Annotated in this window: 99 protein-coding genes and 4 pseudogenes (1 of these 103 running past the window's edge); 96 read left to right on the top strand and 7 right to left on the bottom strand. The window is 42.5% G+C overall.

From position 1 onward, the window contains the following. The 16 genes from AB5150_RS02535 to AB5150_RS02460 form a co-directional block, all read left to right on the top strand. Positions 1–448: the 3' end of an O-acetylhomoserine aminocarboxypropyltransferase/cysteine synthase family protein gene (locus AB5150_RS02535; protein WP_055280279.1), read on the top strand. 776 nt of this gene lie to the left of the window's left edge; the window shows 448 of its 1,224 coding nt (coding positions 777–1,224); the start codon falls outside the window, past its left edge; its stop codon occupies positions 446–448. A gap of 27 nt (positions 449–475) precedes the next feature. Further along, a complete protein-coding gene (locus tag AB5150_RS02530) occupies positions 476–1,336 on the top strand; it encodes a 4Fe-4S binding protein (RefSeq protein ID WP_055280280.1) in 861 nt (286 codons plus the stop codon). Beyond that, positions 1,329–1,574 (top strand): sulfurtransferase TusA family protein, encoded by a 246-nt coding sequence (locus AB5150_RS02525; protein WP_015534730.1) that lies wholly within the window; start codon positions 1,329–1,331, stop codon positions 1,572–1,574. The genes AB5150_RS02530 and AB5150_RS02525 overlap by 8 nt, the downstream gene beginning before the upstream one ends. Before the next feature lie 19 nt (positions 1,575–1,593). Further along, positions 1,594–1,911, top strand: coding sequence for a co-chaperone YbbN (locus AB5150_RS02520; protein WP_055280281.1), 318 nt, complete (start codon positions 1,594–1,596; stop codon positions 1,909–1,911). 163 nt (positions 1,912–2,074) lie between these two features. Further along, entirely contained in the window at positions 2,075–2,284 is a 210-nt protein-coding gene (thiS, locus tag AB5150_RS02515; protein ID WP_015534732.1) for a sulfur carrier protein ThiS, read from the top strand. After that, on the top strand, positions 2,284–3,093 hold the full coding sequence (gene thiF / locus AB5150_RS02510) for a thiazole biosynthesis adenylyltransferase ThiF (protein ID WP_004851717.1): 810 nt from the start codon (positions 2,284–2,286) through the stop codon (positions 3,091–3,093). Before thiS ends, thiF begins: the two co-directional genes overlap by 1 nt. 115 nt (positions 3,094–3,208) lie before the next feature. Beyond that, on the top strand, positions 3,209–3,625 hold the full coding sequence (locus AB5150_RS02505) for a M67 family metallopeptidase (protein ID WP_004851714.1): 417 nt from the start codon (positions 3,209–3,211) through the stop codon (positions 3,623–3,625). A gap of 98 nt (positions 3,626–3,723) precedes the next feature. Further along, positions 3,724–5,073 (top strand): hypothetical protein, encoded by a 1,350-nt coding sequence (locus AB5150_RS02500; protein ID WP_368291140.1) that lies wholly within the window; start codon positions 3,724–3,726, stop codon positions 5,071–5,073. A gap of 126 nt (positions 5,074–5,199) precedes the next feature. After that, positions 5,200–5,799 carry a bifunctional precorrin-2 dehydrogenase/sirohydrochlorin ferrochelatase gene (locus AB5150_RS02495; RefSeq protein ID WP_243002945.1) on the top strand — a complete coding sequence of 200 codons (600 nt, stop codon included), beginning with the start codon at positions 5,200–5,202 and terminating at the stop codon, positions 5,797–5,799. Then, positions 5,789–6,841, top strand: coding sequence for a hydroxymethylbilane synthase (hemC, locus tag AB5150_RS02490; RefSeq protein ID WP_368291139.1), 1,053 nt, complete (start codon positions 5,789–5,791; stop codon positions 6,839–6,841). The genes AB5150_RS02495 and hemC overlap by 11 nt, the downstream gene beginning before the upstream one ends. Positions 6,842–7,159: 318 nt before the next feature. Further along, a complete protein-coding gene (cobA, locus tag AB5150_RS02485; protein ID WP_349093245.1) occupies positions 7,160–8,752 on the top strand; it encodes a uroporphyrinogen-III C-methyltransferase in 1,593 nt (530 codons plus the stop codon). Position 8,753: 1 nt separating this feature from the next. Next, the gene (gene hemB, locus AB5150_RS02480; protein ID WP_044998093.1) at positions 8,754–9,725 is read left to right on the top strand and encodes a porphobilinogen synthase; all 972 of its coding nucleotides are present in this window, start codon (positions 8,754–8,756) and stop codon (positions 9,723–9,725) included. A 119-nt stretch (positions 9,726–9,844) separates the two neighbouring features. After that, positions 9,845–11,122: a glutamate-1-semialdehyde 2,1-aminomutase gene (hemL, locus tag AB5150_RS02475; RefSeq protein WP_368291138.1), complete on the top strand. Its 1,278-nt coding sequence runs from the start codon at positions 9,845–9,847 to the stop codon at positions 11,120–11,122. 332 nt (positions 11,123–11,454) lie between these two features. Further along, complete coding sequence (locus tag AB5150_RS02470; RefSeq protein ID WP_368291137.1) at positions 11,455–12,402, top strand: NAD(P)/FAD-dependent oxidoreductase; 948 nt, start codon at positions 11,455–11,457, stop codon at positions 12,400–12,402. 195 nt (positions 12,403–12,597) lie between these two features. Continuing rightward, entirely contained in the window at positions 12,598–13,032 is a 435-nt protein-coding gene (locus tag AB5150_RS02465; RefSeq protein WP_015534740.1) for an Rrf2 family transcriptional regulator, read from the top strand. 101 nt (positions 13,033–13,133) lie between these two features. Then, the gene (locus AB5150_RS02460; protein WP_004851697.1) at positions 13,134–13,889 is read left to right on the top strand and encodes a ThiF family adenylyltransferase; all 756 of its coding nucleotides are present in this window, start codon (positions 13,134–13,136) and stop codon (positions 13,887–13,889) included. Positions 13,890–13,909: 20 nt separating this feature from the next. Here the strand turns inward: AB5150_RS02460 and AB5150_RS02455 are convergent, their stop codons facing one another. Further along, entirely contained in the window at positions 13,910–14,338 is a 429-nt protein-coding gene (locus AB5150_RS02455; RefSeq protein WP_015534741.1) for a DUF3592 domain-containing protein, read from the bottom strand. A gap of 290 nt (positions 14,339–14,628) precedes the next feature. Between AB5150_RS02455 and AB5150_RS02450 the strand changes: the two genes are divergently transcribed. The 53 genes and pseudogenes from AB5150_RS02450 to AB5150_RS02190 all read left to right on the top strand — a co-directional run bounded on the left by AB5150_RS02450 (position 14,629) and on the right by AB5150_RS02190 (position 77,140). Then, positions 14,629–15,486, top strand: a complete 858-nt coding sequence (locus AB5150_RS02450; RefSeq protein ID WP_368291136.1) for a DUF3737 family protein — start codon at positions 14,629–14,631, stop codon at positions 15,484–15,486. A 281-nt stretch (positions 15,487–15,767) separates the two neighbouring features. Then, the gene (locus AB5150_RS02445; protein ID WP_368291135.1) at positions 15,768–16,988 is read left to right on the top strand and encodes a MalY/PatB family protein; all 1,221 of its coding nucleotides are present in this window, start codon (positions 15,768–15,770) and stop codon (positions 16,986–16,988) included. Next, positions 16,981–18,510 carry an MATE family efflux transporter gene (locus AB5150_RS02440; RefSeq protein WP_368291134.1) on the top strand — a complete coding sequence of 510 codons (1,530 nt, stop codon included), beginning with the start codon at positions 16,981–16,983 and terminating at the stop codon, positions 18,508–18,510. Before AB5150_RS02445 ends, AB5150_RS02440 begins: the two co-directional genes overlap by 8 nt. 69 nt (positions 18,511–18,579) lie before the next feature. Then, positions 18,580–20,070 (top strand): AAA family ATPase, encoded by a 1,491-nt coding sequence (locus AB5150_RS02435; protein ID WP_368291133.1) that lies wholly within the window; start codon positions 18,580–18,582, stop codon positions 20,068–20,070. 111 nt (positions 20,071–20,181) lie between these two features. After that, positions 20,182–21,243: a LacI family DNA-binding transcriptional regulator gene (locus AB5150_RS02430; protein WP_055145491.1), complete on the top strand. Its 1,062-nt coding sequence runs from the start codon at positions 20,182–20,184 to the stop codon at positions 21,241–21,243. A 280-nt stretch (positions 21,244–21,523) separates the two neighbouring features. Then, positions 21,524–23,002, top strand: a complete 1,479-nt coding sequence (locus tag AB5150_RS02425) for an ABC transporter substrate-binding protein (protein WP_173795886.1) — start codon at positions 21,524–21,526, stop codon at positions 23,000–23,002. A gap of 113 nt (positions 23,003–23,115) precedes the next feature. Then, positions 23,116–24,012 carry a carbohydrate ABC transporter permease gene (locus AB5150_RS02420; protein WP_044998090.1) on the top strand — a complete coding sequence of 299 codons (897 nt, stop codon included), beginning with the start codon at positions 23,116–23,118 and terminating at the stop codon, positions 24,010–24,012. Beyond that, a complete protein-coding gene (locus AB5150_RS02415) occupies positions 24,012–24,848 on the top strand; it encodes a carbohydrate ABC transporter permease (protein WP_015534748.1) in 837 nt (278 codons plus the stop codon). The genes AB5150_RS02420 and AB5150_RS02415 overlap by 1 nt, the downstream gene beginning before the upstream one ends. A 9-nt stretch (positions 24,849–24,857) precedes the next feature. Continuing rightward, a complete protein-coding gene (locus AB5150_RS02410) occupies positions 24,858–26,555 on the top strand; it encodes an alpha-glucosidase (RefSeq protein ID WP_368291132.1) in 1,698 nt (565 codons plus the stop codon). Positions 26,556–26,941: 386 nt separating this feature from the next. Continuing rightward, complete coding sequence (locus AB5150_RS02405; RefSeq protein ID WP_368291131.1) at positions 26,942–29,266, top strand: alpha-galactosidase; 2,325 nt, start codon at positions 26,942–26,944, stop codon at positions 29,264–29,266. A gap of 133 nt (positions 29,267–29,399) precedes the next feature. After that, positions 29,400–29,567 carry a serine dehydratase beta chain gene (locus AB5150_RS02400; protein ID WP_082431301.1) on the top strand — a complete coding sequence of 56 codons (168 nt, stop codon included), beginning with the start codon at positions 29,400–29,402 and terminating at the stop codon, positions 29,565–29,567. Between the two features lie 108 nt (positions 29,568–29,675). Further along, positions 29,676–33,485 carry an EAL domain-containing protein gene (locus tag AB5150_RS02395; RefSeq protein WP_368291130.1) on the top strand — a complete coding sequence of 1,270 codons (3,810 nt, stop codon included), beginning with the start codon at positions 29,676–29,678 and terminating at the stop codon, positions 33,483–33,485. 22 nt (positions 33,486–33,507) lie between these two features. Next, positions 33,508–34,788 carry an O-acetylhomoserine aminocarboxypropyltransferase/cysteine synthase family protein gene (locus AB5150_RS02390; RefSeq protein WP_015534752.1) on the top strand — a complete coding sequence of 427 codons (1,281 nt, stop codon included), beginning with the start codon at positions 33,508–33,510 and terminating at the stop codon, positions 34,786–34,788. Continuing rightward, on the top strand, positions 34,785–35,642 hold the full coding sequence (locus tag AB5150_RS02385; protein ID WP_349818879.1) for an RNA methyltransferase: 858 nt from the start codon (positions 34,785–34,787) through the stop codon (positions 35,640–35,642). Before AB5150_RS02390 ends, AB5150_RS02385 begins: the two co-directional genes overlap by 4 nt. A 131-nt stretch (positions 35,643–35,773) precedes the next feature. Further along, a complete protein-coding gene (locus AB5150_RS02380; RefSeq protein WP_015534754.1) occupies positions 35,774–36,529 on the top strand; it encodes a hypothetical protein in 756 nt (251 codons plus the stop codon). A 272-nt stretch (positions 36,530–36,801) separates the two neighbouring features. After that, the gene (locus tag AB5150_RS02375; RefSeq protein WP_055145506.1) at positions 36,802–37,515 is read left to right on the top strand and encodes a CpsB/CapC family capsule biosynthesis tyrosine phosphatase; all 714 of its coding nucleotides are present in this window, start codon (positions 36,802–36,804) and stop codon (positions 37,513–37,515) included. Positions 37,516–37,570: 55 nt separating this feature from the next. Beyond that, positions 37,571–37,696, top strand: a complete 126-nt coding sequence (locus AB5150_RS02370) for a hypothetical protein (protein WP_015534756.1) — start codon at positions 37,571–37,573, stop codon at positions 37,694–37,696. A gap of 28 nt (positions 37,697–37,724) precedes the next feature. After that, a complete protein-coding gene (locus AB5150_RS02365) occupies positions 37,725–38,735 on the top strand; it encodes an LCP family protein (RefSeq protein ID WP_349093259.1) in 1,011 nt (336 codons plus the stop codon). Positions 38,736–38,789: 54 nt separating this feature from the next. Continuing rightward, positions 38,790–39,608, top strand: coding sequence for a YveK family protein (locus tag AB5150_RS02360; protein ID WP_117550424.1), 819 nt, complete (start codon positions 38,790–38,792; stop codon positions 39,606–39,608). After that, on the top strand, positions 39,605–40,357 hold the full coding sequence (locus AB5150_RS02355; protein ID WP_349822729.1) for a CpsD/CapB family tyrosine-protein kinase: 753 nt from the start codon (positions 39,605–39,607) through the stop codon (positions 40,355–40,357). The genes AB5150_RS02360 and AB5150_RS02355 overlap by 4 nt, the downstream gene beginning before the upstream one ends. A 93-nt stretch (positions 40,358–40,450) precedes the next feature. Further along, positions 40,451–41,221, top strand: coding sequence for a hypothetical protein (locus tag AB5150_RS02350; RefSeq protein ID WP_055145518.1), 771 nt, complete (start codon positions 40,451–40,453; stop codon positions 41,219–41,221). A 246-nt stretch (positions 41,222–41,467) separates the two neighbouring features. After that, positions 41,468–42,919: a sugar transferase gene (locus AB5150_RS02345; RefSeq protein WP_349093260.1), complete on the top strand. Its 1,452-nt coding sequence runs from the start codon at positions 41,468–41,470 to the stop codon at positions 42,917–42,919. A 13-nt stretch (positions 42,920–42,932) separates the two neighbouring features. Beyond that, on the top strand, positions 42,933–43,829 hold the full coding sequence (gene rfbA, locus AB5150_RS02340) for a glucose-1-phosphate thymidylyltransferase RfbA (protein WP_117550428.1): 897 nt from the start codon (positions 42,933–42,935) through the stop codon (positions 43,827–43,829). Between the two features lie 92 nt (positions 43,830–43,921). Beyond that, positions 43,922–44,941 carry a dTDP-glucose 4,6-dehydratase gene (gene rfbB, locus AB5150_RS02335; protein WP_117550429.1) on the top strand — a complete coding sequence of 340 codons (1,020 nt, stop codon included), beginning with the start codon at positions 43,922–43,924 and terminating at the stop codon, positions 44,939–44,941. 11 nt (positions 44,942–44,952) lie between these two features. Further along, positions 44,953–45,864 carry a dTDP-4-dehydrorhamnose reductase gene (rfbD, locus tag AB5150_RS02330; protein WP_349093261.1) on the top strand — a complete coding sequence of 304 codons (912 nt, stop codon included), beginning with the start codon at positions 44,953–44,955 and terminating at the stop codon, positions 45,862–45,864. A gap of 115 nt (positions 45,865–45,979) precedes the next feature. Further along, entirely contained in the window at positions 45,980–46,588 is a 609-nt protein-coding gene (gene rfbC / locus AB5150_RS02325; protein ID WP_117875244.1) for a dTDP-4-dehydrorhamnose 3,5-epimerase, read from the top strand. A 40-nt stretch (positions 46,589–46,628) separates the two neighbouring features. Continuing rightward, positions 46,629–47,453: a glycosyltransferase gene (locus tag AB5150_RS02320; protein WP_117875246.1), complete on the top strand. Its 825-nt coding sequence runs from the start codon at positions 46,629–46,631 to the stop codon at positions 47,451–47,453. Between the two features lie 19 nt (positions 47,454–47,472). Next, on the top strand, positions 47,473–48,579 hold the full coding sequence (locus tag AB5150_RS02315) for a glycosyltransferase family 1 protein (RefSeq protein WP_117550437.1): 1,107 nt from the start codon (positions 47,473–47,475) through the stop codon (positions 48,577–48,579). Between the two features lie 20 nt (positions 48,580–48,599). Next, positions 48,600–49,760 carry a polysaccharide pyruvyl transferase family protein gene (locus tag AB5150_RS02310; RefSeq protein ID WP_117550439.1) on the top strand — a complete coding sequence of 387 codons (1,161 nt, stop codon included), beginning with the start codon at positions 48,600–48,602 and terminating at the stop codon, positions 49,758–49,760. After that, positions 49,757–50,953, top strand: coding sequence for a Coenzyme F420 hydrogenase/dehydrogenase, beta subunit C-terminal domain (locus AB5150_RS02305; RefSeq protein WP_158547600.1), 1,197 nt, complete (start codon positions 49,757–49,759; stop codon positions 50,951–50,953). Before AB5150_RS02310 ends, AB5150_RS02305 begins: the two co-directional genes overlap by 4 nt. Before the next feature lie 11 nt (positions 50,954–50,964). Further along, positions 50,965–52,089, top strand: a complete 1,125-nt coding sequence (locus tag AB5150_RS02300; protein ID WP_117550443.1) for a glycoside hydrolase family 99-like domain-containing protein — start codon at positions 50,965–50,967, stop codon at positions 52,087–52,089. 2 nt (positions 52,090–52,091) lie between these two features. Then, positions 52,092–53,258, top strand: coding sequence for a glycoside hydrolase family 99-like domain-containing protein (locus AB5150_RS02295; RefSeq protein ID WP_117550445.1), 1,167 nt, complete (start codon positions 52,092–52,094; stop codon positions 53,256–53,258). 111 nt (positions 53,259–53,369) lie between these two features. After that, positions 53,370–54,527, top strand: a complete 1,158-nt coding sequence (locus AB5150_RS02290; RefSeq protein ID WP_117550447.1) for a hypothetical protein — start codon at positions 53,370–53,372, stop codon at positions 54,525–54,527. A gap of 38 nt (positions 54,528–54,565) precedes the next feature. Continuing rightward, the gene (locus AB5150_RS02285; protein WP_158547601.1) at positions 54,566–55,570 is read left to right on the top strand and encodes a capsular polysaccharide synthesis protein; all 1,005 of its coding nucleotides are present in this window, start codon (positions 54,566–54,568) and stop codon (positions 55,568–55,570) included. Further along, positions 55,571–57,103: a hypothetical protein gene (locus AB5150_RS02280; RefSeq protein ID WP_117875256.1), complete on the top strand. Its 1,533-nt coding sequence runs from the start codon at positions 55,571–55,573 to the stop codon at positions 57,101–57,103. It begins immediately after the preceding gene. Between the two features lie 6 nt (positions 57,104–57,109). Beyond that, positions 57,110–57,943 carry a glycosyltransferase family 2 protein gene (locus tag AB5150_RS02275; protein WP_117550453.1) on the top strand — a complete coding sequence of 278 codons (834 nt, stop codon included), beginning with the start codon at positions 57,110–57,112 and terminating at the stop codon, positions 57,941–57,943. 11 nt (positions 57,944–57,954) lie between these two features. After that, positions 57,955–58,563 (top strand): CatB-related O-acetyltransferase, encoded by a 609-nt coding sequence (locus AB5150_RS02270; protein ID WP_117550455.1) that lies wholly within the window; start codon positions 57,955–57,957, stop codon positions 58,561–58,563. 163 nt (positions 58,564–58,726) lie between these two features. Then, a pseudogene (locus AB5150_RS02265) lies at positions 58,727–59,156 on the top strand (sugar phosphate nucleotidyltransferase); the annotation flags it as partial. 169 nt (positions 59,157–59,325) lie between these two features. Continuing rightward, positions 59,326–60,228 (top strand): sugar phosphate nucleotidyltransferase, encoded by a 903-nt coding sequence (locus AB5150_RS02260; RefSeq protein ID WP_349093264.1) that lies wholly within the window; start codon positions 59,326–59,328, stop codon positions 60,226–60,228. A gap of 285 nt (positions 60,229–60,513) precedes the next feature. After that, positions 60,514–60,660: an abortive infection family protein gene (locus tag AB5150_RS02255; protein WP_368291227.1), complete on the top strand. Its 147-nt coding sequence runs from the start codon at positions 60,514–60,516 to the stop codon at positions 60,658–60,660. Between the two features lie 4 nt (positions 60,661–60,664). Further along, positions 60,665–60,838, top strand: a complete 174-nt coding sequence (locus AB5150_RS02250) for a hypothetical protein (RefSeq protein WP_004851608.1) — start codon at positions 60,665–60,667, stop codon at positions 60,836–60,838. A 3-nt stretch (positions 60,839–60,841) separates the two neighbouring features. Continuing rightward, on the top strand, positions 60,842–61,705 hold the full coding sequence (locus tag AB5150_RS02245; RefSeq protein ID WP_349093265.1) for a hypothetical protein: 864 nt from the start codon (positions 60,842–60,844) through the stop codon (positions 61,703–61,705). A gap of 61 nt (positions 61,706–61,766) precedes the next feature. Further along, positions 61,767–62,654 (top strand): hypothetical protein, encoded by an 888-nt coding sequence (locus tag AB5150_RS02240; RefSeq protein WP_349093266.1) that lies wholly within the window; start codon positions 61,767–61,769, stop codon positions 62,652–62,654. Between the two features lie 59 nt (positions 62,655–62,713). After that, entirely contained in the window at positions 62,714–66,322 is a 3,609-nt protein-coding gene (locus AB5150_RS02235) for a hypothetical protein (RefSeq protein WP_173795877.1), read from the top strand. A gap of 127 nt (positions 66,323–66,449) precedes the next feature. Beyond that, on the top strand, positions 66,450–67,574 hold the full coding sequence (locus tag AB5150_RS02230; protein ID WP_368291129.1) for a hypothetical protein: 1,125 nt from the start codon (positions 66,450–66,452) through the stop codon (positions 67,572–67,574). 283 nt (positions 67,575–67,857) lie between these two features. After that, on the top strand, positions 67,858–68,346 hold the full coding sequence (locus AB5150_RS02225; RefSeq protein WP_055272408.1) for a hypothetical protein: 489 nt from the start codon (positions 67,858–67,860) through the stop codon (positions 68,344–68,346). A 12-nt stretch (positions 68,347–68,358) separates the two neighbouring features. Then, positions 68,359–69,408 carry a hypothetical protein gene (locus AB5150_RS02220; RefSeq protein ID WP_055272410.1) on the top strand — a complete coding sequence of 350 codons (1,050 nt, stop codon included), beginning with the start codon at positions 68,359–68,361 and terminating at the stop codon, positions 69,406–69,408. A gap of 75 nt (positions 69,409–69,483) precedes the next feature. Further along, positions 69,484–69,855 carry an ASCH domain-containing protein gene (locus tag AB5150_RS02215; protein ID WP_055272412.1) on the top strand — a complete coding sequence of 124 codons (372 nt, stop codon included), beginning with the start codon at positions 69,484–69,486 and terminating at the stop codon, positions 69,853–69,855. A gap of 468 nt (positions 69,856–70,323) precedes the next feature. Then, positions 70,324–71,334 carry a hypothetical protein gene (locus tag AB5150_RS02210; protein WP_055272416.1) on the top strand — a complete coding sequence of 337 codons (1,011 nt, stop codon included), beginning with the start codon at positions 70,324–70,326 and terminating at the stop codon, positions 71,332–71,334. Between the two features lie 31 nt (positions 71,335–71,365). Continuing rightward, positions 71,366–73,684 (top strand): ATP-binding protein, encoded by a 2,319-nt coding sequence (locus AB5150_RS02205; RefSeq protein ID WP_055272418.1) that lies wholly within the window; start codon positions 71,366–71,368, stop codon positions 73,682–73,684. Between the two features lie 212 nt (positions 73,685–73,896). Beyond that, positions 73,897–75,096 carry a hypothetical protein gene (locus AB5150_RS02200; protein WP_055272420.1) on the top strand — a complete coding sequence of 400 codons (1,200 nt, stop codon included), beginning with the start codon at positions 73,897–73,899 and terminating at the stop codon, positions 75,094–75,096. Positions 75,097–75,149: 53 nt separating this feature from the next. Next, positions 75,150–76,079, top strand: coding sequence for a bacteriophage abortive infection AbiH family protein (locus AB5150_RS02195; RefSeq protein ID WP_055272422.1), 930 nt, complete (start codon positions 75,150–75,152; stop codon positions 76,077–76,079). Positions 76,080–76,219: 140 nt separating this feature from the next. Beyond that, positions 76,220–77,140, top strand: a complete 921-nt coding sequence (locus AB5150_RS02190) for a hypothetical protein (RefSeq protein ID WP_055145597.1) — start codon at positions 76,220–76,222, stop codon at positions 77,138–77,140. Between the two features lie 99 nt (positions 77,141–77,239). On the opposite strand, the gene AB5150_RS02185 is transcribed toward AB5150_RS02190, so the two are convergent. Then, complete coding sequence (locus tag AB5150_RS02185) at positions 77,240–78,721, bottom strand: nucleotide sugar dehydrogenase (RefSeq protein WP_349093275.1); 1,482 nt, start codon at positions 78,719–78,721, stop codon at positions 77,240–77,242. A 209-nt stretch (positions 78,722–78,930) separates the two neighbouring features. After that, the gene (locus tag AB5150_RS02180; protein WP_349093276.1) at positions 78,931–80,034 is read right to left on the bottom strand and encodes an endonuclease/exonuclease/phosphatase family protein; all 1,104 of its coding nucleotides are present in this window, start codon (positions 80,032–80,034) and stop codon (positions 78,931–78,933) included. Positions 80,035–80,266: 232 nt separating this feature from the next. Between AB5150_RS02180 and AB5150_RS02175 the strand changes: the two genes are divergently transcribed. Both AB5150_RS02175 and AB5150_RS02170 read left to right on the top strand, forming a co-directional pair. After that, complete coding sequence (locus AB5150_RS02175) at positions 80,267–80,839, top strand: VanZ family protein (RefSeq protein ID WP_349093277.1); 573 nt, start codon at positions 80,267–80,269, stop codon at positions 80,837–80,839. Positions 80,840–80,842: 3 nt separating this feature from the next. Beyond that, complete coding sequence (locus tag AB5150_RS02170) at positions 80,843–82,321, top strand: C69 family dipeptidase (RefSeq protein WP_055280578.1); 1,479 nt, start codon at positions 80,843–80,845, stop codon at positions 82,319–82,321. Between the two features lie 18 nt (positions 82,322–82,339). Here AB5150_RS02170 and AB5150_RS02165 read toward each other — a convergent pair whose 3' ends face one another. After that, complete coding sequence (locus AB5150_RS02165; RefSeq protein ID WP_349093278.1) at positions 82,340–83,227, bottom strand: AraC family transcriptional regulator; 888 nt, start codon at positions 83,225–83,227, stop codon at positions 82,340–82,342. Between the two features lie 171 nt (positions 83,228–83,398). Here AB5150_RS02165 and malQ point away from each other — a divergent pair. From malQ to AB5150_RS02120, 9 genes and pseudogenes are all read left to right on the top strand, one after another. After that, positions 83,399–84,877, top strand: a pseudogene (malQ, locus tag AB5150_RS02160) (4-alpha-glucanotransferase); the annotation flags it as partial. A gap of 48 nt (positions 84,878–84,925) precedes the next feature. Next, positions 84,926–87,175 (top strand): glycogen/starch/alpha-glucan phosphorylase, encoded by a 2,250-nt coding sequence (locus AB5150_RS02155; protein ID WP_243147815.1) that lies wholly within the window; start codon positions 84,926–84,928, stop codon positions 87,173–87,175. A 172-nt stretch (positions 87,176–87,347) separates the two neighbouring features. Then, positions 87,348–88,865, top strand: coding sequence for a response regulator (locus AB5150_RS02150; RefSeq protein WP_055145606.1), 1,518 nt, complete (start codon positions 87,348–87,350; stop codon positions 88,863–88,865). Between the two features lie 58 nt (positions 88,866–88,923). Beyond that, on the top strand, positions 88,924–90,636 hold the full coding sequence (locus AB5150_RS02145; RefSeq protein WP_022215947.1) for a sensor histidine kinase: 1,713 nt from the start codon (positions 88,924–88,926) through the stop codon (positions 90,634–90,636). A 302-nt stretch (positions 90,637–90,938) separates the two neighbouring features. Then, the gene (locus AB5150_RS02140; protein ID WP_015534109.1) at positions 90,939–92,240 is read left to right on the top strand and encodes an extracellular solute-binding protein; all 1,302 of its coding nucleotides are present in this window, start codon (positions 90,939–90,941) and stop codon (positions 92,238–92,240) included. A gap of 106 nt (positions 92,241–92,346) precedes the next feature. Further along, a complete protein-coding gene (locus AB5150_RS02135) occupies positions 92,347–93,741 on the top strand; it encodes a sugar ABC transporter permease (protein WP_349093279.1) in 1,395 nt (464 codons plus the stop codon). Further along, a complete protein-coding gene (locus AB5150_RS02130; protein WP_022215950.1) occupies positions 93,741–94,619 on the top strand; it encodes a sugar ABC transporter permease in 879 nt (292 codons plus the stop codon). The genes AB5150_RS02135 and AB5150_RS02130 overlap by 1 nt, the downstream gene beginning before the upstream one ends. Positions 94,620–94,669: 50 nt before the next feature. Further along, positions 94,670–96,367: an extracellular solute-binding protein gene (locus tag AB5150_RS02125; RefSeq protein ID WP_117875284.1), complete on the top strand. Its 1,698-nt coding sequence runs from the start codon at positions 94,670–94,672 to the stop codon at positions 96,365–96,367. Positions 96,368–96,369: 2 nt separating this feature from the next. Continuing rightward, positions 96,370–97,068 (top strand): HAD family hydrolase, encoded by a 699-nt coding sequence (locus AB5150_RS02120; protein ID WP_015534106.1) that lies wholly within the window; start codon positions 96,370–96,372, stop codon positions 97,066–97,068. Between the two features lie 51 nt (positions 97,069–97,119). On the opposite strand, the gene AB5150_RS02115 is transcribed toward AB5150_RS02120, so the two are convergent. Further along, positions 97,120–98,448 carry an MATE family efflux transporter gene (locus AB5150_RS02115; RefSeq protein WP_004851560.1) on the bottom strand — a complete coding sequence of 443 codons (1,329 nt, stop codon included), beginning with the start codon at positions 98,446–98,448 and terminating at the stop codon, positions 97,120–97,122. Further along, positions 98,439–98,903 (bottom strand): MarR family winged helix-turn-helix transcriptional regulator, encoded by a 465-nt coding sequence (locus tag AB5150_RS02110; protein ID WP_015534104.1) that lies wholly within the window; start codon positions 98,901–98,903, stop codon positions 98,439–98,441. Before AB5150_RS02110 ends, AB5150_RS02115 begins: the two co-directional genes overlap by 10 nt. A 359-nt stretch (positions 98,904–99,262) precedes the next feature. Between AB5150_RS02110 and AB5150_RS02105 the strand changes: the two genes are divergently transcribed. The 5 genes and pseudogenes from AB5150_RS02105 (at position 99,263) to AB5150_RS02085 (ending at position 107,581) form a co-directional block, all read left to right on the top strand. Beyond that, positions 99,263–100,063, top strand: coding sequence for an SDR family NAD(P)-dependent oxidoreductase (locus AB5150_RS02105; protein WP_022215951.1), 801 nt, complete (start codon positions 99,263–99,265; stop codon positions 100,061–100,063). 423 nt (positions 100,064–100,486) lie between these two features. Beyond that, the gene (locus AB5150_RS02100) at positions 100,487–102,883 is read left to right on the top strand and encodes a cation-translocating P-type ATPase (protein ID WP_368291226.1); all 2,397 of its coding nucleotides are present in this window, start codon (positions 100,487–100,489) and stop codon (positions 102,881–102,883) included. A gap of 121 nt (positions 102,884–103,004) precedes the next feature. After that, positions 103,005–103,565: a TetR/AcrR family transcriptional regulator gene (locus AB5150_RS02095; protein ID WP_022215953.1), complete on the top strand. Its 561-nt coding sequence runs from the start codon at positions 103,005–103,007 to the stop codon at positions 103,563–103,565. 61 nt (positions 103,566–103,626) lie between these two features. Next, on the top strand, positions 103,627–105,477 hold the full coding sequence (locus AB5150_RS02090; protein WP_055280582.1) for a GGDEF domain-containing protein: 1,851 nt from the start codon (positions 103,627–103,629) through the stop codon (positions 105,475–105,477). A gap of 150 nt (positions 105,478–105,627) precedes the next feature. Further along, positions 105,628–107,581, top strand: a pseudogene (locus AB5150_RS02085) (oleate hydratase). Positions 107,582–107,678: 97 nt separating this feature from the next. Here the strand turns inward: AB5150_RS02085 and AB5150_RS02080 are convergent. Next, on the bottom strand, positions 107,679–108,380 hold the full coding sequence (locus tag AB5150_RS02080; RefSeq protein WP_004851544.1) for a DUF6796 family protein: 702 nt from the start codon (positions 108,378–108,380) through the stop codon (positions 107,679–107,681). Between the two features lie 193 nt (positions 108,381–108,573). Between AB5150_RS02080 and AB5150_RS02075 the strand changes: the two genes are divergently transcribed. From AB5150_RS02075 to AB5150_RS02025, 11 genes and pseudogenes are all read left to right on the top strand, one after another. Then, positions 108,574–109,347 carry a hypothetical protein gene (locus AB5150_RS02075; protein ID WP_004851542.1) on the top strand — a complete coding sequence of 258 codons (774 nt, stop codon included), beginning with the start codon at positions 108,574–108,576 and terminating at the stop codon, positions 109,345–109,347. 53 nt (positions 109,348–109,400) lie between these two features. Next, on the top strand, positions 109,401–110,345 hold the full coding sequence (locus AB5150_RS02070) for a DMT family transporter (protein WP_173794808.1): 945 nt from the start codon (positions 109,401–109,403) through the stop codon (positions 110,343–110,345). 52 nt (positions 110,346–110,397) lie between these two features. Then, positions 110,398–110,859, top strand: coding sequence for an 8-oxo-dGTP diphosphatase (locus AB5150_RS02065; RefSeq protein ID WP_349818855.1), 462 nt, complete (start codon positions 110,398–110,400; stop codon positions 110,857–110,859). A gap of 36 nt (positions 110,860–110,895) precedes the next feature. Continuing rightward, entirely contained in the window at positions 110,896–111,522 is a 627-nt protein-coding gene (locus AB5150_RS02060; RefSeq protein WP_349093284.1) for an alpha/beta hydrolase, read from the top strand. A 45-nt stretch (positions 111,523–111,567) separates the two neighbouring features. Continuing rightward, positions 111,568–112,014: a hypothetical protein gene (locus tag AB5150_RS02055; RefSeq protein ID WP_004853452.1), complete on the top strand. Its 447-nt coding sequence runs from the start codon at positions 111,568–111,570 to the stop codon at positions 112,012–112,014. Then, positions 112,011–112,280: a hypothetical protein gene (locus tag AB5150_RS02050; RefSeq protein WP_022216317.1), complete on the top strand. Its 270-nt coding sequence runs from the start codon at positions 112,011–112,013 to the stop codon at positions 112,278–112,280. Before AB5150_RS02055 ends, AB5150_RS02050 begins: the two co-directional genes overlap by 4 nt. A gap of 118 nt (positions 112,281–112,398) precedes the next feature. Continuing rightward, a complete protein-coding gene (locus AB5150_RS02045) occupies positions 112,399–112,815 on the top strand; it encodes a hypothetical protein (RefSeq protein WP_022216316.1) in 417 nt (138 codons plus the stop codon). Positions 112,816–112,956: 141 nt separating this feature from the next. Beyond that, positions 112,957–113,685 carry a MerR family transcriptional regulator gene (locus AB5150_RS02040; protein ID WP_055223570.1) on the top strand — a complete coding sequence of 243 codons (729 nt, stop codon included), beginning with the start codon at positions 112,957–112,959 and terminating at the stop codon, positions 113,683–113,685. Next, entirely contained in the window at positions 113,685–114,572 is an 888-nt protein-coding gene (locus AB5150_RS02035) for a CPBP family intramembrane glutamic endopeptidase (protein ID WP_015534094.1), read from the top strand. Before AB5150_RS02040 ends, AB5150_RS02035 begins: the two co-directional genes overlap by 1 nt. A 146-nt stretch (positions 114,573–114,718) precedes the next feature. Continuing rightward, on the top strand, positions 114,719–115,156 hold the full coding sequence (locus tag AB5150_RS02030; protein ID WP_055274716.1) for a radical SAM mobile pair system MarR family transcriptional regulator: 438 nt from the start codon (positions 114,719–114,721) through the stop codon (positions 115,154–115,156). Next, positions 115,153–115,343 (top strand): annotated as a pseudogene (locus AB5150_RS02025) (radical SAM mobile pair protein A); the annotation flags it as partial. The gene AB5150_RS02030 and the pseudogene AB5150_RS02025, both read left to right, overlap by 4 nt.

Here is a 115,343-nt window from a genome sequence, read left to right as displayed (position 1 = left end):
AGCTCCGCAGACGGCATTTTACAATATGCTGGGCATGGAGACATTGGGGATTCGAATGGAGCGATGCTCACACAATGCACTTGCCCTTGCTCAGTTCCTGGAAAGTCAGGAGGGTGTAAAAGTCAACTATCCGGGACTTGAATCCAGTCCTTGGCATGACATCGCAAATGAACAGCTCCACGGTGGTTATGGTGCCATAATCACCATCAGAGTCGGCAGCAAGGAGAAGGCATTTGCGGTGATGAACAAGCTCACAATACCGCAGATAGTGTCGAACATAGGAGACACAAAGACGCTCATCGTGCATCCTGAATCAACACTGAATGCGCACAGCACAGAGCAGGAGAAGCTTGACGCCAACGTATATGATGATATGATTCGTATTAGTGTCGGAATCGAGGACGTGGAGGATCTCATAGAAGATTTCCAGAAAGCCCTTGCCGACTAATACACAAATGATTTGGAGGAACTACATATGGCAGTAGATTACGCAGCTCTGAAAAAGGGCGGATTCATGAGACAGAAACAGAAGAATAACTTTTCTCTGAGACTTCAGGTGGTGGGAGGAAATCTTACCGCAGAGAATCTCAAGAAGATAGCAGAGGTTGCCGAGAAATACGGAGATGGACATGTACATCTCACATCGAGACAGAGCGTCGAGATCCCATTTGTTAAGCTTGACGATGTGGAAGAGGTAAAGGAAGAACTGGCAAAGGGAGGCTGTAAGCCGGGTGTGTGTGGCCCAAGAGTAAGAACAGTCACAGCGTGCCAGGGAAATCAGATCTGTCCGAGCGGCAATATAGACACTTATGATATAGCAAAGAAGCTTGATGCGAGATATTACGCAAGGGAGCTTCCCCACAAGTTCAAGTTCGGTGTCACAGGATGCCAGAACAACTGTCTGAAGGCAGAGGAGAACGATGTGGGAATCAAGGGCGCAATGGTAGTAGAGTGGGATGAGCCATCATGCATCATGTGTGGCGTGTGCGTCAAGGCGTGCCGTGAGGGCGCGATCACCATGGAGGACGGCAAGATCATCCTCGACACAGACAAATGTAACTATTGCGGTCGATGCGCAAAGGCATGTCCTACAGATGCATGGAAGGGCGAGACAGGATACCTTGTCTCATTCGGAGGATTATTTGGTAACACGATCCACCGCGGCGAGGAGTTACTTCCGGTTGTTACATCTGAGGAGCAGCTTTTCCGTATCACAGATGCAGCAATACAGTTCTTTGCAGACAATGCAAAGCCAAGCGAGCGTTTCCAGTTCACCCTGGAGCGCGTGGGCTTAGACAAATTCAAAGAAGTATTAAAGGAGGCTTACAATGGCTGATTATGAAATCAATGACAGAGTAGATATAACTGATGTGGTGTGCCCGATGACATTTGTCAAGGCGAAGGTAGCCATGGAGGAGCTTGAGATAGGACAGGTGCTTGCGGTTACCATGAATGACGGCGAGCCTGTACAGAATGTACCAAGAAGCTTCAAGGAGGAAGGACAGCAGATCCTGAAGCTCATCGACAACGAGAATGGCACTTATGATCTTATAGTTAAAAAACTGGAGGATTGATCAGAAAAGGAGAAAATGAATGGCAGTAAGAGTCAGTGCAGAGGATTTCGATGCGAAGGTTCTTCAGTCGGAGCTCCCGGTCATCGTGGAATTCTATTCGGACAGCTGCATACCATGCAAGCAGCTCTCACCTATCCTTGGCGGCATCGAAGATGACTACGAGGACAAGGTAAATGTATACAAGGTAAATGTAAACTTCGACGCAGAGCTTGCTGAGAAGTACGCAGTCATGGCATCACCAACCATACTCTTCTTCAAGAGTGGTGAGGAGGTTTCCCGCATCCGCGGTCTTGTGAAGAGAAATGCGCTGGAGGAGGAAGTTGGCAAATTATTGTAGAAATTCGTTGGTAAAGTGACACAATGGAGTATTTGACTGTAGTCAATTACTTCCAGTGTACAGAAGAATGAAACTATATAATTAAAATTATAAAGTATATAATCACATTTTATGCAGCCCGGTAATCCCGGACAGGCAAATGAATCGTCAGGAGGAAAGAAAAATGACAGTCACAATAGCAGGAAAGAAGAAAGAGATAGCAGAGAAGACAACAATAGCTCAGATCATCGTGTCAGAGAACGTTGAGAATCCGGACTATGTCACAGTAACAGTCAATGATGAGTTTGTTGACTCAGATGCATTTGCAACAACAGAGCTCAAGGACGGCGATACAGTAGAGTTCCTCTACTTCATGGGAGGTGGCAGCTTCTAATGGCATTCACAAATGAACAGATGGAACGTTACTCACGTCACATTATCCTTCAGGAAGTTGGCGTGAAGGGACAGAAGAAATTGTTAAATGGCAAGGTGCTGATCATAGGCGCAGGTGGACTGGGAGCGCCAGCCGCTATGTACCTGGCAGCAGCCGGAGTAGGAACCATCGGTATAGTTGATGCCGATGAGGTAGATCTGTCAAATCTTCAGAGACAGATCATTCACGGAACAGCAGATGTGGGCAAGGCAAAGGTCAAATCCGCAAAGGAGACCATGAACGCCATGAACCCTGATGTAAATGTGATCACATACAGAGAGTTCGTGACATCAGAGAACATCATGGATCTCATCAAGGACTATGATTTCATCATCGATGGAACAGACAACTTCCCTGCAAAATTCCTTATCAACGATGCCTGTGTTATGGCTAAGAAGCCATTTTCACATGCAGGAATCATCAGATTCAAGGGTCAGCTTATGACATATGTTCCAGATGAGGGACCATGTTACAGATGTGTATTCAAGGATCCACCTCCAAAGGATGCGGTTCCTACATGTAAGCAGGCCGGAGTCATCGGAGCAATGGGCGGTGTTATCGGAAGTCTTCAGGCTATGGAGGCAATCAAGTATCTCATTGGAGTTGGCGATCTTCTGACAGGAAGACTCCTTACATTTGACGCACTTAAGATGGAATTCCACACAGTAAAGCTCCCTCACAAGAAGGGCTGTGGATGTGCTGTATGTGGACCAAATCCAACCATCACCAAGCTCATCGACTACGAGCAGGTGGAGTGTGACGGAAAGTAATTTTCATAAGGAGGACCCGCTTGCGGGAGATTCCTTATGAAGCACGCAGACGCCGCGCGAAGCGCCTTTTCATGCGTCTGCTCAATGCTTGATAATAAGGAGGATATGAAGTAAGATGTTGTACATGACAAAGTCTGATTACGAGAAGATACTTGCACACTGCAAGGAGGGCCTTCCAAATGAGTCCTGTGGTCTGATCGGCGGTGTCAGAGAGGGAGACAAGAAGTACATCAGGAAGGTGTATCTCCTGACAAATATTGACGCCAGCAACGAGCATTTTTCCATGGACCCGAGAGAGCAGCTTGCGGCAGTTAAGGATATGCGTGCAAATGGATACGAGCTTCTTGGCAACTTCCATTCCCATCCAGAGTCTCCATCCAGACCTTCGGAGGAGGATAAGAGGCTTGCATATGATTCCAAGGTGAATTATCTGATCCTCTCCCTCATGGAGATAGACAATCCGGTACTCAAAGCCTTCAACATAGATGAGGAAAAGAATGTGACGATAGAGGAGCTTGTTATAGAATCATGATAGATAGCAGGCATTTGAAAGAACAGGGCGGGCTTTGATACCCGCCCTTGTTCTTTACGTGAGCTTGTCATAAATTTTCATTTGGAGTTACTGAAGATATGTTTTGCATAAGTATAAATCATAAGAATACACCGGCCGATGTCAGGGAGAGCTTTGCATTTTCGACAAAAGGACAGAGACAGTTCACCGAGCGGCTAAAGGCTGCGGTGGGTGGATGTGTCGTGTTGTCGACCTGCAATAGGATGGAAATATACTTTACGGATAAATGTGAGCCATGTGGGTCTGTTATAACAGGAAAAATGAGCAGCGGTGAAGCTTCCGGTGGGCGAGGTGGACTGCTTGAACAGGTAGAAATGCTTCTGGCTAATGATAGGGATGTCCCTGTCAGCCTCATAAGAAGATATAGCATGAATTATGAGGGATTCCAGTGTATGTTACATCTGTGCAGAGTGGCGTGTGGTATGGATTCCATGGTGCTCGGCGAGGTGGAGATCATACATCAGGTGAAGAGCGCATATCTTGTGGCAAAGAAGCTTGGAGCCTGTGACGGCGAGCTGAATATAGCATTTCAGGGAGCACTTGCGGCGGCAAAGGCGGTGGCAACGGAGAGTGATGCCACGAGACTTCCGGTATCCGTCGGAACTTTGTCAGCCCGGGAGGCAGTAAGCTTTATAAGAAATCGTGGGACTGAGAACACGTGCAGAGATGTGCGAAGAGATGAGGCAGACTGTAAAAGTGCTTTGGGTGACCATGGAGAAATTGTAAATGCCGAAACTGCAAGGGCCGGCTATGATGATGGGGTATATGCTGAAAATACCTGCACTGGTAATATTCTTGTCGTAGGAGCCACAGGCAAGATAGGCAGCATAGTTGTCAAGGATATTGCAGATCTTGCGCCAGATATAGAGATAACAGGCACAAGCAGAAGTCACCACAGTGCAGATAGCATATTTGACAGACATCAGCAGATCAGGATAGAGGACTACAGCAGAAGATATGAGCTGGCAGCCTGGGCGGATGTCATCATCAGTGCGACAGCAAGCCCACATTATACATTTGTCAGGGATGAACTGGCGGAGGCTGTGAAAATGCAGCCGAAGCGGAGATTGCTCCTTGATCTGGCAATGCCAAAGGACATTGATCCTGCGGTCTCAGATGTGGACGGATGTGTGCTGCGTGACATAGACTATATCAGAACACTCTCCAGAGAGAACAATGAAAGCAGGGCAAAAACAATCACAGAGATGGAGCCGTGGCTCATATCACAGGTTGACGAGATCATGAAGAACATAGCATTTTCGAGGTTCAACAGGGAGCACGGAGACGTGATGGCGAAGCTTAAGACTATAGATGGCGCAAAGATGGTATATAAACTCAAAGGACAGCTTGAGTATGATGCATTTGAGAAAATGCTGGACAGTATTGTGACTGCCGGATGTGAGAACTGAATACTGCTTGTTTGCCTGAGGTTATGCAGTATCATCGGCTGATGATGTTTATGTCAGATGTCAGATAATTGGAACAACTTTTGGTGCTTTTTAATAGAGACTCAATAATAGAAATTAGAGGTAGCGATGTCGTATTTCCCATTTATGATAGAATTGAATAATGAGAGATGCCTGATCGCAGGAGGCGGAACTGTTGCATACAGAAAGGTGTGCAGCATGCTGGAATTTGGCGCGGTGGTCACGGTGGTGTCACCGGAGTTCTGCCCGGAGCTTTTAGAACTGGCGGAGCGATTGTGTGTATCGGATAAATATAGTTCAGGACATCTCACACTTGTGAAAAGATGCGTGCAGCCGCAGGATATTGACGGTGCATTTGTCGTCATAATGGCGACGGACGATGAGAAGGTCAACCACGACATGGCTGAGCTCTGCAGGCAGCAGCGCATACTGGTAAATGTGGTGGATGTGAAATCGGATTGTGGATTCTACTTTCCGGCGATCATAAAGGATAAAGAGGTCGTGATAAGCGTTTCCACCGGAGGACAGAGTCCGGTGCTTGCGGGAACAATCAAGAGAAATATAGAGAGCCATTTAGGCAGGAGTTATGGCGACATAGCGGAGCGGATGGGTGAGCTCCGGGAGCAGATCAAAGCACAGATAGACGGCGAGGAAGAGCGAAAGAAAGCATTTCAGCAAATGGTTAGGAGTCTGTTAGATGAGAGTTGAGAATGGACATGGTAAAAATAAACCGAATATTCGTAAATTTGCGGAGAATGACATGGCAGATGGATTCAATAGTGACGGTTTGGATTGCGAAAGCGGAGGACAGAAAAAAACAGTAAAAGTTGGAACCCGTGGTAGCAAGCTTGCTCTTGCTCAGACTGAACTGGTGATAAAGGCACTCAAGGAGAGATTTCCCCAGATTGATTTTCAGATGATTACAATGAGTACCCGGGGGGATCGGGACACCAGCAGAGCGCTTCTGGAATTCGGAGGCAAAGCGGTATTTGTCGAGGAGTTCGAGGAAGCTATACTTAAAGGTGACATAGACATAGCGGTACACAGTGCCAAGGATATGCCGATGGAGATCATGGAAGGTCTTACTATATCGGGTACACTTCCGAGGGCATGTCCGCAGGACGTTTTTATATATAAGAGTGGCAGGTCATTTGACAGAAATGACAGTTTCGTGGTGGGAACCAGCAGCCTGAGACGGCAGTACCAGATAAGAGACATGTATCCATATGCTGTGTGCAAGAATTTGAGAGGAAATGTCGGTACCCGCATACAGAAGCTGGAAGATGGCGAATACGATGCCATCATTCTTGCAGCGGCAGGGCTTGAGCGCCTGGGAGTTATTAAAGACAAAAGCAATGACAGCACAGAATGCTTTGAAGTGCACAAGGACGAACTTACATTCAGATACATCAGCACAGAGTCCATGCTTCCGGCAGCATGTCAGGGAATCATAGCCATAGAGACACGAACCTCTGGCGAGGTATACGATATGGTCAGAGCGATAAATGACACAGAGGCATACGCACAGCTCACATGCGAGCGCGCAGTCTTAAGTCGCCTGAACGCCGGCTGTCACGAACCGATAGGCGTGTACTCAGAACTTCATGGCGACCACATGAAGCTAAGCCTGATGAAAGCAGATGCGGCTTCATCGGACAAAGAGAAAGATGAAGAAATCCAGATACACAGAAAGACGGTAGAAGGAAACGCCGCAGAATGGGAACAGCTGGTAGAGAATTTAATAAAGTAGAGTAAGTTGTTTTGCAACAGTATATTTAAAAGATAAATAAAAACATAAAATGTAGATTGTTTTGAAGTAGTATGTATTGAAGATAAAAGAAAAGTAAAGAAGTAAATTTTTTCGATGCGTAAGCCGTGTGAGTTGGATGGGTGTCTCTATGGTGGGTAGCACATAAGCGATGGAAGCTTGTCGCTCCTTGCCAAACGGGAGCCTCCAACGCCCTTATTGGAGGCGGGAGTGAGTGCAAATAGGAGCAAGACAAGGTGACTGAGCTGTGCGTAGCCGAGAGACACCCATCCAACTCACACGGCGAATGGAGAGCAAAAAATGGTATATTTGATAGGCGCAGGCCCCGGCGACCCGGGACTCATCACGGTGAAGGGCCTGGAATTCATAAAACAATGCGATACAATCATATATGACAGGCTTGGCACCTACCAGCTTCTGGAGATGGTGAAGCCGGACTGCCGCAGGATATACGTTGGCAAGCAGGCGGGCAGCCATTACAAGAAGCAGCCTGAGATAAACGAGATACTTGTTGAGGAAGGCCGCAGAGGCAACATGGTGGTGCGCCTCAAAGGCGGCGATCCATTTGTATTCGGAAGAGGCGGCGAGGAAGTGACCGCACTTTTAGAAGCGGGGATTCCATTTCAGGTGATACCGGGAATAACATCCGCAGTGGCGGTTCCGGAGGTGTGTGGCATACCAGTGACACACCGAGGGACGAGTAGAAGCTTTCACGTGATAACAGGACACAAGCGGGCAGACATACACAGATCTGATGAAGGTGGTTTAGATGACTACGACTACATCAGAAATCAGGAAGGGACAAGCGTGTTCCTGATGGGGCTGAACAGACTGCCACAGATCATGGAGAGACTTGTTCAGACTGGGGCGGAGGAACATACTCCGGTTGCGGTCATTTCCAAGGGAACCATGCCTGGACAGAGGATAGTCCGCGGCGATATACAGACAATTGCGGACAAGGTGAACGAGGCAAAGCTTGAATCTCCTGCGATCATAGTTGTGGGTGAAAATGCAGCGTTGGATTTTACAGCACCAAACAGAGGACCGCTTCAGAATGTCCACGTTGGACTTGTTGGAACGCCAAAGCTTCGCGAGAAGATGAGAGTTGCAATAGATGCACTTGGCGGCCAGTCCTACAGCATAGTGGATATGAGTGTGGAGCAGACAGAGGAGAAGAACAGGCTGCGAGTGGCTCTGGAACATATAGAAGATTACAGCTGGCTGGCATTTACCAGTCAGAACACCATAACCCTGTTTTTCAAATGGCTCAGAGAATGGAATATAGATGTCAGAAAACTGGCTCATCTGAAACTTGCAGTGGTCGGTGCCGGAACAAGGGACGCACTTAAGGCTGAGGGATATATAGCGGATTACGTGCCGGACGAGTACACTACAAGCGCCCTTGCTATGGGACTTGCAAATGTGATGAATGACGGAGAGAAACTTCTCCTTCCGAGGGCAGTCCAGGGCAGCGAGACGATGCTTGACATACTTGATCAGGGCGGTGTGGTATATGAGGAGATCCCAGTTTATGACGTGGTTGGACGCAGGATGGAGAGCATACAGTATCTGAAGGATCTGGATGTGATAACATTTGTCAGCGCATCAGGAGTCAGAGGATTTCTAGATGTTCTTGATGCAGAGAAAAAAAACTGCGGTGTGGCTCATATGTTGAATGATATAGATTCATGTGGGGATCATACGGACAATACAGACGGCAGTTTTAAAATACATGATATAATGAAGAATATCCGCATAGCGGCACTTGGAAATGTGACCGAGAAGGCTTTGGAGAAGGCTGGTTATCATGCGGATATAGTTCCAGAGGTTGGTGATATCGAGCACCTTATATCAGCCATCGGTGATTATTATTTTAGAGAAAAGAGGCAGTAACATGATAAGACTCAGAAGACTTCGCGGAAGCGAGGCCATCAGAAATATGGTTAGAGAGAACAGGGTTAACAAGGAGGATCTTGTATATCCGATGTTTGTGGCGGAGGGCACAGGGATCAAGAATCCGGTAGACTCCATGCCGGGAATATACCAGTATTCACTCGACACATTTGAGGAGGAGCTTCGCAGAGTGGCGGACGCCGGAATCAGCGCGGTTCTCCTGTTCGGCATACCGGCTCACAAGGATGAGGTGGGTAGCAGCGCGTACGACGACCAGGGAATCATGCAGAAAGCAGTCAGGAGGATAAAAGAGCTGTATCCGGATATGATAGTCATAGCGGACATTTGTCTGTGCGAGTACACATCACACGGTCACTGCGGAATTATCCATGACGGCAAGATACTCAACGATGAGACTCTTCCATATCTGGGCAAGATGGCTGTATCACTTGCAAAGGCTGGCGCAGACATGGTGGCTCCGTCGGATATGATGGATGGACACACCGCATACATCAGAAAGGCACTTGACGACAACGGGCTGACGGATGTACTGATCATGGGTTACAGTGCGAAATTTGCATCTGGTTACTATGCACCATTTCGCGATGCGGCACATTCTGCACCACAGTTTGGAGACAGAAGGACATACCAGATGGATCCTGCAAATGGCAGGGAGGCTCTGAGAGAGTGCGAGGCGGATATCGCCGAGGGAGCAGACATAATCATGGTCAAGCCGGCACTTGCTTATCTGGATGTAGTCAAGGATGTGAGAAACCACACGGACTATCCGATAGCGGTGTACAATGTCAGCGGCGAATACTCCATGGTCAAGGCAGCTGCGGCAAATGGCTGGATAGACGAGAAGAGGATCGTCATGGAAAACATGACAGCCATGAAGAGAGCCGGCGCAGGAATCATCATAACTTATCATGCTATAGACGTGGCACACTGGCTTGAGTCGGAATCAATATGACGGAGTCATATTTCGGAATGATTCCGACGATCTGCCCCACTCGACGGAGGAGAGAGAGGCGTTTCCAAAGAGTCGGAATCATAAAAATTCACACAGGACGATAAATTATAGAAAGAAGAATGACAATGACAAATTCACAGGATCTATTTGAAAAATCACAGAAGGTAATTCCGGGCGGCGTCAATTCACCGGTCAGGGCATTTGGCTCGGTGGGACGGACACCTGTATTTATGAAGAAAGCAAAAGGTTCACATATATTTGACGAGGATGGCAATTCCTATGTGGATTATGTTTGTTCCTGGGGCCCGGGAATTCTGGGGCATGCCGATGACAGAGTCATAGATGCGGTGAAGGCGGCTTGTGATGACGGACTTACATTCGGCGCACCGACAAGGAAAGAGCTCGAGATCGCAGAGCTGGTAAATGAGCTCATGCCGTCAATGGAGCTGACACGAATGGTCAACTCGGGAACAGAGGCGGTGATGAGTGCCCTTAGAGTGGCGAGAGGATTTACAGGCAGAGACAAGATTGTAAAGTTCCGCGGCTGCTATCACGGACACAGTGATGGACTTCTGGTCAAGGCAGGCTCGGCGGCACTTACACAGTCAGTTCCGGACAGCCTGGGAGTTCCAAAGTCGTATACACAGCATACACTAATAGCAGAGTATAACAACGAGGACAGCGTAAAGAAGTTATTTGAGGCGGAGGGCAAAGACATTGCCGCAATCGTGGTCGAGCCGGTTGCCGCAAATATGGGAGTTGTCCCACCGCATGATGGATTCCTTCAGTTCCTCAGGGACATAACAAATGAGTACGGCGCACTTCTTATATTTGATGAGGTCATCACAGGTTTCAGACTCAGCCTTGGCGGTGCCCAGGAATACTTCGGGGTAAAGCCTGATCTCACAACACTTGGCAAGATAGTCGGAGGCGGAATGCCGGTGGGAGCATACGGCGGACGCCGCGATGTCATGAGCATGGTGGCACCACTTGGCGGAGTATACCAGGCGGGAACTCTGTCGGGCAATCCGATAGCCATGACAGCCGGACTCACAACGCTCCGCATACTCCAGAAGGAAAAGGATACAATATATCCGGCGATAGAAAAGAGCACAAGGCAGATAGCCGACACAGTCAGAAGCACATTTGGCGACACAGTCCATGTCAACCAGATAGGCTCACTGATGAGCGTATTCTTCACAGATCAGGAAGTAGTGGATATGGACACGTCAATATCCAGCGACACCGCAAGGTATGCAAAGTATTTCTCATACATGCTGGACAACGGAATCTACCTTGCACCATCACAGTTCGAGGCAATGTTCGTGTCCTACGCACACAGCAAGGAAGACGTATCCAAAACCTGTGAATTAATAAAGGCATATAAAGAGAATTAAAGGGACTTAAATAAGCCAGACGACGTCTCATTAGAAGTATCTTTAAATTTTTATATTGCAAGAATAATAAGACAAGTATTAAAAAGTAGTTTTGAAAAACACAATAAAAGTAACGGTTTTCAAAGTGTAAGTCTTTATGTGTTCGTGATGCTCCCAGGCGGGTAGCACATAGACGACGGAAGCTTGTCGCTCCTTGCTGAGCGGGAGTCCCCCTGCCCTTATAGGGGGCGGGAGCGAATGCAATCAGGAGCTAAGACAAGGTGACAGAGTCGTGCGTAGCCGGGAGCACCACGAACACATAAAGACGCCCCTTTGAAAAACAAGGAGGAAATATGAGAGATTTGGTTATTGTGGGCAGCGGCCCTGCGGGTCTGTCCGCCGCAGTCTACGCCAAGAGGGCGATGATGGACGTGGTGGTACTGGAGAAGGAGGCATTCTCCGGCGGGCAGATCGTGAATACAGAGCAGGTTGACAACTACCTTGGACTGCCGGGCATAAGCGGCTTTGACATGGGTATGAAGTTCAGAGAACACGCGGATACATTTGGCGTGGAGTTTGATGACAGAGAGGTGACAGCCATCGAGGATCACGGCGATCACAAGAAGGTCAGCCTGGAGGATGGCAGCAGCATAGAGACAAAGGCGGTTCTGATAGCCACGGGTGCAAAGCACAGAAAGCTTGGCGTTCCCGGTGAGGAGGAATTCACAGGGGCAGGAGTTTCTTACTGTGCCACATGTGATGGAGCGTTCTTTAGGAACAAAGAAGTCGCAGTTGTGGGCGGAGGCAATATAGCTCTTGAGGATGCCCTGTATCTGTCAAAGATGTGCAGCAAGGTATATCTGATCCACAGAAGAGATGAGTTCAGAGGCGAGAAAATACTCGGAGCGCAGGTGCTTGAGACTGAGAATATAGAATTCCACCCATTTGCGCAGGTGACAGAGATAGGCGGAACGCCGGGCAAGCTGAATCTCAAGGTTGCTGTGAATACACCAAAAACAGTGGGCGGACAGGCCAATCGCGATTTTACGCTTCCGGTAGCCGGTGTATTCATTGCCATAGGAACAAGCCCTATCACAGACTTCCTCGGTGACGTTGTGGAGCTTGATGACGCTGGTTATGTTGCAGCGGGCGAGACCGGACAGACCAGCACATCGGGAATATTTGCCGCGGGAGATGTGAGGACCAAGGCAGTGCGCCAGGTGGCGACAGCAGTTGGAGATGGTGCAGCAGTTATCCATTATGTTGAGGAATACCTGAACGGATTAAAAAAGAAGGTATAACTTGAGTATCTGATCAGCAACATATGGTAGGCAGCATAGAAACATAATCATAAAAATCAAGTGAATTAAACGGAAAATAATTGGCACGGAGATAAGGTAAGAACATTATAACTGCTTTTTCTCCCTGCCAAAAAAATAAAACCAATTCATAGTAATTCTATAGGTAAAATATAACAATGAACAGGAGGCGGAAAAATGTTAATATCATCAAAGGGACAATATGCACTGAGACTCATGGTAGATATATCGATAAACAGTGGCAGCACGGTTACTGTCAAAGCTGTAGCCAGAAGATGTGGATTGTCTGACAAATATCTTGAGCAGGTTACATCTTCTCTGCTAAAGGCAGGATATTTAAGGAGCGTGAGAGGGCCGAGGGGCGGTTACCGTCTGAACATGCCGGCGGAGGAGATCACGGTTGGGATGGTGCTAAGGGCGATAGAGGGCAGGATATCACCGATAGATAACAGAGTTGATGAGGACGGCGACACCAACATGGTCATGAACGATGTCATTGGAGAGGTGTGGGATGACCTTGAATCTGCCATCAACAATGTCCTTGATAACAAAACCATCGCCGATCTTACCCGGGAGTACAGTGACCGGATCGGATACATGTATTCGATATAAATCGGGACGGAGGGGCCAGATGTCAATAAGATTTCAGTTGAAAAAAAACTTATTTTGTATATAGTTGTAGTGGGATATATATCATATTAGGAGAATAAGAGATGTTAACACAGTTTTCGAGAACAGAGCTGCTATTTGGCAAGGAAGCCATGGACAAGCTGGCAGGCTCTAAGGTAGCGGTATTTGGAATAGGCGGAGTTGGCGGTTATGTATGCGAGGCACTGGTCAGGAGCGGTGTCGGAGCATTTGACCTGATAGATGATGACAAGGTGTGCCTGACAAATCTCAACAGACAGATCATAGCGACAAGGAGCACAGTTGGAAAGTATAAGACCGATGTTATGAGGGACAGGATGCTTGACATCAATCCAAATGTGGAGGTTGAGGTACACAAATGTTTCTTCCTTCCGGAAAATGCGGATGACTTCCCTTGGGACAGCTACGACTACGTAGTCGATGCGGTGGACACCGTGACAGCCAAGATCGCTCTTGTCATGAAGTGCAAGGAGAAGAATATCCCGATCATCAGCAGCATGGGTGCGGGAAACAAGCTTGACGGAAGCCAGTTCAAGGTTGCAGATATATACAAGACAAAGGTGTGTCCGCTTGCGAAGGTCATGAGAAGAGAGCTGAAGAAGAGGGGCGTCAAGAAACTCAAGGTCGTATACTCGGAAGAGATTCCGACAAGGCCGATCGAAGATATGGCGATAAGCTGCAGAAACAACTGCATTTGTCCTCCGGGTGCAGAACACAAATGTACAGAGCGCAGAGACATCCCGGGCAGCGTGGCATTTGTGCCATCAGTCGCAGGGCTTATAATAGCCGGTGAGGTGGCAAAGGATCTCATCAGGAGGTAATAAAAAAGGACGCTGAGAAATCAGCGCCTTCTCCATAAAAATACCAGAGTTCCAAGCAGAACCGCACCACCATAGATGAATGGTGCATTTTTGTCACTGTTCATAGTTCTTTCCGTATAAGATACGGATGGATTATTCGGGTTGTAATATATTGCGATTGACGACATGGAGTTGTAATTTGTTATACCGCGGACGGAAAGAAAACCATTGTGCAATACTCCGGACTGGTCGCGGTATTCATAGTTGATATGGGTTCTTTTACTGAATCTTCTGACAGATGTGATATCGGCGGATGTTCTGGTATAGTCCCGCTCGATACGGCATGCCTTACCCCGTATGGAAAGGCCGATGACCACAGCTATGATGAATGATGCTATTGGAATAATGTAAGTCGTATAAGGTAATAGTCTGAAAAAAATACTGATAGAATCCCCCGATGTTAAAATCATAATGTACCCCCTGAAATTGTTGTTTCCCCAAAATGTCAGACATGAGATCCTTATTTACATGCCGGACTTATATGTGTAAATTATAATATAAAGAAGACTGGTTGAGAATCCCTTAATTTAAGAGGATAAGTTTGTTAATATAGCAAATTACAGGTAATAAATATATTACTGTTTGTACTGCCGCTCATGATTGTCATAAGCTCAGTCATATTCGCATTTGCCAGAAGTGATAACATGGTGATAATAGGCCAATAATATAATAGAGAATATACAAAAGGAAGATGAACGAGATGGATAATAAAGAAGAAAAGAAGATTATAAGACAGGAGTTTCTGACAGGTGAGAGAGCTCTTTTCATGGGAAAAAATCTCGATATATATGATACGATATTTGACGATGGCGAGTCTCCGCTTAAGGAGAGCCGCGGCATAAATCTGTACGGCAGCATGTTCAAATGGAAGTATCCGCTGTGGTACAGCAAGAACATTGTTGCGGAGGATTGCCACTGGTTTGAGATGGCGAGAGCCGGAGTCTGGTACACTGATAATATCGCGGTGAGGCGGGCACTCATCCAGGCACCAAAGAACTTCCGCAGATGTAAAGGCCTGGAGCTTACGGATGTGACATTCACCCATGCTGAGGAGACCCTTTGGAGCTGCGATGACGTGACAATGGACCACGTGACAGCAAAAGGCGACTATTTTGCCATGAACAGCAGTAATATGAAGATAGACGACCTGAAGCTTGACGGCAACTATTCATTTGACGGATGCAGGAATGTAGAGATAAGAAACTCCAATCTGCTTTCAAAGGATGCATTCTGGAACACAGAGAATGTGACCGTATATGATTCATTCATATCGGGCGAGTATCTTGGCTGGAACGCAAAGAACCTCACCCTGATAAACTGCACCATCGAGAGCCTTCAGGGCATGTGCTACATCGACAACCTTGTGATGAAAAACTGCAAGCTCATCAACACAACACTTGCCTTCGAATATTCAACAGTGGATGCCGACATCTGTAGCAAGATAGACAGTGTCATGAACCCGACATCAGGAACCATCAAAGCCCAGCACATCGACAACCTGATAATAGAAAAAGACAAAGTAGATCCGTCAAAGACAAAAATAATAGTACAGGACTAAACGAGTTTAAGATTTGGTGATATATCATAACGTAAATGAGATTCCGCGGCTGCTGTGGTGAAACGAGTTGGCACATATAGAGTGCTCAATCGGTAGTGAAGTCGACTGAGCATTGCTGCTTCTTGCCGGAGCGGCGCAAGCAACGCCCTTATCGCTTGCAGAGCGCAGTGCAGATAGAAGCAAAGCAAGGCGAGGGAAGACGAACGTGATGGAGCACTCTATATGTGCCAGCCGTTTGCCACAGCAGCCGCGGAATCTCTCCATGAAGTGGAGGGACAAACATGAAGTTTGATTTTGACAAGGTTATAGACAGACGCGGCACAGGCTCCCTGAAGTGGGACGTGCCGGAAAACGAACTGCCAATGTGGGTGGCAGACATGGACTTTCAGACGGCTCCATGCATCAGGGAGGCACTGGCAGCCCGGGTGGAGCACGGAATATTCGGATATTCCATCATCCCGGACGAGTGGGCAGATGCCTACGTGAACTGGTGGGGCAACAGACACGGATTTGCGATAGATAGGGATTGGCTGGTGTTCTGCTCCGGAGTCATCCCAGCCATATCAACGGCGGTGAGAAAGCTCACCACGCCCGCAGAGAATGTTGTGGTGCAGACCCCTGTCTACAATATTTTCTTTAATTCTATATACAACAATGGGCGAAATATATTGGAAAGCCCTCTGAAATACGACGGCGATGGATATGCCATGGACTTTGAGGATCTTGAGGAAAAGCTTGCAGATCCACAGACCAGCCTCATGATACTCTGCAATCCACAGAATCCTGCGGGGAAGATCTGGGATAAGGAGACGCTTGCCCATGTGGGAGAGCTATGCGCAAAGTATGGTGTGACGGTCATCTCGGATGAGATACACTGCGATCTCACCGATCCAGGAAAGGAGTATGTGCCATTTGCCACGGCATCTGACACATGCAGGGATATAAGTGTGACCTGTATTGCGCCGACAAAGACCTTCAACATAGCTGGAATACAGACCGCAGCAATTGTGGTTCCGGATAAATTCCTGAGACACAAGATGTGGAGAGGTCTGAACACAGACGAGGTAGCCGAGCCAAATGTATTTGCGGTGGATGCGGCTATAGCAGCATTTACAGATGGTGGCGAGTGGCTGGACAGTCTCAGGCAGTATCTGTATGAGAACAAGCAGTATGTGAGAAAATTTGTATCTGAGAATATCCCTGACATGAAGGTGGTGTACTCGGAGGCAACATACCTTCTCTGGCTTGACTGCAGTAAGATAACTGACAACGCAAAACAGCTTTCAGCATTTATCAGGAAGAACACCGGACTCTATATGTCGCCGGGACTTTCATATGGTAAGAACGGAAAGGCATTTATCAGACTTAACATCGCATGCCCAAGGTCGATCGTGGAAGAGGGCATGAAGAGACTTGCCGAGGGAACCACGGCATTCAGAAAAATGAACGCAGAGACGGTAAACATAGACAATGCGGCTAAAAAAGGAGATATAGATGAGTAGCAGTGAAAACTTGCTGAAGGACATGATATCTGGAAAATCGATGACCGCATCCCAGCAGATAGGACTTACGGTCAGGCTCAGTATCCCGGCAATCCTTGCCCAGATCTCGTCCATTGTCATGCAGTACATCGATGCATCCATGGTGGGGCGTCTTGGGGCAAATGCGTCCGGCGCGATCGGACTTGTCTCGTCAACGACATGGCTGTTCGGTGGCCTGTGTGTTGCTGTGACTACAGGATTTACCGTGCAGATAGCCCAGGCTGTGGGTGCTGGCGAGGAGAAGACTGCCAGAAACATCATGAAGCAGGGACTCATAATAGCCCTGTGCATAAGCGTCATACTCGCACTCATTGCAGCACTTATAAGCACACCGCTTCCGAGATGGCTCGGCGGTGAAGCTGCGATACAGAAGATGGCAAGCCAGTATTTCCTTGTGTACATGCTGGGGCTTCCCGCTCTGCAGATGAACAGCATAGCGGGTGGTATGCACCAGAGTTCCGGAAATATGCGCCTTCCGGGCATATTGAATGTCATGTGCTGTGTGATGGATGTGATTTTTAATTTGTTCTTTATATTTCCGACAAGAATTGTAAATTTAAGTATTCCGTTTTTATCCAGCGTAAGGCTGGCTGGTTCTCAGATGGCAGGAACGGTTCAGGCAGGAGCCTTTGGTTCCCATTTGTCAACACTTGTGCAGTCTGAAACCTCGATGAATGGACTGACATTTACCATGCCGGGACTTGGACTTGGCGTTGCTGGGGCGGCACTTGGAACCATCACTGCTGAAGCAGTTACCTGTGCCATCATGGTCACTGCACTTCTTTGGAAGAACAGGACACTCCATTTAAGAAAGGGAGAACGTTTAAGATTTCACAGGGATACCCTTGCCAAGGCGGTGAAGATTGGAGCACCTGTGGGTCTTGAGCAGATGGTCATGTGCTCAGCGTATGTCATGTCCACAAAGATCGTGTCACCGCTCGGAACGATAGCCATCGCAGCCAACTCATTTGCGGTTACTGCGGAGAGCTTCTGCTACATGCCGGGATACGGAGTGCAGGCGGCAGCAACTACACTTGTGGGACAATGCGTGGGAGCCGGACAAAAACAGTTGTCCAGAAGGATGGCATGGATTACAATGGGATTAGGTGTGTCGGTTATGACCGTTGGCGGAGTCCTCATGTACATAGCAGCTCCGGCCATGATAGGTGTACTGACCCCGAACGAAGAGATAAGAAATCTAGGTGCGGCAGTGCTGAGGATAGAGGCATTTGCCGAACCATTTTACGCCGCATCCATAGTTGCTTCGGGAGCACTCAGGGGAGCCGGGGACACTCTGGTTCCGAGCTGCATGAACTTTGCCAGCATGTGGTGCGTGCGAATACCACTTGCAGCCATACTTGCACCGAGGGTGGGGCTCTATGGTGTATGGATCGCCATGTGCGTGGAGCTCTGTTTCAGGGGAATCCTGTTCACCACAAGGCTTAAACGGGAAAGATGGATGCGGGTGTTTGACGAACATTAAATATGATGTTTTATAATTGCAAGGCATGATTAAACTTGCAATAAAACATCGTTAAACAGGGAGGAAAATATGCCAGTATTTGATTTCAGTGGAAGTGACAACAAGAATAAGAACATAGTTACATATGAGACGTTTCAGTCTTCGGAGTCTACAGCAACAGCGGAGAAGCCGATCATGATCCTTGAGAACACGACCAGGAAGTGGGCTCACCACTCCAGCGGAAAGTTCACCAATCCGATCAAGAGAACAGCATTTGAATTTGACGAGGTAGACGGAGTCCAGTCTGCCGACATATTGAAGATAGATGCGAGATTTGTAAGCCTTCTCAAATGGCTCGGCGAAAATCATATCAACGTCCGTCTGTCAGGAGAGAACAGACCGGAAGGCTATGCAGTATATAAGATAAGGGAGACCGAGTTCGGCGGCGGGGCAAAGCTGTCGGCAAATGACGGATTCCTCCAGTTCATGATAGAGCGACTTCTTGCAAGTGATGCCCCTTCAGAAGAGGAGAAATCCGAGGAGAAAGAAGAGGAGGAGGCACTTGGCGACGACATGAAACTCACAAGCATGCAGAGTATCATTGATTTCATGCACTGTGCCGGAAGAACGCTCCCTGACAATATAAGACTGTGGGCGAGAAGAAATCTTGCGGTTGCGAGATCCAGCGAGGTATCACCGGAGGAGAGACGCCACGCCCAGAGAGCACTTTCCATGGCGATGAACATCAGATGGAAGAGCAATTACTTTGAGGCGATAGATCCGGAAGAGGCCAGAAGGATACTGGACGAGGAACTCTACGGAATGGAGAAGGTAAAGCAGAGGATCATCGAGACAATCATCCAGATCAACCGTACACATACACTTCCTGCATACGGACTTCTGCTCTGCGGACCTGCCGGAACAGGAAAGTCACAGATAGCCTATGCGGTTGCGAGAATACTCAGACTTCCATGGACGACCCTTGACATGAGTTCCATCAACGATCCGGAACAGCTTACAGGAAGTTCAAGAGTATATTCCAATGCCAAGCCGGGAATCATCATGGAGGCATTTTCACAGGCTGGAGAATCTAACCTCGTATTCATCATCAACGAGCTGGACAAGGCAAATTCCGGCAAGGGCAACGGCAATCCTGCCGATGTACTGCTGACACTCCTGGATAACCTGGGATTCACCGACAACTACATGGAGTGCATGATCCCGACAAATGGCGTGTATCCTATAGCGACGGCAAATGACAAGGAGAACATCAGCAAGCCGATCATGTCGAGATTTGCTGTTATAGACATACCGGATTACACCCCGGATGAGAAGAAGGAGATATTCAACAAATTTGTTCTGCCGAAGGTGCTCAAGCGCATCGGACTTGAAGGGAGCGAGTGCATCATCCTTCCAGACGGCGTGGATGCTGTCATCAAGAAGTGTGACGGCGTGACCGGAATCAGAGATATAGAGCAGGCTGCAGAGCACATAGTTGCACATGCGCTTTACCAGATCGAGGTAAATCACGTTCAGAGCGTGACATTTGACGGAGCTATGATAGAGGAGCTTTTGAGCTGATTATCGTCATATTACACAATTTACATTACGGAAAGTATTATGGTATACTCTTCTTATGAAACAAGTTTCATGGACTACAGTCTGAAATTCATAAGGAGAGTATATTTATATATGGCAAGTATAAGAGACGTTGCGAAGGAGGCGGGGGTCGCCATCTGCACGGTGTCGAGACTTATCAACGGCACGGCAAATGTTGAACCTGAGACTCAGAAGAAGATAGAAGATGCGATGAAGAAACTGGATTATGTTCCAAATGAGCTTGCGCGAGGCATGTTCAAGGGCAGATCAAACTCCATTGCGATGTTGGTTCCAAATATCCAGCACCCATGGTTTTCATCCCTGGCATCGGAGATTGAAAAGATACTTTATGAGAAAAAGTATAAATTCATGCTTTTTTCCACATCGGATGATAAGCAGAGGGAGAAGGAATGTTTTAAGCTGTTAAAGTCCAATATCGTGGACGGAATCATATGCGGAACGTCGGCATGTACGGCGAAGGAATACCAGAAGATAGATAAGCCGATGGTCATGCTGGATTATAAGGTTGGCAGCAAATTTCCTGTCGTAGTGTCGGATCACAAGATGGGCGGACAGCTTGCTGCCCAGGAATTTATAAACAGTGGATGCAAATATGTCATCCACATATCAGGAATCAAGGTAGATAAGAATATCATGTCATTTGAGTGCCATGAGGAACTAGATAGAGTCCTTGCCGAGAATGGGATAAAATCCAGACGAGTTCCAATACAGTGGAACGACTTTGATTTTCATGGATATTTTGAGATGGCAAAATGCATACTGGAGGAGTATCCTGACGTGGACGGAATATTTGCCGCAGACATGCCAGCGATAGCATTCCTTAAGGCGGCACTTGCCATAGGCAAAAAGATTCCTGATGACCTGGCGATCGTGGCATACGACGGAACGTACATAACCAACGCCAGCACGACAAGGCTCACATCGATACATCAGCCGTACAAGGAGATCGCCCAGGAGGCAGTACGCCAGCTTATGGAGATGATCGACGGACCGGAGGAGGAAGATGATGCCGAAGGACAGGTTGAAAGTGCAACCGCAGATCAGATCGACAGCGCAAAAGAGAGAAACACACATATAGACGGAAATCTTATACTACTTCCGGTGAGCGTAGAAAAAGGCGATACAACTTTATAGTATGATTACGAAAAGAAGTTCATGAAGAGAAAATGAGGTGCCACTCAAAAATCATGAACTTCTTTTTTGTGTGGGTACAAAACATAAAAAACTTACTAAGAGCACAAAATACAAAAATCTATAAATCCCCTATTGACGAAACATGTTTCATATGATAATCTTAATGCAAATGAAACATGTTTCATCTAAGCGCTTATGAAATATGTTTTATCGGAACAATATGAATGATAGCGAGAATTAACAAGAGGGAAAATTCAAAGCAAGAAAAGGAGAAAAGGTTATGAGAGCAAAGAAATTAGTAGCATGTGCACTTTCAGCAGCTATGATGCTGGGACTTGCATCCATGACAGGATGTGGTTCAGCAAAGAAGGATTACGATCTGTATATTTACAACACAAAGTCCGAGATCGCAGACAGTATCCAGGATCTGTGCAAGGATTATGAGACAGAGACAGGAGTTAAGGTTAAGGTTTACACATGTGGTACACAGGAGACCATGGAGACACTCAGATCTGAGATGAATTCCAAGAACTATCCTACACTGTACGCGATAAATCAGGCACAGTTCACAGAGTGGAACGAGGGCGGATTTGTACTTCCATCAACATCAGTAAAGAATGAGGAGTTAAAGTCAATCTACGATTCAATTCCAGAGAGCATGCAGCTCGCAGATGAGAGCGGAGCAAGCTGCGGAATCCCTTACAACGTAGAGGGTTACGGACTTATCGCAGATACGCAGATGATATGTGATGTATTTGGACTTGACAGCGCAGACGCATTTGTCGCTGATTACAGAAGTGCCAATTATGAAGAGTTCACAGGCATGATCAAGGCAATCGATGATTACATAAACGGCAAGGGTGGTGAGAAGGTTACACTTTCAGGCAATGCATACACCACGGCAAAGGACAAGACAGCTACAACAGAGAACATGAACGGAGTATTTGCAATCGCAGGTGCTGAGAAGTGGACATATGCAAACCACTATACAAACTACGCACTGAATGCAGTGTTCCCTAATTACAATGCAACGGCAGCAGCTACAAAGGAAGATGTTGATAAGCTTGAGGAGCCACTTGTAAAGATGGTTCAGGAGCTTGATATGCTTTCAAGCTACACAGCAGGACCAAGCGGCAAGGTAGAGCGTGGATCAGAGTACATTAACTCAACAGTGACAGGATATGATCAGGCAGTTCAGACATTTGCCGAGGGTAAGGCAATGTTCATCAAGCAGGGTAACTGGGTATACGGAACCATCGCAGGTGTGGATGCAGACAAGGCATCAAGACTTACGATGCTCCCAATGAAGGTCAACCTTGAGCAGAGTGACATCTCAGCTGAGGGCGTTACAGTTGACAAGATGAACAGCTCAATCCCTGAGTTCGTTTCACAGTATTACGTTATCAACAAGAAGGATTCAGAAGAGGAGCAGAAAGCCGCTGAGGACTTCCTTGTATGGCTCTACACATCAGATACAGGAAAAGATTACATCACAAACAAATTCGCATTTGTCCCATTCAACGCAGACGAGAGCGAGAAGCTTGAGAATCCGCTCAGCAATTCACTTGTATACTATATGAGCAATGACCTTGTGATGGGCAATGACTTCGATGCTTTCCCTGAGTCATGGGGACTCAACACCATCGGTGCAACTATTCAGGAGCAGTTGTTTACAAATCCTGATCAGTGGGATGAGAACACTATAAGAACAGGTGTGGAAGATGCACTGACAAAGTGGAAGGACAGCATCAAAGAGTAATCGGTGCTAAATGGGATGTGTCAGGTTTTCTATGAAAACCTGACATGTAGCGCCAGCCATTTGCCGAATGCAAATTTTGTATGGCTGGTGTTCAATGTAGGAAAGGAAAAACTATGAAAAGATTTTACAAGAGAAAATTCTGGTTTATGGTTCTGCCTTCTATAGTGTTGTTTCTGCTGGTTATCATAGTTCCTTTTATAGAGGGTGTGATCTACTCCTTCACCGAGTGGAGAGGTTCCTACTTCGTAGGTGGGGAGCACTGGTGGAATGCACTGGTGGGACTTAAGAATTATACAAGCATATTCAAGTCGAAGGATTTCCTTCAGTCACTTGGATACACGGCCATATATGCTGTACTCGCAGTAATAGCACAGAATGTTGTCAGTCTTCTTCTGGCACTCATGATCAAGAAGCTTACCAAGGGCAAGGGACTTTTCAGAACGGTACTGTTCCTTCCATATGTACTTGGAATGCTCGCCATGGGTTATGTATGGCGTTTCATATTTGAAAATGTATTTTCACAGACGCTGTTCGGAACAGACGGTGTGGTACACGTAGAGGTGCTCAACAACATGCTTCAGAATCAGTGGAAAGCACTTCTGGCATATGCGATCGTTGGTGTATGGCAGGTTGCAGGTTATTACCTGATAATCTACCTCAACGGACTCAATAATATTTCAGAGGATATTTATGAGGCTGCCAGAATAGATGGAGCTACGGGCTGGACAAGCTTCAGGAAGATCACACTTCCGCTTCTCATGCCTTCATTTACGATAGTGCTCTTCATGTCACTGGCAAACAGCTTCAAGATGCTTGACCTCAACGTTTCACTGACAGAGGGCAATTTCGGAACGACCATGATATCCTACATGATACTGAAAACAGTAAGAGAGAGCTCTCCTCCGGCATACGGAGAGGCGCAGGCACAGGCAGTTATATTCTTCGTTATCATTGCAGTTATATCTATAGCTCAGGTAATGATCACTAAGAGAAAGGAGATTGAATCATAATGGGAGTAAAAGGCAAGATCAAAAGAGCACTCATAGTGGTTATACTCGCTGTATTGGCAATCGTGACCATATTCCCGATATGGTTCCTGATCGTCAACTCATTCAAGGGACAGCAGGAGATAGTAGCATCTCCAATAGCTCTCCCGAAATCATGGAATCTGGACTATCTGAAGAATGCAGCTGAGCAGATAAATCTCGGCAGCAGCCTGCTTCAGACAGTACTCATAACAGTTGCGGCAGTGGCACTTATCGTGGTCATATCTTCATTTGCCGCATGGGCAATTGCCAGGACAGATTCCAAGGTGGCAAATATACTCTTCATCGCATACACAGCAGCCATGCTCATACCTTTCCAGTCAGTTATGTACCCGTTGGTATCGCTGATGGACAAGCTGGGACTCAAAAACACACCGGGTCTGATCCTCATGTACGGAGGCTTTGGAATCAGTATGTCGGTTCTGCTGTACAGAGGATTCATCAAGAGTATCCCGCTGTCACTTGAGGAGGCAGCCATGCTCGATGGAGCAAATATATTCCAGATATACAGATATGTGGTCATGCCCCTCTTAAAGCCTACGACCATGACAGTTGTCATCACAAATGCAGTGTGGATATGGAACGATTACCTTCTTCCATTCCTCGTAATAGGAAATAACGACAAAAAGACGCTCACGCTGAGCTTATATTATGCAAAGAGTCTGTCAGGACAGTATGGAAATCCATGGGAGCTAATCTTCCCTGCGGTACTTCTCTGCATCATCCCTATCGTGATCATATTCATCATACTTCAGAAGAATATCATCGAGGGAATTTCAGCCGGAGCTGTGAAAGGATAAACATAAAATATGGACAGAAAATGGTGGAAAGAGGCGGTATTTTACCAGATATACCCTAGAAGTTTCTATGACAGCAACGGAGATGGAATAGGAGATCTGAAGGGAATAACTGAGAAATTGCCGTACCTCAAAGAACTTGGCGTGACCGCTGTGTGGATATGTCCATTCTTCAAGTCGCCTATGAAGGACAACGGATATGACATATCGGATTACTATGATGTGAATCCTGAGTTTGGAACCATAGAGGATGCGGATGAACTTATAAGATGCGCAAATGAAAATGGCATCAAGATCATCATGGACATGGTCATCAATCACACGTCAGACCAGCACAGATGGTTTCAGGAGGCGTGCCGGGACAGACACAGCAAATACAGAAATTACTATATATTTAAGGACAACATAGATGGACTTGCAGATCTCAGATCCAACTTCGGTGGAAGCACATGGACACAGATTGAGGATGGCAGCTGGTATTTCCATTCATTTGCGAAGGAACAGCCGGATCTCAACTGGGAATGTGAGGAGATGAGACAAGAGCTCTACGACATGATGAATTGGTGGCTTGACAAGGGAGTTTCAGGATTCCGAATGGATGCCATCACATTTATCAAGAAAGACCTCTCATTCCCGCCTATGCCGTCAGACGGCGAGGACGGCAGATGCGATGTTGGAAAATGCTGTCTCAACAGGCCGGGAATAGATGAGTTTCTTCACGAGTTAAAAATCAACACATATGGCAGAGGAGACTTTGTGACTGTCGCAGAGACTCCTGGAGTTCCAAATGAGGATTTGGACAGATACATTGGGAGAGATGGACATTTCTCCATGATATTTGACTTTAGTTACACAGATATAGATATCAATCCGGGCGATCTCTGGCTGCACCAGAGAGACTGGACGATAGAGGAATTCAAGGACAAGCTGTTCACCAATCAGAGACTTGTGAAAAAGATCGGATGGGCAGCAAACTACCTGGAAAACCACGATCAGCCTAGAAGTATAGGCAAGTACTTCCCAGCCGGTGATATTCCTGAATACAGAACACAGATGGCAAAGGCGCTTGGTGCGTTGTTCTTCTTCCTGAAGGGTACGCCGTTTGTATATCAGGGACAGGAACTTGGCATGATAAACACTCATTTTGATAACATAGATGAGCTGGACGATATCAATTCCAAGGGACAGTATGCGAGATGCCTTGAAGCCGGACACAGTGAGGCAGAGGCGATGGAATCCGTAAATATCAGAAGTCGAGATCAGTCAAGACTTCCGATGCAGTGGAACAGCGATAAGAACTTCGGATTCTCAGCACATGAGCCATGGCTGGCATGCAACAATCAGTGTGACCTCCAGACAGTGGAGCTTGAGAGCGCTGATAAGGATTCTGTGCTTAACTTTTATAAGGCGATGATACAGCTCAGAAATCACTCGGAGTACACACAGACTCTCATCTACGGAGACCTGGAGGATGTGGAGACGGATAATGCAGGAATCATAGTGTACAGGCGCAAGCCGGTTCAGATTGAGTGTGCATGTGGAACTGGAGCAAATGCAGAAAGCACAGACAGATCGGTATATGTTGTTGTCAACATGACCGGTGAGGATGTGGGCTATGCAATTCCTGAGACTGCGGATGTGCTTATGGGTAATTATGCGGATTACGATGGTACACTCAGACCTTATGAGACTGTGGTGTACGCGGTGTAAGCCGGGGCTGGCAGAAAAAGCCTGAATATTGGTGGAGACTGATTGAAAATTACAGTTGGTCTGATATCAGTATTCAGGCTTTTTTCATTGCCTGTATACTTTTGGGATACTTTGCTCAAATCTATAGACAAAGTGAATGGATCATTAAATGCAAGATATGTCTTAATGTTCAAAGCGTATTAACAGTTCAGAATAATCCCCCAACTTAACCATTATCGGTACCATATTTGGTCAACTTTTTTCCATATAAAATCTAATTCCCAGATATTAAAATAACTGTATTAAAAGCAGTCAGACATGAGATTTTAGAGCAGAGGGTGCGCAGTGCACAGGCGTAACGGAGGTTGTCTGCTCAGACAAATAAATGGAGAAAAGGAGTCACACTTATGGGTATTATTTTTCACGAAGAAACAAAGACATTTCACCTTACAAATGGCGAGATAAGCTACATCATGACAGTGCTCCCCAATGGACATCTGGGAAATCTGTACTATGGTAAGGCGATAAGGGACAGAGAGGATTTCTCACATCTGTTGGAGCTTGTCCAGAGACCTATGTTCCAGTATGTATATGACGATGACAGACTGTTCTCACTTGAGTCAGTGAAGCAGGAGCTTCCTGTGTACGGAACCACAGACTACAGAGCACCGATGGTTGAGGTACTTCAGTCAAATGGCAGCAGGATATCAGATTTTGTATATGTATCACATGAGGTAAATGAGGGCAAGCCAAAGCTTGAGGCATTGCCGGCAACATACACAGAGAATGATGACGAGGCAGAGACATTGATCGTCACATTGAAGGATTCACTCACAGGCATAAAGGCGAGAATGCTCTATACGATATGGAGCGACAGACCAGTCATAGCAAAGAGTGTGGAGTATGTAAATGAAGGCACAGAGGCGGTACATCTCACCACTGCTTACAGTATGTGCCTGGATCTCCCTGATCCTGATTATCAGTGGATGCAGCTCTCAGGCGCATGGGCAAGGGAGCGCCAAATAATAACAAGGGATCTCGAGCAGGGCGTACAGTCCATAGGCAGTAACCGTGGTCATTCATCCCATGAGCATAATCCGTTCATCGCTTTGAAGAGGGAGACAACGGACGAGAACCAGGGAGAGGCGATTGGAATAAGCCTTGTATACAGCGGCAATTTTAAGATACAGGCAGAGGTTGACACGAGAAATACAGCCCGCATTCTTGCCGGAATAAATCCGGATACATTTGACTGGAAGCTCGATGCAGGTGAGCATTTCCAGACTCCTGAAGCAGTCATCGTATACTCAGATCAGGGACTCAACAAGATGAGCCAGACCTTCCACAAGCTGTATCAGAAGAGACTTGCAAGAGGCGAGTGGAGAGACAAGCCAAGGCCGATTCTCATCAACAACTGGGAGGCTACATATTTTGATTTCACCAGAGAGAAGCTCATAGCCATCGCCCAGAAGGCAAAGGAATGTGGAGTTGAGCTGTTCGTCCTTGACGATGGCTGGTTTGGAGCAAGAACTACAGACCATGCAGGTCTTGGAGACTGGGTGGCAAATCCTGACAGACTCCCAGAGGGAATCACAGGAATAGCAGATGACATAGAGAAGGTAGGCTTGAAGTTCGGACTCTGGTTCGAACCTGAGATGACAAATAAAGACTCAGACCTCTACAGAGAGCATCCGGATTGGATACTCTCGGTTCCGGGCAGACATGACTCACACGGAAGATTCCAGTACGTTCTGGATTTTTCCAGGAAAGAGGTCGTTGACAGAATATATGAGATGATGGCAAAGATACTGAGCACGGCAAAGGTGTCATATGTGAAGTGGGATATGAACAGAAGTATCACCGAGTGCTATAGTGCGGCTCTTCCGGCTGACAGACAGGGCGAGGTGTTCCACAGATACATACTTGGTGTGTACGATTTGTATGAGAAACTCACAAGCACATTTCCACATGTACTCTTTGAGTCATGTGCCAGCGGCGGCGGACGTTTTGATCCGGGCATTCTCTACTATGCGCCACAGGGCTGGACAAGTGATGACACGGATGCCATAGAGAGAGTCAAGATCCAGTATGGAACATCCATGTGTTACCCGATCAGCAGTATGGGAAGCCACGTTTCGGTTGTGCCAAATCATCAGACAAGACGTGAGACTCCGCTTAAGACCCGTGCAAATGCTGCATACTTCGGAACATTTGGATATGAGCTGGATCTGAACAAGCTCACAGCCGAGGAGATAGAGGAGGTCAAGGAGCAGGTCAAGTTCATGAAGGCATACCGTGAGGTGATCCAGTACGGAACATTCTACAGGCTTGCAAGTCCATTTGACGATGAGGAGTGCGGCTGGATGGTCGTATCAGACGATAAGAAGACCGCCATCGTTGCGTGGTTCAGAACACTCTACACACCGAACAAATGCTTCACCAGAATGAAGCTCCACGGCCTTGATCCTGATGCGATATATAGCTGCAATGTGCTCGGGGGACAGGCGCTCACAGTGAGCAAGACACCGGATGGAAAGCTGATATATGAGAAAGTGTCAGGAGACAAAGGAGAGGATTCTGCAGTCAATGTCATCGCAGGCCCATCATGCTATGGCGATGAGCTGATGAACCTCGGACTCATCACCAGCGACACATCGGCGGGAGAGATAGTCGGAGAGGATATGCCTTGCGGAGACTATGATTCCAGACTCTATGTGCTCAAGGCAGAGTAAGCGGATTTGCGAAAAATTTTCCTGCTTTTTCGGGCAGAAAAAGAAAAAAGACAGTATATCCGAGTCAAAAAACTAAGATAATAAATTCCAAATAACCGCACTCGTGGTCTATAATTGAAATAAGGCAGTTAAGATGTGCCTGTATGGGTTATTTCTGACGACCGGCAAAGGGCATGGTACCAGAAAGGCCATAGTGGCAGGACTTCTGGGAATGCTGCCGGATGATACAAGGATTCCGGATGCCCTGGACATAGCAGACGAGCAGATGGCGCTTGAGGTGAAAAATAGACTAAAAATGTAGACAGAAACTATGGCATTTGTCAAATTGCATAAATAAGGTTTTTTTTAGCCTGCAAACATGATATAATTGCATAAAGAATGTTTTGAAAATGCAGTTGGGGATGATCAGATGAGCAACAGGAAGAGAATATGCGTTATAACAGCACAGGTTGAAGAGAGTACACAGAATCGCTTCATGCAGGGATTTCTGAAGCAGGCATATGATATGAATTACGATGTCTGCATATTTTCCATGTTTTTGAAGTACCAGGATTCAGCAGACAGGGAGGTTGGCGATTCAAACATCTACAACCTTATTAATTTTAACCTTTTTGATGCTGTGGTATTGTGTCAGGACACCATACAGACTCCGGGAGTCGTAGAAAAGCTGGAGAAGCGCCTGCAGTCAGAATTTGCAAATGGTGTGGTAGTGGTAGTCGACAAAGAGAATAACATATTCCCAACGGTCATGATGGATCATTATACCCCTATAGTAAAACTCGTGGATCACCTTATAGAGGTTCACGGACACAAGAATATATATTTCCTGGGCGGACTCAAAGAGCACATACACTCCAAGCAGCGACTCGCCGGTTACATAGACAGCATGAAGGCGCACAACCTGCCGGTTACGGACGACATGATATATTATGGAACATACTGGTACGACAGCGGCGACTACATGGTGGACGAGCTTGTGAAGGATAAGGAGCATCTGCCGGATGCCATCGTATGTGCAAATGACTGTATGGCCATCGGAGTGTGCACCGCATTTGACAGATATGGAATAAGAGTTCCCGAGGACATAGCCGTGGTGGGCTATGACTCCATAGAAGACGGAAGAAACAGTCCTGTTCCGATCACATCTGCGGACATACCGGCGGATGACTGCGGGCACTACTGTATGAAATATATAGATGCAAAGCTTAACGGACATGACGTACCGGAATTCAAGTCCAACGTGGAGCTGTACATAGGTGGAACCTGTGGCTGTGAGGGCTGGGAACGAGAGACAGTCAGGATCAGAAGAGACAAATGGGAGACAGACCTCTCAGAGACCGGCTTCTACTCTTGCTTCAACAACATGGCGGATGACCTTGTGGCGCAGACGAGCGTGGAGTCATTCTTCGACACCGTGTCGGAATACGTGTACCAGATAAGACCATTTGAGAGCTTCCATCTGTGCCTGAACGACTACTGGAGAAATCCGGAGGTCATGACCGGCGATGAGGCACTTCGCCACGGTTACACAGATCATGTATACAGACTGATAAAGTGTGGCCCGGATGAAAAAGAAGAGAGACACATACGCTACGACGACGTATTCGAGTCTGCGAAGCTGTTGCCGGAGCTGTACGAGGACAGGGATTATCCTACAGCGTTCATATTTACACCATTGTTCTTCCAGGACAGAAGCTTTGGCTATGCAGTGGTGAACTACGGTGCAGAGCCGAGGGTGTACGAAGATGTATACAGATCCTGGATCAAGACGGTTGCCAGGGACATGGAGTCATTTGCAAGACATCAGGGACTCAATGTACTTCTAAACAAGCTTGAGGCGGATCAGATAAGAGACGGTCTCACCGGAATGTACAACTACAGAGGCTTCATAGGCAGGGCAAATGACATGATAGTCCAGGCCGCTGAAGAGAAGTCTGAGATACTTGTGTTGGCGGTGGATCTGAAGAATACACGCCAGATAAACAGCAATTACGGAAGAACAGAGGGTGACAGAGTCCTAAGCTATGTTGCCCAGTCGATAAATGAGATACTTACCCCATACGAGATATCCATGAGGATGGGAAATGACGAGTTCGTCATAGCCACAGTGGCAAAGAGTGGCGATATCTCAAGGGGAGAATATATAGCCGAGGAACTCAAGAAGAAGCTTGAGGCGGCAAACAGTGGCGGAAAGGACGATTACGAGCTCGGTATATATTACGGATGTAAGAAGGCTCTGGTCAAGTCATCTGCCGAGCTGGAGACCCTCATCAACGATGCGGTCAACCAGAAGAACCGCATAAAAGAACAGAACAATGCCAAGGGACGCAACAAAGCGACGATAACGAACAGGGATCTGGAGAGAGATGAGATAGTAGCTATGATACTGGACAACAACATGCTTACATATCATTTCCAGCCTATAGTAAGTGCCCGTGACGGAAGCATATTTGCATACGAGGCACTTATGAGGATACTGGTTCCTATGAGAATGTCACCCCCTGAGCTTCTGGAGAGTGCGGAGAGACTGAACAGACTGTACGATGTGGAAAAACTCACACTGTTCAACGTCGTGGAGATCGTGGCATCGAATCCTGAGATGTTCAGGGGCAAGAAGGTATTTATCAACAGCATGCCGGGGCATATGCTCAACGCACAGGACAGAAATGAATTCATTTCAAAGGTGAAGACGCTCCAGTGTGCAGGCATCGTCATAGAATTTACCGAGGGGGCAGAGCTGTCGGATGCGGAACTGAATGATCTCAAGGCATTCCTCAGAGGAAATGGCATGGAGATCGCCATAGACGACTACGGCTCAGGCTATTCAAATATAAACAATCTTCTCAGGTATATGCCTGAGTATGTGAAGATAGACAGAATGCTTCTGACAGGGATCGATGCAGACCCACACAGACAGCATTTTGTCAAGGATATAATAGAATTCACCTCGACCAACGACATCAAGGCGCTGGCAGAGGGCGTTGAGACCACGAAGGAGATGAAGACCGTCATCCAGCTCGGTGCGGATCTCATTCAGGGATACTATACCGCCCATCCGAACGCGGAGGTGGTACAGCTCATATCCCCACAGGTTGTGAATGAGATAGTTCAGTACAACCAACAGGAAGAGGTGGCTGAGAACAGCAGCATATTTGTCATGGAGCATGAGAGAAGTGCATCACTTCTGAAGCTCACATCCCGGGGAATCAGGAAGATAGTTGTGGCACAGAGAGCCGGTGGCGACAACAATGTCCGCATAGTCGGCGCACAGGGCTTCAAGTCAGATATGACACTCAAGATAAAGGATGGTTTCACCGGAACCATAGTGCTGCAGAATGTAAGCTTCTCGGGCGACCGTGACAAGCCTTGTATAGACTGCGGTGAGAATACGGATCTGCACATCATGCTTGAGGGTAAGAATTTCTGCAGGAATGGCGGAATAAAGATACCGGAGTCGTCCAGAGTGACATTTATCGGAGATGGGGATATAATGATCCGCGTCAACGGTAACAGCTATTACGGAATAGGCAATGACATTAATTCAAAGCATGGAGTCATGAAGTTCAAGCAGGAGGGCGCCATTAATATAGAAACAAACGGTGTGAACGGAGTGGCAATAGGCGCCGGACTCGGAGGAGATATACGTATAGAGAAGGGACGATACGACCTGTATATCAACGGCGAGAACGGAGTTGCTATTGGAAGCATAAGCACCCCGGTGAATCTGAATCTCCTGCAGGCGGACATAGACATAACCTATGAGGCTGCAAATGGAGTCGCCATCGGCTCGGTGAGCCAGCATGCAGATATCGCGATAAAGAACACATCCATATCGCTCAGAGGATCGGGCAACAGATACGTGGCGGTCGGAACCCTGGACGGAGATGGATGCAGCGTAGATATAAGCAGAGCACATGTGGACATGAACCTTAAGGGCAATTCGTGTATAGCCATGGGATCTGACCATGGAATAGCAGACATACGCATGACGGACGCCAACTCAAGGCTGGCGGTTCAGGGCGAGGCGTGCTTCGCACTTGGAAGCAGAGACGGCACAGGCATGCTGTCCAGCAATAATGCAGATCTGAATGTGGTTGTCAGGAATTCACTGAACATAGATATATCCGCGGCAGAGCAGGACATACGTCTGGTGAATGGAAGATACATGTTCGTTCTGAACAATGAGAATATAGAGCGCAAGGTAGTAGAGCGATATTAATTCAAAGGAGTATAAAGGAATAATGGAAAGAGAGACTATGTGTATACAGGCTGGATACCAGCCTAAGAATGGGGAGTCAAGAATGATACCGATCGTACAGAGCACAACGTTCAAGTACGACACGAGCGAGGATATGGGTAAGCTGTTTGACCTTGAGGAGAGCGGCTATTTCTACACCAGACTTGCAAATCCGACAAATGACTATGTGGCAGCCAAGATATGTGCCCTGGAGGGGGGATCGGCAGCAGTGCTCACATCGTCAGGACAGGCAGCAACATTCTTCTCGGTATTCAACATTGCCGGAGTGGGAGATCACGTTGTGGCATCATCCACCATATACGGAGGAAGCTTCAACCTTTTTGCTGTGACCATGAAGAGAATGGGTGTGGAATTCACATTTGTGGATCCTGACTGCTCGGACGAGGAACTTGAGGCAGCGTTCAGACCAAACACCAAGGCCGTGTTTGGCGAGACCATAGCCAATCCGGCACTCATAGTATTCGATATAGAGAGATTTGCAAATGCGGCACATGCACACGGAGTACCACTCATCGTGGACAACACATTTGCCACACCGATCAACTGCAGACCTATAGAGTGGGGCGCAGACATAGTCACACACTCCACCACGAAGTACATGGACGGACATGATGCAACCGTGGGTGGGGCGATCGTGGATTCAGGCAAATTCGACTGGATGGCACACGCAGACAAGTTCCCAGGACTCACCACACCTGATGAGTCATATCACGGAGTGGTATACGCAGAGAAGTTCGGCCAGGGCGGCGCATATATCAACAAGATCGTGGCACAGCTTATGAGAGATCTCGGCCCGATACCTGCACCTATGAATTCGTACATGCTCAATCTTGGACTGGAGTCGCTTCACGTGCGTATGCCACGTCACTGTGAGAACGCACTGGCGGTTGCGAAGTTCCTCGAGGCACACGATAAGATAGCCTGGGTAAATTATCCTGGACTTGAGAGCAGCAAGTATTACGAGCGTGCTAAGAAGTATATGCCGGACGGCACATGTGGAGTTGTGTCATTTGGCGTCAAGGGAGGAAGAGCTGCTGCGGAGGCCTTCATGAAGGAACTCAAGGTTGCGATGATAGCAACACATGTGGCGGATGCACATACATGCGTTCTTCATCCTGCATCAGCTACACACAGACAGATGAATGACGAGGAGCTTCTGGCGGCAGGAGTAAGTCCTGATCTTGTGAGACTGTCGGTGGGCATTGAGAATGTAAAAGACATAATAGCAGATCTTGAAAATGCACTGGATAAGGTACAGATATGAGAATAATAAATATAACCGACCTTTCGGCACCCGAGCTTGATATATATGCGCGCATGTCAGAGAATCAACTGGCGCACATATATGAACCGGCTTCCGGGCTGTTCATAGCTGAGAGTCCAAAGGTCATAGAGAGGGCACTGGATGCGGGTTACGAGCCAGTGTCCATTCTATTGGAAGACAGGCACGTGGAAGGACAGTGCGCGGATATAATAAAGCGGTGCGGAGATATACCGATATACACAGCACCATTTGATGTCCTCACGAAGCTCACGGGATTTGCCCTGACAAGGGGGATGCTGTGCGCCATGAGGAGGGCAGAGCTGCCGTCTGTTGAGAGCGTGTGTGAACATGCCGCCAGAATAGCGGTGCTTGAGGAAGTGATGAACCCGACAAATGTGGGAGCGATATTTAGAAGTGCGGCGGCACTCGGGATGGATGCTGTACTGCTCACGCCGGGCTGCAGTGACCCGTTCTACAGGAGGGCGGCAAGGGTCAGCATGGGAACGGTGTTCCAGATACCGTGGACATATATTACATTTGACACCCTGGGTCTTGCACACAATAAAGCAGATCATGGCATATGGCCGGAGTTTGGGATGGAACAACTTCACAGTATGGGCTTCAGGACGGCATCCATGGCGCTAAGAAATGACACGATAGACATACACGACCCGGAGCTGAAGCAGATCGACAGACTTGCAGTAATACTGGGAACCGAGGGAGAAGGCCTCAAGACAGAGACCATAGATTCCAGCGACTACACAGTGAAGATACCAATGTATCACGGAGTGGACAGCCTGAATGTGGCTGCAGCCAGTGCCGTGGCATTCTGGGAGCTTGGCAGGCGCTTGTAAAACGTCGAAAAACATCCCTCAAAAAATACGCATACATATCTACAGGATATGGAAAATATGTTATAATAGTCAGGATGTGAACGGACAGGCTCACAGTCGGCAGAAGGAAAAGACTTAGGAGGATGATAGACATGTTTTATGCTATTTCAGGAATTAACGGGGATTATGAGGCATACAAGAGAGCACTCAAGAAACTCAAGTTTCAGAACCTTGACGATATAAAGGAAGAGGACATCATGAACGAGGAGGCTGTCATCAGCACCCTTGAGGGCGAGGATGTCCTGTATGTCCTTGGCAATATAATCGGAGCAGGCGGCGGATCCATGAAGATACTTCAGGATATGATGAGCAGAGATAATGTCATCGCAGTTGTCGGTGAGAACGAGTACAAGATCACACAGGCACTCAAGGCACTGAATGACCATATCCAGTCCACAGGTGAGGTGCCACCACAGATGCTGGTAGACAAGATAACATCCATGCTTGGAGAAGAGCTCTCAGGTGCGGTGGAGGAGTTCCTGCAGCTTGACGATGAAGAGCGTGAGGATGTCATAGAGTATATAGATGAGATTTCTGAGGAAGCGTTCCTCGAAGTGATGATGGCGAGAAAGAAATTTGTGCTGGTTCACGCCGGAATAAGAAACTTCGATCCGAAGAAGGAACTGGATGAGTACGACACAGAGGACTTCATCACAGAGCCAGCAGACCTGGACAAGACATATTACAAGAACAGAACACTCGTCGTTGGACATGTGCCAACCACAGAGCTCGGCGGTGAGGGCAAGATCGTTAAGAAGAACAACAACGTTGCCATTGACTGCGGGTGCGGCAAGGGCGGACAGCTTGGAATATACTGCCTGGGCAACGGCTCGGAGATGTATGTATAATAGAATAAAGAAGAGATTGACACGGCGGGATATGAAATATCATATCCCGCTTTTTTTATGTATGTATGATGGAAGAAATTGGATTAAGAAAATAAAGTGGTTTATACAAATTGTATAGTTAAGCGAAAAATCAACGAGGATTTTTGTCGATTTTAAATCGCAAATGGAATTGAAAAATTGTGAAGAAACTGTTAAATTAGGGTGTGAGCATGGATAAAGAATTTTCCTATATAAATATTTATAGTTTTTTATAAAGAAAACAGGAGGAAAACATGGGTGTTATAGATTTTCATTCACACATACTGCCGGGTATAGACGACGGCAGCAGGAATGTCGAGACATCTATAGGCATGCTTCGGATGTGCAAAGAGCACGGCGTGGATACTATGATAGCGACGCCGCACTTTTATGCTGATTCAAATACTGTGGAGAGGTTTATTGATTCAAGACAGAAAGCATATGATAAAGTCATGGCTGAGAATATGGACATACCGCAGATTATAATGGGGGCAGAGGTCGCGTTCTTTGCAGGAATAAGCAGAGCGGAGAAAACGGATGCACTAAAAGTAGAAGGAACTGATATCATGTTGCTGGAGATGCCGTTTGTGACATGGAGTGATTCGGTAGTGCAGGAAGTACGAGACTTAATTGAGAAGAGACATTTCCATATCATACTAGCTCATATAGAGCGATTCTTACAGATACCAGGCAACAAGCCATATGTGAGACAGATCCTTGAACTGCCAGTTACGGTGCAGGTGAATGCGGAGACACTTCTGGATTTCAGACAGAAGGGCAAAATGCTCAAGATGTTCAAGAAAGGACAGGCACACATCATAGGAAGCGACTGCCATGGTATGCATCACAGGGTGCCGAACTTGTGGCTGGGCCGCGAGGTGCTGGAGAAGAAGCTGGGACATGAATTCCTGGAGAACATGGACAGCTACGGAACAAAGCTCCTTAAAGAACATCAGATACACCCATAATCAGCAATAACAACGAAACATGTAAAAGATAAACAGATAGATGGAGGACAACAATATGTCTAAGAAGACAGCGATAATCATCAGTATTGTGCTGTTCATAATACTGTGTGGTCTTATTGTGTGCGAGAAGAAGTGGCCTACAGCGGGAACAGACCTGCTTATGCTGAACGTTCTGAGATAGCACATTACATTCTGACGAGGTGATACATATGTCATACAGGAACAGAACACTATCAGAAAAAAAGAGAATATACCAGAAGCTTGGACTTGTGATCGCAGCCATACTGGTCGTATGCATTGCACTGGCGATAGCACTCAGACCGACAAAAGGAAATGCATCACACAATGCATCGGGCACACAGGCGGTCGAAGGCATGATCGAGGTGGACGGAGTCAAATACGTTCCAAAGAAGAATATAGAAACATATCTTTTTATGGGAATCGACAACATGGGCAAGGTTCAGAAAGTCACCGATTATGAGGGGGCAGGCCGATGCGATGTGGTCATGCTGATGGTCAGAGACCTGACAGATGGAACATACAAGACGCTGAGCATAGACAGAAATACCATAGTGGAGCAGGATACACTGGATCCCGACGGAACCTACGTTGCAACGAGCCCGGCGCAGCTTGCTCTGGCACATGAGAATGGTGACGGAATGGAGATAAGCTGCGAGAACGTGGTCAAGGCGGTGTCAAACTTCCTTGGCGGCCAGAAGATAGACGGATACGCAGCGGTGAATATGGGGGCCATAGGAACCATCAACAATCTGGCTGGCGGAGTCACGGTTACCATAGAGGATGATTTCTCCAAGGTGGATAAGACCATGAAGCAGGGAGAGACCATCACACTGACCGATGAGCAGGCAGTACATTTTATCCATGACAGATTCGATGTGGGAGATGAATCCAACACCCAGCGAATGAAGCGTCAGGAGGTGTACAAGGCAGGACTCAAGGATAACCTGGCGGCAAAGTGCAGCGAGGATAACACATATCCACTGACAATATATGACGCCCTGGGAGATTACATGGTGACTGACATCAGCTCACAGAAGTTCTCCAAGCTGGCACTCCTTGTTCTCAAGGAAAAGGACGCCGGAACGGTGTCGATAGCTGGAACAGAGACCGTAGATGATCTCGGATTTGTCGAGGTGGAGCCGGATGCGGATAGCCTTCAGCAGGCAATCGTAGAGCTGTTCTACAAGGAATATAACTAGCATCACACATTTGATGCAGGGGATATAGATACAAAAAACGGATGGAGGGAATATATGAATTCCAACAAGAAAATGGCTGCTGTGCAGGATGAGACCACACAGATAGCCGCAGTGAACACATACAAGAATACAGAGGATGATGAAAACGAGATCGATCTCCTGGACATGGGAATGGCGCTTCTTGAGAAGCTCCCATACATCATACTGTGCTTCCTGATCGGTGCGGTGCTGTTCAACGCATTTGCATACTTCCTGATCAAGCCGACATACCAGTCGACAGCCAAGCTGTACGTGGTATCAGCATCAGATGATTCCATAGTAAATCTCCAGGACCTTAACATCGGTTCATCCCTTACCAAGGATTACGAAGACTTGATACTCAGCTATCCGGTTCTCGACCAGGTCATCGAAAAGCTCGGCCTTGATATGGACTCAGAGGGGCTTGCCAAGATGATAACCCTTGAGAATCCTTCAGACACACGAGTCCTGAAGATCACGGTCACAAGCACTGACAAGCAGCAGGCATGTGACATTGCAAATACACTGGCAAACGTGTCGATAGAGTATCTCCCGGATACCATGAGCACAAGCGCACCTAACATAGCCCAGGTTGCAAGGGTAGCAGACCAGAAGGTCGGACCAAGCTACCTTAAGTACACCGCCATAGGTGCATTGCTTGGAGCACTCATCTACTGCCTGATCGTCATTGTGGGATACCTGATGGATGACACGATCCACTCAGCAGACGACATGGAGAAGTATTTCGGAATAGTACCGCTCACGACAATACCTGAGAGCGACCAGTTCAGAACAGACGATTCAGATGAAGAGCCTGGAAAGAAACACAACAGGAAAGAGAGGGTCAGAGCATGAAGAAGCTTAACATAGAGTTTCAGGAACTCCCATATGCAGTGGAGGAGGCGATGAACCGTCTCAGGATCAACATAAAGTTCTGTGGCAAGAACACAAGAAAGATACTCATAACCAGCAGCATGCCAAATGAGGGCAAGAGCAGCGTGGCGATCAACCTGTGGAAGATGCTCGCCGAGGCAGGATTCCCTGCAGTGCTGGTGGATGTGGATCTTCGTAAGTCAGTCATAAAGGACAGACATCACATAAAGGATGCTGACAAGCTTCCGGATCTTGGATATTTCCTTTCGGGACAGTCCGAGATGGAGGATGTCATCTATGAAACACAGGTAGAAAATGCATACATCGTACCTTGTATGAACCTTCTGGAGAATCCATCGGCTCTTCTGGAGGATGCTAGATTTGCAGAGCTTCTTGACAAGCTGGCAGAGACATATAGGTATGTCATTATAGACTCGCCACCGCTTGGCAGTGTGGCGGATGCCGCTCAGATCGCATCACTGTGCGATGGCGCAGCTCTGGTAGTCAGAGCAGGTGAGACATCAAGAAGTCTCATCAAACAGTCATTCCAGCAGCTTGACCAGGTAGGTTGTACGCTGCTTGGAGTCATACTCAACAGAGCCCAGACAACGGGGAGAGCATACAAGAAATATTACGGCAAGTATGGCAAATACTATAGCCAGTACGGCTATGGTTATGGCACTTACGGCAAAGAGGCTGCAGCCTCCAGCGACAGCACCCCGTCAAAATAATTCACTTTGGATATAACGCCATGTATAGTGGCGTGCAGGGCGTTTTATCATATATTCAATACAATAGAACTTTTTTGGAAGGAGGAATTTATTGTGAAGAATTTAAAGAAGCTTTTGGCTATAGTTGTATGTATCGCAATGATGGTGCCAACAGTTGCATTTGCAGCTACATCATCACCAACTAAGGTAAACGTTAAGTCTGCTACAGCAAAGTCGCTTACATACAATGCAAAGAGCCAGACAACAACAATTGTTGTTAACGGTAAGACACTTACCCTGAACAAGGATTTCAAAGTTGTTTCAGGAAGCCTTAAGGCAACAAAGGCTGGTACATACACAGTTAAGATCAAGGGAATAGGTAACTATTCAGGCGATACAACAGTTAAGTACACAGTTAACGCACAGCAGAGCTACAAGGCTACTGCTGCTGCAAAGACATACAATGCTAAGAATCAGACAACCAAGGTTACAGTTAAGTATGGTAACACAGTTCTCAAGAGAGGTACTGATTACAAGATTACTGGTGTAACTAAGGCTAAGAACGCTGGCAAGTATAAGATTACCGTAAAGGGTATCAACAACTACAAGGGTACAAAGACAATTTACTACACAATTAACAAGGCTGCTCAGAAGTCTGTTAAGGTTAAGGTAAATGCTTCTAAGAAGAAGATCACTGTATCTGGTGTTAAGGCAAAGGCAAAGGTTACTTACAAGTCAGCCAATAAGAAGGTCAAGGTTAAGAATGGCAAGATTACTGTTGGTAAGGGTGTCAAGAAGGGCACAAAGGTAAGAATCACTGTTAAGGTTGCTGCAACAAAGAACTACAAGGCATACAGCAAGTCAATTATTTACAAGGTTAAATAATCAACCTGCTATGTTAAATAGTTCCAAGCCCTAGCCGGTGGCGCAAAACGAATGTCCATGCCACAGGATGTTCCGCGCCGCCAGTGTGGGTGATAAATAACAGACCGTTTAATGAGTAACATGGTTTACAGATGAAAAGGTTCAGCCGACAATCACACGGGCTGAGTCATTTCATGTATGAATCAACAGACCGGGTCATGCGGGCACAAATATGACCCTGACGACAGAGGATGAGGAGAGAAAATTATGTATCAGAAAGGCGCAAAAGGCTGGCTGAAGCACTTTGACTTCATGCTGCTGGATCTTATAGTACTTCAATTGTCATTTCTTGTGGCATTCCAGATCAGACACGGCATGGTAAATCCGTATGCGAACAGAGACTATCTCGCGCTGGCTATCATCACGGAGCTGGCGGATATAGTAGCCATGATATTTCTGAATACATATGAGGGCGTCATCAGAAGAGGATACTTCAAGGAATTCATATCCAGCTTCAAGAACGGTTTCGTGATCGTTGCACTGCTCCTTCTGTATGTGTTTGTCCTCAAGGATACATCTATATATTCCAGAACTACCATCCTGCTCATGTGGGCCATATATGTGTATGCCACATTTGCGGTGAGGAGCCTGTGGAAGAAGCATCTTGAGAAATATGCAGAGCATGGCAAGGGCAAGAAGCTCCTGGTCATGACCACCAGACATGTAGCAGATGAAGTGGTGGCAGGCCTCAAGGAGAAGAACTACTCCGGGTTTGATATAGTAGGAGTCATGGTGATAGATGCCAATCTCATCGGTCAGGAGATCCAGGAAGTGCCGGTGGTGGCGGATTACAACAGTGCAGTTGATTATGTGAGAACCGCATGGGTGGACGAGATATACGTGGATGTGCGTGGAGCATACGGATATGCGAACACGCTGATAGACGCATTTATCGAGGGTGGCATCACAGTTCACATGTGCATATCATCCATCGTGAGGACCCACGGCGACAAGCAGCTCATCCAGAAGATAAATGGTGAGACCGTGGTCACGACCATGATGAACTACGCAACACCAAAGCAGATGTTGCTCAAGAGAACGGCAGATATAATAGGTGGTCTGGTGGGCAGCGTATTCACGCTTATCCTCACCATATTCATAGGACCTATCATATACATCAAGTCCCCGGGACCGATCTTCTTCAAGCAGGAGAGAGTGGGATTGAATGGCAAGATATTCAAGATGTACAAGTTCCGAAGCATGTACATGGACGCTGAGGAGCGCAAGAAGGAACTCATGGCGCAGAACACCATGAGCGATTCGAAGATGTTCAAGATGGACTTTGATCCGAGAGTCATAGGCAACAAGATACTGCCGGACGGCACCAAGAAGAAGGGAATAGGTCAGTATATCAGAGACTTCTCCATAGATGAGTTCCCACAGTTCTTCAATGTGCTGAAAGGGGATCTCTCACTGGTTGGAACCAGACCGCCTCTCATCTCAGAGGTGGAGCAGTATGAGATGCACCACAAGAGCAGACTTGCTACGAAACCTGGAATCACCGGAATGTGGCAGGTGAGCGGCCGAAGTGACATCACGGACTTCGAGGAGGTCGTGAGACTGGATACGGAGTATATAGAGAACTGGTCGTTTGGACTGGATCTGAAGATTGTGCTTAAGACTATCAAGGTAGTGCTTGGTAGGGAAGGATCAAAGTAGAGGAGGAAGATGGATGAAAGGAATCATACTCGCCGGAGGCTCCGGCACAAGATTGTACCCACTGACTATGGTGACGAGCAAGCAGCTCCTGCCAATATATGATAAACCGATGATATACTATCCACTGTCTGTACTTATGAATGCGGGAATTAGGGAGATTCTTATCATCTCAACTCCTGCTGATACGCCGAGATTTGAAGAGCTTCTAGGCGATGGACATCAGTTCGGCATAGAACTGTCATACGCAGTACAGTCGTCACCTGATGGGCTTGCCCAGGCATTCATCATAGGTGCGGATTTCATCGGAGACGACAGTGTGGCGATGGTGCTGGGAGATAACATATTCGCAGGTCACGGACTCAAGAAGAGACTCAATGCAGCAGTGGTAAATGCTGAAGGTGGCAAGGGCGCAACAGTGTTTGGGTATTATGTGGACGACCCGGAGAGGTTTGGCATAGTTGAGTTTGATGAGAACGGCAAGGCCATATCCATAGAGGAGAAGCCGGAGAAGCCGAAGAGCAACTATTGTGTGACCGGACTGTACTTCTATGACAATAGAGTTGTGGAGTATGCTAAAGGGCTTAAGCCATCTGCAAGAGGCGAACTGGAGATCACTGATCTGAACAGGATATATCTGGAGAACGGTGATCTGAATGTTGAGCTTCTCGGACAGGGATTCACATGGCTTGATACAGGAACACATGAGAGTCTGGTGGATGCAACCAACTTTGTAAAGACGGTGGAGCAGCATCAGCACAGGAAGATAGCGTGCCTTGAGGAGATAGCATACCTGAATGGATGGATCAGCAGGGAAGAAGTTCTTGAGGTATATGAGGTGCTGAAGAAGAACCAGTATGGACAGTACCTTAAGGATGTATTAGATGGTAAATACCAAGAGCATCTTTATTAGAATAAAGACACTAATAATTATAGATACATTGAACATTTGCTGATATACAAATATAGAAAAAGAAGTAAGAGGCAAATGCGAGGAGGAGAATTATGACAATTATAGTAACAGGTGGAGCAGGATTTATAGGAAGCAACTTCGTATTCCACATGCTTAAGAAGTACCCGGGCTACAGAATCATATGTCTCGACAAGCTGACATATGCTGGCAATTTGTCAACCCTTGAGCCGGTTATGGATAACTCAAACTTCAGATTTGTAAAGCTTGATATATGTGATAGAGAGGGTGTATATAAGCTGTTCGAAGAGGAACATCCAGATATGGTAGTGAACTTCGCTGCTGAGTCCCATGTGGACAGATCCATAGAGAATCCTGAGATATTCCTTCAGACAAATATCATAGGAACAGCTACATTGATGGATGCATGTAGAAAGTATGGTATACAGAGATATCATCAGGTAAGTACCGATGAAGTATATGGAGACCTTCCACTTGACAGACCGGATCTCTTCTTCACAGAGGAGACTCCTATACATACAAGTTCACCATACAGCAGCTCCAAGGCTGGTGCGGATTTGCTCGTTCTTGCTTATCACAGAACGTATGGACTTCCTGTTACTATCAGTAGATGTTCGAATAACTATGGTCCGTATCACTTCCCAGAGAAGCTTATACCGCTTATGATAGCCAATGCTTTGGCAGATAAGCCTCTTCCAGTATATGGGGAGGGATTAAACGTGCGTGACTGGCTCTATGTGGAGGATCACTGTAAGGCGATAGACCTTATCATCCACAAGGGACGAGTGGGAGAGGTCTACAATGTAGGCGGACACAACGAGAAGAAGAATATAGATATAGTGAAGATCATCTGTAAGGAGCTTGGCAAGCCAGAAAGCCTTATAACTCATGTGGGAGATAGAAAGGGACATGACATGAGATATGCCATAGACCCTACAAAGATCCACAATGAACTCGGCTGGCTTCCAGAGACGAAGTTCGAGGACGGAATCAAGAAGACAATACAGTGGTATCTGGACAATCGTGAGTGGTGGGAGACCATCATATCAGGCGAGTACCAGAACTACTATGAGAAGATGTATAGCAATAGATAAGGGGTAAGAGGATGAAATTCTTTGTAACAGGCGTTGGCGGTCAGCTGGGACATGACGTGATGAATGAACTTCTGAAGCGTGGATATGAAGGCGTTGGTTCTGACATACAGCCGGAATATAGTGGCGTGGATGACGGTTCACCAGTGACTAAGGCTGATTATGTGCAGCTCGACATCACTGATAAGGCTGCTGTAGAAAAGATAATAACAGAGATCAAGCCAGATGCGGTTATCCACTGTGCGGCGTGGACTGCGGTGGATGCTGCAGAAGATGAAGAGAATATAGACAAGGTTCGTGCCATCAATGCTGGCGGAACAAGAAATATTGCAGAGGTATGTAAATCACTTGACTGTAAGATGACATATACCAGTACGGATTATGTGTTTGATGGTCAGGGAGATATACCATGGGAGCCGGACTGTAAGGACTATGCTCCTCTCAATGTGTATGGACAGACAAAGCTTGAGGGTGAGCTTGCGGTATCTGAATTGTTTGATAAATACTTCATAGTGAGAATAGCCTGGGTGTTCGGTCTCAATGGAAAGAACTTCATCAAGACAATGCTCTCTGTAGGTAAGACTCATGATGAGGTAAGAGTAGTATGTGACCAGATAGGAACACCTACTTATACGCTGGATCTTGCAAGGCTTCTTGTGGATATGAATGAGACTGAGAAGTATGGCTACTATCATGCCACCAATGAAGGCGGATATATCAGTTGGTATGATTTCACATGTGAGATATATAGACAGGCTGGATACAGCACAAAGGTGACTCCTGTTACTACAGAGGAGTATGGCCTTTCAAAGGCTGCAAGGCCTTATAATAGCAGACTTGACAAGAAGAAACTTGTAGAGGCAGGGTTTACGCCACTTCCAACATGGCAGGATGCGCTTAGCAGATATATTAAAGATTTATCATGAGGAGGGACCCTCGTTAGAGGGAGGAGTCCTGATGATTACGCAGACGCTACGCGCAAGCGTCTTAGATGCGTCTGCTCCATAATAGAGTATTAAAGAAATAAGAGGTATAGATACAATGGGACAGATAAAGGTTGAGAAGAATGTAGGTGGTATAGAAGGTCTGTGTGTCATCGAGCCGGCAGTTCATGGCGACAGCAGAGGATACTTCATGGAGACTTATAATGAGAGAGACATGAAGGAAGCTGGAATAGATGTGAAGTTTGTACAGGATAACCAGTCTATGTCAACCAAAGGGGTTCTCAGAGGACTTCATTTCCAGAAGAACTTTCCGCAGTGTAAGCTTGTAAGAGCTGTGCGCGGTGAAGTGTTCGATGTGGCTGTGGATCTTAGAAGTAATTCGGAAACTTATGGTAAGTGGTATGGTGTAAGACTTTCCGCTGAGAATAAGAAACAGTTCCTCATACCTGAGGGATTCGCCCATGGTTTCCTTGTGCTTTCTGATGAGGCAGAGTTCTGTTATAAGGTGAATGACTTTTGGCATCCAAATGATGAGGGAGGTATGGCTTGGAATGATCCGGAGATCGGTATTGAGTGGCCGGAACTGAAAGGTGAGTACAAGGGCAGTGCAAGTGCAGAGGGCTACACGCTGGAAGATGGTACTGCACTGAACCTGAGCGATAAGGACCAGAAGTGGTTGGGACTGAAGGATACCTTCAAGTTTTGATTTGAAGTGAGCAGAATAAACTAGAAGGTAGGATAGAACTATGAAAAATACCCCATATACAGTTCTAATGTCTGTATACATAAAAGAAAAGGCTGAGTATTTAAAATTAAGCATTCAGAGTATGCTCGATCAAACGGTTCCGCCTGATGAGTTTATTCTTGTTAAAGATGGTCCATTAACAACGGAACTGGATGCAGTTGTGGACTATTACAATCAAAAATATCCAGGTTTGTTTACCATAATTTCAAATGAAACGAATCTTGGACTTGGACCAGCACTGGCAAAAGGCATAGTCGCATCAAGAAATGAACTGATTGCAAGAATGGATTCTGATGATGTATCAGAAAAAACTCGATGTGAAAAACAACTTGCTGCCTTTGAAAAGGATTCAAAGTTAGAGATGGTTGGGTCATTTGAGGCGGAATTTATCGGAGAAAAAGACAACATTGTGTCAGTTCATCGAGTGCCTGAAACACATAATGAAATCACAAAATTTATGCGTCGTAGGTGTGCCATTCTGCATCCAACAGTAATGTACAAGAAAAGTGCCGTAATCAGAAGTGGAAACTATCACTCTGTTCCATTATATGAAGATTATGATCTTTTTGCTAGAATGGTGCTGGAATACAATGTGCGTAGCTATAATATTCAAGAGAACTTATACTATATTAGAACAAGTGAGGATTTCTTTAAAAGACGCGGTGGATTAAAATACGCAAGAACAGTATTGAACTTTAAATGGAACCAGCACAAAAAAGGATATATGTCGCTGACAGATTTTTGCATTAGTGGTTTGGGACAGGCATTTGTATGTGTTCTACCAAATACATTACGTAAAGCTGTTTATTTGAAGCTATTACGATAATAATAGATTGAGGACAATTATGGAAAAGGAACCAATAAGAGTTTTACATATTGTGCCTAATATGCAGGCAGGAGGACTTGAAACATTAATTATGAATATCTATAGAAATATAGATAGAACTAAAGTCCAGTTTGATTTTCTTGTCCATTATACTGGAAATTACTTTTATGATGACGAAATCAGGAGTTTGGGCGGAAGAATATATAAGTTGTCAGTACGCGATGACAACAATTTTATAAAATATTTGAAAGATTTGGATGCGTTTTTTAAGGCGCATCCAGAATATAAGATTGTTCATGGACACATGGAAAGTTTAGGACAATTTTATTTTAAGGCTGCAAAAAGGAATGGAGTTCCTGTACGCGTTGCACACAGTCATAATTCAGCAACAGAAGATACACTCAAGGGAAAAATTAAGGGACTTCTCTTGAAACGATATAAAGTATTTGCAACAGATTACTTTGCTTGTTCACAAAAAGCGGGTGAGTTTATGTTTGCAAATAAAAAGTTTACTGTTCTGAAGAATGCAATCATTGTAAATAATTTTGCTTACAATGAAGATGAAAGAAATCGACTGAGAAAAGAACTCGGTATTGAGGATAAAATAGTCATTGGTCATGCAGGAAGGTTCTGTGAACAGAAAAATCATAAGTTTTTAATAGATGTTTTTAAGAAAATTGCTGATCTGGAAAATAATGCTGTTTTGTTGTTGATTGGTGCTGGAGAAACGTTTGAAAGAATAAAGGAACAAGTTCAAGAGTATGGTTTGGAAGAACGTGTTATTTTCCTAGGGGTTAGAAAAGATATTGCAAGCTTGTATCAGGCGATGGACTGTTTTGTGTTTCCGTCACTTTTTGAAGGTCTTGGTATTGTTGCAATAGAAGCACAGTGTTCTGGTTTGCCAGTAGTCGGCTCTGATGTTATTCCAAAAGAAGCTGCGGTAACAAATCAATTTCACTATATGTCGTTGGATGATTCTGCAGATGAATGGGCAAAAAAAATTCTTGAAGTAACGAAACAGGAGAGAAAAGCTGAAATCGATAAAATTCGAGCTGCGGGATATGACGTGCATGATGTGGCGGAATATTTAGAAGATTTTTATATAAAGAAGTATTTGGAGAATTAAGAAAGCTAGAGGGCGGAAAGATGAAAAAAGTTGGTCTAGTTTCTGTGAGAAACTATAACTATGGAAGTATATTGCAAGCATATGCCTTGCAGCAGGAGTTGTTTGCAGCAGGGGTTGATAATGAATTAATCTATTATAAAAAGCGTAATGTTGTCAAGCAAGCTCTTAGAATATTTAATCTGCCGCTCCTCATGGCAAAGATGAAAGATGTCTGGCGTGTAATTGAAGGAAAGACTAATCCCAAATTAAAACCGATTATTTCTGGAAGAAATAGAGCTTTTTCGAATTTTCTGAAAGATAATTTTGTATTTACACCGTGCTTAAGCGGCAGAAAACAGCTTATTGATTACACAAAGAAATTTGATGCTTTCATTTTGGGAAGCGATCAGGTATGGAATCCAATGTTACTTGGTGGAGATTATTATACATTAACTTGGGTGGATTCTCGTCGCCCTAAAGTAACATACGCTTCGAGCTTTGGTGTATCAGAGATACCTGCGAGCCAAGTAAAGAAGACAAAAGAATACCTGTCTCGATTCAATATGATCTCTGTTAGAGAGGAACAGGGGGCAGAGATTGTCGAAAAATTGACGAGGAAAAAGGCTGAAGTCTGTTGTGATCCTACTGTGCTGACAGACCGGAAGAGATGGGATGAGCTTAGTGGAGATTGTCCGTTTGTGAGTGAAAAGTATATTTTCTGCTACTTTATTGGCAATAATCCAAGCCAACGAGAGTTTGCAAAAAAATTAGCACAGAAAACGGGCTGCAAAATCCTAGCAGTTAAACACATTGATGAGTATATTAAAAGTGATGATGACTTTGGCGATATTGACTATTTAGAAGTTGGGCCAAAAGAGTTTGTCAATTTTATTAGGTATGCTACATATGTATGTACGGATTCTTTTCATGGAACGATTTTCTCGATAATGTATAATAAGAACTTCTTTACATTTATGAGATTCTCAGATAGCCAGAAAAGCTCTATGAATTCGAGAGTAAAAAATATTCTTTCAATCGTTGGTTTGTCCAACCGCTTGTTTGAAAACTCAATTACCCCGGAAGCAGCACTCGCATATCAAGTGGACTGGTCTGATGTTAATAAGAGGCTAAATGATTTTAGAAAAAGTTCACGAGAGTATTTTGAAAGAGCAATAATATGCTTAAAGGGTACACAGGAATGATTAAATTAGTTGAGAAAGAGCACTGCTCAGGCTGTACAGCTTGTATGGTCTGTTGTCCAAAAGAAGCAATATCAATGTGCGCTGATGAGGAAGGATTTAAATATCCAGTTATTGATAGAAATCGGTGCGTGGAATGCGGAAAATGTGTAAGGACATGTCCTATCACGAATAAGCAAAAGAAAAATTCAGTAGTTGATTCATATATTGCTATAAATAACGATAAGAATCAGCGTGAGGCAAGTGCGTCAGGTGGTCTGTTTAGCGTCATAGCTCATTATGTTTTGGAAAAAAATGGCGTAGTTTTTGGTGCGGCATATGATGAAGAACTTAGGGTTAAACATACAGCTATAGAACACGAAGCAGATTTAGAAAAATTGAGAATGTCCAAGTATGTGCAAAGCGATTTGGGTGATACATTTAAACAGGTGGACAAGTATTTAAAAGCGGATAGAATCGTTTTGTTTTCTGGTACGCCTTGTCAAGTAGCAGGACTTAGAGCGTATATTAATAGAGAAGACGCAAATCTAATTCTCCTTGATTTGGTTTGTCATGGCGTTCCATCGCCAAAGCTGTTTGAAGACTATAAGGCTGCACTCTCAGAAAAATACGAAAGTGATATTCAGAATATATATTTTAGAAGCAAAGTTTTAGGGCATCACTTGTCCACGATCGCAGTTCGTTTTTCAAATGGAAAGTTAATTCACAGCAGACGATTGGTGAAATCTTATCCGAGATTATGGTTTGCCGGGTTTACATCACGGCCATCTTGCTATGCCTGCAGTTTTAAAGAAGAAGATCGTGTGAGTGATTTTACACTATTTGATTCTTTTAAGTCAGCTGGACAGTATGACTTTAAAGATGATGATATGGGGCTGTCCAATGTGTATGTTCGCACACAAAAGGCAACTGATTTGTGGAAACAAATCGAGGCTCAAGTAACTGCTGTAAAAACGAAAACAGCGGTTACGAATAAGAATGACGGAGATATGATTTACGAATCCGCAGTAAAAAATAAGGCCCGTGCAGAATTTTGGAGTGATTATGGAAAACTTTCATATACAGAATTAATTGATAAGTATATTCCATATTCTAAAAAAGAAGCCATTATGGATAAGGTTAAACGAGTGATGGTTAGCACAGGCCTGAGTAAAAATTTGAAGATTAAAAAGCTACTTACAAAGATTAAAAAGTAAAGGAAGAAGAAATGAAAGTAATTGCATTCTATCTGCCACAGTTCCATGAAACGCCAGAAAATAATGAATGGTGGGGACAAGGCTTTACTGAGTGGAATAACATGAAAGCTGCCAAACCACTTTTTGAGGGGCATAACCAGCCAAGAATTCCGCTTAACAATAATTATTATAACCTTTTGAATGAGAAAACTCTGGAGTGGCAGACTGAAATTGCAAAAGAACACGGCGTATACGGTTTCTGCTGCTACCACTATTGGTTTGGAAGCAAAATGCTTCTTGAAAAGCCGATGGAGATTTATCTGAAAGATAAAAACTGTGATTTGCCATTTTGCTTTTGCTGGGCAAACGAAACATGGACAAATGCTTGGGCTGCGGAAACTGAGTCTGATCGAAAGACCTTAATCAAGCAGGAGTACGGTGATAAAGAAGAATGGGAGAGACATTTCCAGTATTTGCTTCCGTTCTTTAAGGACGAGAGATACATAAAGGAGGGTAATAAACCGCTTTTTGTGATTTATCGTCCACAGTATATTACAGAGCTGAGTGCAAGACTGGCTTATTATAATAAACGTGCTCAAGAAGAGGGCTTTGACGGGCTGGTTTTTGCAGCACAGCATGTTTCTTTTTATGCTGAGAAGAGCGTCGATAAGTCGATGTTTAAATACCAGATTGAATATCAGCCAGGCTTTGCGTTTTATGATATGAGCTCTTGGATGCAGAAGCAGATGAGCGTTATTAAGCAGAATGTACAGACATGGGCAAGGGATCATTTGAAAAGCTTTAAGTCTGCTAAAAAGGCAAAACTGCAGAAATTATCGTATGACGAAGTGTGGAATACAGTTCTAAATAGAAAAGCAGAGCCGGGAATGATTCCAGGGGCATTTGTGGACTGGGATAATACACCGAGATATAAAGAAAAAGGTCGTGTTTTGACTGGGGCAACACCTGAAAAGTTTAAAGAGTATTTTGGAAAACAGCTGAAAAGAGCACGGGATGAATACAAGTCTGACTATATTTTCATTTTTGCATGGAATGAATGGTCAGAAGGTGGATATTTAGAGCCTGATATGAAAAATCAGTACGGTTACTTAGATGCAATCAAATCATGCGTCGATGAATTGGAAAGTGAGAACTAAAAATGGCAGAGATATTATCAAATAATAAAATTAAAACAATTGCGTTTTATTTACCTCAGTATCATGCCATTCCGGAAAACGATAAATTTTGGGGAAAAGGATTCACGGAATGGGTAAATACGAAAAAGGCTACTCCGCTATTTGAGGGGCATTATCAGCCAAAAGTTCCATTAAATGAAAACTATTATAACTTGCTAGATGACGATGTTAAAATTTGGCAGGCGAATTTGGCGAAGAAGTATGGTGTGTTTGGCTTTTGCTACTATCACTACTGGTTTAAAGACGGAAAGAAGCTGCTTGAAAAACCACTAGAGCAAATGTTGCAAAATAAAGATGTTGATATCCCATTTTGCATGTCTTGGGCAAATGAGAACTGGAGTAAGCGATGGGATGGCGGTAATCAGGAGATTATTGCCGAGCAGGATTACGGCACAGAAGATGATTGGAAAAAGCACTTGCTTTATATGGTTCAGTTTTTCAAAGATGAACGATATATTACCCTGAATGGCGATCCGGTTTTTCTTATTTATAAACCTGAAGAGATTCCTGATTTGCATCGTATGGTAACTTATTGGCAGTCGGAAATTAAAAAGTTTGGCTTCAATCGGATTTGCTTAATGATCCAGAATTCGGGATGGTATTTTTCACCATCTTACAATGATAGAGATTTCGATTATCAAGTTAAATTTGAACCATACTTTTCAAAGCAGTATGCAGAAAAAGATTTAAATAAAATTAGGCGTCTCCAGATTGCTTATCGAATTCTGAAGAAAGTTAAATTGGAAAAGCCAATCTATGCATTTGTGAAGAGTAGAAAAAAAGTGGCCGGAAATGATAAGCCGTTGTCAATTTTTAGCTATGATAAAGAATGCGCAGATATCCTGAATGGCCCACATTCCCAGAAGATTGTGCAGGGGTTGTTTACAGATTGGGATAACACTGCAAGGCGAAAAAATGGCTTTGTTTTTAAAGGAGGAAATCCGGAGAAATTTGGAAACTGCGCAAAGGCTCTCTTTAACCAGATGAGAGAAAAGAATGATCTTCCGCTTGTCTTTATTAATGCTTGGAATGAGTGGGCAGAGGGAGCGTATTTAGAACCGGACGAAAAGCATGGCTATGCTTATCTTGAGCAATTACAAAATGCTATGGAAAAGTATAATAGAGGTTAATATTTTTATATTGTCTTTTTATTAAGAAAGATATTTAAGAGTGCGTGAATCAACTATTGTATTTATGTAATTTGTGAAAGAATCGAATATCTAAGAAAGAGAAATTTAATCATGACAACCAGAGAATTTGGAAAAGTTACATCAAATCAATTGTATTTGTATGCTCTAGTACTGTACATTTTACTAAATTACACAATTTTAGGAGTACAATGGAACTATCCATTCTCCATTTTAAAAAATGCAGCACAGATTATATTGACATATTTTATTCCTTTCTTATTATGCGTGCGATTCATGCTAGGGTTTATAAAAAAGAGAACATGGCATCAATTAATAACTGTGCTGATAATTAGCTGCACTTTATATTCATCAAGCGTAATACACAGTAATGCACTTGCTTATACAGCCGCGTTTATTCTATTGGCGCCAGGAATTGATTATGATGAAATCGTAAGAGCATTCTACAAAGCAGCTTTTTTTTCAGTAGCGCTATTGATTCTTGCAACAATAATTGGAGCTGTCAATGATAATCAAATACGCTTTACATATGCAACGGGCGTATTGTATGGACATACAATGGGAACCTCACATCCTAACAATTTTGCAGCCTATGTAATGACGACTCTTTTTCTATGGCTGTATATGAATAGAAAAAGAAAATCACCGGCTAAACTGATTTGTGTTGATATAATAGTTGGCGTGATTGTATTTATATTAACGGCGTCAAGGACGAGTTCAATTGTAATATTAGCATTTGCTGTAATTTATTTGTTGTATGAAGTAATGAAAAAGGTTAATGCAGAAAGGCTGATTAACCTATTAAAATTGGCAATAGTGGCTGTTTTTGCAGTTTCAATTTATTTAATGAATTCTATGGGGCAAGTCGGATCAAACGGAATATTAGCAGATTTGACGTTTGCAACACGTTTTTCATCGGCATACAATATTTATCAACAGTATGGAATTCAACCGTTTGGTTCAGATATTGAGTTTGTAAGTTCTGTTGTTTCAGCTCAGACAGGTAAGTCGTCTGTGATACTTGATTCGGCGTATTTGAACTTGCTTTTGTATCGGGGATATATTGTCACTGTTTTGTTTGCGATAGCTGTAGTTCTCTTGTTTAGGAAAATTGGAAAACAACGAGAGTATATCTTGATGATTATAGCCGCGCTATTTGTTGTTGATGGTCTGATGGAACAAAATGTATTTATGATTTATTGTAATTTTACTTTGATGGCTTGCTTTTCAGGATTAGAGAGTATCGATTAATAGACAAGAGCCATTGCTAACAAATGGAGGAATATAGGGTGCGAATAATAAATAGAATTAAACGAAAACTAAGTTCTATTATTAATGATCCTTGGGTGAAAAACAACGGGGAAGTTAGAAAGGAATTTGGATTATTTACTGGTTTAATTATCTTGGTTTTAAATATTGTTGATATGGTAACCAGTTATAAGACAGTATTTTACAAGAACTATTTACTAAAGATAATTAAAAAGGACGTACAGATAACTGTAGACAAATATAAAAAAGATACTTGTGTATTTGACGGTAAAATCACAAATAATGCTAAGATACATGTATGGGTGATATGGTGGCAAGACATAAAAAATGCACCTCAAATAGTTCAAGAGTGTATAGCAAGCCAAAGACTATATATTAATAATAAATATTATGAATATCATTTACTAAATAGTGAGACAGTTTGGGACTATGTTGAACTACCACAGGAAATTATAGAGAAATTTAATCGTAAGGAAATAGGATTTGCGCACTTTTCGGATATTTTAAGACTGGCTCTAATAAAAAAATATGGAGGAGTCTGGATGGATGCCACAATTTTTATGACAAATCAGCTTCCTGAAAGTATAAGAGCGAGTTCTTTTTATTCAAATAAGAAAAAAGCCGATGGATATAATCAGAGAAAATTAATATCAGAGGGTAAATGGACAACCTACTTTTTTAAAGCAGAGCCCGATGATATTATTGTTTCATTTGTTCTGGATGCACTTATTGAATATTGGAGAAAGCATTCTGTGGCTGTAGATTATTTTTTGTTTGATTATTTAATAGCAGTTGCATATGATGAATTTTCACGCGCGAAACATGAAATAGATTTGATCCCTGAGAATAATCCGGAAGTATTTAGTCTTTTTGTTGAGAGAAATAAAAGATATACTCTTGAATTCTTTGAAAAAATTACAAAAGATACTATTATTCATAAACAGTCCTATAAGTTTCCCTACAGTAAACAGGATAAAGACGGTTTTATAACGAACTGGGGACATGCTTGCGAAAGGATAAAATAAATGAGTCTTAAGAGTGATCGAATAAAAAATACAAGGAGAAATGCTATATGGGGAATTGTAAATAAGTTCATTACAATACTCCTTCCGTTTATTACCAGAACAGTTTTGATTTATGTGTTGGGGGTTGAATATGTTGGCATAAACGGACTGTTTTCTTCTATATTACAAGTCTTGAGCTTAGCGGAACTGGGATTTTCTAGTGCAATTGTTTATAGCATGTATAAGCCGCTGGCAGAGAATGATAACGATGTTGTATGCGCATTGCTCCAGTTCTACAAAAAAATATATCGCTGCATTGGTAGTATTGTGCTGATAATTGGTGTTGCACTGATTCCTTTTCTGAAGTACTTGATTTCAGGATCTTGTCCGAGCGATGTTAACATATATGTTGTTTATATAATTTATCTTCTTAATACGTCCTGTAGCTATTTCTTATTTGCTTATAAAAAATCTTTGCTTTCAGCTGTGCAAAGGCAGGACATTATTAGTAAAGTTGCAATGATTAATAAAATCATCAGTAGCTTTATCCAGATTGTGGGATTGCTTCTCCTGAAGCAGTACTATATCTTTATTGTGGTTTTACCGTTGATGTCTTTGCTGGATAACTTGCTGTGTGAATTTCTGGCAAAAAAATATTATCCTCAATTTGAGTGCCACGGAAAGCTCGATAAGAAATATAAGGAAGATATTATTGAAAAAACAAAGGGATTGCTTATTCACAAAATTTGCGGTGTGACACGCAATTCATGTGATAATATTTTCATATCTATGTTTTTGGGGTTAACGCCAGTTGGCATATATAGCAACTACTATTATGTCATGAGTTCAGTAAGAGGAATCCTGGATGTATTTACGGTTTCTATGAGTGCGAGTGTTGGTAACAGCGTTGCTATTGAAAGCGTAGAAAAAAATTATAAGAATTTAAATTTGTTTACATTTATATATGAGTGGCTATGCGGTTGGTGCACGGTTTGTATGCTTTGCCTTTTTCAGCCTTTTATGAGAATTTGGGTTGGAGAAAAGGCGATGTTTTCATTTGATGTCGTGATTGCAATTTGCATATATTTTTATGTTTGGACAATTGGAGATATTAAAAGTCAGTATGCCGATGCCGCAGGCCTTTGGTGGAAAGATCGAATCCGAGCGTCTGTTGAAGCAATTGCCAATATAGCGTTGAATTATGTCCTTGTAAAAAATTTTGGCGTTTTTGGAATTGTTATTGCGACAGCAATATCAATTCTATTTATTGGCTTTCCTTGGAGTACAAAGATTGTATTTGATAATTATTTCAAAGGAAAAAGCTTTTTGCGTTATATGCGTGACGAAGTATTTTATGCAGTGGTTACAATTATAGTTTGCTTTGTCACTTATGAGATTTGTAACTTCGTTAATGTGTCTGGAATTCTGGGGCTTATTATATATGCAGTTATTTGTGTTATAATTCCTAATGTTCTATATTTGCTGGCATATTTTAAGTCACGTTATTTTAAAGATGCAGTACGATTTGTAAAGAAAATTGTTGTAAAGGGGTGATTATGTGTGATTTCGGTAGTGATGCCAGCCTATAACAGAGAAAATATTATAAAAGAAGCGATTAATAGTGTTTTAGGCCAAACATATGAGGATATTGAGTTAATTGTTGTTGATGACGGCTCCACTGATCAAACTTCTAAAGTGGTTCGTGAAATTGAGGATCCGAGATTAAAATATTTTTATCAAGAAAATGCAGGAGCTTGTGCGGCTAGAAATAAGGGGGTTGAGCTCTCGCAAGGAGAACTTGTTGCCTTTCATGATAGCGATGATATTTGGCATCAAGACAAATTAGAAAAACAGATAAAGGTGATGGAAACATCAGGTGCAGATCTTGTTTTTTGTAAACTTGTCAAATATTATGCGAATGGAAAAACTCAGCTATTGCCAGATTCAATAAGTGAGGGCTTTTTGAATCCCGTCGAAAACTTGTTTGGAATAGGGACACAAAGCCTATTAGCAAAAAAAGAAGTATTTGAAAAATGTCCATTTGATACTTCGATGCCACGCTTTCAGGAGTTTGAAATGCTGGTCAGAATTGCAGAAAAGTATCGAATTTATTGTCTTGATGATGGACTGGTTGATTATAAAATCGGAAATGATTCTATAAGTAGTAATCCTGAAAAACTTTATAAAGCCTGTGATTTAATTTTACAGAAGCATCCATCTTTTCAGAAAAAATACCCTAAAATGATGCATGTTATGGCTAGTGCGTTACAGGATGCGGGAAATGAATTGAAAAAATCGGGAAAAAATAATTATAAGAAATTCTACGATAAAAGCTTAGAGTATGATAGCTCGTTAAAAAGAAAAATTTCAATTTATATTAAAGGAATTATTTGAGGGATGAACTTATGTTTGATAAAATAAAATTATGGCTAAAGAAAAAAGAGTGGAGAAAAAGAAATGTTCATAATGAAACTAGTATTGTGAATGCTTTTAACTTTGCTCAGGTTTCAGTTGGAAAAGGTACTTATGGAGGAATAACTGCTATTTTAATGGCAGATGATTCTTGTATTAAAATTGGAAACTACTGTTCGATAGGCCCCAAGGTTATTTTTATGGGGGGGGGCGAGCATAATTACAAGAGGATATCTACATATCCTTTTCAATCAAAAGTTTATAAACAAAAAACTAATAACCCCGTGAATCACTCCATTATCATAGAAGATGATGTTTGGATTGGATATGATGCGCTTATTATGCCCGGAGTAACTATTGGTAAAGGTAGTGTTATTGGTGCAAGAGCGATTGTCACAAAGGATGTTCCGCCGTATTCGATATATGTTGGTAATAAAGTAATCAAGAAAAGATTTTCTGAGGATATTATAAATAAACTGAGCATAATTGATTTTTCAAAAGTTGAGCACACCAGTTTTGATACATATATAAATTACTGCCAAACAGAAATCACTTCAAGTAATGTGGATGATATACTGGAGTGCTTCGTTACGAGAAAATAATATTTGAGGGCATCTAAAAGGAGTTTTTCAGGCAATAAATACCATTTTTTGTTCTGCTATGATTTTTGTATGTGGCTATATTGTTACAAGTATTGTAAATAGGATTCCATTTGTGGGGAAATGGATTGTTTAAAAGAAAAAGAATAGAGGGAAAAAGGAAAAAATGACCACAACATTACTTATCATGGCTGCTGGAATCGGCAGCCGCTTCGGAATAGGAATCAAGCAGTTGGAACCAGTTGATGACGTGAACAATATCATCATGGATTACTCGATTCACGATGCGATTGAGGCAGGCTTCAACCATGTGGTCTTTATTATTCGCAAGGATATCGAGGAGGAGTTCAAAGAGGTCATCGGTAATCGTATTGCCTCTATTTGCTCCTCTCATAATGTAACTGTGGACTATGCTTTCTAGGATATCAATGATATTCCGGGAGAACTTCAGGCAGGCCGTACAAAACCGAGGGGGAACTGGACAGGCTGTGCTTGTAGCGAAAAATGTGATTGATACCCCGTTCATTGTGATCAATGCAGATGATTACTATGGCAAAGAAGGCTTCAAGGCTGTCCACGAATATCTGGTGATAGGCAGTCTGAGGTGTCAGGTGCAAATGAATATATTTATTTAAATATGCCTGTGCTGTACTAAATAATTGGGGCAGTTGCGATAGTAACAAATAGTATATATCATTATTTGAGTTTATTTGTAGATAATAAAGATGAACATAAACTTATTACTTACTAATGAGGAGAAAACAAATGGAGACAACTTTACTTATAATGGCGGCAGGAATCGGTTCAAGGTTTGGAACAGGAATAAAACAGCTGGAGCCTGTAGATGATGGTAATCACATTATCATGGATTATTCAATTCATGATGCCATAGAGGCAGGATTTAATCATGTCGTATTTATTATTCGCAAGGATATCGAGAGAGAATTTAGATCTGTTATAGGTGATCGGATTGCCGCCATTTGCGGGAAATCTGGCGTTACGGTTGATTATGCATTCCAGAATATCGAGGATATTCCAGGGGAGCTGCCGACAGACAGAACAAAGCCATGGGGAACAGGACAGGCCGTGCTTGCAGCTAAAGCCGTGCTGAAGACACCATTTGTCGTGATAAATGCAGATGATTATTATGGCAAGGAAGGCTTCAGGTTGGTTCATGAGTATCTGGTGAATGGAGGACAGTCATGTATGGCTGGATTCGTACTTAAGAATACATTGTCTGATAATGGTGGTGTGACCAGAGGCATTTGCAAGATGGACGATCAGAATAATCTGACAGAGGTGGTGGAGACCAAGAATATCGTCAAGACTGTGGACGGTGCAGAGACGGACGGCACAGCCATTGATACGGAGTCTCTGGTGTCCATGAACATGTGGGGACTGACACTGGAATTCTTGGATATGTTGGAGGCAGGATTTGCGGAGTTCTTTGAGACGGAGGTTCCGACTGATCCACTTAAGGCAGAGTTCCTTATTCCTACATTTATAGGAGAACTTCTGGATGAGAAGAAGATGACGGTTAAGGTTCTCCGGACGAATGATACCTGGTATGGTATGACGTATAAGGAGGATGCTGAGGCTGTTAAGGAGAGCTTTAAGGGGATGATTGAGGACGGCGTGTATGAGAAAGATTTGTTTGGGGATTTGTAGATAGGATGTTTATATGGATGTGATGTGATTGCCAGCCCGGGAGGGCTGGCAATTGGTGGTTATGGGTAATTTCACAGTTCTGTTATGATTTACTATATAACGTTGATTTAAAATGACTGTATGTTATAATGCTTAATATTAAAATATGCGACAAAACAAATAGTGCGACGATAATTTTTATTTAAACCAATTGAGGAAAGTAATATAGATACTTTATTTGTATCAATTCTTGGCAAGTAAATAAGAACTATTGGGATGGCTATACAGTAAAGGAAAAGATCATCGATTGCTGAAAGGAGAAACAAAGACAGTGATGCGTATGGAGTTGGGGCTAATAGGATAGCGATTGATGAACATCATGCAAGACTGTTTGTAAATGCGGCAATGACAATGTCAGATTTTATATTATCTGTTTATATGAAGGAGGCATGACGATATGATTCATAGAGTGACTTGTGATAAATGTGGTTCCATTTCGGAATATGATGATAGATCTATATGGGAGGGCAACCGTGAACGTGAAGAGGTAGAATGCCCTGTGTGTGGGAATATTATTGGGAGCGTTTTTACAGACCTTATACCTGTAGCAAGGCTTATAAGTAAAGGATAAATTATGTATAGAAAAGTAATGTTTTCATTGATGTTGCTGTCATTGATACTATTATCTTTAATTGCATGGAAAGTTGGTGTGTTTACAGCAATTGTAGGCCTACCATTCTTTCCGTTAGTAGAGAAGATTGTTACAAATACTTATTTTTCTGGTGTAGCTTGCAGTATTATTGCTGTTATTATTATTTACAAATGGCAGGTGTTGTATAGCAAGAGAAAGCTGAAGCAGGATTTTAGATGTAACGAATGTATTGAAGGTATATATGATGGCATTGAAGCAGTTAGAAAATATATGCCATTAGTTCCAAAAAAGGAAAAATGGGATAGAGTTTGTGATTATGAAGAATTTCGCAAAAAAAATGCAAAGAAATATATTGACTTCTATGGGGAGCATAAAGGTGACATTTATATTGCAAATTTGACATTATCATACAAGGGCAATGATTTGCTGATTGACTCAATTCAATCATGCTTTTTCATTAACCTTAATTTCAAGTTGTTGGGGATTTTGAATCATGTGAAGAATAGGCTGCCAAATCTCAGAAACAAATACCCTAAAATTGAGAAGCTGGCAAAAGAATACATAGAATCGGCTAGTGAAGACATAATGATACAACTGGGAGAAACGTTGGACTCATACTTTGTAGATGCGAGATGTATGGCAGACTACTGGCAGAAGTTGCTTGATTATTTAGAGTATGATCCGACGTTCGTTAAACTATTTGTAAAAACGTATAATGCACGATATAAATTTGAAGATGATATAAAGTTGCCAGTAACGGTTAGGAATAGTCAGGCTATTGATGTGGAGAGAGAAGTAAAAAAGGCGATTCTAAGATATAAAATTAGAAACTTTTGGAAAAAATAAGAGTGTATAAGCACGATTAAAATAATTTTTACATTTTATAATTTGTGAAAGAGAGAATATAATGAAGCACATTTTACAAGACAATGCACTTGAATCATGGGCAATGGCCATTAAATATAGCAATTTTATTCTAGACGGAAAGGCTACACTACAATATAGAAAACAATTTGTATCATCCTTACACAATGCAGTTGAGCTATTTATCAAACAGTTGATGCTCGATAATAATGATCACAGGGTATGCAGTGTAAGAAAAGGTTGTGCTGCAGATGGCCATCCGGCGGTAGAATTTTATAATGCCGCTGATCTCAATAGTTATTTTGAGAACCTAGCAGATGAAGACATGAAAAAGTTCTATTCGATTGAATTTAATGAGATACAGAGGTTGGTCAAAGAACTATTTAGTGGATATTATGGTGAGCATTCTGACGACAAGATGGTTGTGGATGATTCGATTGCATTATTAGGACGGCTGAGAAACGGAGAAACACATTTCTTCGTTGAAAAGAATAGTTTTCTCACTGATAAGGAATTCCAAAAATTATATAATTTTATGATTGCGTTTAATACAATACTACATTATTATAACTTGCTTCCGTATTGGGGAAAGCCATGGGGAGAATTTGAAAGATTTAAAGTTGGTGAGACAAGCTTACAGAATTTTTCGTATAAGAAAGCCGTTCAACAATCAAAATTCTATCAAAAGTTGAAAGAATATATTTCTGAAGAAGTGTATCCTGCAAATGGAAATACTGCATATGACTATGCTGAAGACATGTACTTTTATTTGCGGAATAAAGATAAAGACATGGATTTTGATGAATTGTGGACCTGTATTGAGATGGCAGTTCATTACGATCTATTATCGTATGAAGATGTTGTTGATGAGTATGATGAACCGGAGATAGGGACCGGGGCGAATGTTTATAGGATGTTTAAACTTAAGTAGCGTAGATTAGAGGATTATACGAGTTTATAGATATATGACATGGGGCTGGAGGTAGAAAAATGATAAAAACAAGAGATTTCCTTGGGGCAAAAACCAAAATGAAAAGTTTGATATCCATAGTTAATGAATATGATTATGAGGATATTTCTAAGGCAATTTATTGTGTATGTGTTTGTGTAAATAATCGTTCAGTTCTGGAATCAACGTTGTCGTTGAACTGGGCATTAGCTGAACATAGCCATAAAGGTAATAAAAAAATAGAAAATTATGATGATTTTAAAAGTTTTTTTAGATCTATTGAAAGCATAATTAAACCTTCTGACTATGATGATGCTTATGTGGAAGACTATGGAGAAGTTTTCATCGAAGTGTTTGGCAAAAAATATTCTGTGATTGTGGGTACTGGTCATAATATGGTATTTGCATGTCTGCAGTTCTTACCAATATTAGCTTGTGAATTAAATAAAAAAGATGAATTAATAAAAGTGATGACGTACAATTCATTTATAATAGATTTCCTTAAAGAATCAAATATTAAAGATGGAAAATATGGAGCTAGATTGGTTCTTCCTTCAGAGGCATTGTTTATCAAAGTAAGTGAACTATTTGACAATCTAGATATAAATACATTAAAAAGTGTTGATAATATACTTAAGTCTGATTACATAGAAAAAAAACATTTCATTGAAACAGAGAGAGGAATAACTCCCTTAGCAAATACATCTTTATTAATGGATTTATATGATTTGTGGTATAAATCTATTCCTGATAAGGCAAAATTAGTTGATAGAATGCTGACCGGAGTTGCATATAATCTTTCAAAATTGGAAACAGATGAAACTATAAATTTTCTGTGCCCTGTAGGCTTTTCTAATAGTAGAGAAAAGCCAAATTTTGAATATCAATTTCCATTTGTTTTAGTCTCTTCAAAAGCGATAATATTTGCAGTAAATAAAGATGACTATTCGAATGGAGAATTGAAGAAGGTAATTAATGAGATAATTAGTGCTAAGAATAAGGACTCTTTGTTTTTATTTGAATTATATAGTCGGAGTAAAGATGGAAAATGCAGAGGGATTACTGTTTTGAAATGTTCTGACATTAAGTTTATGATATATGATGCATGGGCCAATCCATCTGAAAAACATATACTCACCAGAACAGGAGACGAAAAATATTATTACTGTACTGCGTTGGATATTGTTTATTATATTTTGTTTATGGATGACATTGATGAATTACTTGACTATTTTTATTTTATAAAAGGTGAAAATAACTCTCAAATACTAGGTCATGGTGGAGATGCATCAACTTTTCTTGCTTGGAAAAATGCAGATCATGTTTTTGAAAAAGGTGCAATAAAGTATAGCTTGATTAATGTTGGCTTTGATACAGAAAATGAATATGTTGTTGATTACTATTGCAAGAAACTAAAGGACTTTCCTTTGGGACGAGGAGATTATATTTTAGACAATCCATTTTCTTGGAAGATTACTCCAAAAGAGAATGGGTTTTATGAATATGTACAAAAAGGTAAAGCAGGATTTGGTGGGCTGTATCGGATATTTCAAAATAATTGTTATTTCTTCTTTCCTCATAATGTTAAATTCTATCCAGATATTAACGAGTATCTAAAATACAAAGATGCTATATTTATGATTGAGGATTTGATTCAACGTATGATGATATCAGTGAAGGATATTATTGAGTCTTGTTCCGAACTTGATGGATGCGCTGTTCAAGTAATGATGATGCCTGAATCATATGCAAGAAAATCGGACCCATCTGGAAGATTATTAGCTCAAGAACGAAGCTATGTGAAAAGTGATTCTATTATTTCAAATAGAAAAATTTGCATTCGATTTGTTCCAATTGTTGATAAGTTATTTGAGGATATCTCAAAAGTAAAAGATAGGACTGTAGAGGTTGTTTTTTTTATGGAGTTAATGCAGCCTTTGAAAAAGTATTGTTCGGATTTTTATTCACAATTAGGGAAACATATGGAAAGTATAAAATCAGAAAAGAAGGAGGTATCTGCTATTAGTTTTAGTGTTGACTATACATGGAAACAAGAGCAAGAATCAATATTCAGAGTTGAAGATAGTGCATACATTGCTGTAAGAAAACATATTGCGGAGGTATGCTATAACGCAGGGATTAGTTCTGGAAGTTATTATGGAAAGCATGCTAATGCAGTAGTAAGGACGATTCAAAAAGAACTTATAGAAGACTTTGAAAAAGAAGTAAGAAAATATGATTATCTAAAATTGTTTGAACGATGTTTAGCGGATTATTCAACTCTTTTACATGAAATTATGATTCATAGGAAGAGATATAATAGTTTCGGTGATATGAAAGACGAAGTCCGTGCTAAAGTATCTCAAGATATAATAAAACAAAGAGAAGAAGCAAAGCATGATTTGAGAACGGTATCATATTTACTAGAAACAACATTGTTTAATAGCAGAAGGGGACATGTTATTTTATCTGCTGAAAATTACCAGTATTTATTAGCATATGCAAATTGGCTAGTTGTTCTTAGTGATAATGCAGATATGTGCTATTTCACTGATGATGAGGTATATATTAAAGTTTCTGGTGAATATATTATTGATGTAGAATCAAATCGAGAATCAGATCAGACTTTAGGCGAAGAGTTGGCTAAAAGAATGTATGATAACCCAGGGCGCTTTGAACGAGATAGGTCAGCTGATGAGAAATTCTTCGAAAAGATAAAACAAGCTTTTGCAAGAGATACAGGAGTTCCATTAGAGGTTTTCCTAAAGTTAATGTTTTATCTTGAAACAGGTGGCAATATTGGAAGTGAACTTTATCACAGAGCAAATACGTTATGTTTTTGGAAAGAAGATATAATAGACGATTATTGTTCTGTTCAGAATGTTTCGAAGAAATTGGCAGAAAAAGCTTTACAGCTACTAAGTATAAATCCAAAAAGACTTAAAACTAAAAATAATAAGACAGATTTTTACTTGCCTATTGGAGATAAAGAAAAACGCTGTGATAGATATGAGGTGAATCCAGTTTATGAATACGATGATATGATTATATATTCACCAGTAGCTATACATTTCTTAAGAGATTATTGGGAAAACAGTTTGTTTGAATTTTGTATGCCATATGAGATAGGACTGCCGTCTACAAAAAATGTCGTGACAGATTGGAAGAGAGTTTATGAAAAGAAAATAGTTTTTGATCTTGAAAACGTATTTAAGGATAATGGATTTATAGTAAGATCAAATTTTGAATTGAAGAATCTTGATAAAAAGAAATATCCTCAGTATCTAGGAGATTATGATTTGTTTGCGGTTAATTTGCAGGCAAAAGAAATATGGATTATAGAGTGTAAAGTTATTGAGAAAGTTGAAACATTTTATGAAATGTATAGGCAACAAAATAGGTTCTTTAAGGAAAATAAGTACGATGAGAAATTTCAGCGTAGAATTGATTTCTTAAATGCAAATTATGCAGAAGTAATAAGGGATTTAAAACTCCCGATTGAAAAGTATAATATAAAACCATATATGTGTGTAAATAAAGTCTTTGTTTCAAGATATAAAAAAATTACGTTTCCAATTTTAAGTTATCAAGAGATGGTTGCAGAAATAGGAAAAGAGAACAGGCTTTTATTATCAAATGAGGTACTGTGAAAAACAAAAATTTTATTGAGAGAAAATTATTTAAGATAGCTTTTGCTTACAGTTAGATGTTGTGCTGTCAGTATATGAGGACAAAAATGAGATAGCTAAAAGAAAGATTAATAGGATGGACAAGATTTTGAAGGATAAAAAATTCATATTTAAAATTTTAAGAGCTTTATTAGTTGTAGTGGTCGTATTTGTACTTATACTAATGCCATTTGCAATCGAAAATATTATCTATAATGAAACGACGTTTTCTTTTTACCATTTGATAAAAGCTGGCAGAGATGTATGGTTCTCTTTTATTGGTTCGTATTTGGGAGCAATCGGAACTGTTTTGTTAGGAGCGTTAGCATTGTGGCAAACGAAAAAGTACAAGAAAGCATCAGACAAAACAGATGAGATATTTAAGATATTGCAAGAAAAAATAAAGGAATTAGTACAGACAAATACGGATTTGGCAGAGGAAAATAAAAATATTCAAGAGAATATAAAATCGATAGTTGAAAAGAATACAAGTTTTTTAGAAACATCAAATGGTCTACAAGCAGATTTAAAGAAATTAACAGAGTCAAATTCAGAGTTGCAAAACGATATGAAGAATATTATTGAGCATATTCCTGATTTAATTGAAAATAATTCTAAAATTCAGGAGGAAGTATGTGGGGTGATGAAAAATAATAAAGAAATAGTGGATTCATTGTTTAAAATTCAAAAGGCTATATTTTATCCTCATTTAACTGTTCTAAGAATGGCTGAAATAAGTGAATGTGGAAAACTCAGCGAGAAGATGAACTTGGAAGAAGATGCTTTTGCGAATGTAGTTTTTGGATATAGAGATGATCTTAGCTTTGATAATTGGTGTGAACATCTTGAGGGAGAATATGGATATTTTGCGTTCCCTTTGTACAATGATGGCGAGAAATACATAATTTCATTTAATTTTGAACAAATCAAAATTTCAGGGAAAAAGCTTATGAACTCTTTTTTAACACAGTCGGCTGATATTGGACCACATCAAACAGTTTGGTGCGTATTTGCTATTAAAAAAGCATTGTTTGAAGAAGTCTTGGGCGAGCTCACAAATCAAGGCCCTATAGAAATGGACTTTTCCTCTAGTAATACTATTGGGGAGACTTTTATTTGGAGTTCAGAATTATCAGTTACTAAAATAAATGAAGATAATCCCTTCTTTTCATTAAATTATCTTGGAACAACAAAAATTGATTCATTGGATGAATGGAACAATGGATCTTACTAATAATTGGAAGAAATTATTGGTGATAAAATAAGTTTGAATCGGTAGAGACAGACAAATAATATGGGGACTGATCGAAAGAATTTTGTCCATCAAAAGGCGGGTAAGATATCCGCCTTTTTGTATAGGAACAATAGCAAAATATAAAAGATAAGAAAAACTAAAAACTTATTGCGAAAAAGTAAATGTATAATATAATGTTTAATATATACATTTAATGGCAATGCAGTACAGAGAGAAAGCGATATATGTTATTTAATAGCGAAATTTTATTAAGGGGGTATATATGTCTAAAAGTAACGTGAAATTGAGTGATGGTGTGGCGGATAATTTAATGCAAAGTTTGAATAATGAGTTATCGGAAATCGGCAAAACTCTTATAGAACTAATATCAGAGTTCGTGAAAGAGAGAATACGGGATATTGATTTAAGAGAATTGTTTAGCAAGAAAGACGAAGATAAATTACTTAATATATGGTATAGCCAGCTTGTGGAGAAAGGTCTTATCCCAAAAGTGTACGAGGGCTTGCCAGAAGATATGTTAATTCATAATCTTCATCAAGAGGGATATTTACAGGGAATGTATGTAGGATTTGCCCTAGCCTTGATGTCATTAGTAGATAATAATGCCGAAGAGAATTTGATACTTTCGGTTATGGATGATATTCGACTAAATCTTGTATGTCATCAGTATGAAGACAGTTCTGAATTCTTGGATCGATTCAAGAGTGAGAAGTATAATATGGTTAATAGTTTAAGTGATGAAGAAAAATAGGAGGTTGAGGGATTGAATAATATAATACGAAAGAAGTTTTCTGAAATAGATTTACAGGATGCCTTTTTTCTGTCTTTGAGGAATGATTATCCAGGTTTTGATAATTGGTTTAAAGGAAAAAGTGATCAAGAAGCTTATGTGCAATATGAAAATAATAAAATAATTGGATTCTTATTTTTAAAAGTCGAGAAAAATTTAGTAAATGATGTTGTACCTAATATTCATGCAAATAAAATATTAAAAGTAAGTACATTTAAAATAAATGCGCATGGAACTAAGATGGGTGAGCAGTTTATAAAGATAATAATGGATTATGCTGTAAGTGAAGATGTAGATGTATGCTATGTTACTATTTATGAGAAACATCATTCTCTTATTGAACTTGTTCAGCAATTTGGATTTGAATTGTATGGGACAAAAGGAGATGGAATATATAAGGAAAATGTATATTTAAAAGAGATGAGGAAAATTACGGGGAATATAAATAAAGACTTTCCACTTGTTTGTATTAGTACAGCAAAGAAATATTTATTAAGTATTTATCCCAAGTATCATTCTGTTATGTTTCCGGATTCTATTTTAAATACGGAGGATAAAAATATTATAACAGATATTTCTTATACAAATTCTATTCATAAAGTATATGTATGTACAATGGATCAGGTAGAAAATTTGAAATATGGTGACATAGTTGTTTTATATAGAACAGCAGAAACTGGAAGAAGTGCGGAGTATTCTGCAGTTGCGACATCAATATGCGTTGTAGAAGATGTAAAGAAACAGAGCGAATTTGATAGTTTTGATGATTTTTATAGATATGTAAGTAAATATAGCGTTTTTGATGAGGATGACCTTCGGTATTGGTACAATAAAGGTGGGTGCAAAGCCATAAAAATGACATATAATGGTGCTCTTAAAAAGAGAATAGTTCGACATGATTTAATAGGACAAATTGGTTTGGAGCGCAATCAATACTGGGGTTTTTTTGAATTAACAGATGAGGAATTTAATTTGATTGCCAAAAAAGGTGAGGTTGATAAAATATTAGTGCAAACGAACTAATGTTCGATAACGAATTGCAAAATATTGCTTGCTGATGTATAATAAAATTTATAAAAAATGAATGGAGTGAATGTGATGTGCGCAATTTTGTTATCAATAAATCCAGTTCATGTTGAAAATATAATGAATGGCACCAAAGGATATGAATTTAGGAAAAAAGCTTGTAAACGACCGGTTGATAAAATAATAATTTATTCTACTAATCCGATAATGAGGGTTGTAGGTGAAGCAGAAGTGGAAGAGGTATTGATTGATAATCCGGAAATCATATGGAAAAAGACATACAAAAAATCTGGTATTGATAAGAAATTTTTTGATCAGTATTATGAAGATAGAGATCAGGCGGTTGCGTATAAATTGAAAAATGTAATACAGTATACGAAACCAAAGAAATTAAATGAAATCGGCATAAGTAGTGCACCCCAATCTTTTCAGTATATTAAATAGCTGTAAAGCGTTAAGTGTATGAATATAGTACATAGTTAATGCAGAACAAAAAGGAGGATTTAAACAAAATGGCAAAGTGTATATGTTGTGGGAAAACAGGTGCGGATTATCTACATTATAATGGGGGATATGTTTGCGATGATTGTGTTGGGGCATATTTTACATGTCCTGCGTGTGGAAGGGTTTTTGATATAAATGACAGAGAGCATGGGGATAATGGTGGTTTTTGTGCAGAGTGCGTTCCTGATCATTAACAAGAAAGATATCAATTATGATACCAACTGTCAATATTTGATAGTTGGTATTTTTATTTATGGGCTTTAGATTATTGAACATGCACGGCTTAGATAAGTTTAATATAAAAATAAACCGCGGATGAAACAATAAAACATCTACTATGCGTATGATGTTAATAAGTTATATGAATACTCAAGCAGATATTATATAAATTGAGTCTATAGGAAAAAAATGCGTCAAGAAAGGGAAAAAATGAGGCTATACCATAAGATATTTAAAGCTGATCCAAATTTATCAATATATCTTGAGAATCCAGAACCGCTTAAAGACTATGCTGAGGAATTGCTAAACCATTTAACGCATGCTGGCGACATGGAAGACCTTCATCAGGCAAAGGTAGATATTTTAAGAGATTATAGTGACATATATAATTTTGATGTGACAGATGCAGAGTTTCCTGAACCGACAGGCTATTTCGTTGATGCAGAAGAGAAAAGAGCTTTTGTAGAAAAAAGAATTTTACTACATGATATAGTTCTGTATTTAGGTAGTATATATAAAAAATATCACAAGAAAATATATGATACCCATGGTATGTTTCCTGAAATCCGGCTGAAAAATATAGCCATAGATTATACTGAAATATATCAGAAAGCAGTGGAAGACTATAAAAATGCAATTGTCAATGGGATACCTCATGCGGTGACGGCTTCATTTGTGTTGCCATCCCTGATTGAGCGCGGCTTAACACTAGCTTTGCAAAGCAGAATGCTATATAAATGCATTTGCGGATTGCCTGATATAAGCCATTTAAAGGAAGAGGGACTGATTGATGCAGAGGAGGAGAAATATATTGACATTTTTATTCATAATACAGAGGGATTTTGCTTCGATGCCAGAGAAGATCATGTAATGGGAAAGCTGTACACTATCTTTGTTCGTCAGGGCGTATTGGAAGCGTCGGCAGAAAATGAGATGATTCTGACGGGAGTGGGACATAGAAATAGAAGTGGAAGAAAACTTACACGAACTATGGGATCATTGCTAAAAAGTGATTTTGCGAAAAGTGAGTTTTTGCCTGAGTATATGGAACTCATGGATAATATTTTTGTGAAGTTAAATATCAGAAACAGTATCATGCACGGCCTTGGGGAATCATTTGATTACTTGAATATTGGATTAGTGTCTATAATGTTCCAGTTGTTATGGGATATTGGATCGTGCGAGATATTTAAGAATTGAATATACAATAGAGTTTTATTGGAGACAAAAGATGTTTAATTATAAAAACTTGTGTGATTATGAATTTGAAATATTGTGTAAGAATATAATGCAGAAGAAACTGGGAGTTCCCCTTCAGATATTTGCGAGGGGACGAGATGGCGGAATTGATATAACTGATGATACTGTGAGCAAAAATGTTGTTATACAGGTCAAGCATTATATAAACAGCAAATACAGTGATCTTATATCAAGCCTGAAGAAGGAGGTTTCGAAGGTTGCTGAGCTGAAACCGAAGAAATATTATGTGTGCTGTGCATTGGAACTTACCCCTGCAAATAAGACGGAGATTTTCAATTTGTTTGCAAAATACATGGAGGGGTCATCTAATATATTGTCGTTGAACGATATTGATGAGTATCTGCAGGATCCGGCAAATATGGATATAGTGCGCAAGCATTACAAATTGTGGCTTGAATCCGCAAATATATTGGAAGAGATTGATAGCAGAGATATTTTTATAGATTGCGAAACGCTTCTCTACAACATAAAAGAGGAACAGAGAGAATTTGTTGAAACATTGAGCTATAGACAATGCATAGATGTCCTTGAGCGTAATCGTTTGTTGATGATCCTTGGAATGCCGGGAATTGGAAAGACCATGACGACCAAGATGCTTGCTTTGTATTACGCAGCACTGGGTTACCGGATTATTTATACGACAAATGGTGATCTGCAGAGCATAAAGAAAGCTTTGTCAGTTGATAAGGAATCTAAAGAGATTATTCTGTTGGATGATTGCCTTGGACAGTATTACTTCAGAATGAAGGACACCCAGGAAAATGAACTCATGTCTCTGATCAAATATGTGCTGATGCATAAGAACAAGAAACTTATCATGAACTCCAGGGTGACGATATTTCAGCATGCGAAGGAATCTTACATAGAGCTGAACAGTTTTATAGACACGGAGAAAGTGCGGCTTCAGTATATTGATATGGATTCTATGACCATCGAAGACAAGGGCAGGATATTCAAGAATCATTTGTATTTCAGAAATATACAATCGGATTATTATGCTCAGATCCTAAAAAATAATAATTATCGCTGGATAGTCAATCATAGGAATTATACACCGCGTATCATAGAGTATGTTACGCGGCAAAATGTATCCAACAAGATTGCTGCAGATGAATATTGTGATTTTATAAGGAGATGCCTGGATAATCCTACCGAAATATGGAGAGATGAGTTTAACAACAGGCTCAAGGCAGAAGACAGGATTTTTCTTACTTCGCTGTTTTCGTTGACGGACATTGGTGTGGAGGACAAGGTACTGCGCAGAGTATTCAATGCACGTATTTCGAAAAGAGCTGATATAGACACAACCCGAAATGTGTGGGAAGCAGTATTGAAGCGGATGGAGGGAACATTTGTCAAGATTATAGAGAACAAAGGCGTGCGGCAAATTGGAGTTATCAACCCATCTGTAAATGATTTTTTGAAGAATTATCTAGACGAGAATGAACCTGAGGTTGAAGAAATCGGGAGAAACGCCACGGAATATATTCAGATTGTCAGAGGATTCGGTCCGGATATGGCGGATATTGTAAGATCTGGAGACGCATGTAAATACAACTTTGCAAGTGATGTTGAAAAGCAGATTGTCATATTGTCGAATATTTGTGAGTTGGGTATATGCATGGAGCAATACAGAGATATTGTCAGGACATTTGTGGAGTTTTTGCCGTATGCATTTTATAACACTGCAAGTACATTTACAGTAGTGCCTTCTTTGCTTTCAGAGCCTCTGGTATCATATTATGATACACGCAATAACCTGTTAACTGAGGAGGTGGAAGATCTTCTGGATTCGATGGATTTTGATGATTTTTGTGTATTTGAAGAAAATCTGAAGAATAATGGACTGGAACTGTGTGAACTGGTGGACAGTGATGTTGTTCTGGAAAAGCTGGACAAGGCCGTGCGGGATTACATAGATGGATATGACAGATCCGAAAGTTATACAAATCAGGATACATATGAACTTTTTAAGGAGAATACGATATACAACGGAGTGTATCATGAGGTTGATGTAGATAAGGTTGTAAATATTTTAGCGGATTGCGTGCGGGATGATATATATGACGATGTGACAGATAAATTGGCAGTATTTCCCAGGGCAATAACCGATGACATTGATTTATCCAGATATGATATCTGGGCAGATACTGGTGAGATCGAGAGTTATGTGTGCGATGTGCTTGCTGATCCTGGTGACATAGATTATAGCGACATTTATGATGGTGATAGTTCTTATTCGGGGCATTTGGATGGGATGGATGAGTTGGATTTTATATTTGCGGAGTGATCAGAATCTAATGTCGGCTTTACATAAATAACGAAATATGTATAATATTATAAAAATATTAATAATACGAATATAATTGCTATATAATTTATGATATTGCCTATATATTTTTTTAAAAGATTTTTAATATAAAAATAAATGATGGGATTGTAAGAATGAATGAAAAAGGGAGATAGTTGACAGGGAGATAAAGAGAAGGACGGGGTTAACACATGAAAACAGATAGTACGATTTTAAATATAGTTTTAGATGTGACAATAAATATGTCTGCCTTTGTATCGGCATTTAAAACAAAAAATAGGATTGTGAACATTATAATTCGAACCATATATTGTTTTATAATTACCGCACTACCTGTGACATTCATTGCAATGCTGCTTTATGCTATTAGTAAAAAGGAGGGTGTTAATTTTGATTATGTTGTTATATCAGTAGAATTTATTACTATGTTTTTGTGTTTTTATTATATCATTGCGACTAGGAATCGTGATAAACAAATAGAGGAGTATATGCTAGAAATAGCACTCTATCTCGAAGAATTTATAAATGATACTAAAGAAGCAAAAATACGAAAAAAAATAATAATACGAGAACTTGGTAAATTTTTATTTATATTTGCGGTTTTAACAATTGGTGTAGTATATCTTTTGATAAGCCTGAAAACCACAAATGTAAACCTGTATATTATAGCGGCCTTTATGAGCATTATAACCTCATATATATTGTTTGCATACATTACAAAAGATAATGCAATAAGAAATAGAAGAAAAAGATTAATAAAAGTAGTTGTTTCGATTTTTTGGTTGGTTATTGTCTTTATAAGACTGGGACAATATCTTCGTGATATGACTCAATTGGAATTGGTTGATATGTTATTGCTAATGTTTAGCATAGTATTTACCTTTCCTACAATACATGATTGGGTAAGATCTATTCCAGAAAAAATTATAAGACCATATGAAGCAATTGTTTATGAACGAAAGAAAAATGTACAAACAATGTATAATGAACTAAATGAAAAATTTAGTAGTAGGTTTAATAAATTTAGGAAAGATATGGGAGATACACCCAATAGCAAAAAAAATATAATAAGAGTGGTCGTAAAAATAGTTGCATTTGTGGTGCTGTTCGTAGTAATCACAATTTTAATGGCGAAATCGATAAAACAAGAAGATTGGGCAATAAATAAAATAGTTAATTGGCATGATAATCTAGAATCTGATCGTAAGCTGTTAGTAAATAAAATTTATGCGTGCGTTGTAATGGTGGGATTAATGGTTATTGTAATATTGAGGGGAGTAAAAATTTATAGTTTCAAGACATCTAGATTCGAAAAGATAAAATTTGTTATTGAATTAATTATATTAGAATTTGTAATGGGATGTGGTTTGGCTATGATATTGAGTCAATAGAGATAGTCTTGGTTTATAGCTAGTGGTAAGAAAAGAGCAGGATGGAGATGAAAATGGATAAACTTTATATTATCGGAAATGGATTTGATTGTGCGCATGGTCTACCGACTAAATACTCTGACTTTAGAAAATATGTTGTCAGTCAGATACCTGATGGGAGTGATTATTATTATTATTCTGTTCCAGAAAGTATAACTTTGCCGGATGGCGGAGAGAAGTATGAATTAGATGATGTTGTTATGTATATTGTGAAGATACTGGATATGTGCGGAGGGGAAGACTGGTCGGAACTGGAGGCATATTTAGGTGATGCGATATATGATGCATTTTTAGATGAGCTACATGATGTTGATATAGACAATGACAAACTTTATCATGAAATTTATGCAAATGAGGATTTAGCAACAGATATTCGCGAATCATTTATAGATGTGCAGAGTTTGTTTGCAGAATGGGTAAATGAAGAACTTTCTAGAATTGACTATATGGGAAAGAAAAATAAGGATATTGATAAAATTATTGATAGTAAAGGTTTATATTTATCTTTTAATTATACAATTACTTTAGAAAAGGTATATGGTATAAATGAAAATCAGATATGTCATATACATGGAAGAGTGGGAGATTCCGAAGATAAAATTATCATGGGGCATGGCGATGATGCGCCTATTAAAGATAATTTAACATATTTAGGTGCAGAAATTCCATTTGGAGAATTAAAACGAAAACTTCGAAAAGACACGACTGGGATTATATGTAATCACAAGGATTTTTTTGACAGATTGAGTAATTTGAAAAAAATATATACATATGGATTTTCATTTTCGGATGTAGACATGGTGTATGTAGAAGAGATATGTAGACATATAAATCCCCAAAAAGTTGTATGGTATCTTAATAGTTATGATTGTATAAATAATGCTGATTTTAGAAGCACTTTAGAAAGACTTGGATTTATAGTAGATGAGGAGAGAAATTGGTAGCTGTTGTTGATTAGATAAAACATAATCCAACCTTGAAATCCCCCACCCACTTCTATATAATTAAAATATATTTGTTGCGGAAAATGAACTATTCAGCCCGGTTTTACAGGGCTGAAGTTCAATACCAGGGAGGATTTACTATGAGGTTGGTTACAAGATCGGATTTTGATGGACTTGCGTGTGGCGCACTGCTGAAGGAAGCGGGAATTATTGATCATTGGAAGTTTGCGCATCCGAAGGATCTTCAGGACGGATTGATTGAGGTTACGGAGGATGACTGTCTTGCAAATGTGCCATTTGTTGAGGGCTGCGGACTTTGGTTCGATCATCATTCAAGTGAGCATGAGAGATTGGCGCTTGAGGGTAAATACAAGGGGGAGAGTCGTATAACTCCATCGTGCGCTAGAATAATCTATGAGTATTATGGAGGCAGAGAGAGATTTCCGCAGTTTGACGATATGATGGAGGCTGTTGATAAGGTTGATTCAGGTAATCTTACCATCGATGAGGTACAGAATCCAAAGGGATGGATACTTATTGGATTCTTGATGGATCCTAGAACCGGACTTGGAAGATTCAGAAATTTCACCATATCAAACTATCAGCTCATGGAGAAGCTTATAGATGCATGTCGTACCATGACCACTGATGAGATACTTGCCCTGCCGGACATACAGGAGAGAATAGTTCTGTATAATGAGCAGACAGAGAAGTTCAAGGAGATGGTCAAGGCACATACCATAGTGGACGGTAATCTTATTATAAGCGATCTTCGCGGAGTGGATCCGATATACACCGGCAATCGTTTCATGATATACAGTATGTATCCTGAACAGAATGTGTCAGCGTGGATAGTAAGCGGACGTGGTGGACAGGGATGTTCGGCAGCAGTTGGATACAGTATCCTGAACCGCACAGCGACCATGGATGTTGGAAGCCTTATGCTCAAGTATGGTGGCGGTGGACACAGGAAGGTTGGTACATGTCAGTTCAAGGATGACGAGATGGATACAAGACTTCCTCAGATGCTTGAGGAGCTCAAGGCTCAGGCTAATTCATAAGAAATATTGACAAAAAATAACCGAATGATACAAGTTTTAATTCGTATCATTCGGTTATTTTTTATGTTATAAAAATGTTCTTAAAGGTCTTCTTGAAGATTAGTCTCTCTGGAACAGATCTCTTGTGTATACCTTGTCTTTGATGTCGTCGAGGCATGAATTGTACCTGTTGGCGATGACAGCGTCGGACATGGATTTGAATTTGTCTAGGTCATTTACAACTTTGCTTCCGAAGAATGTGGTTCCGTCTTCAAGGGTTGGCTCGTATACAACGACGGTTGCGCCCTTGGCTTTGATACGCTTCATGACACCCTGTATACTGCTCTGGCGGAAGTTGTCGGAGTTGCTCTTCATCGTCAGTCTGTATACACCTATGACACATTCCTTCTCCTGGGCTGCTGAGTAATCACCGTTATTGTTGTAGTCGTAGTAGCCTGCGATGGAGAGAACGCGGTCTGCGATGAAGTCCTTTCTCGTTCTGTTGCTCTCAACGATGGCGCTCATCATATTCTGAGGCACGTCGTTGTAGTTGGCAAGGAGCTGCTTTGTATCCTTTGGCAGACAGTATCCGCCGTATCCAAATGATGGGTTGTTGTAGTGTGTTCCGATTCTTGGGTCGAGACATACGCCGTTTATGATGTCCTGTGTGTTAAGTCCCTTCATCTCTGCGTATGTGTCAAGCTCGTTGAAGTAGGACACGCGGAGTGCGAGATAGGTATTTGCAAATAACTTTACAGCCTCAGCTTCGGTGAAGCCCATGAACAGAGTGTCTATATCTTCCTTGAGGGCACCCTCCTGAAGCAGTGCGGCAAATGTATGGGATGCCTTAACTATCTTCTCGTCATTCTTGTCTGTGCTGACAATTATCCTTGATGGATAGAGGTTGTCGTACAGTGCCTTTGATTCACGAAGAAACTCTGGGCTGAAAATGATATTTGACGTGTTGTATTTCTTCCTTACGGACTCGGTATATCCAACTGGTATAGTTGATTTGATGACCATGATGGCATCCGGGTTGACCTTGAGGACGAGCTCGATAACGGCCTCAACGGCTGATGTGTCGAAATAGTTCTTGTTGCTGTCGTAGTTTGTCGGAGCAGCTATGATTACGAAATCTGCATCCTTGTATGCTGATTTGCCATCGAGAGTTGCTGTGAGATCAAGCTCCTTCTCGGCGAGATATTTCTCAATATAGTCGTCCTGTATAGGGGATTTCTTGTTGTTGATGAGATCAACCTTTTCAGGGATGATGTCAACTGCCGTTACATGGTTGTGCTGTGCCAGCAGGGTCGCAATGGACAGACCAACGTAACCGGTTCCTGCCACTGCAATGTTCAGTGGGGATGGAGACTCGAGCTTGTGTGCGCCAGCATTGATGAACATTTCTGTGAGGTCGAAGTTCAAAACCTCTGACAAACTTTCGAGCTGCTCTATAGAAGGAACAAAATCCTTCTGCTCTATTCTGGAAATGAGTGCTCTGTTGATACCGGTTGCATCGGCGAGCTGAGCCTGGGTCATACCATTTTCTTTTCTTCCGTTCATGACAGTGTCGGCGAGACGTGACTGTGATAATTTCTTCATGATCAAAATTCCTTTCTCTGATGAGTATTCTCTATTATTCTTAGAAGTATTATTCAAAACTAGCAACAAATGTTAATATTTATAACATTTACAATGCCATAATACATGTAAAAACGGCATAAATCAAGAGAAAAATGTATTTTAAACATAAAATTATACATAATTAATGTTAATTAAAATAACATTCATAAAACAACTGAAAATATAGTTTATTTCAACGCAACATCGAGTCTTATCGGATTGTGATCGCTGTTTTTAAAATCCAGATCTATGGTCTTTGTGGAGTTGATCTGCAAATTGCTCGATACTATGAATCCGTCGATGACATAATATTGGAAACTCTCGTGGTCGCTTCCTTCGTATGGTTTGTCCAGGGATCGGCATGTCGGAGCTGAGGAATCGGTGATGCAGGTGAAGGAATCTCCAAATTCAGATACATCTATACTTCCTGGTGCCCACAGGTCAGCGGACTGCTGAGGGTATGCGGACAGATCCACATTTGAAAAAGTCTGGTTGAAGTCGCCTCCTGCGATAACGTAGTTCCCTGCTGCAGCCTCATTTTGGAGAATGTCGGCGAGCATCCTGGTCTGGGCGGCTTTGCCCTCGCCTGAGTCATAAGCCTCCAGGTGGAGATTTACTATGACGAGTTCGTGTTCACTTCCGGCAATCGGTATTCTGGACACGATCAGGCATCTTTTCAGGTTGCACAGTCTGATCGGGTAGGAAAATGGACATGGAAGCTGTATTCTTTCTGCATACGATACTTCAAATGAGCTGAGAGTCATTATTCCTGATGTCACTCTGCCGATCGGTGGAAGTGGATATGGAACCATGAGTGTTTTGTAGTTGTAGGCGTATGAGCTTGTGTATGACGGCAGCTTTTCCCTCAAAATATCGGCTTCGTTTATCTTGTGGCTTCTGGATGATCGTTCATCGACCTCCTGGAGAAGAAAAATGTCAGCGGCAAGTGAATTCAGCTCTGATGTGATGGCCTCCATATTGTCGTTTACCTGCTTGGCTGTGGAAGTGTACACACTGTCTCCTCCGTCCATGAAAAAGTCAGCATTTGCACCGAGGGATCCGTAGCCGAGATTCCACGTCACGATGGAGATGGAATCGCCGACAGATGGTGAAAGCTTGTCTGAGCCGGTTGTATTTTTGCCAAATGTGCTTCCGGATGTGACCTCAAGGGATTCGGAATCGTCTGGCTTGTATTCTGTTATAGTGAGAACTCCCACAAATATTATGGCGGCCACAAGGATCACACCGAGGACAATACAAGTTATTTTTAGAATTTTTTTTGCTATTATCATGTTGGATATTTCCTGTTCTATATTTGTTCAGCCCGTCCAAATGGTTAGTTGGACTGACATGTAAAGTATATCAGACGCGGTGTATGTAAACAATGTGTAAAATGACACATGTTGGGAATCGTGGTATAATGTAGCACGCTGATGCGTGTGCAGGTCATCGCGCTTGCGCACGATGATATATGATATAATGAGCAGCAAGACATAGTATAGTAGAAATTATTGAGGGGAATGTATGTTTGAACTTATTATAAAAGATATAATGGAGGTCGCGGGCTACCTTCCGATAGGGATTCTATGCGGATGCATAGCAGTCGTGGTTTATCTCGTGTATACAGTGAGTCCTGCAGGGAAAAAGGTCAGTGCCGGAGGACGTGTGAAGAAGTCAATAGTGTGGTTCCTGCTGGTGGTGTATCTGGCGGTGATGGCAGTTACTGTGTTCCTGTCCAGAGAGCCGGGCTCAAGGCAAGGCATTGACATGACGCTGTTTCAGACGTGGGGAGTGACGCCCCAGGAGCACGCATTTGTCATAGAAAATATATTGCTCTTTGTGCCGTTCGGCGTGCTTTTTCCGCTGGCGGTGGCTGGAAGTAAGAATGGCGATGGCAGGGTGGTAGACAGGTTGTCCAAATGTACTGTACTGTTTGGATTTCTATGCAGTGTCTGCATAGAGACGGTTCAGCTTATAACGGAGCGCGGTTACTGCCAGCTCGATGATGTAGTTATGAATACCCTCGGAAGCCTTGCGGGATACATTATATTTTTAATTATAAAAAAGATGAAAAATATTAAAAAAATGGAGGAATAGATCATGCCATGTACAACAATATTGGTAGGAAAAAATGCGTCTTATGACGGTTCAACAATAATAGCGAGAAATGACGATTCTGGTGCCGGTTCGTACACGCCGAAGAAATATGTGGTTGTGAAGCCGGAGGAGCAGCCAAGAATATACAAGTCGGAGATATCCCATGTGGAGATTGAACTTCCGGATGATCCGATGCGTTACACCTGTGTTCCAAATGCGCTGGCGGGCGAAGGAATCTGGGCGGCAAGCGGAGTGAATTCTGCAAATGTGGCTATGACGGCGACGGAGACCATAACCTCAAATCCAAGAGTGCTCGGCGCGGATCCACTGGTGTGCTATGAGCCTGCGGAGGGAGATAAGCCTGAGAAGACTGGAGGTATCGGCGAGGAGGATATAGTCAGCATTACACTTCCATATATAAAGAGCGCAAGAGAGGGCGTGAAGAGACTTGGCAGCCTGCTTGAACGATATGGAACCTATGAGATGAACGGAATTGCATTTCAGGATGTAGACGAGATCTGGTGGCTTGAGACCATCGGAGGACATCATTGGATCGCGAGAAAAGTTCCTGATGATGTGTATGTTGTCATGCCAAACCAGTTTGGTATGGACGAATTTGATATGGCAGACGCAATGGGAGCGCAGAGCGAGTTCATGTGCTCGGCAGATCTTCCAGCATTTATAGAAAAGTATCATCTGAACGTGGAGAATATGGAGGACACGATCTGTCCACGGAATATATTCGGCAGCCACGACGATGCGGATCACGTGTACAACACCCCGAGGGCATGGTTCATGGAGCGGACGCTCAACCCGAATTCGGCAGTCTGGGACGGACCGGATGCGGACTTTACGCCGGTTTCGGATGACATTCCATGGTGCATGATACCAGAGAAGAAGATAACCATGGAGGATGTGAAGTATGTGCTTTCTTCGCATTATCAGGGAACTCCGTATGATCCGTACGGCAATTACGGCGACAATAAGATGCGCGGGGCATATAGATCGATAGGTGTGAACAGGACGGATTTCATGTCGGCGATCCAGATGAGACCATATGTTGGAGAGGATATCTGCGCTGTACAGTGGATAGCATTTGCATCGAATGCATTCAATGTCATGGTTCCTTTCTATGCAAATGTAGACACGACTCCTGAGTATCTGGCAAATACAGGGGCGGATGCTTCCACGGACAACTTCTACTGGACCAGCCGCATGATCGCAGCGATGGCGGATGCATCTTATGCGAAGTCGGTGTTCCATATCGAAAGGTACGAGGAGAAAGTCATGTCCAAGGCACATGAGATAATATGCAGATATGATGATATTATGAATGAACAGCCATTGGGCGAGAAACTCCGCCAACAGGCCAACCAGGAGACCACAGACATGGTGAGACGTGAGGCAAATGCAACCCTTGGCAGGGTCCTCTATGAACTCAGCAATCAGATGAAGAACTCGTATTCAAGATCTGATGCGTAGTAGGCAATGAGTGGCCGCTTACAGGTTATGATTATCCCTGTATTTACCCGGAGTCACGCCGTATTTCTTCTTAAACATCCTGTTGAAGTAGGACAGGTTGAAGAAGCCGCAGTTCTCCGCGACGGAGAGTATGCTCTCGTCATTGGAGGAGAGAAGTCTTGCGGCAACATTCAGCCTGAAGTCGTTCAGATATGATACAAATGACACCCCCATGGTGTTCTTGAAAAATCGCATAAAATGGGATTCAGAGAATCCACAGTAGGAGGCTATATCCGTTATGGATATGGCCTCTTTGTAATTTTCGTCTATGTAGGAGAGGATGAGTTTTGTTCTCTCCAGATCCCTGGCTCGGTTCTTCCTGTCTGCCTCATCCCTTGCGGTGGAGTTGGCATAGAGAATGTAGAAGAATTCAAAATAGCATCCCTTAAGTGCAAGGTGGTATCCCTTTGGCGTCTCTGAGCAGAGCTTGTCTACCCTGTTAAGACACGCGGAAAGAGACGGATATAATGGATCGTCCCTGTCATAAATACTCTTGATATCCACGTCGCCCGCCAGCAGAGGCAGGAAAAACTCGCTGTCCAGTGAGTCGTGATTTCTGGATCTGAACATGTCGACGGAGAAAAGAATATTCTCATATTCCATTGAATAGCTTTCGTGCTGGGAGATTCCGTGAATGTGTCCTGGCAGGATAATGACTATGTCACCCTCCTCAACATAGTGAGTTGTGAAGTCCACAGTCACATTTCCCTTGCCTTTTTTGATATAGATAATCTCCATAAATTCATGCCAGTGCAGAGACACAGAATTGAAGTCAAGTGGTATGGAGCACAGGTAAGTATTGTACGGAAACATCGGGTCCGCATGGGTCTTATTCTCCAGAAGATTTTCGTATTCAAGACTGTTCATATAACCATGTGCCTCCTTTTTGTTAATTCGACGATTTTTTACAGCTTTTACATATTGTACATCATCAAGATGATAGAATTGTACAATAAATTGCTTATATAATGCAAGCATAAAAGGGGAAATGCTAATAAAATACAAGCCATAACAGGAACTGTTCAGGAGGTATCATATATGAGTAAAGCGTTGGAGCGTGGCGCAGGAATACTCCTGCCGATAAGCAGCCTCCCATCACCATATGGAATTGGAACCATGGGAAGAGATGCTTATGATTTTGTTGATATGTTGAAAAGAGCAGGGCAGAAGTACTGGCAGGTGCTTCCGATAGGACCAACAAGCTTCGGTGACAGTCCTTATCAGTCGTTTTCAGCATTTGCGGGCAATCCGTATTTTATCGATCTGGATACATTGATAGCTGAAGGGCTTCTCAAGAAAGAGGAGGTAGAATCCTACAAATGGGCTGACAGTGATGACGAGATCGACTACGCTAGAATATACAGACAGAGATTTGAAGTTCTCAGAAAAGCATTTGGCAGATCAGAGCACAAAGACAGCAGGGATTACGTAGATTTCATAGAGGAAAATGAACAGTGGATAGATGACTATGCGCTGTATATGGCGATCAAGGCTGATCATAACAATCGAGAATGGCTTGCGTGGGAACCGGCGATCAAGAAGAGAAAGCCGGAGGCTATGGCAGCTTACAGAGAAAAGCTTGGTGAAGACGTGGAATTCTACAAATTCCTTCAGTTCAAGTTCTACGAGCAGTGGATGCCATTAAAAGAGTACGCCAACAGAAACGGCATAAGCATCATTGGAGATATTCCAATCTATGTGGCACTGGACAGTGCTGATGTGTGGGCTAACACAGACCAGTTTCAGCTGTCCGGAAGCCTTGCACCGGCGGTTGTGGCAGGATGCCCACCAGACATGTTCTCAAGCTACGGACAGAAGTGGGGTAACCCGATTTATGACTGGGATGTCATGGAGAAGGATGATTTCGCGTGGTGGAAGAAGAGAATTGCTGCATCTGCAAAGCTCTACGACGTGATCCGTATAGATCATTTTATCGGGATAGTCAGATACTACAGCATCCCGGCAAATGGCGAGCCGAAGGATGGCTACTACAGACAGGGACCGGGAAAGAAACTCATCGATGCTATAGACAGTGCCATAGGTTCATCCAAGGTTATAGCAGAGGACCTCGGCGTGGTCGTGCCAGAGGTTCAGAAACTTGTAAAGGAATCCGGTTATCCGGGCATGAAGGTGTTGGAATTTGCATTTGACGGCAATACGGCAAATGAATATCTGCCGCACAATCACGCAAAGAACCACGTAGCGTATATCGGAACCCACGACAATGATATGCTGAAAAGTTATATCAGCGGACAGAGTGAGGAGCTTCAGGAATATATGATGAAGTACCTCATGGCGAACAGCCTGGATGATGTGGCAGAGAAGATGATACATGCACTTTACATGAGCTCAGCGGACACGGTCATACTTCAGATGCAGGATATTCTGGGCAAGGACAACAGTGCCAGAATGAACTATCCATCAACGCTTGGCGGCAACTGGAAGTGGAGGCTTACCAAGGGCGCAACATGGGAATTTACACAGGAACATATAGATAAATTAAGGGATCTCACCAGACTGTATGGAAGAAACAGGGTGAAGACGTATATTTGTAAGGAGGATATTATGTTAAAGGACATTTGCATGAAGAAATACAACAAGGAGATCAAGGACTGCACAAACGAGGAGATCTACTTCGCACTCCTTGATATGACAAAGAAGCTCGCAGACGGAAAGGTTTCAGAGGAGGGACAGAAGAAGGTTTATTACATCTCAGCAGAGTTCCTCATAGGAAAGCTTCTCTCGAACAATCTCATCAACCTTGGTGTATTTGACGAGGTTAAACAGGTGCTTGCTGAGAATGGCAAGAGCATCTATGACATAGAGGAGGTTGAGCCAGAGCCATCACTTGGAAATGGCGGACTTGGAAGACTTGCAGCATGCTTCCTTGATTCCATGGCAACCCTCGGACTTCACGGAGATGGAATTGGACTTAACTACCACATGGGTCTGTTCAAGCAGGTATTTGAGAACAACTACCAGAAGGAGACTGCAAATCCTTGGATTGAGGCAGACAGCTGGCTCGAGAAGACAGACGTTACCAACACGATCACATTTGGCAATCTGAAAGTCCAGTCAAGAATGTACGATATAGATGTAACCGGATACGAGAACAGAACAAATAAGCTCCACCTCTTCGATATCGAGAGCGTTGACGAGTCCATCATGGAGCCGGGCGGAATTAACTTCGACAAGACAGACATTGCAAAGAACCTGACACTCTGCCTGTACCCGGACGACAGCGATGAGGCTGGAAATCTTCTCCGTATCTACCAGCAGTATTTCATGGTGGCAAATGGTGCAAAGCTCATTCTTGATGAGGCTAAGGCAAAGGGTTCAAATCTTCACGATCTGGCTGATTATGCAGCAGTTCAGATCAATGATACACATCCTTCAATGGTGATCCCTGAGTTCATCAGACTTCTTACCGCTGAGGGAATATCATTTGACGAGGCTACAGAGATCGTGACAGAGGTGTGCGCATACACCAACCACACTATCCTTGCAGAGGCTCTTGAGAAGTGGCCGCTTGCTTACCTTGAGAAGGTTGTTCCACAGCTTGTTCCTATCATCAAGAAGCTGGACGAGAAGGTTCGTAACAGATACAAGGATGAGAGCGTATATATCATCGACAAGGATCAGAGAGTGCACATGGCACACATCGATATACATTATAGCCACAGTGTAAACGGTGTTGCATACCTTCACACAGAGATCCTCAAGGATTCTGAGCTGAACAACTTCTACAAGATCTATCCTGAGAAGTTCAACAACAAGACAAATGGTATCACATTCAGAAGATGGCTTCTCCACTGCAACGAGCAGCTTGCAGCTTATATCACAGAGCTCATCGGTGACGGCTACAAAAAGGATGCAGAGAAACTGAATGACCTCGCTAAGTTCTATGATGATGACGCAGTCCTTGGCAGGATCATGGATATCAAGAAGCAGAACAAGGTCGTTCTCAAGGATTACCTTAAGGAGACACAGAACATTGACATAGATGAGAATTCTATCTTTGATATACAGGTTAAGAGACTTCATGAGTACAAGCGTCAGCAGATGAACGCACTCTGGGTTATCCACAAGTACTTCGATATCAAGGCAGGAAATCTTCCAAAGACTCCTGTGACTGTAATATTTGGCGCAAAGGCAGCTCCTGCATACACCATCGCAAAGGATATCATTCATCTCATCCTCTGCCTGCAGCAGCTCATCGATAATGACCCAGAGGTGAGCCCATACCTCAAGGTTGTCATGATCGAGAACTACAATGTGTCAAAGGCAGCAAAGATCATACCTGCATGTGACATTTCAGAGCAGATCTCACTTGCATCAAAGGAGGCATCAGGTACCGGAAACATGAAGTTCATGCTGAACGGCGCGCTTACACTCGGAACAAGAGATGGTGCAAATGTTGAGATTGGAGAGCTTGTCGGCGAGGATAACATTTACTTCTTCGGCGAGTCAAGCGAGGCAGTCATCGACCACTATGCAAAGGCTGATTATGTGTCAAAGGATTACTACGAGCAGCCTGAGATCAAGAAGCTTGTTGATTTCATCGTGAGCGATGAGCTCCTTGAGATCGGACAGAAGGAAAGCCTTGAGAGACTTCACAACGAACTTATCGTAAAGGATTGGTTCATGACACTCCTCGATGTTGAAGATTATATCAAGACCAAGGAAGGCGTACTTGTAGACTACGAGGATCGTAAGACTTGGGCAAAGAAGGCACTTGTCAACATCAGCAAGGCTGGATTCTTCTCATCAGACAGAACCATCGCTGAGTACAACAAGGACATTTGGAGATTATAATATAAAACTTAGTTTATTTCACAGCAGGGGACGGAGGGGTCAGGCACCTCCGTCCCCTTTTGATTTAGGTTTTGGTGGCGAACAGGAAGTAAGTCGGTTATAATTAAATTTACTAAAGTTGTAATGTGATGCGAAAACAGTTCACATCAAGAAAAAGGAAGGCGGTGGAGAGATGTATAGAATACTGATCGTTGATGACGAGAGAATAGAGAGAAACGGGATAAGATTCCTCCTGAAAAAGCTGAATATGGAATTTGATATCGACGAGGCGGTAAACGGTCTTGATGCATTGGAGAAGATGCGTCAGGAGAATTATGATATCCTCCTCACCGATGTGAAGATGCCTTTCATGGACGGTATAGAACTCATTGACAATGTGGTAAATGAGAAGAAGAAAATGAGATGTGTGATATTCAGCGGCTGCAATGAATTTGACTATGCAAAGAGAGCAATAAGGCTGGGAGTTGTGGATTATATATTGAAACCGGTCGACCCGAAGGAGTTTAAGGAGACGTTGGAGAAGGTTGTGGATGAGCTAGAGGCGGCTAAAGCCTCGGATGAGCTCAAGAGCAAGAGCATGGAATTCCTTTATGAGCATGCGCTATATATGCTTGTAAATGGCGAAGATATAGAGAGTATACGCAGAGAGTACAACGGTCTGAACCTGAATTTCGCCAGATTTAAGAGAATTCTGCTGGTTGAATTTAATCACGATTTCTTTGGAAGACGAGATGTAGATTTCAAGAAAAATGAGAAGATATTGGCACTTGGAATACAGAGATATCTCAATCTGAATCAACAGCAGGAACTTATTTTTCTGGGCGATGAAACAGATGCGGTTTACACGGCCCAGGAGCTTGCCAGGATAATTAAAAGTGATTACGATGAGGAATGCTTTATAGCAGTTTCATCGGATATAGAGAACCCTGAGGACATGAAACAGAAGGTTGATGAGCTTGATGAGCTTATGGACAATAAGTTTTATCATCCGGAGATAAAGGTGTTCTACCCAAATATGGAGAGCGATTCGTCAGGAATGATCCAGTTTGATGATGACACTCTCATGAAACAGATGAAACAGGACATCAAGATGAAGGATGTAGAGGCACTCAGGGAACATTTTGACAAATTCTGTGAAAAGTACAGGCACAAGAATGAGTGTTCACAGATATATATAAAGTTTCTCTACTCAAATCTTTTGAAGGACATATACGGCAGTATAGATGGGACTGGTGAGGCGGATCTTAACAAGGATGTTGAAAAGATGTATATGACGACAGATTTTCAGAGTCTTACAGGTCTTGTTGAGGTTGCGATAGACAGACTCGCGGCCTGCTTTGAGGACAAGAGTCAGACCGGACATAAGGAAGTGGAGATAGTAAAGCAGTATATTTACAGGAATTACGGGAGCGAGCTAGGCATAGATATGCTTGCGGATATGGTATATCTTGCCCCAAGTTATCTCAGCACAGTGTTTAAGAAAGAGACGGGACAGAACCTGAGCAAATTTATCAAGTCATACAGAATGGAGCGGGCAAGGGATATGCTTGAGAATAGTATGGCGAAGATTGTAGATATAGGTGCGATGTGTGGTTATCAGAATGTATCCTACTTTTGTTCGAGTTTCAGGGAGTTTTATGGAGTGAGCCCTCAGAAATTTAGGGAGAGCGGTGTTGCAGGCGGTGAGTAGACATACAGCAGACTTGGAAAAGGACGATTGCAGAACTCATTAAGCAGGGGGATCGTAGATGAACAAAGGTGGAGTCAAGAAGAGATTTCGTGATATGAAGCTGACTGGCAAAATGGTTGTTATTTATCTGCTGGCCGGACTTGTGCCTGTTATGATAATACTGGGTATAACATATATGGAGATGAAAAAGATCCTGTGGGCCCGGGAGACAACAATCTTGGAATCTTATGTCAGCCAGACCACGGATTCTATGGACAATGAATTGGAGATATATAACAACCTCTCTAAATATATATCGTATAACCAGTCGATTGCAAAGATACTGAGCGCAGATCAATCGGCATATCAGAATTATGAGCAGTTCAGTACGGTGATCGATCCTCTGCTGGCATCAATCATGTATTTCCATGAGGATGTAAACCAGGTCACGATATATACTGATGCCAGTGATGTGAAACATGGGTCAACAGTTGCACCGTTAAAAGATCTGGCGGATGGAACGCATGCATATGATGATCTGGATAACAATATACACTGGCATATTGATCTGGAAAGCCGAACTGCATTTTCAGTCAGCCGGATGGCTATGCTGGAGCAGAAAGGTGCCAAGGGCGTTTTGTATGTAGGCGTGGATTATGACAGTGTATTTCAACCGTTTTATACAGAGACAATGTTTGATAATTATGGGCTTATCATAGAGGATGAGTATGGACATATGATATTCAACAAGAATACATTTGCCGATGAGCAGTCAGCATATGAATTGGATGTGGATAAATTCGATGTTCTGAGAGAGATGGAAAATTCAGGGTATCAGTTCATAGATAAGACGTCCAAGGCGACCGGCTGGAACATATGTGTATACAAACCGAACAAACTTATAATCTCATCGGTTCGTCCGATACTTATAATAGCGGTGGCGGCACTTCTGGTAAGTATGCTCGCAGGTATATTATGTATAAATATGGTATCAGAATTTATAACGAAGCGAATCAAAAATCTTCAGAAGACTATGAAGGCCACCGAGACAGGAAATCTGGGCATGGTTATAGAAAATGACAGTACAGATGAGATTGGTGATCTTATAAATGGCTACAATAGCATGAGTAAGCGCCTTGATGAGACTGTCAATGAGGTATATCAGAGCAAGATCAAGGAAAAAGAATACGAGATGAGGGCACTTCAGGCCCAGATCAACCCGCATTTCCTGTACAATTCTCTGTCTATGATCAATTGGAAAGCCCTTGAGGCGGAGCAGGAAGACATAAGCCGGATCACCTTGTCTCTGTCCACATTCTACAGGACAGCCCTGAACAAAGGAAAAAACATCTTGCTTGTCAAAGATGAGATAGCAAATATCAAGTCGTATCTTGATATCCAGCTTGCCATGCATGACAACAGCTTTGATGTGGTGTACGACATAGATGACAGTATCTTAAAATACGAAACATTGAATCTGATACTCCAGCCGCTGCTTGAAAACGCGATAGGGCATGGAATTGACGTCAAGACTGACGGCAGAGGAGAGATACGCATAGAGGGAAAGGAGAATGGAGATTTCATTGACTTTACCGTATCTGACAACGGTATCGGAATGACAAAGACCCAGGCCGCCCTGATCCTGTCGAAGTCGTCCAATGGCTACGGTGTGTCAAATGTAAACGAGAGGATCAAGCTATATTATGGAGAGAAGTACGCGGTGAAGATCGAAAGCACCCCAGGAGCCGGCACGAAAGTAATGCTCCACTTCCCAAAGAGAGTAGAAAACTAGAAAAATTATAAAAAATACGAAGAGTGGATGTACCTTTTGAAGCTAATTAAAGCTCAAGAGGTACATTTTTTTATACTTTTGTGGACATAATAACAATGCATAACGGCGGATATCCGCGGCACACTCCGGAGCGGCGCCCGCCCATCAAAAAAATTCAACATATCTAAAAAATCCAACATGATTCTAAAATCATTGATATATACGGATTGGAAACGTTTTCTTATAATAATGACATAAGGTAAAGGTACTGCAAAGGTGTTAAAAACATTCAATCAAAACTATATTTTTAAGGAGGAACGGTTATGAGAGTTAAGAGATTTGCAGCAGTTGCACTTGCGGGTGTAATGGGAATGTCAATGCTGGCAGGATGTGGAGATTCAGGAAAGGATGAGTCAACAACAGCAGCAAAGAGTGATGCAACAGAGGCTACAGATGCAACAGAGGCAGCTTCAGAGGAAGAGGCGATCAAGACAACACTTACAGTTTGGGGACCAGCTGAGGATCAGTCACCTGATTACGGCGAGTGGTTACAGACAACATGTGAGGCATTCAAGAAAGAGCATCCAAACTGGGATATCACATTTGAGTATGGTACATGTAGTGAGGGTGATGCTGGAAAGACTGTAACACAGGATGTTTCAGCGTCAGCAGATGTATACATGTTCGCAAATGACCAGTTACAGACTCTGATCGATGCAGGTGCTATCTCAGAGCTCGGCGGAAGCACAGCAGATTATGTTAAGTCAACAAATTCACAGGCGATCGTAGATTCTATCACAGTTGATGGAGGTATCTATGGTGTGCCATTTACAACAAATACATGGTTTATGTACTACAACAAGAAGACATTTACAGAGGATGATGTAAAGAGCCTTGACACAATGCTTGAGAAGGGTAAGGTTTCATTCCCACTCTCAAACTCATGGTACATCGCAGCATTCTACCTTGCAAATGGCGGAACATTATTCGGTGATGGTACAGACAATGATGCAGGAATCAACTTCGGTGGTGACAACGGCAAGGCTGTTACAGACTACCTGGTAGATCTTGTAAACAACAAGAACTTTGTAAACGATGAGTCAGGTGTTGGTATCTCAGGTATGACAGATGGTTCAATATCAGCAATGTTCTCAGGCTCATGGGACTACGCAGCATTACACGATGCACTTGGAGATGATCTCGGAATCGCAGTTATGCCAACAGCCAAGATCGGCGGTGCGGACAAGCAGCTCCTCTCATTTGCAGGATCAAAGGCAATCGCTGTAAATCCTAACTGTGAGTATCCACAGGTTGCAGTTGCACTTGCACTCTACCTTGGAAATGAGGCATCACAGGAGTCACACTACACAGCAAGAAACATCGTTCCATGTAACACAAGCCTTCTTGAGAGCGATGCAGTTAAGGGCGATGCACTTGTAACAGCTCAGAATGCAACATTCGATACAACAGCATTCATCCAGCCATTTGTTCCTAAGATGAGCAACTACTGGACACCAGCAGAAAACTTTGGTAAGTCTCTCGTAAATGGTGAGGTTACACATGACAACGCAGCAGATATGACAGAGTCATTCAACACATCACTTAACACTGATGTAGCACAGTAAAAATACTAGTTATATATTTCAAAAACAGGTGCTCCATTCATCTACAGGTGATGGGGCACTTGTAATAAGAAGAGATAATGATTTACTTTGAGACGGAGGTGTTAGGATGGCTCAGGCTATAACAAATAAAAAAAGCAAAATAAAGAAAATACGAAGATCTGATTACCCATATACCGTTGCACAGGCAGCGGCAAATGGAGACATAGCTACCAGAATTTCATTTCTGATCTTGGGGTTTGGAAGCATAGTCAGAAAACAGTTTGTAAAGGGATTTTCGTACCTGGTACTTGAGGTACTGTTTATATGGTTTATGATAAAGCACGGAGCATCACTCCTGGTGGATCTCTTCCATCTGGGTGGTCAGGAACAGCAGAAGGTCTGGAATGATGCAAAGGGGGTATTTGAATATACCCAGGGTGACAACTCTCTGCTCATGCTCCTGTACGGTGTGGCAACACTGTTTATAATTTTCGCATTCATCTGCCTTTGGGTAGTAAGTATAGAGAGCGCATACAAAGCGTATTGCCTGTGGGATAAAGGCAAAAAGGTTCCAAAGTTTAAGGACGATGTGAAGAGTCTGTTTGACAGCAATCTTCATGCATTTCTTCTTCCACTTCCTGTACTTGGAGTCGTTGTATTTACGATATTGCCATTGGTTTTCATGATATTTATGGCATTTACAAATTACAGCAAGCTTGGTTCACATACAGTTATATTCAACTGGGTTGGACTGAAGAATTTTGCAAAGATATTGAACTTTAGTGATGCAATAGGAAGTACATTCTGGTCAGTGCTTGGCTGGACGCTTGTTTGGGCTGTGGCAGCCACATTCAGTAACTACTTCCTTGGAATGATACTCGCAATGGTGATCAACAGAAAGGGAACCAGGGCAAAAGGTATGTGGAGAGCGATCTTCATGCTCTCAGCAGCGGTTCCGCAGTTCGTATCACTTCTTCTGATGAGAACGATCTTCAGTCAGAATGGTATCGTCAATACATTACTTATAAATAACGGAATAATCGACAATGCTATTCCATTCTGGAGCAATGCAACACTTGCCAGAGTTATGGTAATTGTCATCAATATCTGGATAGGAATTCCATTCACCGTCATGCAGGTCACAGGAATCCTCCAGAGCATACCGGAGGAGATATACGAGGCTGCGAGAGTTGACGGCGCAGGCCCGGTAAAGATCTTCTTCAAGATCACTCTTCCTTATATGTTGTTTGTCACAGCGCCATATCTGATAACAACATTTGCAGGAAATATCAACAACTTCAACGTTATCTACCTTCTGTCAAATGGAGCGCCTACTCCGGTTGGAAAGACTGCCGGAAAGACAGATCTTCTTGTCACATGGCTCTATAAGCTGACGGTTGATAATCAGTACTACAACTTAGGTGCTGTTATAGGTATAATGACATTCATAGTTCTCGCTGTTGTGTCACTGGTAACTTACCACAACACCGCATCATATAAAGATGAGGAGGGATTTCAGTAATGGCTAAATCAAATAATAATGAGATTAAAGCAAGAAGCAAATGGACACTGGGAGACATCGTGGTTCATATCATACTGGTAATCCTTTCGGTTATCTGGGTACTGCCGATCGCATGGATAATCATGATAAGCTTCAGAGGAGAGAAAGGACAGTATGTTTCAACTCTGCTGCCAAAGTCTCTGACTCTGGCGAACTATACAAAGCTTTTTACAGACACAGGTATCCTGAACTTCATGCAGATGTTCAAGAATACTTTGATAATAGCAATTTTCTCATGTATAATATCAACAGCGTTCGTGCTTGCAGTTTCATACTGTATGTCAAGAATGCGTTTCAGACTGAGAAAGCCATTTATGAATGTGGCACTTATCCTTGGAATGTTCCCGGGATTCATGGCTATGATAGCTGTGTATTACATCCTTAAGGTTCTGGGACTTTCAGAAGGCTCACTCATCAGGGTTGCTCTGGTACTCGTATATTCAGGCGGTTCAGGACTTGGATTCTATATCGCCAAGGGATTCTTTGATACTATACCAAAGTCGCTGGAAGAAGCAGCATACCTTGATGGTGCTACAAGATGGCAGTCATTTACAAGGATCATCATACCACTCAGCCGTCCGATCATAGTTTATACGGTTCTGAATTCGTTCCTTGCACCATGGATTGATTTCGTGTTTGCTAAGGTTATATGCAGAGCCAACAAGGACTATTACACAGTATCCATCGGACTTTGGAACATGCTCGAGAAAGAGTATGTGTACAACTGGTTCAACTCATTTGCGGCTGGCGCAGTGCTGATATCCGTACCGATTATCATTCTCTTTATGATAATGCAGAAGTGCTACAAGGATAGCATGTCTGGAGGCGTAAAGGGTTAAGGATAATATATGAAATTATTTGCAAAACCTAAGTGGAATGAGGAAAGCATATGCCAGCAATGAAGTATCTGAAAAAAATAATAACATGTGTGCTAACAATTACCCTTATAATAATATGTGGCTGCCAGGACAATAACACCCCCTCCAACCCGTCTAAGGCGACCACAGATGCAGAATATGAGTCTGCCATGCATATTGCGGAGACAACGCCGCTTGGAAGGTATCCGGAACAGCTCACCTATACCCTGGGAAAGCTGTCCGGTGCAAATAATTCAAATCTCCCACAGGGAGAAACGTATGAAAATAACGCATACACACAGATATTAAATGAAATCTTAAATGTGCAGAACCAGGATATATTTGAGGCTGCTGATAATCAGTATGATGATAATGTATCCATGGTGATAGCACAGAAGGATCTTCCGGATGTGATGATCGTCCAGGACATGGATGAGCTGCAGTATCTGGTGGAAAATGACATGATCGAGGATCTCACAGACAGTTATAACAACTGTATGAGTGAAACGATAAAGAACATATATAAGAGTTATGGCAGCAGTATCATGGATGTGGTCACATTTGATGACCGTATCATGGCCATACCTGAGACAAATATATCAGATGGACCAAATCTGATATGGCTTAGAAAAGACTGGATGGATAAGCTGGGACTTGAGGCTCCGAGAACACTTTCGGATGCGGAGGAGATCATCAGGCAGTTTATTGAGAAAGATCCGGGAAATAATGGTGTAGGAAGTACCGTAGGGCTGGTGGCAGACACAAGTCTCTGCGGCGGTTGTGGTTATAGCAGCGAGTACACACTCGACATTGTATTTGCCGCATATGGGGCATTTCCGAAACAGTGGATAAAGGATGAGGACGGAAAGGTTGTGTATGGTTCTGTACAGCCGGAGGCAAAGAAGGCTCTGGAGCATATACATGAGATGTACGAGGAAGGGATTCTGGATCGGAATTTCCTCATGCGGACAAGCAGCAACATAATAGAACTCATAGTGAATGGACAGTGTGGTTCATTCTTTGGACCATGGTGGGCGCCAAATAATCCTCTTATGGACGCTGTAGCGGCCGATCCAACAGCAAAGTGGGAACCATATCTGCTTGCCACAGAGGAAAACGGCTCAACGAGTTATCACACTCAGGTTCCATATGGCAACTTCGTGGTAGTCAGAAAGGGATATGAGCACCCGGAGATAGTGTGCAAGATAATAAGTGTGCTGTTCGACTATGTAAGATATGAGGACAAAGACAATCAGGCTATAAAGGATTACTACAAACTCAATGTGGATCCTACCGCAAGACCACTTGCAATGAACGTGGACTACAACAATGCACTTCAGATATGCTATGGCGAGCTGAACCACGTGTTCTCTGGCATAAGGCAGCCGGATGATCTGAATCTGCTGGAACAATCTTATTATGAGGCGTGTGAGTCATATCTCAAGAATGAAGATAATGCGTCATCGGAGGACTGGGCGGCATATACATCCCGTATAACTGCATGCAAGATCCTCAATGATGCGCGTACAAATAAAGTCGAATCTCTGTACTTCGGTGAGACTGAGACCATGGTGTCAGACTGGTGGCACCTTGAGAATCTGGAGAGCAATACTTACCTGAAGATAGTTACAGGTGAAGCAGATCTGGATGAATTTGACAGTTTTGTGGACAACTGGTATAAGTCCGGTGGAACAACGATCACCGATGAAGTTCGAAGGGAGTGCCGGTAGATATGATAAGAGCAATAGTATTTGATTTAGATGATACATTATACGACTGCCTTCACGAGAATGATAAGGCAGTGGAAGACACTGTGAGATATGTGGCAAATGAACTTCTTCATATAGATGAAGTGACAGTGATGAAAGCCTTTGAAGAAGGCAGAGACATGGTAAAGGATCAGCTCTCTGCCTGGGATATGGCGGCGCAGCACAATAGGGTGCTGTACTTCCAGAAGATGCTGGAGATTCTGGGGGTATCACCATTTAAGTATGACCTGCAGGTGTACAACTATTTCTGGAACAATTTCCTGAACAAGATATCCATATTCCCCGGGGCATTGGAGTTTATAGATGATATGAAAGCCAGAGGAATAAAGATTGGTATCTGTACAGATATGACTGCGCATATCCAGTTCAGGAAGATAGACAGACTTGGACTTACGGGCAGACTTGACGCAATGATAACAAGCGAGGAGGCTGGTATAGAAAAGCCGAACCGCAGGATGTTCGATATGATAGCTACAAAGCTGGGCGTAAAGAACGATGAGGTCATCTATGTGGGCGATAGCTACAAGAAGGATGTCATGGGAGCGAAAAATGCTGGAATGACACCGGTGTGGTATTTGTCGCTGCAGAACAAGACGGACGAGGATGTACTGGCTGTGTCCAGCTATCCGGAACTTAAGAACATAGTGAATAGGGCGATGTAAAAATGCCGGAGTGCGTGACAATTAAAAATCACATACTCCGGCTTATTTTGTTTAATATCCGTATTTCTTTTTATTTTTTATAAGGAAGGTGATAGTTATGACAAGGGTCACAGCCTCCGCTACGGCCACAGCACACCAGATTCCATTGATGCCAAACACCATAGGCAGCATCAACACCGCTGCAAGCTGTATCACCAGTGTTCTGAGGAAAGATATGGTTGCGGATACAAGCCCGTTGCCTAGACCTGTGAAGAAACCTGAGCCAAATACGTTGAATCCGCAGAACAGGAATGATATGGAAAAAAGCATCATACCGGTCTGGGTCATACGGCATAGTGTATCATCATAGCCAACAAATATTCTTGCGATAGGGAGTGCCAGAACCTCGGACAAAACCGTCATTGTTATGGCTGTGACGGCGGTGATCACAAGGCTTTTTTTAAGCAGGCTGTGCAGCTGTTTTTTGTTACCGGCACCATAGTTATAACCGATGATAGGCGTGACTCCGATGGCATAACCGAAGAATATTGCCATGAATATGAATGACACATACATTATCACACCATATGCTGCTATACCATTTTCATTCGCAAGTTTCATAAGCTGCAGGTTATAGACCACAGACACAAGGGATGTGGACAGGTTGGTAAGCATCTCAGAAGAGCCGTTTCCACAGGCTTTCCAGATACACTTCCAGTCAAACTTTGCTTTCGTCAGTTTTAACGATCCTGTTGTGTTGGTCGCAAAATATATGAGCGGTACTACACTTCCTATAATCTGTCCGCACACTGTGGCAGCCGCAGCTCCGGCTATGCCGAGGCGGAACACAAACATGAGAAGAAAATCAAGTACCATGTTGGTGATACCCGCAAGTACTGAAACCAGCAGACCAAGGTTTTGTTTCTCTGCCGTTGTAAGAAAACTCTGAAAACTGTTCTGAAGCATAAAAAACGGCTCTGACAGAATGAGTATTCTTCCGTATAATATGGCGTCTGAGCGTATAGTATCGCTGGCTCCGAGGAGCTCGACTATCTGGGGCATGAAGACAAATCCTATGACTGCCACAATGCAGGACGAGATGATGATAAGCCACACCAGCATCGAGAATACTTCATTTGCCTTTTTCTTTTCCCCGAGCCCCATATAATATGAAGTCAGTGCGCTGCCTCCCGTACCGATCATGAATCCTATGGCGGATATCGCCATCAGCACAGGCATGACCAGATTGACCGCTGCAAATGGATTCTTGCCTATGATGTTGGAGACAAAGTAGCCGTCCACAATGCTGTAGATGGATGTCATGATCATCATGGCAATGCACGGCAGCACATATCTTATAAGCTTTTTATATGTAAATGAATCAGAAAGTCTTATTTCCATAATCCTTCAGTTCCTTTCTTAAGGTAATCGAGCTGACGCTGCATGAGTGAGAGCAGAAGTTCTCTTTCCTCATCCGTAAAACTCGAAAATGATGAAATATCAGCATTTGTCAGTGGCGTAATATATTTGTTGGCGAATGAGACTCCATTTTCCGTGATTGATAAATATTTGATGTTCCCTGCACCTTTGTGTGTTGTCAGAGAAATGAGTCCCTTGCCTTCCAGTTTTTTGACAGCAGAGTTGCATGTCTGTCTGGGTATGAACCATGTGTCGCATAGCTCTGCCTGAGTAAGTTCAGCTTTATTCTCAATGGTCAATATATAAATTATCCAGAAAGCAGTTTCAGGCAGCCCGGAGTTTCTTGCCGCCTCCTGCCAGATATCGTCCTGAGCTTTCCAGAGGGTGTTAAATATGCGTAGCTGTTCTTGTAAATGACTGTCTTTATATGCGATCATAAAATATGAAAAAACTCCTTTAGTTATTATTGGGGTGCAAATTTAAACCCATAGCAATGAGAAAGTATTTTCTTAAAATATATGATATTTGATCGGGAAAGCACCACTATCCAATATAAATCCGAAATCGGATTTAGTCAAGCAAGTTTATATAAATTTTAATAAGAGGACAGGATAGTGGGTTAAGTAAAGATATGCATAAATATTTTCATTTAAAGGTATGTGAAGGTGTTGTTTTGGGTAGGTAGTGTGGCTATAATAATAGACATGGGCTATGAAATTATAGATATATGTTATGGTTGACAGAAATCTATGCGGTGTGAAGAAAGTAGTCATGGCTAGGGAAGGAGTGTACACATATGGGTTTTTTAACAGGTAAGACAGCGATAATAACAGGAGGCGGACGTGCAGTTCTCAGCGATGGAAGCTGTGGATCCATCGGATACGGAATAGCGACAGCATATGCCAAGGAAGGTGCCAATCTGGTGCTTACAGGACGTAATGTCAAGAAACTTGAGGATGCAAAGGCAGAGCTTGAGAGCAAATATGGGATCAAGGTTCTTGCAGTCCAGGCTGATGTAAACGCAGGTGCGGACAACGAGAGCGTCGTCAAGAACGTTGTGGAGCAGACAGTTAAGGAATTTGGAAGAATAGATGTGCTCATCAACAATGCGCAGGCATCTGCATCAGGCGTTACCATCGCAGATCACACAACAGCACAGTTTGACCTTGCCATATATTCAGGTCTTTACGCTGCATTTTACTATATGCAGGCATGCTATCCATATCTGAAGGAGACAAAGGGTTCAGTCATCAACTTTGCATCAGGTGCAGGCCTCTTTGGAAATTACGGACAGTGCGCATATGCGGCAGCGAAGGAAGGCATCAGGGGCCTTACAAGAGTAGCAGCTACAGAGTGGGCAGCTGACGGAATAAATGTCAATATAGTATGTCCTCTCGCATGGACATCACAGCTTGAGAACTTTGAGAAGGCATATCCGGATGCGTTCAAGGCAAATGTTAAGATGCCGCCAATGGGACACTTCGGAGACGTAGAGAAGGAGATTGGACGTGCATGCGTGGCACTCGCATCACCGGATTTCAAGTACATGAGTGGTGAGACGATCACACTTGAGGGCGCAATGGGACAGAGACCATAGTGCAGTCAATATATCAAATATGGCTTATGCTATGATAATAGAATATGATGTAGATGCGGATCCTGGTTCGCGGCTTGCATAAAAAATGAGCGTAACACAATAATACCCAGATGGGAAATGTGTTATGCTCATTTTGTTTAGCAGACTCAGTCATCAACTATATCTCAAACCAGATGGTTGTCCGCTTGTCGTTAATAAGACACAAGGTTTCTTAAAAAAATATGAAATATCTGCCATCATCCTTGAATAACCTTACTTGGAGTACTTATAATAGAACTTTGTTAAAGAAATCATGAGATGTCATGGACAGTCGATGCAAAATGCTGCTCGATGCATAACATTTGCCGACCATATACACAGGAAGAGGTGTTTTATTTGGATACAAACTCAGAAAACAATCTGGATACACGGGGAGTCCCGATCATGGGTCTTACCTCGGAGGAAGTAAGGGAACGGATCGACAATGGACTTACCAATCACACGGATATAAGTACGCAGAAGACAGTGGGGCAGATCGTCAAGTCCAATCTGCTTACATACTTCAATCTTATATTCCTCATACTTACGGTGCTGCTATGTATCGTTGGTTCATTCAGGAATCTGACGTTCCTGCCGGTCATCATAGGCAATACGGTTATAGGAATATTTCAGGAGTTGCGTGCAAAAAAGACTCTTGACAAGATGAGCATGTTAAATGCGCCGCATTCGATAGTTGTGAGAGACGGAGAACAACAGCAGATACAATCAGAGGAACTGGTTAAGGACGATATCATCATTCTGTCGGCTGGCAATCAGATATGTGCTGACGCTACGGTGCTCAGCGGCAGTATATCGGTAAATGAAGCCCTGCTCACCGGTGAGTCGGATGAGATCAAGAAGAAATCAGGTGATCGACTCATGTCCGGAAGCTTTGTGGTGTCCGGACAGTGCTATGCCAAGCTTGACAAGGTGGGCAATGAGTCATACATATCACAGCTCACAGCCCAGGCGAAGGCCATGGGTGACGGCGAACAGTCAGAGATGATCAGGTACATCAACAAACTTGTAAAATGGGTTGGAATCATCATCATACCAGTGGGAATCATATTGTTCTGCCAGGCGTATATCATGAATGGAGAGACATTCAAGAAGAGTGTTGTATCGATGGTTGCGGCGGTTCTCGGAATGATCCCTGAAGGACTTTATCTGCTCACAACTGTTGCGCTTGCGCTCAGCACAATAAGACTTGCGAAGAAACAAGTGTTACTGCATGACATGAAGAGTATAGAGACACTTGCGAGAGTCGATGTACTCTGTGTGGATAAGACCGGAACCATCACTGAGCCGGGTATGCAGGTTACAGAGCTGGTGATAAGCGGCAGATGCGGCGATGCCGAGATGGACAAGAGAGCATTTGCGCATCTGCTGGCGGATTACTCAGCGGTCATTGAGGACAACAATGCCACAATGGAGGCAATCAGAGCCTATGTGGCTAAGAATGAGATAGAGAAGGGCAGCAGGACACTGCTCAAGACACAACCTTTCACATCAGCGAACAAATACAGCAAGGTGTCATTTGTCGAGGGAGACTATATGCTTGGTGCTCCGGAGTTTATAATGAAGGATAGGTATGAGGATATATCCGAAGAGATAGAGGAGTACCAGAGCAAGGGATACAGAGTCCTTCTTATGGCGGAGTCAGGAGAGGATTCTATTGGTTCGGTAAGACCATTAGGAGGCATATCTCCTATTGGTTATATAGTGCTTTCAAATCCAATAAGGGAAAATGCGGAGAGCACATTTACATATTTCAAAGAGCAGGGCGTTGCCATAAAAGTTATATCCGGAGATAACCCTGCCACAGTATCAGAGGTGGCAAAGCGGGCAGGCATAGATGGAGCGGAGAACTATGTGGATGCGTCCACTTTGGAGTCTGAGAAGGATATAACTGAGGCTGTGGATAAATATACAGTATTTGGAAGAGTTACGCCTAAACAGAAGCAGCTCATAGTCAGGGCGCTCCAGAAACAGAAACACACGGTTGCCATGACTGGTGATGGTGTAAATGATATACTCGCAATGAAGGATGCCGATTGCAGTATTGCAATGGCATCCGGAAGTGAAGCGGCTGCGCAGGCGGCACAGACGGTGCTTCTGGATTCGGATTTCGGACGTATGCCATATGTGGTGTTTGAGGGAAGACAGGTGGTCAACAATATACAGAGATCAGCAAGCCTCTTCCTTGTTAAGAATATATTCTCACTGCTGATGGCCATATTCTCAGCGATATTTGCGATCACATATCCGCTGGAGCCTTCACAGATATCGCTCATAAGCATGTTCACCATAGGATTGCCGGGATTCCTGCTGGCACTTGAGCCGAACAGGGATCGTATAGAGGGAAACTTTATGGTAAATGTCATGTTAAAAGCATTGCCTGCAGGACTCACGGATGTGTTGTCGGTCGGAGCACTTGTAATCTGCGGACAGGTCTTCAATCTCCCGAGTGAGGACATAGCCACAGCCGGCACAATGCTTCTTGCGGTTGTCGGATTCATGATAATAATCAAGATCAGCCATCCGTTCAACAAGATGAAGTATGGTGTACTTCTTATCAACATAATCGGACTGCTGTTCTGTGGCCTTTTCCTCGGCAGGCTGTTTGCCATAGAGTCGATATCCAACATATGTTTCCTGCTCATGGTTGTATTTGCATTTGCTGCGGAATCTATGTTCAGATATTTGACACTGTTTGTTGAAAAGCTCAGCAGCTTCTTTGGAGACGAGAAGAACAGACGTAAGATCAGAAGAAAGATAAGGAAATATAACATTTTTAAGTAGAGAATTGTCGAAAAAAGAATATAATAAACATAAAGATATACTCATAAGAAGCAACATTGTTTTTTATGAGTATGTTTGTTTATAAGGATGATATGAACAGCTTAGATAACAGGAGGTATGCATGGCAAATTCAACTAAAAAAGCACTTGAGGCATCTCTGAAAAAGCTTCTCAAGGAGAAGCCATTTGACAAGATAACGATAGCGGATCTCACTGGAGACTGCGGGATAAGTAGAATGACATTCTATTATCATTTTCAGGACATATATGAGCTTGCCGAGTGGGTGTGTATAGAGGATGGGAAGCAGGCACTGAAGGATAAGAAGACCTACGATACCTGGCAGGAGGGCATGATACAGGTGTTTGAGGCTGTGCTTGAGAACAAGCCCTTTATCGTAAATATATATAGGTCGGTGGATAAGGCAAAGATAGAAAACTATCTATATAAGCTGTCGTACCAGCTCATAGCGGATGTAGTGGATGAGAAATGCGCAGGGGATAATCTTTCTGAGAATGATAAGCAGTTCATAGCAGACTTTTACAAGTATGGATTTGTTGGAATTATGCTTGACTGGGTAGACGAGGGGATGAAAGACGATTATCATAAAATAGTGGAGCAGCTTAGCATTACGCTTCGTGGAAATATAGCAAATTCCATTCATAACTTTGAAAGCGAGATGTAAAAGCAGAGGACGGATCAGGATAAAGAAATCTAGTACTGCGGGATACGCGGGGAGAGCGCTTATGAATCGAACATCAGATATGAAAAAGAGATTGCCGGGGATAATACTGATAACAGGGGGAATTGTGCTGGTTGCTATGGTCATCCAGGCGGTCATACTGAGCTTTATCAATAACAGGAGTTTTGACAGGACCTCGCAGGTGCTGCTGGATCAGGTCAGCAATGTAATTGAGAAGAATAAGGCAAGTGAGGAAGATTTGATAGACTCCCTCAAGGAAGATTATATGGTCAGGGCTAAGGCTGTGGCGTATATAGTTGATGCAAAGCCTGAGGTGGCAAATGATGTGGATGAGCTCCGCAAGATTGCTGCACTTATATCTGTTGATGAGGTGCATTTGTTTAATACGGATGGCGTGATATATGCTGGTACCAATCCCGAATATTTTGGATATAGCTTTGATTCCGGGGAGCAGATGGCGTATTTCAAGCCGATGCTTGATGACAAGAATCTCACCATGTGTCAGGATGTCACTCCGAACACATCAAATGGTAAGAAGATGATGTATGCAATAACATGGAACGATGATGGAACCAAGATGATACAGGTTGGAATCGAGCCGAGAAGACTTCTGAATGAAGTAAAACAGAATGAGATATCCACGGTGGTTGCCAATATGCCTATGTATGATGGTCTGAGTGTTGTAGTGGCAGATGGCGAATCGGGAGAAATATATGGATGTTCATATGAACCGGTAGTAGGGCTTACTCTTGATGAGATCGGCATTTCGGTGACTGATGATATGTTGCCGGACGATGAAGACAGTTTTACAGGCATAAGAAGGATTAATGGATTTAGAAACAGATGTGTATTCCGAAGATCCGGAGAGTATGTGATCGGGGTCATATATAGAATGGATGTGAATAGCCGGAGTAATATGGCAATCATGGTTATCATGGCACTGTATCTGTGTTTTGCCGCCGGCCTGGTGGTAAGCATGGTGATGAAGGTGATACATGCGAACCGGGAGAGAAATGAACAGCTGTCAATATTGACATCCATGTCGGGGATGTATTACAGCATGCATATGCTTGATCTTCAACATGATACATTTGCACTCTATACCGCAGGAGACCTGATATTGAGGGCTGGTGAGCGGGCAGCAGGGGCGAAGGAACTTATGAGGAAGATCGTTCATAAGGTGGTTGTGGATGAACATCAGGCAAGTGCCCAGAAATTCATGGATCTTGATAGTCTGGGGGACAGGCTGATCAAGAAAAAGATTGTATCAGGTGAGTTCAGGGTGAAGGATCTTGGATGGTTCAGACTGTCATTTATATCGATAGATGTTGACGAGGACGGACGTCCTTTAAAAGTCATATTTACCACCAGAAACATAGATGAAGATAAGAAACGGGAGCAGAAGCTGATAAGAAGGTCTTATACAGATGAGCTCACAAAATGTTATAACAGGAGTGCATATATAGATGATGTCAGGGAGCTGCCGGGAGATTCTGTATATGTGTATGTGTCCATGGATGTAAATGGGCTTAAGCCAGTGAATGATACCCTGGGACATGCGGCTGGAGATGAACTGCTTCAGGGTGCTGCCGAGTGTATGGAGCAGTGTTTTGGAAACTATGGTAAGGTGTACAGGATGGGCGGTGATGAATTTGCAGCCATCATCTTTGTAAATACCAGAAGGCTGAAGAGAGTGCAGCAGGAGTTTGATGACGTTGTGCGTGGATGGTCTGGACAGCTGGTGAAATCCGTATCGATATCATGTGGCTATGTGTCAAGTGATGAGAAGGACTGGGAGTCATTTGACGAGATAGTAAAGGCTGCAGATGAGAGAATGTACGAGAACAAGGCGGCATATTACAGGCAGGAGGGCGGCGATAGAAGGTATCGCTAGAGTACATATGCAATATAGAGTTATACAAAACGGGTGGAATGATAAAATTTTTATCATTCCACTTTTTTTGTAAATATGAAATAAAAATTGGGCAAGCTATTATAGGGACATGAGATGGATATAGACGGCAAACTGAAAGGAGAATTGCTTATGTCAAAGAAAAAGTTAGGAATCGGAATAGCAGCGGTGGCAGCAGCCGGCGCAGGAGCAGCAGCTCTCACAGTTAAAAATCGTAATAAGGCAAAAGTTCAGAAGGAGAAGGCTGCGGCTGAACATGCTGAGTACCGCAATACGGAGCGCGGAAAGCATGAGAAGAACAGCAAGGGAATCTATTATACAAATGGTAACTACGAGGCATTTGCCAGACCGAGAAAGCCGGAGGGCGTGGATGACAAGAACGCATATATAGTTGGAAGTGGACTTGCATCACTTGCGGCTGCATGTTTCCTTGTCCGTGATGGACAGATGCCTGGCTCACATATCCATATTCTTGAGGCTATGGATATAGCGGGCGGCGCGTGCGATGGAATATTTGATCCTGCCAGAGGCTACGTCATGAGAGGTGGACGTGAGATGGAGAACCATTTCGAGTGCCTGTGGGATCTGTTCAGAAGTATACCTTCCATAGAGACACCGGGGGTATCGGTTCTTGACGAGTATTACTGGCTGAACAAAGAGGATCCAAATTACTCACTGTGCAGAGCAACAGTGAACAGAGGCAAGGATGCCCACACAGATGGCAAATTCAATCTGAGCCAGAAGGGCTGTATGGAAATCATGAAGCTCTTCATGACAAAGGATGAGGATCTGTATGACAAGACGATAGAGGATGTATTTGACGATGAGGTATTTGATTCAACATTCTGGCTGTACTGGAGGACGATGTTCGCATTTGAGAACTGGCACAGTGCGCTGGAGATGAAACTTTACTTCCAGAGATTCATACATCACATCTCAGGACTTCCGGATTTCTCGGCCCTCAAGTTCACGAAGTACAACCAGTATGAGTCGCTGATCCTTCCGATGGTGAAGTATCTTGAGGCGGCGGGCGTGACATTCCAGTACAACACGGAGGTCACAAATGTCATATTTGACATGAGAGACGGCAAGAAGATAGCAAAGACCATCGAGTGCAGGGTAAACGGAACTGAGAAGGGGATCCCGCTCACTGAGAACGATCTTGTATTTGTCACAAATGGAAGCTGCACGGAGGGAACTATCTACGGTGATCAGAATCATGCGCCAAATGGTGACGCAGAGGTGAGAACAAGCGGCTGCTGGAGCCTGTGGAAGAACATAGCTGCACAGGATCCTTCATTTGGCCATCCTGAGAAGTTCTGTTCTGATATATCTAAGACAAACTGGGAGTCGGCCACAGTAACAACGCTTGACGACAAGATCATCCCATACATCGTGGATATCTGCAAGCGTGATCCGAGAACAGGAAAGGTTGTCACGGGTGGTATCGTGAGCTGTCAGGATTCAAGCTGGCTGATGAGTTGGACCATCAACAGACAGGGACAGTTCAAGACCCAGGACAAGGATAAGGTGTGTGTATGGGTATATGGCCTGTTCACAGATGTTCCGGGCGATTATATCAAGAAGCCTATGAAGGATTGTACCGGTAAGGAGATCACGGAGGAGTGGCTCTATCATCTGGGAGTGCCAGAAGATGAGATCGAGGAACTGGCCACAAACAGCGCAGTCTGTGTGCCAACTATGATGCCATATATCACCGCATTCTTCATGCCAAGGGCAAAGGGCGACAGACCAGACGTAATTCCGGACGGATGCACCAACTTTGCATTCCTCGGACAGTTCGCCGACACTCCTCGTGACACAGTGTTCACCACAGAGTATTCGGTGAGAACTGCCATGGAGGCTGTGTATGGACTCCTCGGTGTGGACAGAGGTGTGGGGAAGTGTGTACGATATCCGTGAACTGCTGGACAGCAGCGTGAAGCTCATGGATGGCAAATCTCCGCTTGAGATAAATCTTGGACCTCTGAACAAGCTCAAGAGACCTATACTTAAGAAGATCCAGGGCACGGTGATTGAAAAGGTACTGAGAGACCACGATATTATAAAAGAGGGTATGCTGTAGGTTGAAGTTAATATAGAGTAATAAGAAAGTTCCATGTGTCTGCACGGTGCAGATGCATGGAACTTTTTATATGTTTGAATTAGTTTGGAGACGGTTGTTAATTGCTGTTTCTTTTAGAATATACAAAGCTGGCAACTAGCCAGATGAGGCAGGCGGTGTTTCCTGATGCCTGACTGAATACATAATCCAGTGTGGATATGTCGGCGCCCATGGCCTGTCTGATGTCAGGAATGAGCACAAATATAAGCTGCCATGTGATGATGTGAAATACGATCATGCTCCTCTTCATGACAGTTCTGCCTGCCAGCAGCGATATAAGACTTGTGAGCATGAGCAGTGCCGTAGGTATGTACACTATGCTGACGGCTGGAAAGAGCAGATTGTAGTAGTCGTCAACATATGCGATGGCCTGTTCTCTTCCAATGTGTTCAGACAGATAGGTTACCCAGTAAGCGAGTGTTCCCACGAGAAAATGCAGTGTTGCGGCGGACGCGACATACATGAGCCCTGCGTATTTGACGAGTGCCCTCGTCTTGCGGTACTTGGGAAGTATCTGCTCCGATATGGCGTCTATGCCAAATGCATAGAAGAACATACCGACAAGACCTGTCACAAGCAGCAGAGCCACTCTCCACAGCTGGAAATCCCCGTTCAGATATGCCCCCCTCACATAAAGTCCTTTGTCCGCGGGTGATGCGGGTACTATGCTGATACACAGATCCCCCACGATCAGGAGCGCTGCGCCGAGCGCGCCCAGCAGGCAGTTCCTTTGGTATTTAATTTTTTCTTTCTGTTCCATGTAATCCCCCTTGTAAATAATCTATATGGTTAGCATAAACTAACTAGAGCATATCATATACGAGGAGATAATTGAAGAAATATTTGCCAAAAACAAGTCGCGCCAATGGGGAAAGAAAATTGACTTTTTTCGTGTATAAAAATATACTTTCCATATATATACAATAAAAGATGCTTAAGAATGGAGGTACATTATGAGGGGAAGATGGAAAAAGGAGATTTTGTTATTTGTGATAGGTGCAGTATGGGGATTCATATATTGGGGCAATACGGTGTGGAATCCTGATGTGCAGTACCTCTTGCAAGATATAAAACATATAAAATTGCCGCTTAACTGGCATTGGATATTTGACTCAGGTGTGCATCTTGGCATAGCGGCTCTTGTGTTGGCGGTTGGCACACTGTTGATTCTATGGATACTGCGCTTTTTATCAGATTCACGTAACACACATGGGCTGATCATAGCCGGCCAGTGGTTCACAGATCTGATCTTATGTTCATTTCTGACTGGCGTGATCCTGTTCTATTTTAATAAATGGTTCCTATACAAGATTATTGGCGATAAAGGTGATGTCGTATTTTCCATAGCATATTTGTTTGTATACATATTGATATATATGATACTGTGTTCATGGTTTGATATATCCATTGAGAGGGTACAGAGAAAACCAAAGAAGAATTGCAGTCTGCTTATATGTCAGGTTCAGAATCGTGAGACATTTATGGATGTCAAGGAACTAGTAAAGAATTGCAAGTACACAGAGTGCTATACGTTGATGAAAAATAATCAGGAGAGATTGTCTCCAAAACAGTTCTGGGTCATAAGGGAGACGAACTTTACAGGGAAAAAGATGACAGCCGAGTGGAGATATTATGCAAATGGTGACTATGTAGAACTGGATGATGAAGAGCTTGCGACCAGGTTGCTGCTTGCTGAGAATGCAAAGAATATAGACTGGCAGTTATAATCGTATATAATGTTGTTAGTCTATGATATAAAAGACACGAGAGAGAAGTAAATATGAAAAAGATAGAGATAAACGACAAATGGATGCAGAAGACCAGTGTTGTGTGGTTCGGTGCCATGCTGTGCTGCCTGTTGTGGGGAAGTGCGTTTCCTTGTATAAAGATAGGTTATGGACTGTGGAATATAGAGAGTGCGGATACGTCGGCACAGATACTGTTCGCCGGTATGCGATTCGTGCTGGCGGGAATCCTTGCCGTGATATTTGGAAGTCTGCTGGAAGGAAAGTTCATAAAGCCGGAGAAGGGCTGCGCCGGCAAAATAGTGTGGCTTGCTATGCTGCAGACAGTCATACAATACCTGTTCTTTTATATAGGTCTCGCACATACAAGCGGAGTCAAGGCGTCCATCATAGAGGCAGTAAATGTATTCGTTGCCATCATAGTGTCAGGATTCATATTCCATCAGGAAAATGTCACTGCAAAGAAGATGCTTGGCTGTCTGGTTGGATTTGCGGGAGTTGTACTTATAAACATGAATGGAATGAATTTCCATATGAGCTTGTCAGGTGAGGGTGCGATATTTCTGTCGACAGTGGCTTATGCATTTTCATCGGTGTTCCTGAAGCGATATTCGGTAAAACACAATCCGGTTATGCTCAGTGGCTACCAGTTTATAGTTGGCGGAATTATTCTGTCGGCTGCCGGTTTTGCCATGGGAGGCAGACTCAGCACCGTATCAACAGGTGGAGTTTTGATGCTCATATATCTGGCTCTTGTATCGGCGGTGGCATATTCTCTGTGGGGAATGCTGCTCAAGTATAATCCTATATCAAGGGTTGCAGTATTTGGATTTATGAATCCGGTATTCGGCGTGATACTGTCGGCATGGCTGCTCCGCGAGGGTGCGCAGGCACTTGGCCCGGTAAGCCTGGTGTCGCTGGTGCTGGTGTGCACAGGAATATACATAGTGAACAGCAGAGAACGGAGCGAGAAAGATTAATTGTATTTGCGACATGAAACGTGCAAAAGAGGGTAAGGAGACAGTAGTAATTATGAAGATGACAACACTTTGTTACATAGAGAAAGATGGAAGATACCTGATGCTCCACAGGACAAAGAAGGAGAAGGACATTAATAAAGGCAAATGGATCGGTGTAGGTGGACATGCCGAGGAGGGTGAGAGTCCTGAAGACTGCCTTCTCAGGGAGATAAAGGAGGAGACGGGACTTACGCTTACATCATATCGATTCAGAGGTCTGGTGACATTTATAAGCAATGAGTGCGAGAATGAGCTTATGTGCCTGTTCACCGCAGATGGATTTGAGGGGGATGTCCAGATATGCGATGAGGGTGATCTTCAATGGATAGATAAAGAGATTGTGCCAACACTTCCGACGTGGAGCGGGGATGCGATATTCCTGAAAATGCTACTTGAAGGGGAGAAGAGATTTTTCTCACTCAAGCTCGTATATGAGGGAAGTGAGCTGGTGGAGCACAGGCTGGAATTCTATTGAGAAGGAACGTCCCCACATGAGGAGGAGTGACAATATATGAAGTATTTGTATTTGCATGGACTAGGACAAAAACCAGACAGTTGGAATAGAGTAATAAAAGAAACGAAGGTATCGGAAAGTAGTGTCAAATTAAGTTTGGCAGAGATGTTAGAAGGAAAATCTGCTACATATAAGGAATTATATTCGGCATTCTCATCAGAATGTGACAAGGTGAACGATGAAATTGTTTTATGTGGGCTTTCTCTAGGGGCTGTTTTGGCACTTAATTATGCTATAGACCACCCAGATAAAGTAAAGGCGCTCGTATTAATTGCAGCACAGTATAAAATGCCTCAAAAATTATTGAAAGTTCAGAATATGTTGTTTCATCTTATGTCGAATTCGGCATTCAGTAAAATGGGTTTCAAAAAAGCGGATGTTATCAGCCTGTGCGGGACGATGGCTGAATTGGATTTCAGTGACTCCCTGAATAAGGTGTCTTGTCCGGTATTGCTCATTTGTGGGGAAAAGGACGCTGCAAACAAAAAAACTTCAAAAGAACTTTGCCAATATTTTAACAACGCCTGTTTCCATGAACTTGCGAAAACAGGTCATGAAGCAAACATAGAAGCTCCGGAAGAGTTGGCGATCGTGTTGCAGAGATTTTATGATAATATCAGATAAAATTCAGTGGTGCGTCCAGACAAGGGCATGTGGTGATGTGAATTTATGGAGAAAGTTATGGACTGGTTAAATATATTCGGACTGATAATGATTGCAGTTATTATGATACCCAATATTATTTTTGCAGTTAGATGCAAAGAGGGATTTCAAAACAAATGGAGCAATAAATTTGTTGAGGTTGCAGAACAGATAGGAAGGTTTGGCTGCTTTGGTTTTATGATAATTAACATTCCTGGAACATGGTTCGGGTGGTGGTCTGACGAAGCATTTGCCATATACCTTATTGTGGACGCGATATTAGTAGTGTTGTATTGTGCAATTTGGATAATTTGCTTTAAGAAGAGCAGCATATTCAGAGCACTGGCGCTATCTGTTATTCCCTCAGTTTTGTTCTTGTTTAGTGGAATTATGAGCAGATCAATTCTGTTGCTTATCGCAGCAATATTGTTTGCGCCAAGCCATATTTTGCTTTCGTATAAGAACGCAAAATGATATTGGTCAACAGTCCTTTATCTTCGCTGACGCCTAATGAGCGAAAAGAAAATGCTGCATGGAAGAAAAATACGAAATATAGAAGCCGAGTATCTTTTTGGAAAAATAATCATTATGTTCGTGTTAAAATCACTGAAGATAATCAGTATATAATACATTCGATGAAAAAATCACATAAAAGACAATATACATATGATGAAATCATCAAAGAATTTATATTATTTGCTGATGCAGATGCTGAGGAAATAGGCAAGGCGGTTATTTAGTCTTTTATGGAATCAGAACGATATTACAACATGGGTTATGGTTTTGTTGTAATAATATATTACATATGATATTGGGGCTTATGCTGAGCCTATAAGTACAAATTACAGGAGGGTTCAAATGGGATTATTTGATAGATTTAAGAAGATATCAAAGGAAAGTTTATTAGGATATTTGCAAAATAGCATTTCAGATAATTCTAGCCTGGAACACATAGTAAGCGTGTTCGAAGAGATGTGTAATATGCCACTTAAAGAAGATATGATTTTATTTGAAACAGGAACCTATTCTTTTACAGGAAAACCTATGTTTAACTTTTCTTTGGTTAGACAATTTCCTAATGATGAGGAAGAGTATTATCAAATTCATGTGGATGTGTTATATATTCCAACGGAAGAAAATAAAGATTTTCAACGAACTATATGGAATGAGGATATTGAAGAAGATATATTCAGCTATATTAAAAAGACTCCTGAGTTTGATTTCTGTAAAGATAAGGTATTCAGCAAAATAGAAATATATTTGGATGAAACCTAACGTGAAAATCGGAATTTCTCTCACTGTCTGGTTGATATGAGAAATTAATTATTTGCGTAAAAAATAAAAAATAACGCAGCGTGATATATTGCTTGTCACGCAGCGTTATATACTAATATGGGCCTTGAAAGGAGGCAGGATATGTCATTATACACAACAGGAGAGCTTGCAAAGAAGTGCAACGTTTCAGTAAGAACGATTCAATACTATGATGAAAGAGGTATTTTGGTGCCAACAGATTTGACGGAAGGGGGACGAAGACTGTTCTCCGAAGAGGATGTTGCCACATTGGAAACGATTTGCTTTTTAAGAGATTTGGATATCTCTATAAAAGATATTGCTGAAATATTGGAATCCGAAGAGTCAAAAAAGGTAATCGAACTTTTGCTTGATGAGCAAGAAAAAAATATTCAGGCGGATGTCAAGAAAAAAACGAAACAATTAGAAAATATTAAAGGCATAAGAAGTTCTTTGGCTTCTTTCAAGGATGGGTCGCAAAAAACAATTCATGACATATCATCGATTATGGAGGAAAAAGAAAAGCGAAAGAAAATGTACAAAAAAATGCTGATCATAGCAATTCCGTTAGAAATTGTCGAAATTGTTACTTTTGTGATTGGTATATTAAAAGGAATCTGGTTGCCATTTTTTGTGGCCATGGCAGTGATTCCTATTTGTGTAGCAATTATGTTTGGCTATTGGTACAAGCGGGTAGAGTATCTCTGTCCGGAATGCCATACCAGATTTCAGCCAAAGAAATTAGAAGCATTCTTTGGAAATCATACGCCAAAGACACGAAAGCTAACTTGCCCTACCTGCAGGAGGAGAATCTGGAGTTTGGAAGTATATAGAAAAGAGGTGGATGCATAATGGAAACAATTAATTTGAGTAAGAAACAATTTGTGATATACATGGCAGTCGCATTTGGGTTGGCCTGGATTTTAGAAATGATAGCAAGTATTTTTAGCAATAATGGAAATCAGATGGTGTTTGCTGTTATCTTGATGATTACCATGTTTATGCCATTTCTTGGAGTACTGATAGCCAGAATCCCACTAAAAGGTATGGGATGGGTACCACATTTAAAAGGGAAACTTCGTTATGTATTCTTTGCCCTTTGGATGCCGGCGTTATTAAGTATCCTTGGAGGGGTCTTGTTTTTTGTGATTTTCCCGGATACATTTGACTCTGAATTTATGACGTTAAGAGGTCTTTTAGAGGAAGCGGGAGCGTTGGAACAGTTCGAGGCACAGGGTATCACGATACCAATGTATCTGCTGATTACGTCTGTTCAAGCTGTGACAATTGCACCATTTCTGAATATGTTTGTCGCATTAGGCGAAGAGGTTGGTTGGAGAGGTGCGCTGTATCCATATTTGAAGAAGAAGCTGGGTGTTACTAAGGGTCGAATTGTAGGTGGTACTATTTGGGGGGCTTGGCATTGGCCGATTATGATTTTGGCTGGATATGAGTATGGTAAAGAATATATTGGCGCACCGGTACTTGGTCCGATTGTGTTCTGTGTCGCTACTATTATGATGGGGATATTATTTGATTATGTATATGAAAAGACAGAGACCATCTGGTTGCCATCTCTTATGCATGGTGCTACCAATGCATTTACTATTTTTGCATATCTGGTAAAACCTGATTATTCCAATATGGCAATTCTAGGTCCAGCATATATTGGTATTATCAGTATGATTCCAATGATTATTGTAGCAGTCATCATTTGCGTAAAGACGAAAAGGAATTGAGTATTAAAGAGATATTCAATCTCACCCACAAATTTCAGTTTGGAGAATTGAAAAAAATGGGATTTACCTATTAAGACATATAAACTGTTGACAATAAAGCTCCTATATAGTATGTTTTTAATAAACTACTATATAGGAGCTTTTGTATGGAAATGAATGGAGGATTTCTTGTCACCAAAATAAAACAGCTTGGAGACCGGATTTTCGAGAAGATTCTCAGTGAAAAGAATATTGATGCATTTAATGGAGCTCAGGGGCGTATTCTTTATGTGCTGTGGCAGGAGGATGGTATCTCAATCAGGTCACTCTCGACTAAATGCGGATTAGCGATAACATCTCTTACTACGATGTTGGAAAGAATGGAAAATCAAGGGCTGATAAGCCGTGTTCAGTCTGAAACGGACAAAAGGAAAACACTCCTGTTTCTGACTGAGAAAGCACATGCCTTGAAGGGCGAGTACGATTCTGTATCTGATGAGATGGGCAGTATTTACTACAAAGGTTTTTCAGAGGAAGAAATTACCCAGTTTGAGGAATGCCTCGACCGCATCAGAAAGAATCTTGAGGAGTGGCAGAAGTCATGAGTATTTGTATCAAAGATCAGATTCAGAACATGAATATCGTCATTGGCTGCACAGTGGGGTGTACATATTGCTATGCCCGCAACAACGTGAAACGCTGGCATATGATTGATGACTTCTCTGACCCTGAATTCTTTCCGGGTAAGCTCAAGATGATGGAAAAGAAACGTCCGAAGAACTTTCTTCTTAC

Origin of the sequence: Coprococcus sp. RTP21281st1_F1_RTP21281_210402 (genome assembly GCF_040915325.1) — a bacterium.
In the GTDB taxonomy this organism is placed as follows: domain Bacteria; phylum Bacillota; class Clostridia; order Lachnospirales; family Lachnospiraceae; genus Coprococcus; species Coprococcus aceti.
The sequence above is the reverse complement of the archived record's forward strand: the minus strand, read 5'-3'. Positions and strand labels throughout refer to the sequence as shown.

Excerpts from the sequence above, each read along its gene's own strand:
- AB5150_RS02445 (WP_368291135.1), top strand. The coding sequence starts at position 15,768 with ATGAAGTTTGATTTTGACAAGGTTATAGACAGACGCGGCACAGGCTCC.
- AB5150_RS02055 (WP_004853452.1), top strand. The coding sequence starts at position 111,568 with ATGGAGAAAGTTATGGACTGGTTAAATATATTCGGACTGATAATGATT.
- AB5150_RS02315 (WP_117550437.1), top strand. The coding sequence starts at position 47,473 with ATGGAAAAGGAACCAATAAGAGTTTTACATATTGTGCCTAATATGCAG.
- AB5150_RS02280 (WP_117875256.1), top strand. The coding sequence starts at position 55,571 with ATGAGTCTTAAGAGTGATCGAATAAAAAATACAAGGAGAAATGCTATA.
- rfbB (WP_117550429.1), top strand. The coding sequence starts at position 43,922 with ATGACAATTATAGTAACAGGTGGAGCAGGATTTATAGGAAGCAACTTC.
- thiF (WP_004851717.1), top strand. The coding sequence starts at position 2,284 with ATGGCATTCACAAATGAACAGATGGAACGTTACTCACGTCACATTATC.
- hemL (WP_368291138.1), top strand. The coding sequence starts at position 9,845 with ATGACAATGACAAATTCACAGGATCTATTTGAAAAATCACAGAAGGTA.
- thiS (WP_015534732.1), top strand. The coding sequence starts at position 2,075 with ATGACAGTCACAATAGCAGGAAAGAAGAAAGAGATAGCAGAGAAGACA.
- AB5150_RS02120 (WP_015534106.1), top strand. The coding sequence starts at position 96,370 with ATGATAAGAGCAATAGTATTTGATTTAGATGATACATTATACGACTGC.
- AB5150_RS02465 (WP_015534740.1), top strand. The coding sequence starts at position 12,598 with ATGTTAATATCATCAAAGGGACAATATGCACTGAGACTCATGGTAGAT.
- AB5150_RS02065 (WP_349818855.1), top strand. The coding sequence starts at position 110,398 with ATGAAGATGACAACACTTTGTTACATAGAGAAAGATGGAAGATACCTG.
- AB5150_RS02345 (WP_349093260.1), top strand. The coding sequence starts at position 41,468 with ATGTATCAGAAAGGCGCAAAAGGCTGGCTGAAGCACTTTGACTTCATG.
- AB5150_RS02105 (WP_022215951.1), top strand. The coding sequence starts at position 99,263 with ATGGGTTTTTTAACAGGTAAGACAGCGATAATAACAGGAGGCGGACGT.
- AB5150_RS02260 (WP_349093264.1), top strand. The coding sequence starts at position 59,326 with ATGGAGACAACTTTACTTATAATGGCGGCAGGAATCGGTTCAAGGTTT.
- AB5150_RS02405 (WP_368291131.1), top strand. The coding sequence starts at position 26,942 with ATGGGTATTATTTTTCACGAAGAAACAAAGACATTTCACCTTACAAAT.
- AB5150_RS02320 (WP_117875246.1), top strand. The coding sequence starts at position 46,629 with ATGAAAAATACCCCATATACAGTTCTAATGTCTGTATACATAAAAGAA.
- AB5150_RS02305 (WP_158547600.1), top strand. The coding sequence starts at position 49,757 with ATGATTAAATTAGTTGAGAAAGAGCACTGCTCAGGCTGTACAGCTTGT.
- AB5150_RS02225 (WP_055272408.1), top strand. The coding sequence starts at position 67,858 with ATGTCTAAAAGTAACGTGAAATTGAGTGATGGTGTGGCGGATAATTTA.
- hemC (WP_368291139.1), top strand. The coding sequence starts at position 5,789 with ATGAGAGTTGAGAATGGACATGGTAAAAATAAACCGAATATTCGTAAA.
- AB5150_RS02125 (WP_117875284.1), top strand. The coding sequence starts at position 94,670 with ATGCCAGCAATGAAGTATCTGAAAAAAATAATAACATGTGTGCTAACA.
- AB5150_RS02150 (WP_055145606.1), top strand. The coding sequence starts at position 87,348 with ATGTATAGAATACTGATCGTTGATGACGAGAGAATAGAGAGAAACGGG.
- AB5150_RS02180 (WP_349093276.1), bottom strand. The coding sequence starts at position 80,034 with ATGATAATAGCAAAAAAAATTCTAAAAATAACTTGTATTGTCCTCGGT.
- AB5150_RS02095 (WP_022215953.1), top strand. The coding sequence starts at position 103,005 with ATGGCAAATTCAACTAAAAAAGCACTTGAGGCATCTCTGAAAAAGCTT.
- AB5150_RS02400 (WP_082431301.1), top strand. The coding sequence starts at position 29,400 with ATGTGCCTGTATGGGTTATTTCTGACGACCGGCAAAGGGCATGGTACC.
- AB5150_RS02380 (WP_015534754.1), top strand. The coding sequence starts at position 35,774 with ATGTTTTATGCTATTTCAGGAATTAACGGGGATTATGAGGCATACAAG.
- AB5150_RS02295 (WP_117550445.1), top strand. The coding sequence starts at position 52,092 with ATGGCAGAGATATTATCAAATAATAAAATTAAAACAATTGCGTTTTAT.
- AB5150_RS02115 (WP_004851560.1), bottom strand. The coding sequence starts at position 98,448 with ATGGAAATAAGACTTTCTGATTCATTTACATATAAAAAGCTTATAAGA.
- AB5150_RS02420 (WP_044998090.1), top strand. The coding sequence starts at position 23,116 with ATGAAAAGATTTTACAAGAGAAAATTCTGGTTTATGGTTCTGCCTTCT.
- AB5150_RS02110 (WP_015534104.1), bottom strand. The coding sequence starts at position 98,903 with ATGATCGCATATAAAGACAGTCATTTACAAGAACAGCTACGCATATTT.
- AB5150_RS02235 (WP_173795877.1), top strand. The coding sequence starts at position 62,714 with ATGATAAAAACAAGAGATTTCCTTGGGGCAAAAACCAAAATGAAAAGT.
- AB5150_RS02070 (WP_173794808.1), top strand. The coding sequence starts at position 109,401 with ATGAAAAAGATAGAGATAAACGACAAATGGATGCAGAAGACCAGTGTT.
- AB5150_RS02360 (WP_117550424.1), top strand. The coding sequence starts at position 38,790 with ATGAATTCCAACAAGAAAATGGCTGCTGTGCAGGATGAGACCACACAG.
- AB5150_RS02030 (WP_055274716.1), top strand. The coding sequence starts at position 114,719 with ATGGAAATGAATGGAGGATTTCTTGTCACCAAAATAAAACAGCTTGGA.
- AB5150_RS02500 (WP_368291140.1), top strand. The coding sequence starts at position 3,724 with ATGTTTTGCATAAGTATAAATCATAAGAATACACCGGCCGATGTCAGG.
- AB5150_RS02210 (WP_055272416.1), top strand. The coding sequence starts at position 70,324 with ATGCGTCAAGAAAGGGAAAAAATGAGGCTATACCATAAGATATTTAAA.
- AB5150_RS02365 (WP_349093259.1), top strand. The coding sequence starts at position 37,725 with ATGTCATACAGGAACAGAACACTATCAGAAAAAAAGAGAATATACCAG.
- AB5150_RS02435 (WP_368291133.1), top strand. The coding sequence starts at position 18,580 with ATGCCAGTATTTGATTTCAGTGGAAGTGACAACAAGAATAAGAACATA.
- AB5150_RS02495 (WP_243002945.1), top strand. The coding sequence starts at position 5,200 with ATGTCGTATTTCCCATTTATGATAGAATTGAATAATGAGAGATGCCTG.
- AB5150_RS02100 (WP_368291226.1), top strand. The coding sequence starts at position 100,487 with ATGGGTCTTACCTCGGAGGAAGTAAGGGAACGGATCGACAATGGACTT.
- AB5150_RS02075 (WP_004851542.1), top strand. The coding sequence starts at position 108,574 with ATGAGGGGAAGATGGAAAAAGGAGATTTTGTTATTTGTGATAGGTGCA.
- hemB (WP_044998093.1), top strand. The coding sequence starts at position 8,754 with ATGATAAGACTCAGAAGACTTCGCGGAAGCGAGGCCATCAGAAATATG.
- AB5150_RS02205 (WP_055272418.1), top strand. The coding sequence starts at position 71,366 with ATGTTTAATTATAAAAACTTGTGTGATTATGAATTTGAAATATTGTGT.
- AB5150_RS02355 (WP_349822729.1), top strand. The coding sequence starts at position 39,605 with ATGAAGAAGCTTAACATAGAGTTTCAGGAACTCCCATATGCAGTGGAG.
- AB5150_RS02440 (WP_368291134.1), top strand. The coding sequence starts at position 16,981 with ATGAGTAGCAGTGAAAACTTGCTGAAGGACATGATATCTGGAAAATCG.
- AB5150_RS02290 (WP_117550447.1), top strand. The coding sequence starts at position 53,370 with ATGACAACCAGAGAATTTGGAAAAGTTACATCAAATCAATTGTATTTG.
- AB5150_RS02455 (WP_015534741.1), bottom strand. The coding sequence starts at position 14,338 with ATGATTTTAACATCGGGGGATTCTATCAGTATTTTTTTCAGACTATTA.
- AB5150_RS02080 (WP_004851544.1), bottom strand. The coding sequence starts at position 108,380 with ATGGAACAGAAAGAAAAAATTAAATACCAAAGGAACTGCCTGCTGGGC.
- AB5150_RS02245 (WP_349093265.1), top strand. The coding sequence starts at position 60,842 with ATGTATAGAAAAGTAATGTTTTCATTGATGTTGCTGTCATTGATACTA.
- AB5150_RS02505 (WP_004851714.1), top strand. The coding sequence starts at position 3,209 with ATGTTGTACATGACAAAGTCTGATTACGAGAAGATACTTGCACACTGC.
- AB5150_RS02395 (WP_368291130.1), top strand. The coding sequence starts at position 29,676 with ATGAGCAACAGGAAGAGAATATGCGTTATAACAGCACAGGTTGAAGAG.
- AB5150_RS02375 (WP_055145506.1), top strand. The coding sequence starts at position 36,802 with ATGGGTGTTATAGATTTTCATTCACACATACTGCCGGGTATAGACGAC.
- AB5150_RS02200 (WP_055272420.1), top strand. The coding sequence starts at position 73,897 with ATGAAAACAGATAGTACGATTTTAAATATAGTTTTAGATGTGACAATA.
- AB5150_RS02240 (WP_349093266.1), top strand. The coding sequence starts at position 61,767 with ATGAAGCACATTTTACAAGACAATGCACTTGAATCATGGGCAATGGCC.
- AB5150_RS02270 (WP_117550455.1), top strand. The coding sequence starts at position 57,955 with ATGTTTGATAAAATAAAATTATGGCTAAAGAAAAAAGAGTGGAGAAAA.
- AB5150_RS02530 (WP_055280280.1), top strand. The coding sequence starts at position 476 with ATGGCAGTAGATTACGCAGCTCTGAAAAAGGGCGGATTCATGAGACAG.
- AB5150_RS02045 (WP_022216316.1), top strand. The coding sequence starts at position 112,399 with ATGGGATTATTTGATAGATTTAAGAAGATATCAAAGGAAAGTTTATTA.
- AB5150_RS02425 (WP_173795886.1), top strand. The coding sequence starts at position 21,524 with ATGAGAGCAAAGAAATTAGTAGCATGTGCACTTTCAGCAGCTATGATG.
- rfbC (WP_117875244.1), top strand. The coding sequence starts at position 45,980 with ATGGGACAGATAAAGGTTGAGAAGAATGTAGGTGGTATAGAAGGTCTG.
- AB5150_RS02060 (WP_349093284.1), top strand. The coding sequence starts at position 110,896 with ATGAAGTATTTGTATTTGCATGGACTAGGACAAAAACCAGACAGTTGG.
- AB5150_RS02390 (WP_015534752.1), top strand. The coding sequence starts at position 33,508 with ATGGAAAGAGAGACTATGTGTATACAGGCTGGATACCAGCCTAAGAAT.
- AB5150_RS02385 (WP_349818879.1), top strand. The coding sequence starts at position 34,785 with ATGAGAATAATAAATATAACCGACCTTTCGGCACCCGAGCTTGATATA.
- AB5150_RS02190 (WP_055145597.1), top strand. The coding sequence starts at position 76,220 with ATGAGGTTGGTTACAAGATCGGATTTTGATGGACTTGCGTGTGGCGCA.
- AB5150_RS02040 (WP_055223570.1), top strand. The coding sequence starts at position 112,957 with ATGTCATTATACACAACAGGAGAGCTTGCAAAGAAGTGCAACGTTTCA.
- AB5150_RS02195 (WP_055272422.1), top strand. The coding sequence starts at position 75,150 with ATGGATAAACTTTATATTATCGGAAATGGATTTGATTGTGCGCATGGT.
- AB5150_RS02155 (WP_243147815.1), top strand. The coding sequence starts at position 84,926 with ATGTTAAAGGACATTTGCATGAAGAAATACAACAAGGAGATCAAGGAC.
- rfbA (WP_117550428.1), top strand. The coding sequence starts at position 42,933 with ATGAAAGGAATCATACTCGCCGGAGGCTCCGGCACAAGATTGTACCCA.
- AB5150_RS02185 (WP_349093275.1), bottom strand. The coding sequence starts at position 78,721 with ATGAAGAAATTATCACAGTCACGTCTCGCCGACACTGTCATGAACGGA.
- AB5150_RS02460 (WP_004851697.1), top strand. The coding sequence starts at position 13,134 with ATGTTAACACAGTTTTCGAGAACAGAGCTGCTATTTGGCAAGGAAGCC.
- cobA (WP_349093245.1), top strand. The coding sequence starts at position 7,160 with ATGGTATATTTGATAGGCGCAGGCCCCGGCGACCCGGGACTCATCACG.
- AB5150_RS02370 (WP_015534756.1), top strand. The coding sequence starts at position 37,571 with ATGTCTAAGAAGACAGCGATAATCATCAGTATTGTGCTGTTCATAATA.
- AB5150_RS02520 (WP_055280281.1), top strand. The coding sequence starts at position 1,594 with ATGGCAGTAAGAGTCAGTGCAGAGGATTTCGATGCGAAGGTTCTTCAG.
- AB5150_RS02415 (WP_015534748.1), top strand. The coding sequence starts at position 24,012 with ATGGGAGTAAAAGGCAAGATCAAAAGAGCACTCATAGTGGTTATACTC.
- AB5150_RS02430 (WP_055145491.1), top strand. The coding sequence starts at position 20,182 with ATGGCAAGTATAAGAGACGTTGCGAAGGAGGCGGGGGTCGCCATCTGC.
- AB5150_RS02130 (WP_022215950.1), top strand. The coding sequence starts at position 93,741 with ATGGCTAAATCAAATAATAATGAGATTAAAGCAAGAAGCAAATGGACA.
- AB5150_RS02165 (WP_349093278.1), bottom strand. The coding sequence starts at position 83,227 with ATGAACAGTCTTGAATACGAAAATCTTCTGGAGAATAAGACCCATGCG.
- AB5150_RS02310 (WP_117550439.1), top strand. The coding sequence starts at position 48,600 with ATGAAAAAAGTTGGTCTAGTTTCTGTGAGAAACTATAACTATGGAAGT.
- AB5150_RS02140 (WP_015534109.1), top strand. The coding sequence starts at position 90,939 with ATGAGAGTTAAGAGATTTGCAGCAGTTGCACTTGCGGGTGTAATGGGA.
- AB5150_RS02300 (WP_117550443.1), top strand. The coding sequence starts at position 50,965 with ATGAAAGTAATTGCATTCTATCTGCCACAGTTCCATGAAACGCCAGAA.
- AB5150_RS02450 (WP_368291136.1), top strand. The coding sequence starts at position 14,629 with ATGGATAATAAAGAAGAAAAGAAGATTATAAGACAGGAGTTTCTGACA.
- AB5150_RS02135 (WP_349093279.1), top strand. The coding sequence starts at position 92,347 with ATGGCTCAGGCTATAACAAATAAAAAAAGCAAAATAAAGAAAATACGA.
- AB5150_RS02090 (WP_055280582.1), top strand. The coding sequence starts at position 103,627 with ATGAATCGAACATCAGATATGAAAAAGAGATTGCCGGGGATAATACTG.
- AB5150_RS02470 (WP_368291137.1), top strand. The coding sequence starts at position 11,455 with ATGAGAGATTTGGTTATTGTGGGCAGCGGCCCTGCGGGTCTGTCCGCC.
- AB5150_RS02215 (WP_055272412.1), top strand. The coding sequence starts at position 69,484 with ATGTGCGCAATTTTGTTATCAATAAATCCAGTTCATGTTGAAAATATA.
- AB5150_RS02410 (WP_368291132.1), top strand. The coding sequence starts at position 24,858 with ATGGACAGAAAATGGTGGAAAGAGGCGGTATTTTACCAGATATACCCT.
- AB5150_RS02175 (WP_349093277.1), top strand. The coding sequence starts at position 80,267 with ATGTTTGAACTTATTATAAAAGATATAATGGAGGTCGCGGGCTACCTT.
- AB5150_RS02050 (WP_022216317.1), top strand. The coding sequence starts at position 112,011 with ATGATATTGGTCAACAGTCCTTTATCTTCGCTGACGCCTAATGAGCGA.
- AB5150_RS02525 (WP_015534730.1), top strand. The coding sequence starts at position 1,329 with ATGGCTGATTATGAAATCAATGACAGAGTAGATATAACTGATGTGGTG.
- rfbD (WP_349093261.1), top strand. The coding sequence starts at position 44,953 with ATGAAATTCTTTGTAACAGGCGTTGGCGGTCAGCTGGGACATGACGTG.
- AB5150_RS02170 (WP_055280578.1), top strand. The coding sequence starts at position 80,843 with ATGCCATGTACAACAATATTGGTAGGAAAAAATGCGTCTTATGACGGT.
- AB5150_RS02145 (WP_022215947.1), top strand. The coding sequence starts at position 88,924 with ATGAACAAAGGTGGAGTCAAGAAGAGATTTCGTGATATGAAGCTGACT.
- AB5150_RS02035 (WP_015534094.1), top strand. The coding sequence starts at position 113,685 with ATGGAAACAATTAATTTGAGTAAGAAACAATTTGTGATATACATGGCA.
- AB5150_RS02250 (WP_004851608.1), top strand. The coding sequence starts at position 60,665 with ATGATTCATAGAGTGACTTGTGATAAATGTGGTTCCATTTCGGAATAT.